We start from the raw sequence: 82,521 nt of genomic DNA, 5'->3' as shown, positions 1-82,521 counted from the left end.
CTCCAGCGTCCCGCAAGCACCGGGACTGTTATCAAGGAATCCACAACACCCCAGCTCAAGCCACCCTCACCACACCAACTACGAACCTCGGAATCACAGCCGCGCTCGCCGGCCTCGGGCTGGAGTGGGCGGCCACGGAAGGAGCGGCGTGATGAGCGCAGCGGAGGAACAGCGAGTGCAGGACGCCGTGCGGCGGCACGCCCGCACCAGGGCCTTCGCGGAGGCGGAGGACGTCATCTCGGCTGTGCTGTCCGACCCCGAGGTGCAGGAAGCTCGGGAGCGGGTGGAGGCAGCGGAGACGGAGCTGGGCATGGAGCTGTGCGCCCGTCTCCAGCCGTTCCAGGACCGCTACGACCAGGCGGTGGCGGAGGGTGACGCGGACGGGCTCGCCGGGCTCTGCGGGGGCAAACACGGCCGCTGGGGGCGGATCTGCGTCCTGCCCGACGGGCACGAGACCTCGATGGAGGAACCGCACTGGGGCCGCACCAGCGAGGGCCGGCCGATCGCGTGGGTGGGCAGCGCGCCTGACGACAGGTGAGCGGCGGCGGTGAGACCGGCGACAGGACCCCGGAACGCGTTGGGCGGCCCGGGGTCCTTCGCTGCCCCGGCCCGGCGGCACCGCACTGCGTGTACACGCCGGGACCTTCGGGGTGCCCCTGCAGCCGTGGACGGAACTGCGTCAGTACAAGGCGATGGCGTCGAGGACGACGGCTGGGCCGGAGATGTACGCCTGGACATCATCGTCGGGGACGTTCAGGCCGAGCCTGTTGAGTTGCTGGGTGACCTCTCGTAGATCGTCTTGGATCTGCGCCATCATGATGCGGCGCATCATGAACTCCCAGCCGTGCAGCAGCCATTCGTCAGTGACCCTGTACTCATCCTGCGGAACGAGTCGGTAGACGCTACCGAGGATGCGCATGTCTCCTTCAAGGCGATCCGCTGACGCTTCATCAATGAAGTGGCCGGGGTGGACGTTGACGTACACCTTGTGCGGCAGAGAGCTGTCCGTGATCTCCAGAAGCATGGGCAGGGGCAGCAGCTCATTGTGCAGATACACCCGCTGGATCGCCTGTGCGACGTCTGTGTCGTTCACGTCGAGGTTGGCGAGTTCGCTGAGATCGTCGATGTCGCGTTCCAGCATCAGGCGCCGGAAGACGAAGAACAGCTTACTCATCACGCTTGCTGCCGTGATACGCGCGGTGCCCTCGATCTCGACCAGGGCATCTTTGGTAAGAGCCGACTCACCATCGGGGTTGACGCTGACCGCCTTCTCGCGAATCAGCCCGTCGATCACCTTGGAGACGGTCGCCTTCTCTCGCGGAGCCAAGCTGTAGGTCGACTGAAACTGCACATCGGTTCCTGCGGTTCCGTTCAGGGCAAGGGGACCAATCCCCGCCTTGCCGCCCCCGGACCGTTTCCTCACAGTCGTCTCCACGATGTCCTGTGCCACCGGGACGTCGACGTCGTGATACTCCGCCTGGGAAAGCAGCGTCTCAAGATCGAGAAAACTCGGGTGTCTCAAAGCCATCGCACCAGTCTTCCAGTGGGCACTGACAACAGGGGGCGAGCGACGATCTGGCCCCGGTGCAGAGCGAGATGGCGAAGGAGCCGCGGTCGGTCCGGTGGCGGATGGGGTCGCGCGGTCGTTGGACCAGGCGACTCCACAGAGCCGGGCCCCGTGGCACAGGGCGGCTCAGGCGTCCTTCGCTGTCCAGGGCCAGCGGCACCGCACCCAGGCCCTACACGCACTGAGGTGCGATGTACGGGGTTCTGAGATGAGGCATCGCACTAGCGTGTGTGTAGGGCCTGGGCCTTGAGTCATTCTCCCGCCGCCGGTAGAGCTCAGTTCCAGAGATTCTCAATCACGCCGAAGTCGTACCGTCGTTGCACAGCCGAACCCAGCCCGGGGTGTTGTGGCTGGTCCCCCTGCAATTCCAGCTACATCGCCGATGCGCGGAGCGTCTGCAATTTCGTCCGCACCTTTCCTGAGCCGAGTCCGTGGCTGTTCTGCGAAAACGCACCGCCGACACACAGGGGCTCATAGGTATGCCCGATCACCTTGGTCATGGCCTCCTTGAGTGCATACCCGGAGATCATCGGCGTGCGGGCAATCTGCTCAATATCCGCGACAAACGCTTCCAATTTGCTGCGATAGGTGCCCTCGTCCTCGATCGGCTCTTTCAGGTCGCTGAGCGCCCCGAAGTAGAGATCCCAGTCCTCGTGAGGTGTGCGCAGATCAACCACGCCTTCCTCGGCTTCGACCAACCAGTTGGCTTCGATGGCCAGGTACCGGCAGAGATTGGCAGCCTCTTCGTCCAGGCCAAGGCTTCTAGCCAGCTCATCCTCCTCGAACCGGACTCGGTAATTGTTTTCGTGCCAGTCCGAGAGGCGCAGGTCGAGCCGCGAGGCCAGCTCGTGTAGGAGGACTTTGACCATCTGAGGCAAGTCCGCATCAAGCACGGTAAGGACAAACTCCTCGCGGCGATCCGCGTTGCGCTTTCGCGGTCCTGAGTCACCCGATTTCGCGTCGGCCGCTTCTGCGGCCATGTTCTTCAGTTCCGCTTGGTAGCTGTTGCGCCCGTTTTCCTTCATGCGGCGTCGCACATCCTCTTTACGTGCATGGTTCTTCGTCATGTCGCTCTATCGCACACCAGTCCCGTGAGCCGATGCGCTGAACGATCGGGTCAGTAACAGGCGGGCGAGGATGCGAAGCACCTTCGGGCTGTCATTGCTCGCCGTTCACGGGCCGACAGAGCACAGCCGGGACCGTCGCCGCAAGGGCGGTCCGTCCTGTACAACGTCCGTGACCGGAAAAGGTCACACATCGTCCAGCGGTGGCACCTCTCAGGTGGCGGCGGTCTCCAGCGCATACAGCTCGTAGGGACGGTGCCGGTCTCGGTGTCTCGGTCGGCCGTGCCGACGGTGAGCCCGGCCTTGATCAGGGCGCGGCCGGAGGCGGAGTTGTGGGTGCGTCGTTGGACGATGCGGTTTACGAGCTGAGCCCAGGTAGGCCATGGCTGAAACATCGAGGGCATCGACGTAGCCGGCCGTCACGGGCCGCGCGGGGGCCGTGCCGGAGTCGGCGTGGCCCCCGCGCGGATCGTTTCCCCGGGGCCCGTGGTATGTCCGGACGCGGGTCAGATCTTCCCGACCGCCGTGGCGGTGAGCCCGTCGGCGGCTGTGGCGTCATTGATCACTCGAATGCTCATCGTCCGTCGGGAGATTGCGCGGAGGGCGGGAGCGCCAGGTCGAGGAGAGTCCTAAGGGTTTGGCGGTCAAGACCGCTGTCGAGGTGGAGGGAGCGTCGTAGGAGGTCTCCGACGTCCTTGGGGTCGAGTCCGAAGCGCACACGGGCGTCCAGGCAGATCTCGCCGAAGAGTGCGGGGGCTAGTCGGGGCTCTCGCAGGATGTACCAGTCGATGAGGTGCACGACGTCGCCCAGGATGTCGCCCAGGGGAACGTGCTTGGGGGTATCGGTGTGCTCGACGTCTCGGGCGAATCCCCCGAGGACTGCTTCGATGATGGTGGTGCGCACGGCGGCGAGGGGGATGAAGCCGTCAGTGCCGTCGTTGAGTGCGACTGCGGGCCACCAGGCCAGGTGTGCTGCCTGCTCCTCGTGACTCGTACTGCTACCGCGGGTGAAGAGGCGGTTCTTCTTGGAGTCCTCGGCGTCCTCGAGGCTGTCTGCGATGATCTTCGTGAGGCGGTTGTGGTCGTCGACCAGCCCCCGGGGCTGCTCGGTACCGAATGCCGTCGTGGCGGACAACAGCTTCTCCGGGCCGTGGGTCCGGCGGTACTGCTCGGCCCAGTCACGAGCGACAGGTCGCGACCACCGTGGCCCCTCGACCGTCTCGGCCTGGGGCGGAGGTAGGTCCTTCCGCCCGTACTCCGGATGCGGCAGGTCGTCCAGTTCCAGTTCGGCGATCTGCGCCAGACCAGCGCGGTCGACGAAATCGGCCGGGTCGAGTTCCGGTGCCTGAAGATCGACGGTGCATTGGTCGAGCGGCCTGGAGCCGGGCTTTCGGTGGGAGGCCCACAGAGCGAGATGCTCACGCCAGTGGGGCAGCGGCCCCTCGGGGGCGGTGAAGTCGGCGATCTTCGCGACCCGCGCAGTGTGTGACGTTGTCGGGCGAGCCAGGACATCGACGGCCGTGACGGTGGCAGCGTTCGCCACCGGCCGCGCCTCGTAGCCCTCGTATGCGCGGTCCACGACCTGCTGGGGCCGGTACCAGCAGGCCCCGTCCCACCAGTAGCCGCCATGCCGGTACAGGAACCCGTTGCGCCCGTACATCCACTCGTGGTGCAGGCTGCTCATGTCTTTGTCACGGATCAGGAGAACGGTCCGCCCGTACTCGGGGTGCTGATGGACCGCCCAGGCGTAGTCACGGTTCTTCGTCTCGGTGGTGAACGCGACCCATCCCCCACCACGCAGTCGGTCCGTGCGCCCCCACAGCCCCTCCCCCTGATTACGGCCCGTCCGCTCGATCGCGTCAGGATTGTCCAGGAGCAGCCGCTCGTCGTTGATGAACGGCAAGCCGGGAACCGGGTGATCGGTACGTAAGCCGTTGGCAACTGGTTGGATCATGCTCACGAAAGTGCCTTCCTTCTGCAGCTCTCGGGCCGCCGGGATGGATCGATTCCCGGCACGCCTGTTCCACCCCACAGCGCAGACCCCCACGCCCGGCGCCCCTCGGTACCCCCGCCGAGATGCCGCTGCTAGGGGATCACGCTGTCTGCTGCTCCCGATTCTGGCGGCATCATCCGAGCGCGTCCGATGAATCACCGAACCCGTATCTCCTCATCAGGCCCTGCATGGGCCGGTCTGAAGCGTGATGGCACTCCCCCAGTCACGTCCCGGCCTCATCATCCGGGATGCCGGCCAGGGGCTGCGCAGGTCGAGGTAGCGTCGAGGACGATCAGGCCGGGCTCGGACAGATGCGTTTCGTTGATCGCTTCCACGGTCGGCACGGCGCGCCTCTGCCTCGGCAGGGTTTTGCGGGGCACCATGTTCACCCGAGCCAGGAAGACCCGGCGTAGGGCCGCTACGTGGAGCACAGGTCGGCGTGGCTCCAGTCGCGCGGTCAGCTGACACGCAGCTTCCCGCCCCAGCGTTCTGCAGCTGTGGCGTCGCAGTACTCGCACAGCGGTGAGCGAGCCCCGGAGCCGTACTTGTGGGTGGGCCGGCGGCATGCGGCGCACGGGCCGATCTGGTCGCCGGGGCACGTACGGGCTGAGGTGTCCGGCTCGGTGATGGGCGGCACAGGCGTAGGGGCAGTCATCGTGGTTCCTCGTTCCGGCGGCCATTGGCGGCCGCCCCAATCGAAGAATAGAACGCCAGGTCGACCGCTGCGGGCAGGCCCGCGGCCCGCAGGTCCGCGGTGATGTCCTCCAGCGCCGCCGGGAGGGTGCGGACATCCGAGCCCTTCGCCTGGCAGTCCAATCCGTCCCATTCCGCAGTTTCGCCTCCCGGTTCCTTCCCTCCTGCGTGGAGTCCGGTCGCGTCGGGCAGCCGCCTGCCCCCGGCCTGCGAGGGATAGGGGACCTCGTTGGTCAAGATCAGGTGGCAGGGGACTACCCGTCGTCAAGATGACCTGGCAAACGGCCAAGATCCTTTGTCAGAGGTCAACCCACCCCTGGATAGCTGGTCTGACCAGCGCACTCTAAAATAGAACATATGAACGATCCAGGCCCGGCGCGTCTTGTGCTGCTCCGCTTCCTCGAGCGCGTGCAACTGCGCGACCTGGAACGCACCAGGCACTGGATCGCTGACGAGGAACGCCGCGAGCAAGAACGCCGACGGAGTGTCCAGGACCGGCCGGTGCCGCCCGACTGGCTGCTGGAGCAAGGCCTCAACCGCAACAGCCCGCCCGTCCAGGTTCACTGCGGTGACTGCTGGAACAAAGGCAAGCGCACCCGGGGTATCAGCATGGATGAGGCCCGCCGTGCCCTGATCGAGGGCGTGAAGGCCTGCGGGGCGTGCCGACCGGACAGCAGGCTCGGTCTCCTCGACTAGGCGGACTTCCGGGACTTCCGGGTGGCCTTCTTCGGCGTTGTCTTCCTGGCCGGCGCCTTCTTCGCAGCCCGCCCGGTCGGCATCTCGTGGACGTCCGCGTGCCCGCCGTCGTCGCCGCGGGATGCCTTGGCCTTCGACACCGACTCCTGCAGCGCAGCCATCAGGTCGACGAGCTGCCCCGATTCCTCGGCAGGCTCCGGAGCGGTGGGCGGCTCCCGGTGCTCCCGCTTCGCCTCGATCAGCTCCGCGACTGCCTCCGTGTACGTGTCGCGGAACTCCGGGGCGTCCAGGTCGTCGCGGGTCATGGTGTCCATCAGCGCGAGCGCGCCGTCGAGCTCCTCGTCGGACAGCTCCACCGGCGGTGGCAGCAGCTCGGACGGATCGCGGATCTCGTCCGGCCAGCGCATCGCGTGCAGCACGATCGCCTCCCCGCGGACCCGCAGCAGCCCGAGGCGTTCCCGGCCCGACCACGCGTACCGGGCCACGGCCACCCGTGACGACCGTTCCAGGGCTTGGCGCAGCAGCTTGTACGGTTTGCCCGCCACCTGGCCGTCGGGGGCGAGGTAGTAGCCGTCGGCAACGCGGAGCGGGTCGATGGACGCCTGCGGCATGAACGCCACGATTTCGATCGCCTTGGCCGTGGGCAGTGGCAGATCCCGCAGTTCCTCGTCGCTGATCGGCACAATCTGGTCCTTGGTGAGCTGGTAGCCCTTGCCGATCTCGTCCGAGCTGACCTCACGGTCCTCCAGCTCGCACACCTTTCGGGTCCGTACCCGGGCCATGTCCTCCAGGTGCACCCGGTGGAAGTGAATGCTGTGGTCCTCCGTCGCACTGACCACATGGATCGGCACGGTGACCAGGCCGAAGCTGATGGCGCCGGACCAGATGGTGCGGGGCATGACGAACCTCCAAAGCCCCGAGCAAGGCCAGCCTACGAGCGATGCGCGCAGGACGCAGGACGCAAGGCTTCGGTCATGCCGGGACCGTATCGGAGGCCAGGAGGCCGGTCGGGGGCGCTCACGCGATGATGCAACCGTGCTCGCGGTCCAGGAGTTGCTCGCCGCGCGGTGCGCGACCGCACCGGCGGACCGTACGGCTGCGGAGCCCGGCGCGCCCGGTGTGCGGCTGTGCTGCTTTCTGGACCTGCGCCAGGAGCCTGGCTCGTAGCGCTGCGGGCGGGCGGCCGCGTCCCGCTGGCCAGCCGTGGTCGGGGCTGGCGGCAGCGTGGTCGGCGTCGTGGTCGCTCTGGCCATCGGCGGGGCGGTCGTCCAAGGTGGGGCGATGAGCGAGCTCCGCCCCGGTGACATTACTGACGAGATGCGCCAAGCCGTGGACATGGCCCGGCGGCAGGGATTGCAGAAGGATCTGCGCGCCCTTGCGGCCAACATCCGCACCGACGCCGAGGTCGGTACGCCGGTGCGGGCCCCGGGTGGCAGGCCGGAGTCGAGTGGACGCTGCTGTGGATCGAGAACACCGCTAGTCAGCTGACCGAGGGCAGGCCGTAGCAAGCCGGTGGCGGGTGAGCAGTGCGCTGACCTGCCGTGGTGGGGCCCATGGGGCGGCTGGTGTCGTGGTCAGGGCGTGTCCCCGGAGTAGTAGAAGCGGCAGCTCACAACCGGGCCCGGCGTACGCGGCTCGCCGGGGCGCGGGTCGTACAGGGCATGGCCGCCAGGCCAACGGGAGAGCTCGGTGGTCAAGGCGACGCCGTCGTCGACGTCCTCGGTCCGCCATCCGTGGATGTCCAGCAGCAGGCCGTCCAGTGGGCCGCCGACCAGTTCGGCGTAGGTCCGGAGCGGGCCGGGGTGGGGGTCGTCGTGGTCCGCGCCGTAGACGCGGCCATTCAGCAGCTGCTCGTCTCCGTTCATCCGATCAGCGTTGCAGCCGCCACCGACAGCGGGCTTGCCCAGGGCTGCTCCGGGCTTGCCCGCATGGTCGGCGGCGGCTTGCCCGGGTCAGGTGCGGAAGCGGGAGAGCCAGCCGCCGGCCTTCTGCGCCGCGGCCTGTTCCTCTGCCTCCTGGCGCAGGCGCTCCTGCTCCTGGCGCTCGCGTTCGCCAGCTTCGGCCTGCGTCTCGGCCGCAACGGCCCGGTCCTGGCAGTCCTCGCACAGGTGCGGGTGCGACTGACGCTTGCTCCAGTCCCGGATGTAGCCGATCGCCTCCCACCTGGCGTCGGTGAACTTCTGCCCGCAGTCCGCGCAGACCGGCCGCCGCGCCTCCCGCTGTGCGGCTTCTCGCTCTGCACGGCGCCGCTGTTCTTCCCTGGCGGCCTGGCGGCGGCGGGCGAGGTAGGCGCCCCGGCGGGCGTTGCCGATCGCGTCCAGCAGCGGCTGGCGATGGTCGCGGCCGAAGCGCCAGAAGGCGGGCCCGGCCGGGCCGTGTGCGCGCAGCTGGTCCAGCGTGGTCGCCACGATCGGGATGCAGCGGTCGTAGGAGTGGTAGCCGCCCTCGGGATGCCACCGCCCTTGCCAGTGGTGACGGGTGAGGTCGGCGACCCGGGCCATCTGGCCCTTGGCGGAGCGCTGGCCGACCTGGTGGAAAACGAGCAGGACCGGCGGGTGCAGCCGCTCGTACTCATCGCAGGGGGGTGCGGACCAGCGGGTGCGCCACATCGGCTTCTCGGTACCGTCGGTGTCCTTCTCCAGCCGCGTAAAGAACCGGGCGTACTTGTCGAACTTTGCAGCGATGAGGACAGCTTCCTCGGTGCAGTTGTCGACCTCGATGAACAGCAGCGGCACCCTGGCCTGAGGAGCGGTCAGGACGACGTCGGCGCGGGCGCTGCCGATCGCAGGGTTCTTCCAGGTGCCCTTCACCGGCAGCGCGACCTCGGTGGCGTAGGAGGCGAGGGTGCCGATCCCGTCGGGTGCGTCGACGGCGGCCCGCGCGGCCGCGACCGCTGCGGCCGGCTCCCGCATGACCTTGTTCAGGTTCGGCTTCGGGCGGATCAGCGCGATGACCGTCTCGTTCACCGTCATCGAGTGCGAAGCGCCGGAGCGGCCCGCACTCTTGGGCATGCCGCCCATCTCCTCTATCTCACGGCCCAGCTCGATCGCGGCGGCGGCCAGACCGTCCTTCGTGAGCAGCCGGGTCTCCTCACCGCCCCGCGTGCGACCGCCGTCGACGGCCAGGCCGTGACGCCGCAGGTCGTTCACCGCGGCGCGGTGGGAGGCGGTCCGGGCTTCCTTCTGCTTCGCTGGGGTTGGCTTGGTCGTGTGCCGGTAGGTCAGGTGCGGCGAGGACAGCCGCTGGATCTGATCGGCGGTGGCGACCTTGAGCACCCCGAGGACGCGCAGCACATCCGCGCGCAGGTCGTTGCTCGATCCCGCCTCGTTCTCCTTGCGCTTGCCCGCCATCAGGCTCGCCCTCCCGTCGTCCGCGACCGGCCAGCGGCCGGGCGCCGGCCCCCGGCCGTGGAAGGGACCGGGCCCCCGGACCCGATGATCTCCCCCACCACCGACAACCACCTCAAGGCCAAGGGGAGAGAAGAGGGTTGTGACGATCCGGCGCGGGCCCGAAAACCCGTGGTGACAAGGGGAAATACTGGGTGTGTGGCTGCCGGGCACGGAAGTGGCTTCGGCAGTGGGAACGCAAGCGCCGACGGCAGGGCCTCACCAGGGCTTGCCCAGCAACCGATAGGCCGGACGCAAACGGACCGGACGGCGCCGGCGCGAGGGGCCGAGCTCAAGGATCGCGGCCGCGCGGAGCGGCGGGAAGCGGTGGATCGGTCGGGGGCTAGCACGGTGTCCTCGTTCCTCCGGCCTGCCAGCCGGGTCGGTAGTCGTCCGGCCCGCACGCCGATAGCGCACGAGCCGGGACCACCATGTGAAGCCACCCCTTGACCGTCGTCTGACGATCAACAACGGCGGGGTGTCCGATTCCTCCTTGACCACCCCCATGTCCTCCCGTCTTGTCGGTGAGCGGCATCACGATCGGCTCCCTGCCCCCGGCAGGCTGACAGCAAGAGCGAAGCTCCGTTAGGACCGGGGACGTGCTCTAGCGTGAGCGCTCCCGTCACCCACTTGGCAGAGGAGCTCAACGTGCCCGAGGTCTGGATCGGCCAGCGCCGCTACGCGACGAAGAAGGCCCGGCGGCAGCCAGTCACACACGCCTCACCACACCGAAACCGCCGACAGACGACTTCACCGTCAACCAGCGCACCTCTGCGTACCGCTCCCTCACCCAGCGGCCGAAGACGCCGCCCCCTGCACCACGTCACCGACTCCCTTCAACCCAAGAGAGACACCCGCTGCCCCGGCGACAGCCAGGGGCAGCGTGCTTCCTGGAGGACCGACGTGTCGACCTACGAGGCCACGCCCGCTTCACCGCCGACCATCACCGCCTCACCCCCGCCCAGCGCCGGCGCTTCCGCCGCGTCGTCCTGGACGTCTTTGTCCCCGACCTGCGTACCGGGCTGTTCCGTCCCGGCCTGCGCATTCGCCACCTCGCACAGACCCGCCGCCTCGACCTCGTCCGCCGACAGGCCCCAGCGGAGCTTCACGTCTTCCCACTCGGGAGGTAGCGGCAGTGCGCCTCACCTGCCGGCGGCAGCCCCTCGGCCGGATCCTGGCCGGACTTGGACCAGTTCGAGCGGGCGGTGACCGCGACCAGACTGGCGGCGGCTCCGGAGTCGTCGGCGTACGAGCCTGCGCGCTGCGTCGACCACGCCATGACGCCGCTGTCCCAGTCCTCGGCGAGCAGGACCACGTACTCCCCCACTCCGGTCACGGGGCCGGCTCGTACGTCACGGTCTGCTCCGGACAGCCGTCCGCCACCTCGCGCAGCGCCGCCACCTCGGCCTCGTCCGCCGACAGCACCCAGCGGAGCTTCGTGCCCACCCACTCGGCGACGTACCGGCAGTGCACCTCAGCCGCCGGCGGCAGCCACTGGGCCGGGTCCTGGTCCGACTTGGACCGGTTCGAGCGGGCGGTGACCGCGACCAGGCTGGCGGCGGCTCCGAGGTCGTTGGCGTACGCCTCCCGGCGCTGCGCCGACCACATGGAGGCTCCGCTGTCCCATGCCTCGGCGAGCGGGCCCATGTGGTCGATGTCCAGGGCGGAGGCCGAGGTCACCCATACCTGGTCGTAGTAGGACCACCAGCGGCCGCCCGTCAGGCGGCACTTCGGCCCCACCGTCGGCGGTTCCACCGCCTCCGCGATCAATACCTCCGCGCGCGTGTTGCAGCCGTCGGACGGGTTCGCGCCGGCGTTCCAGTGCTTGAAGGCATTCCGGTCGTAGCCGTCGCGGGACTCGGCCGCCACCGGCAGGCGGGTGACGGCCTCGGCCAGCGGGAGCGTCTCCGCGGCTTGGGCGGGTGTGGAGACGGTCAGGGGCAGGAGGGCAAGGGAGGCGGCGGCCAGGCCGCGAAGCACGGTCTTGAGCATGCACCGTTGGTAGCGGCATCGGCGGGGGCGCTATCTGGCGTTTGGCGAGTGCGCCGCCCGTGTGGGTGCACTCGTCATACCGGCATCCGCGGTCCGGCTCCCACAGCACCGGGCGCGCCTGCCCCGGAACTGGGTGCGGAAAGCGAGTATCCAGCCCTGGGGTGCTGTCAGCGGAGTGTCGACGCCTGGCCGGGGGCGTTCAGGGGCTGGCGCAGGTCGAGGTAGCAGCGCAGCCGCACCCCAGGCTGGCCAGGGTCCCGTGTCGTGCGTTCCACCGAGGTTGTCGCCCAGCGGGCGGCCAGCTCCGTGTGGAACGCGAACGCGGTCTCGTCGTCGGCCGCGGCGACGTCGACCACGATCAGTCCGGGCGAGGACACGTGCACTTCGTTGATCGCTTCCATGCCCCGCACCACGCGCTGCTCCGGCACACCGGTTCTGCCACAATCCCCTATTCACCCGGGCGAGGGTCATCCACCTGCTGAACGCCCGCCGGCCGGGAGGCCCTCCTCAGGGGCGCACGTGGACGTCCAGACAGCGGACGCTTCGGCCAGACAGCCATGGTCACAGATTCTTCACTCCGCCGCCATGATGTGATCACTTCCGGTAGGCTCCGGGCGCTCCATTCGCACCACTGAGGGGGAAATTCTCATGCGTATCCGCTACGCCCTGACCACCACTGCCGCCACGGCGGCCGCCGCCGCGCTCGGCCTGGCCGCGGCCGTTCCGGCGCAGGCCGCCGAGTACTCCTCCGCGCTGAAGATCAAGGGCGTGCAGTACGACGCCCCGGGCCGGGACTCCAACAAGTGCTCCGGCGGCAACACCAAGAACGAGTACCTGACGATCAAGAACTACTCGAAGACCGCGACCGTGAACCTGAAGGGCTACAAGGTCAAGGACGCCGCCGGGAACACCTTCACCTTCAAGAACAGCCACACCCTGCAGCCCGGCGACTACGCAAGCCTCCGCGGCGGCCGCGGCACCGACTCCGACGCCAAGAACGTCGTCTACCGCCAGAACTGCAACTTCATCTGGAACAACGACAAGGACACCATCTACTTCTACAAGCCTGGCGGTACCCGCGCCGACGTCCACGCCTACACCAAGAAGGCCAACGACCGCGACGGCAACGGCTACATCACCTACCACGGCTAACCAACCGGCTTGAGCAGGTAACTGGCTGCCCGGCAGACGACCGGCAGCCGGCACCCTCACCTCGCACCGGACGACCGCAGCGGGAGGCCACAGCACGCCATGACGGACCAAACCGGTGAGATCAGCAATGACGGCTGGCAGCGGCTGATCGCCGCACGCGAGGTGTATACGCGGTTGGCCGGGGGCCACTACGACGAAGTTCTCAACCAGGTTGCCCAGCGGGCCCAGAGCGAAGGCAGCATCGGCAAGGCCGACATCGGGGCGCTGCTGCTGTGGAAACGCCTGCGCGCCGACACCCGCTGGACCTACGCGCTGATGGCCACCTCAGACGCCGAGGTACGGCGGGCGACCGCAGCCGCCATGACTGCCGTGCTCGACAGCTCCGTTAGCATCAGCGAGGCCGCCCGGGCAGGGCGGGCCGCGCTGGTCGGCCTTCCCGGCTTCACCCGCGGCGACGCGCTGGCCTCCGCCGCGCTCACCGCGGCCGCACCCGATCGCATGGCTGTCTACGACCGACCCGCCCACACCGGACTCCGCTCACTGGGCATACCGCTCACCCACGCCCCGGGCCGATACAGCCGCTACATCGCTGCCCTCGACCACCTCCTGGACCACGCCCCCTCCCCCGCCCACGCATGGACACCCCGGGACCTCGACGTCGCCCTTTACTCCCTGCCGCCCATCCCCGCTGACACGAACAGCGCCTAGGCCCCGTGGGCATGCCCGTCGTTCGCATCTGGACTTACGTAACTCGCCGCGAGATCGACTCGTTGACCTGGGTGGCGCCGCTTGAAGCTGCCACGACGGTGCCTGGCTGAGAGCTTCCGACCCATGATCGGGAGACGGGTAGGCCCTAGACGCGCCGCGTCATCGAAGCAGAGGAGTTGTGGCTAGCCACAGTCCGCGTGAAGTCATGGGCTCGCGCACGAGGACCGTGATGACCTCTCACGCACGTAAGAACGCCGCTCGTCGGCAGCAGGACCTGACGGCAACGAACCGTCGCGCAGCGCTGCAGGACATCCGAAACGCCGTCCCGCCCACTCCACAGGCCAAAAGGGCCACCAGGATCCCGGGCGGAAAGGCACAGACGGGGGCTGTGCCAGGGGCGCTGATCGCTCTCGTCCAGGACTTCGTTCGCTGGGAGCGACGCCATCTGGACGATGCCGCAAACGCCGCGCGCCAGCACATCCACTCGCCGGCGAACTGGCACCGGCTGGTGCTCTACGCCCTCACCGATGCCCTGGCCTACAACTTCTTGCTTGTCGGCACACTCGCTGCATACCTTCAAGAGCAAGGGCTGGACGCGGAGCTTCTACGTCGGCACCTCCAGTCCCCCGACCCCGATCGATACGTCAACCAGGAAGCCCTCGATCTACTCGCAGGCCTGATGGACAGGCCCGTCGCGGAGGGCCAGCAAGAACCCACGTGGCACTTCATCGGTAGGCAGATCGCCGCGTGCGGCGCTCGGCAGAGTGACGAGGGAGTTCGCCAAACGCAATAGGGGTGGTAGCCGGGTGCCCCGGCTACCACCCCTCCGAAGAGCTCGGTGTTTACCTAGTAAGCACCCGTCAGCCGATGCGACGCTCGCCAAGTTCCTCGATCAGCTGCGGCGTGAGACGTCGCTTCAGGTCTGCGGCAAGTGCCGCCACATCCGCCCCCGACGCCTGGCACGGTGACTTCGTCGTCCATCTCACTGTGCGGGCCGCACGGCGAGCTTCACGGCCGCAGGCCCTGGCCTTGGCCGGGGTCGGGCTGCTGGCGCTGCTGCTCGTGCTCCTGGCGGCGCTGGTCGACCGGACTGGGCGGATCGGCAGCCGGGGCCTTTCGGTCCTCCATGGCGCGGCGGCGGGTGTCGGCGGCGCGGGTGAAGGTGGCGAGCCGGTCCAGGTTCTTGGGTGTGCGCAGCCATGTTGCTGGGTCGGTCGTGCGGCCCTCCAGGTATTCGTCGGGCATCGCGGCCTGCTGGTGGGCCTGGACGGCGGCGGCCTGCTGCGCCGGGGTCAGGGTGGCGGCCCAGCCCGGGTGGTCGACGGCGTGGGGAGTGGACGCCGTCTCGCCATCGAGGTCGCGGTGATCGGCGGGTGCGGAGACGGCCGAGGCCGTTGCCTCGGTGGCGGTGTCGGCTCGGATGCGAGCGTCGCGGATCGCGTTCTGCACGGCAAGGCTGGCGACCCGGGCCCGCTCGTAGCGGCTGGACTCCCGCGGCGGTGTGCCTTCTGCGGGAGCGATCCACCACCGGTGCGGCACCGGGAAGTCGGCGGTGTAGGTCATCCGGTCCGCCGCCGGCGCTTCCCGGCCGGGCTTCGTGACCGTGTGACGGCGGGAGTACCGGAGCAGGGCCCGGTGGGCGATGTAGTCGTCCAGGCCGTGGGTGAACTCGCGGCCGCGCAGCGTCTCCAGCAGGTGCCGGCGCGCCTCGGCCAGGATGTGGCGCCGGGAGAACTTCTCGCGCACGGTGAAGACGACCGCGGCGACGTCGACGGCGGCGAGCGTCACGTCCACGGTGGGACCCACCCGCGCCCGGATCGCCGCTCCCGCTGCCCGGCACCTGTCCAGGAGGCTGTCGATGAGCTGCTGGCCGAAGCGCAGGATTGCGGAGGCGCGCCACCACGCGAGCAGCTGCTGAAGCGGCTTCGGCTTCTTCTTCGCGGGCCGGGTCTCCTGCGCCGCCCACCAGCCCAGTTGGTGACGGCCGCGCTCTGAGGGCAGGTGCCCGTGGTCCTTCACGTACTGGTCGGTGAGCACCTCCAGGGCGTCCTCGATGCGCTGGCGCCGGGAAGCCGACCAGTTGATGAGGTCCTCGGGCACTCCGGCGATCTCCATGACCGGACGCAGGCCCGGCGTGACCTCGCGCGGCACGGTCGCCAGCCCCAGGGTCTCGCACACCTCGGTCGTCATGGTGAGGGTGTAGAGCGTCCCGGCGGTCACCACATTCTGGTAGAGGCGGTAGGTGTCCAGCGCGCCCCAGACCGGTTCACCGTCGGCGCCCAGACGCTGGACGCGGTTGAGGATCAGGCAGTGCTCGTGCAGGAGCGGCAGCCCGTCGCGGTTGTCGAAGTGCCGGAAGGCGGCGACCACGAGCGCGGGCGTCTTCGCGCGGCCGCGGCCTGACGCCCACCGGGTCTCGGCAACCTCATCCTCCAGCCAGCGCAGCGCCGTGGCGACGGCCCGCTCGTGGGCCCGCTCGATGACCCGGCGCACGGTGGCGTCGCCCAGCGCCCACAGCACGACCAGCGACGCCTGAGGCCGGAAGGTGAAGTCCATGCCGAGCAGCGGCGTCTGCTTGCGCGCCTCGATCTCCTCGATCGGCTGCCCCAGCACCGTCAGCCGGCGGGCCGTCGCCGCGTCGACACCGTCGTCCAGGAGGCCGCGCTCGATGCGGTCCGCGTCCGGGTGCCGGCCCTCGCCGAACAGCAGCTCCATCTGACGCCCGGACACCTCCGCGCCCTCGGTGAGCCCCAGCGCACGCAGACCACGCCCCAGCCACCGTCCTGGTGGGAGCCCGGCCAGCTCCTGGGCGTCCTTCAACGACTGTCCGACCGGACGGCGGCCGTCCCCGAACGCCACTCCGCGTATGTAGTACCGCCACGCGTTACGCCTCTGGATCTTCGCGACACTCAGCATCGCCCCAGCACACACCGGCTCTGACCTGCGAAAAAGCACGATCCCGTGAGGCGGGAGGGTTCACCGGAACTTCACGACTGATCCCGTCCGGCGGGCATCCGTGGCGACGCCGTGCCCGCCCGGCGGACACCACCAGAGCCATGTAAATGCTGCGCCGCAGCCAGTCACACACGCCTCACCAACACCAAAAACGCCAGCAGACGACTTCACCGTCAACCAGCGCACATCTACGTACCGCTCCCCCACCCAGAGGCCAAAGACGCCGCCCCCTGCACCACGTCACCGACTCTCCGCCCCCGGCAAGGCCGGGGGCTTCTTGCTGCCCGGAGGACCGACGTGCCGACCTACGAGGCCACGCCCCGCTTCACCGCCGACCATCACCGCCTCACCCCCGAACAGCGTCGCCGCTTCCGCCAGGCCGTGGTCGCCTTCGTCGACGACCTGCGCACCGGCCGTTTCCGCGCCGGCCTCCGCGTGAAGGGCGTCCAGCGCGCTCATGGTGTATTCGAGCTGACCTGGGACGGTGACGGCCGCGCCACGTGGTCTTACGGGGAGGAGATAGTCCGCGGCGAGCGGCACATCATCTGGCGCCGCATCGGCAGCCACGACATCTTTTCCGGGCCGTGACGGTCACAAACGACCGCTGCCCCCGGCGGTCCGGAGGCAGCGTTCGTGGAGGCGGTTTACGCCGTAAAGATTCAGCGGTACAGCTTCATCTGGCGGCCGATCTTCGTGTACGCCTCGGCTGCCACGGTAGAGGGGCTGTAGAGGGTCACTGGCTGAGCAGCGGTGTACGCCTCCGGGACCCGTACGTCGGCCTGCACCGTCTCCAGCATCACGACGTTGGGCGAGGTGCTCTTCAACGCATGGACTGACAAGCAGGCAGACAAGCTCATGCCGTCGCCTCCGTGTTGATCTCGATGTCCCCGACTCGGGACGCTCCTCCGAGGGCGATTGCTTCCTGTACCCCGGTGATCGTGAGGCGGTGATCTTGGGTGGTGTGGCGGTCCGGGCAGATGACGTAGACGCTCCTGGCTTCGGCGTCGGCCTGGAGCGTCAGGCCGACGCGGGCCTGGCAGCGGGTGCAGACGACTGGCAGCCGACTGAGCCCCCCGTCGTAGACGACCCAGATCACCCCGGCCGCCTTCAGGAACTGCTGGTGGCTGCGGGCCTCCTCGACGTCCACCCTGGCTCTGACCGCCCGCGTGCCGACCATCGCAGGCGCGCGGTCCCTGATGGTCGGGTGGGGCTGGCCCGTCTCCGCGGAGGACCGGGCGTGGTGAGTGATAACCGCAACCGCCGCCTCCCTTGCGATGTCGAACGCAGGGTTGCCGTACGCGGCAAGCAGTTGCTCGCGTTCGGCAGCGCCCAGGACTTCGTACGGGCTCCGCTGGAGGGCGCGCAGGGCGTGGTGCTGCAGGACTCCCCGGAGGCTGGCGGAGCTGCTCTCGTCGGGGCCGGTGAGCGGAAGGCCGGCGATGTCGGGGCCGTCCAGGCTGATGCTGGAGGCGAGCCCGTAGGCGGCGGCGCCGATCAGTGTCACCACTCGGGGCCGTTCGGCTTCCGGAACGTTCCCGCCCTGGCGCATGTGCCACAGCACCAGCTCGTCAGCGGCGGACAGGCAGTATTCCCACGTGGTGCGTGGAGGGGGCAGGGCGTCGGTCATGGGGCGACCGTATCGGAGGGACCGCCAGGCTGTGACGGGGCGATTCCAGCCCAGCCTGGCGGGGGCTGCAGGCATCAGGCCCGTCGGCGGAACAGGCCCGCCGGGTTCGTGGCCGTCGTCGTCCGAGTCCGTCTCCGCCGTGCGGCCGGGACCGCACGGCGGCTTCGGCCTGCTTGCGAGCGACGTCGGCGGCGTGGCAGGTCCCGCACACGATCAGGTTCCCAGCCTCCTACCGGCGTCTGCGTTTCTGCTCTCCTCCCAGCGTTCGTTGGTGGACTTCGCGACGCCCGCGTGCACACGGGGCGTCGCGTCTTCGCTCATCTGTACGGCCACGATCTTCTTCCGCGTCGGCGCGGGCCTCCTGGTCGCGGTCGAGGATGTCGGCTTCGGGATTGTCGAGCGTGGCGGTCAGTGTCTCTTCACCCTGACGCCCCGGTCGCCTCGACACCGCCGCGCCCGTGCCGTGCTGGAGCTGTTCCAGGGCGGTGACGACGACCAAGTGCTCTCGCTTTAGACCGGCGCAGCCGGCCCTGGCTGTGTTTGACGCAACGTCATGGTTTTTGCGTCAGGCCACTCACCTCACGACGGAGCGGACCGCAAGAGGCTTTGAGCTACAGAACCTTGTGAGCAGGATCGGTCGGAACCTCTCAGGCGGCGGTCGAGGAGGAAACGCATGAGGACTTCCCTCTGGCCTGGGCTTTGAGGCTGCTCCGGGGGGATGTGTGTCCAGGCATGGGCGAGGGCTGCTTGGTGGAAGGCTGAGGCAGACTCGGCGTCGGGCGCGGCGGACTGAACCAGGACGTGGTCCGGGTCGGGTGTTCGGGTGGGGCGAGTGGTCATGTCGTCGTCTTCGACGGGGCGGGCGGGCAGGGGGCCTGCAGTGGGGTCGGTGCGATCGTCGTGTGGGCCGGTGAGGGCAGCGAGGATGATCTGGAGCATTTCGGCGAAGTAGGGGCCTGGGGCGGGGATTTCGACGTCGGGGTGGCGGCGGTATCCGTCGGTGACGGCTGCGGTGGTGTAGGACATGACGGCGAGGGTGGTGTCGCTGTAGGCGCGGTCGCTGCCGGCGGTCATCTGCACGAGCATGCGCAGAACCGTGGAGGTGCTGGCCGCGCACCCTACGCCCGGATCGGGATCGGCGGGGTCGTCTGTCTGGTCGAGCCAGAAGTCGGCTGTCTGGTCGTCTCCTCGGGCCCGGTGGAGCAGGGACAGGCAGTAGCCGGCGCCGCGGTCGCCCGCTCCGGCGGCGTACTGCCACCAGTAGCGTGCCCCGTCCTCGGCGCTGGCCAGGTGCAGCAGACATCCGAGGATCCAGGCGCCTTCGGGGCTAGGGAGCTGCTCGGTGATGAAGTCGGTGATCTGGGGTGCGCTGGCGTGGGTGACGGCGACCTCGCACAGGGAGCGCAGGTGTTCGGCGGCGGTGTCGTCGGCAATGGTCTCCTCGGCGGGGAGACTTTCGTCGGTTGGGGAGGTGGGGTACGGGTGGGTGGTGAGGCAGGGGACGGTGTCCGCGGGGATGCGGGGGTTCTTGAGCAGGGCCGAGCGGGCGAGGAGGTCGTCGATGGCGGTCATGGCGGGGTGATCACTCCCGGGCTGTGGGGCGGTGATGGAGCTGCTCGAGGGCTCCTCGGGCGTGGTGGTCGAGGGTGTGGACGTGGGCCGGGGACAGGCCGGTGGCTTCCTGGACCTGGTCGGAGGTGAACTCGCACAGGTAGCGCAAAACGACGACGTCGAACTGGTCAGGCGGAAGGTGGCTGATCGCGTCGAAGAAGTCGGCGACTTCGCTGATCTCGACGAACCGGGCCACCGGGTCCTCGATCCGGCTCTGGGTGATGGTCATGAATGCGGCTGGGCGAAGGTCGGGGCGGTTGTCCGGGTGCCGTCTGACGCGCAGCAGAACCCGTGAGCGCAGGAGCCGCCAGGCGTAGCGGGGAAGGTTCGGGCCGGCGGCCGCCTCTGTCTCGTCCCAGCCGGCCCAGAGGATGTCGAAGGCTTCGCCGACGATCCGTTCGGGGCGCTCGATGTGCAGCAGGGCCCGGGCGTAGGCGGTGTAGTAGTGCTCCATCTGCTGGATGAAGCCGCGTTGTTCCACGGGCCGCTCCTCGGGCCCCAGCGGCCGGACATCGTGGATGCGCTGGTTGATCCAGGTGGTGGTCTTGGCGGCCTCGTAGGCGCCGGAGGTCCACAGGCGGCACAGGGGCCAGGGTGGCAGTCCCAGGGCGTGGAGGAGGCTGTAGGTGAGTTCCCAGCTCGGGTAGTACTCGACTCCTCGCAGGAGGACCGAGATGCGGCCCTTGGAGAAGCCGGTGCGCCGGGCCAGTTCCTCAAGGGTGAGTTGCTGGGCGGATATCTGACGGCGCAGGCGTTCCAGCAGTGCCTGGTGGCTGGGGCCGATCTTTTGTGACATCGGCTCCGCGCGACGGCCTCGGCGGCCGGGCCCTAACGGAGCGGGGCTGAGGGACAGCGGGGCGTCCGGGACGTCGCCGGCGGTTGGCGGATCGTCCTGGGGCGGCGGGGAGGACATCATCGCTGCGGCTCCTCCTGCCTGGTCGGCTCCGGTGCCGGAGCGCGGGCGGGTCCGGCACCAGAATCGTGGGCGGCGACGGTGAGTTGCTGCAGCAGCAGTCCGAGCGAGGGCAGCAGCGCCACGACCGCGGCGAGGTGTCCCAGCACGGTCATCGCCGTGCTCCACGCGAGGACCACGGCCAGCACGGCGGCAGTCCACACCTTTCGACTGGGCATTGCACCTTCCCTGGATGGAGAGTGAGAGGTCTGGAAGACCTCGCGCCCCGACGGTGCTCAAGCGCCGGGGCGGGAGGTGGTGCACAGCATTGCGGCCACCCCGGCAGACACTCAACGTGATCATGGAGTCACGGAACAAATACGTTCGATGAACCCTGCTATGAACATAGAAACGTCAGCCTCAGCATCTATCCGGTCATAACCGGAACGGACCATCCTCTTCTGATCGGCATTTATGCAATTGCACGGCGAGTAGCCAAGGGGCGGCACCATGGTGGGGGACGCTTCGGCGCCCCACCTTCCCGTCTGGAAGGCGCGCGGGTTCCCTCGTGCTCAAGGAACCTCAGGAGGCCCCGTGCCGCTCCCGTCCGGCACCTCGAAGCCGCCGGACGGGAGCCAACGATGCACGCCCGTTTCCACGGCATCTGTCCCACCGACCCAGCAGCTCCGATAGGAGAAGAGCATGACGCACCCGAGTGATCCTTTGCTGGTGGACGCGATGTGGCGGGCAGCCGACCTAACGCGGGCGTACCTGGCCCAAGACCGCTCCCAGATCGCCGCCTGCCTCAGAGACCTGGACACCAGCCTGCTGGAACGGATCGCGGGCTGGCTGGTCCTTGACCACGACCAGCTCTTCGTCAGGCTGGGAGAACCCACCATGTCCGTGTCACGGCTCAAGGACGCGGCGGCCCTTGCACCAGCGGAGACCAGTGTCGCGACAAGCACAGCCATCCACCGGGCCGCCGCAGGAGAGACCGCACTCACTCACGCGCTGGAAGGCCTCGCGCTGCCGGACCAGATCCACGCCCTCACAATCTGCATCGTGGTCATGCTGCTGGAAGCCCACGGACGCACCAACGCCCTCGTAGAGATCAACCACATGACCGCAGACTATGAGCAAAGGGGATACCCCAGGCCCTACCTGATCACCTGACCAGACAGGTAGCCCTGCCCGGCAGCAGCTTGTTCGGGGCCGATGGCGGTCCTGACGCCGAAGGTGAGGCGGCTGCCGGTCTGGACGCGGTCGCCAATGAGGGCACCGAAGCGGGGAGTACGGCGATCCACTTCCGCACCGCCGTCACCCAGCCACGGTCGTCCCCGACCGCCACACGTCCCCCCACCCACGCACCCGCCGCGTTGCCCTTCTGCCACAGGCGCAGGCACGCGGCCATCGGGGCAGCTTGTACAGGACGAGCGGAGCCCGCTTCCACGCAGATGACCAGCCCTGATCCTCGCGTAGTCCAGACCTGGGTGGCCCCTGTCCGTCCTGCACGTAGGCGGGCTGATCGACAAGCAGGTCCAGATGGTCAAGCCCGAGACGCCCGGGATGTGTAGGTGTAGTGGCCGCAGCAGGACCTATCACCACTCCACCGCTGGTTACTGGCCCAGCTGCGGCGCTGCCACACACCTGGCCAGGCCATTGGCCAACCGCTGCCCCGAGTCACTCAGCTGATGCCGGTGCGTGCTGGACGAGTTCATCCAGCAGCTCGGCCAGACGCTGTGGATCACGAGTGGCAGCCTTCCTGCCCAGAAAGCGCAGTAGCGCGAAGAAGTTGTCGTCGCTCTCGACCTTCCTGTCCAGGAGCATGGCGAGGTTTCCCGGCTCGTCGTAGGGAACCTTTCGCACGACGCCGTCGGTGCCGCTATTGCTCGTCCGAGGGGGCGCGGTTCTGTCGGCCCGCGGCTCCGGCACTCCCTGTGCTGGCGCAAGATTGGCCTCCGGGTGGCGGGCCACCGGCCTGTCGTCGGCCGCGGCACCCTCTATTACGTCGTAATGGTTGTCGGCCTTGCCCCCTCCCCCACGACGTTCAGTTTCCCCGGTCTCTGCAGACCTGTCGCGGCGACGTCGCCTGCGCTCGGCTTCCCTATGCGCGCGCTGATCCTTCAGGGCCTGTAGGGCGGCCTCCTGTTCCTCGGGCGGCTTGTTCCCTACTGCCCGCAGCAAATCGATCGGTTCGTCGCTGATCCTGGCCTGGAGCTCAGGAGTGAGGTGGAGCAGGGCCAGGCGCTGGGATACCCATCCCTGGGAGCGGTGGAGGCGTTTGGCCAGGGCGGTCTGGCTGCCGTGAATGGCGAGGAGCCGTTGCAGGGCACGGGCTTCGTCCAGCTCCTCGAGGTCCTGGCGATGGATGTTGGCGACGAGCGCGGATTCGAGGAGTTCCTCGGAGGTGCTGCCTTCGTCGTCGCTGACCATAACCTTGATGGTGGCGAGACCGGCCTCGCGGGCAGCGGCGAGGCGGCTGTTGCCGTCGATCACTACGTGAGTGGTGTCGCGTTCGAGGTCGGCTTCCCGCTCAGGGTTGGCCTTGACGTAGGCGTCCCGGTTCATGACCGTGATCGCTTGCTTCTGGCCGTGGGTCTTGAGGCTGCCGGACAGCTCGGTGAGGTCACCGAGGCTGGAGCGGGGGTTGTCGGGATTGAGGCTGATGTGGTCCGGTGGGAGTTCGGTGGGCGGGGCGACGCCGTCGGTGGGTACGCCGGTAGCGGCGGCCACGGCTTGTCGGCGGGCGCTGACGGATCGTGCTCCCCCGCCGAATCGTCCTGCGCCCAGCTGGTCGGCCTTGCTCATGCGATCTCCCTGGCCAGTGCGCGCATGCCGATGGCTTGCTGGGACTTCGGCGCGTAGGACAGCAGTGGCTGTTTCATGCGGACTGCTTCCTTCTGTTCCTTGAGGTCTCCGATGAGTCCGACGACTCGGGGGTCCTTTATGTCGACCCATCCCTGGAGTGAGGACGTGGCGATGTAGCCGCGGCGAGAGTCATAGAGGTTGACGACGATGCCGAGGTAGTCGACGTCGATCTGGAGGTCTCCTCGGAGATCGTCGATCTGAGTGGTGAGGAGGTCGTAGGCGTCTGCGGAGCTGTCCTCGGCCTGAACGACAATGAGGGCTCCGGACTGGCCAGGTCGTTCTCCGTCTCGGCGGCGGCCGTAGTAGGAGGCGGCGTCCATGCTGAGGCCGAGGCTGGGCGGGCAGTCGACGAGGATGACGTCGTAGTCGACCTCGAGGGGGGCGAGTGCTCGTTCAAGGGCGGCTTCCCTGGCGCGTACTGCGGATAGACGTACGTCGAGGAGGAAGGCGTCGTTGCAGGCCGGTAGGAGGTGGAGTCGGCCGTTGAAGTGCTCGTCGTCGATGGAGACAACGAGGTCGCGGAGGTCGCCCTTGGAGTCGCCGGCCATGTGGTTGGTGAGGCTGTCACCGTTCATGGGTAGCGGGCTGGCGCCGAGCTGGTTGGTCAGGTGGCACTGGGGGTCGAAGTCCACGAGCAGGACACGGAGCCCAAGACCGGGCAGGTTCTCGATCTCAAGTGGATCGCTGGATTGCTGGTCCTCGGGCGGCGCTTCGCTGGCGCTGAGTGCCTTGGCGAGTGCTTTAGCGATCCGCACAGGGTGCAGGACGTTGGGGTCTTCGGCGAGAGCTTCGCCGAGGCCGGCTGTGATCGCTGTCTTCCCCACGCCGCCCTTCTGATTGCAGACGACGATCCGTCGGGTGGTCTCGGGGCGCTCGATGCCGGGTTCCGGGTTGGTGTCGAGCCACAGTTGGACGGACTGGGCGACTCCCTGGATCAGGGAGACTCGGCGGTCCCCGGCGACCTCGCGGAACTCCTCCCACTGGCCTAGTGGGAGGAAAGTGGCGAAGGGGTCGGCTCCTGCGGTGTTGACTGCCGCTGGAGCCGAGGCCAGATTGCACCAGTCTCTGATGCCTTGTTCGACCGCTGTCTGGATCTCGATGCCGCGCTGTGCTGCTCTGACTTTGAGGTTGTGCCGGAGCCATCCCGGCAGTTTGGAGACGACCTTCTCGCGGTCGTGCGAGGTGGCTGATGAGCTCATGATGGTCACCTTACTAACGTCGTTGATCGTTTACGGCATCGACACGTTAGAAGCCACCAGCCAGCAGCGGAGGTTCGCCGTTGGCTACTACCTATTACGTCGTAATGGCTCATGCCTGCGAGGCACGGAGAGGACTCACTCCATTACGCCGTAATAGAGGAGTCTGCAGCCGCACTCCACGACCGCTGGCGTCTCACTCCTCCAGTGACTCCAGTCTCTGGCGGCAATTCGGTGGTGAGGGGCGGGAACACACGGAGCGCCGCGCCCGGCCGGGAAGGGCGGGTGCGGCGCTCCGGGGTGGTGCTACTGGGTGGTGGTGTCGGTGACCACGAGGAACTGGTCGCTGGGCAGGTCCATCACGACCTGGGCGTTGGTGCCCTGGGCGTGTTGGGCGGCTGCGTACTCTTCGGCCGGCCAGGAGCCGCGGGGAGCTCCGGCGGGGAACCGCTCCAGGATGGTCCGGGTGGCGTGCGCGGTGGTGGTGGCCATCAGGCGTCGCCGCCGTTCACGCGCTCGTGGATGTCGATGAGGGTGGCGATGGCGTCGGGGTTGTCCGCCAGGCCGACCCACTGCCCGTGCGCGGTGAAGACGGGGACCTGGTCGCGGTCGGCGTCGAAGATGACGACGTAGTCGCCGTACCTGTCGAGCACCGTCTCCCGTAGGACGGGGACCAGTGCGGTGTCCAGGACCTCCAGGGCGTCGACGGTGAGCCGGGCGTGCTCGCCGGGCGTCGGCGGCTGGACCAGGGTGCCGGTCGCGCGGAGCAGGTCGCCGGGCTGTATGCCGTTCAGCAGCTCGTGGGTGATTCGGGGGTCGCCGCTGGTGCAGGTGATGACCGTGTCGGGGGCGTCGTCGTCGAGTGCGTCGATGTCGGCGGGCCGGACGACCAGGTCGAAGGTGACGGTGTCGCGCGGTCCGGGGACGGGGATCGCGTCGACCCAGCCGTCGACGGCGCAGTGCTTGGTGTCCATCAGTTGGCCTCCGCCAGGGTCTTGGTGGGGCGAGGGGAGCGGGGTCGGGTGGTGCGCTGGGCGATGTCCAGCAGCTCGCGGTTGCGCCGCTGCTGTTCGGGGGTGAGCGGGCGGGCCTTCGTGCCATGGCGGTGCCAGAGCGGGGAGGCGGGCGGCTCGGGGTAGGCGAGGGCGTGGTCGACGTCGCGTTCGGTGCTGCTCATGGAGGTCCTCCAGGTGGAGGTCAGGCGTGGTCGCCTTGGCCCTTGGACTTGGACTTGGGCTTCGGCGCGAGGTCGGAGGCGAACCGCCCGAGGCGGGCCTCAACGGGGTTGGCGGTGATCCAGTCCTCAGCGCATGCCTTGTGCACGGGCTCGCCGGAGTGGGAGCGCATGGGCGTGGGCTGGCCGCACAGCGTGCAGGGGAGGTCCTGCCAGTGGTCGAAGTGCTGGCCGTCGCGCCAGACGAGAAGCTCGCCGGGAGCCGGGATCAGGCCCGGCTCGAACGGCGGCTTCTCCTTCTTCGTGCGTCCCTGGCGGGTCACGGCCGGAAGTCGGGCAGCTGCTGGAACACCTGCGCCACCAGGTCCGGCTTCGGCTTCCAGGCCGGGAGCGCGCCCGTGGCGGGCACGGGCAGGGCGAGCTCCTGGACGTCGTCGAGGACCAGGTGGTGCGCGCCGCGCTCCGCCCAGGGGCTGGCGCACTTCTCGGGCCCCTGATCGGGGTGGCAGCCGGTGAGGCGGGCGACGCCGATGACCGCACCCAGGTGCAGTTCGCGGCCGCGGATCGCGGTGGCGACCAGCGGGTCGCGCAGCACAGCGGGCTCCGGCTTCGTCTTCCCGGCGTGGATGAGGACCCAGCCCTCCCACGGCCAGTGCACCGGCCTGTTCTCCGGGTTCTTGCCTGCGAGGATGCACGTGGCCCACGGCTGGCGGATGGTGATGCCGCGGATCCAGTCGCCTTCGGGGAGAGTGATCACGCTCATGCGGCTCGCCCCCAGACCGCGGTGCCGGGGCGCCCGGCGCGGCGGCCGTTGATGGACGGCACCGTGGTGTGCGCGGGCGAGGCGACGGTGGCGCGGCCCGAGTGCTTGCCGTCGTACAGGGCCGCGTCGGCGGCCCGCTGCAGGACGGTCAGGTCGCGGGAGCCGACCGTGCGCGGGGTCGCGGCGCCGACCGAGGCGGCGACGTCGACGGTGCGGCCGTCCTCGAGGACGACCGGGGTGCGCAGCATCCGGACCAGCTGCGCGAGGCGCTGCTCCAGGCGCGCGGTGGGCACCTGGACGACTACGGCGAACTCATCGCCTCCGAGGCGGCCGACGGACGCGCGGGGGCCCGCCCACGCGGTGAGCCGCGCGGCGGTCGCCGTGAGGACGGCGTCCCCGGCCGGGTGCCCGAAGTCGTCGTTCACGGCCTTGAAGTGGTCCTGGTCGACGATGACCACGGCCACCTCGTCGCCGTGGCGGGCCAGGAGCCGGCGGGCGCGGGCGGTGTAGGAGTCGCGGCGCAGCAGGCCGGTCAGCGGGTCGCGGCGGGTGGCGGCGAGCTGCCGGTGCAGCGTGACCGCGTGGACTGCCCAGCCGGTCAACGGCACGGCGGCGGTCGTCAGTAGGAGGGTGCGCTGGCCGATCCGGCCCTGAACGCGCAGGAGGGACGACATACTTGGGTTCTCCGTCTCGTCTCGTGCGGGATGGATGGGCCCGGGGCAGCCGACGAAGCCGGCAAGCAGAGCGGCTGTCCCGGGGCGGAGCTACAGCGCGAAGTCGCTGCGGGTGGTCCAGCTGACGGGGTTGTGCCAGAGGCCGGCCTTCGCGGCGGGCCACTCCATCTGCCAGCCGGGCCGAAGCCCGCGCGCTCCCCAGCTGTCCGGCTGTTTGCCGGGGATCTCGCGTCCGGCCGTGTGCGCGGCGAGCGCGGCGTCGTACACCTCGTGCGCGCGGCGCAGGGCAGCGGCGGGGGAGTCGGCGACGCCGGTGAAGACGTGCACGCCGCGCCGGGCCGGGTCGGTGGTGTCGTGTATCGGGACGTCGACCTCGTAGATCCGCAGGCGCATGACGTCCATCTCCTTCCTGACTGTCCGGGGTTGAGGGGCCACTGCGACCGCCCCGGCCTCGAGGTGCGGGGCCGGGGCGGCACAGAGTGCGCTCAACTCGCGGGTCAGCCGGCCGTCGCGATGGCGTCGCGCAGGTGGGTACGCGCCCAGGCCAGAAGCGAGGGCTGGTCACCGCCGGGGCTGGTCAGGGCGTCGGTGAGGTAGGTGACCGCGGAGTCCAGGTCCTCGCTGGCGTCCTGCCAGTTGCCGAGACTGGACGCTCCGAGGACGTCGCGGACTTCTTCGACCAGGTCGATGAAGGCGTTCGGGGTGTTGCCGCGCGGCGACTGGTCGCCGATGAGGGCGGCGAGCTCGGCAGCGAAGCAGTCGCGGAGCGCGGCGAAGGTGTCGGCCTTGGTCTGGGTGCTCACGGGTGCCTCCTGGTCAGTAGTCGAGCTGAATCGTGATGGGCCGCCGGGGATCACCGGCTTGGGTGTGGACGGTGCGGCGGTGCGCGGCGAGGCCGGCGGCCCCGCTCTGGATCGGCAGGTGGCAGTCCCGGCAGCCGTGCCACCACTCATCCCCGGCCGGGGTGAGCGGGTGCGGGTGCGGGCCGTCGGCGGCGCGGCTCACGCGACAGCGTCCGCGTACTGCGCCTCGAGGTCCGCGCGGCCCTCAGGATCGTCGTCCTGGTCGTCGACGCCGTCGCCGTGGACGGTGCAGACGATGTCCGGGTCGCTGTCCATGGCGCCGGTCAGCGCCTTGTACAGGTCGGTGACCGAGTAGACCGGCGCCCACGCCTGGCCGGTGCAGTCCGTGTCGAAGGGGCAGGGCAGCAGGACGTCGAAGCCGAAGTCGCCCTCTCCGTCGACGTCGTCGCGGAACGCCAGGGTGAGGTACTGCTGCCCGAGGCGGATCTCTGCGACGCGGTCCCGGCCGGTCACCAGGTCCGAGCCCGGCCGCCACCGCCACAGCGGCAGGATCTCCGAGCCGAAGAAGCGGCGGACCAGCAGCAGATCGCCCAAGCCGTCGCTGCCGTCGCGCCCGAGGTCGGCCTCCCGGGCCTGGGAGAGCCGCTGCAGGAACGGCTCCAGGCGGTACAGGGCGTCGGCGAACACGATCGTGTTGAAGCCTTCGGCGGCCAGCCGCTGATGCGAGTGGACCATGGCCTGGTGCTGGGAGCGGACGACGTCCTCGGGCACGCGCCGGTTGTCCGGCCGCGGGCCCTGCCGCTCCAGGCAGACCGGCAGCGGCGTGGCGACGACGACCGCGACGGTCGGCATGCCGTGCCGCTTGGCAGCCATCACCAGCTCCACCCGCACGGACTGTTCGACGTTGGTCGCGTCGATCACCGTGTTGAGCTTCCGGGCCATCCGGCGCTCCAGGATCAGCTTGAGGACGTCGGCGGCATCGGCCGTGGCGTCCTGCCGACCCGGGTCGTCACTGACCATGCCCCGCAGACCATCGAGCGAGAGGACCTGTGAGGCCGGCCAGGTGCGGGCCAGCGTCGACTTGCCCGCGCCGGAGGCACCGATCAGCACGATCAGCCCGTTCTCGGGCAGGTCCGGGTACACCACCGAAGTCATGCGGCATCTCCTTGCGGGTCGAGGGAGCGGGCAGCCCAGTTCAGGCGCTGCCCGGCGTTGTCGGTGATCAGAGCGGCGGCCTCGTGCAGGGGGAAGGAGGCGTCGCCGTCGCGGTCGGGCTCGATCTGTTCCGCCCGGCGCGCGGCGGCGGTGACCAGCTGCGCGAGCATCGGGAAGAGGCCGCCGGGGACGTCGACGTCCTCCTGGAGCTCGCGCAGGATCGCGGCGAGCTCGCGGGCGTCGACGTCGTCGGCGTTCAGGTCGTCCTCGATCTGCTGGAGGGCGAGCTGGGCGATGCCCACGGAGGCGCGCACCCGGTCCAGGCGCGTGCGGCTGGTCATCGGGTGGTCGCCTTGGAGGTGGCGACCACGGCCGCGACCGTTTCCCAGCCGTGGTGCCAGGCGGAGTCGAGGTGGAAGGCGCCGTTCATGCCGAAGTCGGCGAGCTTGTAGAAGCCACCCTTGCCGGTCTTGGTCGCGATCTTCTCCAGCAGGCCCTTGCCCGGGACACGTCGGTCCGCGGCGTAGTGGGTGCCGAAGGAGATGGCGAGCGCGGCCGCGGCGGCTGCCGGGTGGACCCGGATGCCGAGCGCGCGGGCGCCGGCCCCGGCGATGATGGCCTGCGTGGCCGTGTAGGTCAGGCAGTGCTGGAGGCACGCCTTACGGCCGTCGGCCGTGCCGTGGGTGGTCTTCTCCTCCGTGGCCGGGTCGACGTAGGTGACCGGGTGGTCGTCGGAGGCGCCCTTCACACGGGCACAGAAATCCGACTGCACCCAAAAATCTCCGATCGCGCTCCCGGCGCGGGTCAGTCCGAGAAGGGCGGCGAAGACGGCGGGACGATGCTGCATGCTGGATCTCTCCTGAGCTCGAAGGGGTGAAGGAGCGGGCGGCCGGCCTTTGCCGGTGCTGCGGCCGCCCGGTTGTGCGGGCCCCGTCCCGGCCTGGACGGTCGGACGGGGCTGGCTCACGCGGCCAGCCGGTGAACGGCCGGGGCCGGGAGGGTCATGAGGCTGCTGGGGTCGACGGGCGTACCGTCGAAGCACTCCAGGCAGCAGCCGAGTTTCTTCGACGAGGGGCACGGTGACCTCCGGGGAGGGCCGGTCGTCCGGTCTCGGCTGACCAGACGGACACCGCACGGCCCCGCCGTCACCCGCCCGGGGGCGGTGCGGCGGGGCCGTACGGAGAGCGTCCGGTCAGCGCTGGGGACGGCGCAGGATCGTGAACTCGGTGCCGGGGCCGTCGGTACGGTTAGCGATCACAGGCCCTCGCGGGGTCCCCCGGGACCAGCGGGTGTAGTCGATCGCGCTGGACACGTAACTCGTGTTCATCAGGCTTCCGGCGTCGTCGATGCGATCTCGCAGCTCTTCCAGGTGCCAGTCCGCCCACGCGAGCCGGTCAAGAAGCCATCGCGCGTCGTCCGGCGTGAGCCGATCCGGGCGGGCTTGAAGCTCGGCAATCCGGGCTCGCTGTTCGGAGACGTAGTGGTCACCCTCTGGCGTCATCGCGACCGTGTCGGCGGTGTCGCGGATGCTCTCGGGCTTGGGTTCGGTCATGCGGATTCTCCTTGGGGGTGAAGAGCGCGGGCAGCCCAGATCACGCGCAGCCCGGCGTTGAGGCGGCGGCGCGGACAGCGGTACTCATGGGCGGTGGTCCTCTCGGATCAGGCGGCAAGCAGGTGCTTGGCCGGGGGAGCGATGTAGGAGGCGGGGTCGGCGGGCGTGCCGTCGAAGCACTCCAGGCAGGACCCCAAGGTCTTCAGCGGGAGGCAGTGGAAGTAGCGCCGGCGGCAGGTGCCGCACGTCTGGCGTGCGGCCATGGCCTTGTCGAGCGCGGCTTCCTTCGCGAGGGTCATCGGGCGCTTCGGCTTCGCCAGGTCGATCCGGTACAGCCATGCGAAGCGCGTGCCGCCGCGGCACTCGATCCGGGCGACGGGCTCTTGGCCGCCGGGGCGCAGTCCCATCTCCCGCAGTTGGCGGCGGGTGGCGAGGGTGGCGCGCCCGGCCTGTTTCCACCGGAAGACCGGTAAGGAGCCGTCGCCGGGGTCGTACGGGTCGACGTCGACCAGGTCCTGGTCGGCCATCACCTGCTCCAGGTACCGGACAACCGGCGCTGAGGCAGCGGGTAGCGAGGTCCGGGACGCTGCGGGCGGGGCCGGCCGATCCGGCGGCGCGGGCGGGGGGTGAGCACGAGCGATTCCTCCTGGTGTCGGTGGACAGCAAGCGCCGCGCCCCGCCGACGTCGTGCTGGTGTCGGCGGGGCGCGGTGCGAGGTGGCCGGTCGGCCTGTCCAGTCCTCGTCCACCCGCGAGCGGGGTGGGCGAGGACCAGGCGGAGCGACCGAAGGTCAGTCCGGGAACGGGCAGCCGGTCGGCGAGGCGTCAGCCGTACCATGCGAGTGCGGGGCCGGCGCGTGTGTTGCCTGGGTGCCTCGCAGGCGGTCGATGGTGCGGGTCACGGCGTCATGAAGGGCGCTGGCTGTGCGGCCAGGGGCGTCATTCCAGACGGTGACGTCGTCCACTCCGAGGGTCTCCGCCAGGGCGTCCGTGGCCGCTTCGGCGAGGACACTCGGCTGGTATGCAATGGGAGGGCGCGGGTCTCCCGCGGCCGCAATGTTGATGGCTCCCCGGGCGCAGACACGGCAGTCGCTGGAATCCAGGTCGTCGCCGTCCTCCTGATCGACGTCGTGGAAGCTGGAGGCGTCGCCCTGGTACCAGCCGTTGGTGATCAGCACGGTGAGGGCCTTGCTGAGGAGGTCGGCGATCTCCGCGTCCGTGGGCGTGTAGGGCGGGCGCCGCAGCCTCGGCCCGTCAAAGCCGTCGACGGATCCGTGGTGCTCGTCGATGGCCTGGAAGATCGGCTCGGTGAGGACCGTGGCCGGGCTGGCCCAGTCGGCCACGTCCCGGACCGCCTCGACGAAACGCCGAGCCGCTGCCGGGGTCGCCCAGGTCGCGGGCATGCGGCGATTGGACGGCTCGTGGAGGACGAAGCAGGCGTGGGGATGGTCCGGGAAGCGCTGTGCAGGTGCAGCTGTGATGACAAGGCCGGGGACACCGGTGGGGATGGTCACTGCTCGTCCTCCTTTTTCGGGCGGGTGTAGTGGGCGTGGTGCGCAGGCCGGGCGGCCTGGCCCGCACCCGACCGGTGTGGGTTCGGGTGCGAGGCAGGTGGTCCGGAGAGCTGAGATTCACAGGCCTCGGGTGTCGGCGAGGCTTGCGGCCTGGTCGACCATGCGGAGCGGGGTACGGGCCGATCCGTGTGCGTCGTTGAAGGACGGCACGGAGTCGACGTCGTCGCCGAACTTGCGGCGGATCGCGTCCAGGAGCACGGAGGCGGCGTCGGCTTCCAGGCCGCCGTCGCCGCGGGCCTCGGCTCGGATGGCTCCGAGCATGCATCGGGCGCCGTCCTCGTCGACCAGGACGTCCTTGCACCAGCCGCTGGTGAGCAGTCGGTGGTGGGCGCGCTGCAGAAGGGCGGCGACCGGGGTCGGGTAGGAGGCCGGCGTCGGCTGGTGCGTCGGGGTCAGCGGGAGAGTGACGACGTCGGCCAGGTCCACGGGCTCAGTGGGGATGTGCGCGGTGTTGACCTCGTAGGCGACGGCCGCTTCGTCCAAGCGCGCGGTCATCTCCGCTTTCACAAGGATGAGGCGTTCCTCGAGGGACAGCTCCGCCGGCGGCGCGGCGGCCGGAACGGGCTGGGTGGTCGGGGCGGGGTGGTCTATGGCGGGGGAGAGCGAGGCATGGGACATCGGGGCTCCAGGCAGGGGCGCCGAAGGGCGCCGCCAGGATGGGTCTCCGGCGGCGCCCTTCGGCGTTGCGTAGGGGGGAGTGGGCGTTTGAGTGTCGACGCACCCATGTCCCGGGCATCCTCGGACCATCAGGCACGGGGAAGGGGCCGGAGTGGAGTTCGTCTTCGAGTGCGGATGGTGCGGCGGGGACAACTACTTCGTGGGCAAGCAGGTCGGCTTCTGGGTCGACAAGTGGGAAGTGCCCGCAGAGTGGGACTGCCGTTTCTGCGACGGGCTCAACTACACCCCTGACCCGCCGTGGACGGAGGCGTAGTCAGAGGCTGGAGATCAGTCCCGCGAGCGAGGCGAGACCGCTGTTGATGGTCGGGGCCAGGCCGGTCGCGGCGAGGGTGAAGCCGAACAGCGTGCAGGCCAGCGCGGAGCCGACGCGGACGTAGCCGCCCTTAACCAGGACGACGACGATGATGCCCAGCAGCACGGCGGCGGAGATGGACAGAGCCACGGTGGTGGTGCTCCTTCACAGGGAGTCGGGTGGGGCCGGCCGCACTCGGGCGGTCCGGCCCCAGGGACGGGTGGGTGTGATCAGGCGTCGGTGAGGCTCTTGATGGCCTCCAGCGCCTGGCGGGGAGAGGCGACCTGCTCCGAGCGGCGACCGCCGCCCTTGGAGCCGCGGCCGCCGCCCTTGCCGCCTCCGCCTCCGCCGCCGCGCCGGCGGGAGCGGCCGTCACCGTCGTCGTCCTCGTCGGGCTCGGGCCAGAACTCGCCGGGCCGCACGGGCTCGTTCCAGTCGAACCACAGGCCGCGCCTTTCCAGCTCGCTGATCTCGTAGTCGGTGAGCCGGTTGACCTCATCGGGGAACAGGTTGGACAGGTCGGTGTCGAAGTCCGCGTACAGCGACCGCATGAGCACGGCGCGGCCGTTGTCGAGGACGATGACCGCGACGCCGCCCGTGGAGACGCCGTTCTCCGGATCGGCTTCGCCGCGCATGGCCCGCTCGATAGCGGACCCTTCACTGCGGGAGTAGCGGGCCGGGATGGTCGGCACGTCGTAGGCGTTCTCCATGGTGCCCTCCGCCGCCTTGCGGGTGGCGCCGGGCGAACCCATGTTGAAGATGACCGGCCTCGAGTTCTGGCGCAGGTTGTCCTTCATCTCGGTGGAGAAGCCGTTGTGTGCGAACGGCGACTGGCCAGCCGGGTTGAAGCCGATCCCGTACTTCAGCCCGGTGACCGTGAGGTCCTCGCCGTCCTTCTGGATGAACTCGCCGAAGTCCGCGTCCTGCGCGGCGGTCATGAACTCGTCGCCGTAGACGTTGAGCTGCCGGTAGGGGCAGCGTGTGTCCCCGGGCTTGTAGTCGTGCGGCTGGCCGTCGTGCGGCCAGGGCATGTCCGCCCGGATTTCGCAGAGCGCCTTCGCCGCCCGCAGGGAGCGGGCCATCCACAGCGCGTTCGAGCCCTGCCGGTCGATGTACTTCCCGAGCACGCTCGTCTTCTCGTCCTTTCGGACGGTGCCCAGCCACACGACCTGGCCGTCCAGGGACTGGGCGGCCATGTGGATCGCGAAGAACTGCGTCTTGCCGGACCGGCTGACCCCGAGGGTGAGCCCGTGGGCCGGGGCGTTCTTGTCATGCTGGTACACCATCGTCTTCACCGGCTGGCCGGTGATGGTGAACCCGCACACGTACATGCCCTTGGCGTCCGGGGTGAGCAGCTCGCGGGTGGCGGGGAAGATCGCGGACAGCGGCGGAGTGTCGAACGCGCTGATCAGGAACTCCGAGCCGTCGATGAGGACGAACACGCAGGAGTCGTCCTCGGGCAGGTCCAGCGCCCGGCAGACCTTGGGCAGGTCGATGCGCGGGGACTCGGTGGAGTCGCTCATCTTCGCCCGGTAGAAGGTCACCCCGCGCTCATCGTCGCGGGTCTTGTGGACCAGCTCGGAGCCGGGAGCGCCGCCTTTGGGGCCGGCCACCCGGTCGATCCAGCGCTCGGCGTCGGTCGGCTTGGTGCGCCGCCGGGCGCCCGCCTCGGGGGTGATGAGTGCCTCCATCCAGCCGGGTCCGCCCTGGCGGCCGGGCTGGATGGCGACGTCCGCGAGGGTGACGTCGGCGGCGGACACGCCGAACGCGGCTCCGACGATCTCGGGGGAGAGGCCGGTGATCGGCCGCCCGGTCTCCGAGGCGCGCAACAGCAGGGTGAGGTCGTGGCGCATGGCCGGGTGCCGGGTGGCCTTGACGACGTGGGTGCGGGCGGGCATCCCGGCGCGCTCCCACAGCATCCGCGCCTCGTGGGTGAGCTGGTCGGCTCCGTCGTCCGGCTGCGCCACGGTCGGCTGCGGGGCCGGGGCGGGCGCCGGTTGCGGGGCCGGGGCGGCGAGCGCGGGGCGGTTGCGGCGGCGAGTGTGCCGGGAGAACGGCAGCACGAAAGAGCCGGCCGCCGCCCATCCGGCGGCGAGTAGTCCGTCCAGCCAGTAGGGGCCGAAGCCGCCTGTGTGGCCGGCGGCGACGTCGACGGCGGCGGCCAGGACCAGCGGCGTCCAGCGCAGGATCCTTCGTCCGGCGCCGGTCCCGTCGCTCTTGGCGGCGAGGAGGATGCCGGCAGCTCCAGCGGCGCCGGCCAGCTGCACGACCGAGTTGACGGGGCTGTCGGGGTAGACGTTCGGGGCCACGGCCAGCACGGGTGCGGCCAGGGTGTAGGCGAGGCGTTCGAGCGCGACACTGCGCGGCGTGGTCACCGGCTTCTCCTTCGAGAACGAATACGGGCGGCCCCGCGGTATGCGGGGCCGCCCGTGGCGGGGTGGGGAAGTGGGGTCAGCGGTTGAAGAAGCCCGGTTTGGGCGTCTTCTCCCGTCGGGTGGAGCGGATGTCGTCCAGCGCGCCGTAGAGCTTGGCGTGGGTGCGCCGGGTCACGTGGGTGAGGTCGGCGGTCTCCTGGGCGCTGTCGGACAGCTTGCGAACCCCCCGGGCCGCGCCGTCCAGGGCGGCGGCCACGTTGGCGGTGAGCTCGACGAACTTCGGGTCCAGGTCGGCGTTCTCGATGTCGGTGGCGACACTGTCGGTGTGCTTGGCGTTGGCCAGCATGCTGCGCCACAAGGCCACCAGATCGAGGCTGGCGTCGTCCAGGACCTTGCTGAGCTTGTCCAGCTTGGCCTGAACGGCCTTGTACCGGTTGTCGTCATCGGCCACGGCGGGGGCCGCGCTGGTGTCGCGCGGTGCGAGGTCGCTACTCATCGGCGGGTTTCCTCTCGTGCTCAGTCGTGGTGAGCGGCGGCCGACGCGTGGGTGAGGCCAGCATCTTCCTTGGCGGCCATGTCCTCGCCGTAGACGCGGGCGACCATCACGGCCGCGAGTGTGGCGGCCTCCTTGGCGAGGCCACACTGCTCAGCGCAGCGTTCGGCCTGCCGCTTCATGTTGTCGGCGGAGTCTGCAAGGTCCGCGATCAGGTCGGTGACGTCGGTTTCGATGTTGTGGTCGCCGACCAGGTCCGCGGCCATGTCTCGCAGGGCGTCGGCGACCTTGGCGAGGGCCTCCATCAGGGCTTCGGCACGCTCCTGGTCGGAGGCCGCCTTGATGGCGATGTTCGCCATCTCCACCAGGTACTGGTCGAACGTGATGTCCGTCCGGTGCTGGACACCAAGGCCGCTCTGCCCGGACGGCCTGCTGACTTCCGAACTGCTCACGCTGCTCCCTTCCGTGCTGGTCGGCCGACTGGTGCCGGGCCGTGCGGTGTGCTTCTCCGGCGCGGGCTGCAGGCCCCCCACGCCCGTCGTGACGGCCGCGGGCTGGTCGGGCACGATGTCCGCGTCGACGATGTCGTCCTCGCCCTTCGGTGCGTGCTTGGGCGGGCGGGTGTCGTGCTCGGGCCACTCCACCGTCGGGGTGGGATCCTCCTCGCCGAACGGGCTGCCTGCCGGACGGCCGCGCCAACCGGCACGCCCCCAACGGCCACGTCCCGCCCGGCCGGTGCGACCGGTGCGGCGGGTGCGTCCGCGCCGACCGGCCCGGCCCGTGCTGCCGGTGCGCCGGCGCCGGAACCGGCGCCGCTTCTTCGCGCCGTCAGACGCCCCCTCACCGGCCGTGGCGTCCTTGCCCGACTCATCACCCCCCTTACTGTCCTTCGCGGCGCTGGAGGCCCCGTCAGGGGCGTCCTTGGCGGTCGTGCCGTCGGTGCCCTTGGCCTTGGAGTGCTTGTCCTTGGTCAGGTTCACCTTCTCGATACCGGCCGCCTTGGCGCCCTTCGCGTCCTGGGCGGCCTTCGCGTCGGCGCGGCGCTTGTCGAAGCGGCGCTGAGCTTCCTCGCCGACGGCCTGGCCCAGCGTGGTGCGACCGGCATCGGCCGACGCCGCGGTTTCCCGCTTCGCCTTCCGTGCCTCTGCCCGCTGTGCCTTCTTGGCCCGGCGGTCCTCCCACGCCTGCTGCCGCTGGGCGCGGGCCTGGTCGCGGTCCTTGGTCCGCTCCGCGACGCCGGCGGCGTGCCCGGCGCTGCGCCGTTCCTGCCGTCCGGCCTGCCGGGCTCCGGCGCGCTCCTGGCGGCCGCGGGCCCGCTCGGCACGGGCACCGGACGCCGGACCGTTCTGTGTCCGGCCGCCGCCGTCCCTCTTCGCACCGCCGCCCCGGCCGGAGCCGCCAGAGCCCGTCTGAGAGCCTTTCGAGCCCCCGGACGGACCGCTGCGCCCGGAACCGGCTGCACGACCGCCAGAGCCTGACGGAGAGCCCTTCGCGCCGCCCTTGCCGCCCCCGCTCCCCCCGGTCGATCCAGGCCCGGAACGACCTCCGGGGCCGCGGGAGTTGGTGCCGCGTGGGCCGCCGGACCGGTTCGCTGCCGAGCCGGAGTTGGTGCGGGACGGTCCGCTGCTGCCACCGCCGCGCGAGGACCCGCCCCCGCCGCCGGCTTTCGAGCGGCCCTTGTCCGACCCCAGGCCGGAGGCGGACGACTTCATGCGGTCGGCGTCCGCCTTTCCGCGTGCCGCCGCCTTGTCGCCCTTCGCTTTCATCATCGCGGCGCGGAGCTTTCCGTTCTGCTCCATCATCGCGACTTCCTGCGCGGTGCGCCCCTCCAGCAGGGCAGCCTTCCGCGCTATTTCGGCTTCACGGAAAGGCGCTTCGCCCTCATGGAGAGCCCGCGCCCTTTCCAGCCGGAATTCGAGCCAGTCACCGAGACGGTCGGCGAGAGAACGAGGCTGCTCGTATTCGCCTTCCTCGTATTCGCCGTCATCTTTACCGGCTTCCGGTGTCGTAATTCCTTCGGAACGCAGGGACGCCGTCGGGTCCGGGGCGGCCGGAATCGGCGGCAGTTCCATTGTTGTCTCTTCCGGCGATTCCGGTGGTGCCGGGGGAATGTCTTCCGGCGGCGGAATGGTGTCGCCGTAATCCGGGATCGGCGGTGGCACGTACGTGGAATCACCGCTCCAGGGGCCTTGGACCAGGGTCCCTGTGCCGTCCTCATCGGACACGGTGCGCCTCCCTCCTGGGACTTGACAGAGCGTGGGGTCTTGTGTGCACGCGTGTGCACGTGCACGTGTGCACGCTTTACGCGCGCGAGGCCGCGCCGGAGCCCGGCGCGGCCTTCGCTGGTGACGGTCAGTGACGCGGGGGGTGCTTCGCCACGACCTGCTCCGCGTACTGCAGCAGGTCGTTCCAGATCCGTCCGTCACCCTCCACGCGCTGATCCATCGCCGTGATGAACAGGCGGCAGATCAGCGCGAATCCGGAGTAGACGTCGCCGCTCCCGGCTTTAACGTCCTTGGCCATTCGGGATCGTGCCAGGCGGAGCCAGAATTCCATCTGCCCTGCCTCGCCGCGAGATTCGCGGGCTTTCGTCGCCTCTTCCTTCAGCCAGTTCTGACGCCGCTGAACGGAGCGTTCGGCGCTGCTGAGGGGGCGGTTCACGCCGACTCCCGACCCATGTCGTAAATCGACGTGGGACCACCGTAGCCGAGATTCTGACTCTGTGCACCTTGCTGCGGCGGATTCGGTGCGGCCTGGAGGGTCGGCGGGTTCTTCTTACGCTCCCTTTCCAGCGCCTTTTCCTTTCGCTTTCGGGCGGTATTTGCGACCGCCTCATCGTGGGCGCGGCGCTTGTAGGCGCCTTTTTCGAGGCCCTTGGTGACGGCCTCGACGTTCTTCAGGACATCCTTGAACGCCCTTTCCACGGGCTGGGCACGCAGCCAGGCGTCGTAAAACCGGTCTCCCTCGACGTGGGTGTCGCGGCAGTGGACGCGGATCTCCCGGGCGAGGGTCTCCAGGTTCTTGCCGATGTCCAGCAGGACCCGCTGAACATCGGCCAGGTACCGGGCGGTTGCCTCCGGGTTCTGCGCGACATCGCGCAGAGGGGAGTGGTTCGGGTCGTTGCTGTTCACGGCGGGGTTTCCCTCCTGGTGTACTGGTGGTGCTGTCGACTGCTTCCGGCAGTCGCAGCGAGGGCCAGCCCGATTCCCGCGGGCTGGCCCTCACTGGTGTGTGCCGGACGGTGCGGTGCGCCGGCCTTTCCGGCGGTCCGCTGAGTGGCGCGGTGCGTCAAGGCTCGAGGCCCGTCGGTGGTCGGTTGCCGCCCTGCGGTCTCACGAGACGTCGCGGAAGCGGGCCCGTGCGATCTCAAGGCGGCGGCCGGCGGTGGCGCGTGAGACACCCAGGACGTCCTTGGCTTCGTCCACTGAGACGGTCTCCGCGCCCTGGCGCCGGTACATGAGACTGAGCAGCGAGGTGATCTGCCCCTCGATCTCAGCGTCCCGGGCGAGAGCGGGGCGGCCGGTCTCACCGGAGCGCAGCGGAACCGGAGTCACGCCGTTGCCGGAGGAATCCGTCTCACCGCCTGACCTGCGCGTCTCACTCGCGTGAGACGCCGTCTCAGTCCTGCTCACCGGACCGCTCATCTCAGCCGAACCGGTCTCAAGCTCCCGGCGGGTCTCACCCTCACCCGTCTCAGCAACGAGTGCCGGGGCGGTGCGCGGGTGGGGAACCGTCTCACCGAAGCCGGTGAGATCGGCGGCCCGGGTGTGCTCGGTCTCACCGGCGGGCGCGGTGCGCGTGGTCTCATCCGGCCCGGCGCCGCCCGTGGTGCCGGTCTCACCGGAGTCCGTCTCACCGGGCTCCTTGGTGATCTGGTGGATGCGCCACATCACCCACGGGGCGATGGCGGCGACGCCGACGATGAGCCACCACAGCGGGTCGCCCTTCTTGTCGACGCCGACCAGTCCGGCGTCCGCGAGGTGGTAGATCGCGTTCGCGGCGACCATGAGGATCAGCGCGCCCGCGACGTCGCGGTGCCGGCGGAACGCCTGCACGACGTAGACGTCGATCGCCAGCGGCAGCGCCCAGGCGACCTCTGCGGGCCAGCCGCTCAGCTTGGCCAGGGCGAACTCGCCGGAGGCGGTGAGGACGATCGTCGCGCCCAGGGCCACGCGCGGCCCCCAGGTGTTGACGAAGTTCTTCCTCTTCTCCTGCTTCGCGATGAGCGCCTGGGCCTTGGCGACCTCCTCGCGGGTCGCCTCCAGCTCCTTCCACGCCGACTGCTGCTCGGTACGGGCGCGGTTGCGGACCTGCTCGGCTTCCCGCTTGGCGTCGGCGACCAGGCGGCCCGCCTCCTTCTCCGCCGCGGTGATCCGCTCGGACGCGGCGGTCTCCGCGCTGGAGATGGCGCCGGCCGCCTTGGCCTCCGCGATCGAGCGGACCTTCAGGACGTCCTCTTCCGCTCGGGCCTGCGCGGCCTCGAGGACCTGCTGCGCCTCGCCGCGCGTGTGGTCCGCGTCCTGCTCCGCCTCGCGCAGGACTTCGGCGGCCTGGCCGCGGGCGTGATCCAGGATCCTCGCCGCGTCCTCCTCGGCCGTGGCAAGGTCCTCGCGGGCCTGGGTGCGCAGCTGCTCGGAGTCCTTCTCCGCCTGCTGGCGCATCTCGGTCGCGGCCTCGCGGCGGGCGCGGGCGTCGTCCTCGGCAGCGGCCACCAGGTCGGCGGCCCGCTGCTTGGCTTCCTCCACCAGGTGCGCGGCGTGCGCGGCGGTGGCGTCGGCCTCGGCCTGGACGCGGTCCTTGTCCTGCTCGGCCTCAGTGCGCAGCTCCGCCGCGCGGGCGCGGGCGGCCTCCACGATCCGGGCGGCCTCGGCTTCGGCCTCGGCCTGGAGCTTCTCCGCGGCCTGGCGGCGGCGGGCGAGGGTCTGCTCGGCCGCCGCCAGGTCGCCGTCGGCGATCGTGCGGGCGCGCTGCACGGTCTCCTCCGCCGACGCGATCTGCTCCTCGGTGAGCTTGCGCATCCGCTCGGCCTGGTCCTTGGCGACGGCGAGGATGCTGTCCGCCTCCGCCTGCGCCTTCTGCGCGGCGCCTTCGGCGTCGGCGCTCTTGCGGCGGGCCTGCTCGATCAGGTCCTCCGCCTCGGTGCGCGCGGCAGCCAGCATCTGGTCGGCCTCAGCGCGGGCGGCGGTCACGATCGCCTCGGTGTCGACCTCCGGCACCGGCGCGGGGGTGGGGGCGGGCTCGGTGGCCACCGTCGTGTTGGCGGCCTCGCTCGGGCCGGCCGTCGTGGTCGTCTTGGTGGCCGGGGTGGTCTTGACCCTGGTCGTCGTCTTCTTGGCGGGAGCCTTGCGGGCGGGCTGGCGTCGGGTGCTCACAGGCGGGGGCCTTTCCGATGTGTGCCTGCCGGGCCGCCGTCTCGCGGGAGGGACGGCGGCCCGGCAGGGCTTGAGGGGGCGGGGTCAGTGGGGCGGCAGCTCCGGGCGCCGGTTGGCGGTGGCGGCCTGCTGGGCGAGCCAGGCCATCGCGGCCGCCGTCATGCCGTTGGCGGCGTCGGCGGTGTTCAGCGGGGCGGTGTCGATGTCCCGCATCGCGTCGAGCGGCGGCAGCAGCCGCATGTAGTCGCCCTGCGCGTTACGGATCAGTCCGCCCGTCACCGGCGTGAGCGTGTAGCGGATCGTGCCGCTGGTGTACCGCTCGGCGTAGGTGACGCGGCAGACGACGGTGTGGCCCGGCTTGCCCGCCCAGAACATCTCGGGGTCGCGGTACAGCACGAAGTCGTCGACCTTGAACATGGTGGCCGCCGCGGTGGTGGCCGGGGTGGAGAAGGGCATCCGTAGCTCCTCACGGATCACGCGGTCCGGACTGTCCGGCTCCCCGTCACCGCCCGACCCGGCCGCCACGGTGGTGGGCGGTCGGTGCGGGCGGATCAGGCAGCCGTCAGTCAGGCCGCGGCCGCGAAGGGCCGGTGCGGGGCGACGGTGCGTCCGTCGGGGAGCAGCTCGCCGGTGTCCTCGAAGAGCACGACGGCGTTGCACAGCAGGCTCCAGCCCTGCTCCGGGTGGCCGGCCACGACGGCGGCGGCCTCGCGGTCCGGGCTGTCGGCCGACGGGCACTTCGGGGTGTGCGTGCACAGCGAGTCCGGCAGCCGGGTGCCGGTGACGGTCGTGGTGGTGCGGTCCATGAGCTCTCCCGGGGAGGAAGGGAGCCCGAGGCTTTCCCGGGCTGGAGACGTGCGAAAGACCGGCCGCCCGTCGTGTGGGCGGCCGGTCGATGGCAGTGCTGCGGGGCGGGCCAGAACTTGCCCGCCGGTCCCGTCCAGCGGTCAGGCGTCGGCGCGCTTGCGGGCGGCGCGGCGCTTCATCCGGCGCCGGTCGTCCTCGTCGATGCCGCCCCAGACGCCGTGCTCCTGGCCGCTCTCCAACGCCCACTGCAGGCAGCGCTCCATGACCGGGCAGCGACGGCACACGGCCTTCGCCTCCTCGATCTGGAGCAGCGCCGGGCCGGTGTTGCCGATCGGGAAGAACAGCTCGGGGTCTTCGACCGCGCACGCCGAGCGGGCCCGCCAGTCGGTGTTGACCGGCAGGTCCGCGTCGGGCGCGTAGCTGGTGCGTACGATGGTGGGGCGATTCATCAGGGCCTCCCTGAAGGTCCAGTGCAAGAAACAGCCCCGGGGTGGCCTCCCCGGGGCTGTTGCGCTGTGGCGGCCGGATGGCCGGAGCGAGGGGTGAGCTCCCGGCGCTCTCCGCCGGCCCCGCCCGGGAAGGGGCGGGGACGACGGGCAATGCCGGAGGATCGGTCAGCGGCGGTTGTTCTCCGACCGCTTGTTCTGTTCCTGGTTCTTGCGCGAGAGCTCCTCGCGCTCCGCGTCGGTCAGGCTGAGGACTGCGTTCACCGGACCGTCTCCATCTCGGAGAGGGTGCGGCGGGCGCGGCGGCCGGCCTTCGCGGCCCGCGCGTCGCCGTCGGCCACCAGGCGGCGGACCAGCCGGTGGAGAGCGACGGTGCGCTCGCGGTCCGGGCCGTTCGCCGGGGCGGGGATGGTGCGTGTCATGCTTTGCTGCATCAGGTCCTCCGAGTCAGGTCCTGGACAGCCCCGGGGCCCTAATCCTCGGGGCTGTCGCGTTCACTCCCCAGTTGGGGAGTCGACTGCTGTACGAGCAGCCACGGCCCCGGCCGCCCCTTCGATGTGGGGCAGCCGGGGCCGTGGTCGTTCGTCGCTGTGGTCAGACATTGACGCGGAGCGGCATGGTCGGGACCTGGGGGCCGCGGTATTCGGAGACCGCGCCGTCCAGACGGGGGCGGCACTGGTTGTTCGCCGTCTCGACCGTCTCGCCGCCGCGCTGGCTCCACTGCGCCTTGCGGGCGGCTGGCGCCGACTGCTTGCGGGCCTCGCGGCGGGCGGGCTCCTCCTTGCGTACGAGGACGTAGCGGTGGGCGAGGGCGCCTCCGTGCGTGCAGTGCTGACCGGTGCCGCAGCGCACGCATTCCTCGAGGTGGGCGAGGTAGGTCCGCCGGGCCGTCTCCAGCGTGACCCCCGCGTGGATACGGGCGACCGGGGCGGCCGGGGCCGGGAGCGGCTTGTAGAACTGCTGGGCGGCGCGCCGGTTCTCCTGCGGCATCGCGTCACGCAGCAGCCGGTTCTGCCGGGCCTGCCAGCGCTGGACGTCAATGTCGATGACCACGATCTGATCGCTGCCGGGGCAGGTGACGTGCTTCTTGCCCTCCGCGACCTTGTCGGAGATGCAGTGCTCGCGGATCTTGAGGACCTTGTCGCCCATGATGCGACGCCAGGTGCGGCAGTCGGGGCAGGCGATCGACTTCACCTCACCCGGCCGGACGTTGTAGTCCTCCGGGGCCATGCTGCTGAGCTTGAGCGCCTCACGGCGGTTCGTGTTCTTGGTCCGGACGCGGCCAGGACGCTTGCGGGGCATCGAATCCTCCTGACGTGGATCGGGTGCGGGTGCTGCCTTCTCTGCCGCGCCAGGCCGGCCTTTCGGCAGGTGTGTCCTGGCGGACAGACAGCGCAGCAGCGCCGTTCGAGGTGGATCAGGTGGAGCTATTCGGTACAGGCCTGCCGGGGGAGCTCGGCTCACCCCACTGCCGCCGCCTCCGAAGAGGCGACACCTGCTGTTTTGCTGTGGTGCTGGTGCGTAACTCCTGCTCAGCAGAGAGTTAGGGCTATCGCTATCGACTAGTAGAGACCATGCCGGGCTATCGAGTCAATAGCGATAGCTCTATTCGTGTCGATCGGTTGTGCTCGCGCATCGCCGACTGATAGAGCTAGCCCTAGAATCAGATCCGCGCAGCACTCTGAAAGGTGGCTCCGATGCCCGTCTCGTATCGCGACATCGCCACTGACCTGCGACAGCAGATCGGCGAGGGGCGGTACATGCCGGGTGACAAGCTGCCGATGCTCACCGAGCTCCAAGCCCAGTACGGCGCTGGCTACCAGACCGTGCGAAGCGCCATCTCTCTCCTGGAGCAAGAGGGTCTGGTCGTCGCGGTGCGCCGCAGAGGGACCATCGTGCGGGAGCGCCCTGAGAAGCGGCGGATCACCCGGTCCCGCCAGGTCTTCCGTGATGAGATCGGCTACTACTTCGACCCGACGGCCCAACCGTGGGTGGCCTTGGAGCCTCCCACCCTGCGTTGGGGCGTCGTGCCGGTCGACCTCGCTGCCCTCATGGGTCTCCCCACCGGGTCCGAAGTCCTCGTTCGTGATCGCGTGATGGGCGATCCTGAGAGCAGAAAGCCGAAGCAGTTGGCCACCAGTTACCTGCCGGCCGACCTCGCTCGAGGAACTCGACTCGCTGAGGCCGACACGGGACCCGGAGGCATCTACGACCGCCTGGAGGAGATGGGCCACAGGCCGCTCCGCTGGAGCGAAGGTGTCTCCGCCCGCATGCCCTCGCCTGAAGAGGCGGAGGCACTGAACCTCCCAGCCGACGTTGGCGTTCCGCTCCTGCGCGTCGTGCGGGTCACGACCAGCTCCAACGGTGAGGTCGTCGAGCTGAACGACACCAGGATGAGCGCCGAAGAGTTCGAGATCGGCTACTCCATCCGACGCCACGCGAGCGCTCGACTCGCTGATGACGACGGAGATGGTGACGACGACCACTGACTGCACCTCACGTGCCACGGTGTCCCTTCCCTCGGCTGATCTCGTGAGGGCCATCACACTCGGGCCGGGCAAGGCGAACCATCACAGGCGCTTGTCGAAGCTCGTACGCACCGCCATTCACACGTTTTCAACATCCGCGTATACATGCGATTTGCAGCCCGAGCCCTAGGCTCGCGGCCATGACGATCACGGAGGGGCACGGGGTGGGGAAGCAGCGAGCAGGGTGGCGGCCTGACCGGCTGCGGGAGCAGCGCGAGGCTCACGGCCTGACTCTGGAGAAGGCTGGCGAGCGGCTGCGGGAGGTCGCTGAGCAGGCCAAGCTGAAGGGGATCCCGGCCGCAAACCCTCAGACCCTGTGGCAGCACGAACAGGGCGAGGTCTACCCGGGCCCGCACTACCGTCGCGCTTACTGCCTTCTCTACCGCGCGACCGAACCGGACCTCGGCTTCCGAGCCGCTCTACCTGGCGAAGAGACGTCCTTCAAGCTCACGCCGATGGACGACCGCCTCAACGGCGCCCATGTCCTGGCCGTCGAACGGGCCATCCACCGCATCTCGCCCGGCAGCGAAGACGCCGGGCACTTCGCTCTCCAGCAGCGCATCATCGACGCCTGGAAGCGAAGGCACACCGGCGGCGACCCGCACCGTCCGGTCCTGATCCTGGTCGGCGGCTTCGCCGGTTCTGGGAAGACGGAGCTCGCGCGCTTCTTCGTCCAACTCACTGGCTGGCCGCTGCTCGACAAGGATCCACTCACCAGGCCGTTGGTGGAACGGCTCCTGGTCGCGCTGGGCGGCGACCCGAACGACCGGCACACAGAGCTCTACCGGGAGCGTGTCCGGTCGGTGGAGTACGACTGCCTCATGCAGTCAGCCATGGCGAACATCAAGTGCGGAATCAGCACCGTGCTCTCTGCGCCGTTCATCGCGGAGTTGACCGACGCAGCCTGGATGCAGCGCCTGACCAACAAGGCTGCGGCTATGGGCGTGGACGTCTTCCCGGTATGGGTCCGCTGTGATGAGGAGTCGATGCGGGAGTACATCACTTTCCGGTCTGCTGCCCGGGATGCGTGGAAGCTCCAGCGGTGGGACGAGTACATGGCGACCATCGACCTGGACCTGCGCCCTGCGGTACCACACCTGGTGGTGGACAACCGGCTGGGCACCGCCGTGAGCCTCGCGGACCAGGCTCGTCAGGCGATGGGGGCGATGTACGCGTGAACCCGAAGCAGGGCGTGATCCTGTACGGCCCGCCGGCGTCGGGCAAGGACACCGTTACCGCCGCGCTCACCGAGCTGAACCCGAGGTACGCGCAGTTCGCGCGACTCAAGGTGGGGGCGGGCAAGTCCGCCGGCTACCGGATGGGCACGGCGGAGCGGCTGCACGAGCTGGAGGCCGCGGGCGACGTCGTCTACGCGAACGCGCGGTACGGCAACACATACGCGATCGACCGGCCCGGCGTCGATGCAGCGTTCGCGGCCGGGGTGCCGGTGGTGCACCTCGGGCAGATCGACGGCATCCGCGCACTGGTCGACAGCTATCCGGCTGCCTGGTCGGTGGTACTGCTGTGGTGTCCGCGCGAGATGACCGAGCAGCGATCGGCCGGACGCGGCGACAGCGACACCGCGGCGCGCCTGGCAGCTTGGGACGCGACCCGCGAGGACCTGGACGCGCACCCGGACATGGTCTGGGACCTGACAGTGGACACCACGGCGTCGGCGCCACAGGACGCAGCGCGGCTCATCGACCAGCTGCTGACGCAACGGGCAGGAGCGGCGACGGCATGAGCGCGGGCTACGGCTGGGCGAGTCGGTCCAAGGCATCGGTGAGCGTGAGCTCGACGTCCTTGGCGTCGTTCCACCGTGCCAGCGTGGACGCGGCCGCGCGCAGCATCTCCGGCGGAAGGCCGGCGGCCGCGAGAGTGTCGGCAGCCTCCTCCAGTTCCGGGCCCCACCGCCAGGCGCGGGCTGCGGTTTTGGCGACGTACTGCGGCTCGGAAAGGTACGAGTCGGTGCGCCGGGAGGCGACCTCGATGAGCTCCTGGTCGACGCCGTGCTCGCGTGCCATGCCGACCGCGAGCGCCACTAGCACTCGGCTGGTCTTCTGGAACGCGGCGTACGACAGCTTCAGCGCAGACGCCTTCCCCACCTCCGTGCCCAGCACCGCCGTTCGGACCGCGGTGCCCGCGAACAGTGCCTCGATGCGCACGATCGCGCTGACCGGGCCGGACAGGTACAAGGTCGGCGTCTTGCCGCGCACCGGCGGGGAGCCGACGACGCCTCCGTCTACGACGGTCGCGTCGGGTTCGAGCAACCCGGCGATCCGCTGTGCGCGCTCAGGGTTGATGGCGTTCGCCTCCACGTACACCCCGGCGAAGCGGTGCCCTGCGACGTCACGCGCCAGGTCCTCGGCAGCGGCCGGCGGGCAGAGGCTGATGACGATGTCGCTGCGGTCCAGCAGCTCATACATCGTGGCTACGGGCGTCAGGCCGAACTGGTCGGAGCGCGCAGCGGACGCGGCACTGCGCCCGGCCTCGCACCATAGGACCGCGGCCGCGTTGGTCGCGGCGCAGGCGGCGACGGCGGCGCCCATGCTGCCGGGGTGGAGGATGCCGACGGTCGGCTGGTCCACGGTGCTACTCCGTCTCTGCGAGCAGGATGGTGATGGCGTCGGTGACATCGTCGACGATGTGATTCGCGGCGGGGAGTCCGTCGGGCCAGGGGCGACCGCGCAACCAGATGGTGCGCAGGCCAGCCTGGTGACCGCCGCCGACGTCGCCGGTCGGGTTGTCGCCGACCATCCAGCCGCCGTCCGCGAGGCTGACGCCGCACCGGGTGGCCCCGAGTTCGAAGAGGCGCCGGTCCGGCTTGCGGATCTCGAGGTCGCCCGAGGCAGCGACTCCGTGCACCAGGTCGGCGAGTCCGGTCCCGGCAAGCTTGGCGCGCTGGATGTCGCCAGCCCCGTTGGTGATGACGCCGATCGTCCATCCAGCAGCACGCAGGCGAGCCAGGCCCTCAAGGACTTCGGAGCGGCAGGTGACGGCGGCCGCCATGAGGTCGACGTACTCCTGCCACAAGTCCGCGGCCGACACCTCGAGACCGAAGGCCTCCCGCAGTCGGGCAAAGTCGCCGACGGTCGCGCGGTCGGCCAGCTCAGTACGCAGCCACTGCTCGGCATCTGGGGAGAGCGCGCGGCACAGTCGGGTCAGCGCGTCGCCGAGCGCCGACTGCCGGTCGGCCAGCGTGCCGTCCAGATCGAAAAACGCGAGGCGGGACATGGGCACGGACCCTACCGGGCGAGGCGCGGAACACAGTTCGCGGTGACAACGCATCCCGAACCTAGATCACGTGGTGTATCTTTTCACGATACGTTGCCTGAGATGGAGGCTGGAATGCCGGATCCGATGCGTCGATTCGACGCCGTCGTGGACGCCGACACGCTTCCCCCGCCTCGCGTTCGACAGCAGCTGCGTATCGCCGGGGGTCTCACTCAGGCGGAAGTCGCCAAGACCATCGGTGTCCAGCGTGTCGCCGTCGCACGGTGGGAGGCAGGACTCACCCAGCCCCACCGCAACAATCGCCTGAAGTACGCCGAGCTCCTGCGCCAACTAGCCGAGGAACATCCGGCCGCCGTACAGGAGGTGTCGGATGAGGACTGACCTCCCACCCGGTTTCGGGTACGCCGACTCCGCCTTCGGTTTCGAGGGGGTCGGGGTGACGTAGCCGCCACCGGCCGCGCGCGCCAAACAGTGGACTGACAATCCACTCGGCCTCGCGCGGCCCTTCGCTCCGACCGGGCTTGACACCCCAGTCGGCTGCTCTGTCCCGGTTGACGCCGGTCCTGAGCTTCGGCTCATCGAGCCGCTCTTCCAATCGCAAAACCCCGCCTGACAAGCGGGTCAGGCCCCTTTGACAAGGGCCATCAGCAACACCCCCGATCGCTGACAACGACCGGTGCTTCACCCCGCCCGAGGGCCCTGGACAGGGGCCCGCAGCAAGACCCAGACGAGAGGAGAAATCTCCCCCCACCACAGGCCGTGGTGGTGACGCTCACCCGCTCCTCCCGGAGGGGGCTCGGTGTCTCCCAGTCAGTTCGTCGGCCGTCCCGCTTTCGCGGGGTGGTCCGGCTCGCTTATGAGAGCTGGTGTCCCCGCCATAGTGCACGACCTGGCGTCCCCTTGTCAGCTCGACCGTGCCCGATTCACACCGGTTCGAGCCCCTCACGCTTCCCGCGTGACAGGATTCGCACACCCTGTTTGCCCTGTTCAGGGCATTAGTCACGAAGATTCTTCGGGGTGGAGTGTCACACCGCCTCCGGTCCCCGACGCCTTTTCCGAGAGGGGACCCCTGTCCTCCTGGCGGCGCCGGTCGCCGCGGTGCTGCGGGGCTACGTCCCGTGAGGCGGGACGCGATCCGAAGTTGTTGCCCGCCGGGCGGGAGGGATCGGGGGTCTCGCCGGATCCCGGCCTCTGTCCACAGGCGGTCCACGCGAGGCTGCCGAGATGATCTCCTTCTCGTGCATCCGGGTGGGCTGGTGAGCGCCGTGGCAGCGTCAGCCGCCGTGATGGTGCCCGCTCCGCGTCCGTCGGTCGACGACGCCGACGCGGTCGTCGTGCTGCCCGTTCTGTTCGTGCCGGAGGCTTCGCAGTGGCTGTCGACGTCGGCGGGCCGGATCGCGGGCGACGGCTACTCGTGGATGCAGGCGGTCCACTGGGTCGCCGGGTCCGGGCTCTACAAGCCGCGGCGGCACCGGTCGCACGGGCCGCGCTCGTTCGGGCCGACGACCTTGCGCGTCGCCCAGGAACTCGCGCAGCTCTTCCCGTGCCGTCCGGGGATCGAGTACCTGGTGCGCCGGACCGGGCTGTCGGAGCGGTCGGTGGAGTACCACCTGGGGATGCTGCGGGAGACGGGGCTGCTCGCGTGGATCGTCAAGGGGACGCGGGTGTCCGGCGGGCCGGCGCAGGCCAGCGAGTTCGCGCGGATGATCCCGCCCGAGTTCGACGCTGCGCTGGGCATCCGCACGGTGCAGCGCGATGAGGCTGCTCCGGCGTACACGCGGGCGGTGTCCGGGATCGCGGAGGCCGGCCGGGATCTGATGGCGAAGCTGGCGGCAAAGGCCTCCCGGAAGGTGCGCAAGCCGCGGTCAAAGACGTCGTCGAAGACCCCGGCGAAGGCCTCCGTGAGGGGTGCTGAGCAGCGGGTTGTGACGGCTGTTTCGGATGAGGCTTGTTGCACCCCAATGCAGGTAGGTACCTCAGCGTCTTCTACTGCGGGTACTACTTCCCTCCCCCCTGAGAGCAAGCTCGCAAGCGGGGTCAGCAAGTCCCCCACCCCGAAGAAGTCAGGCGGCAAGGCCGGCGGTCGCCGGAAGCTGAACGCGGTCGGGCGCCGCTTCCAGCTGGCCCGCGAGCTCACCCAGGAACTGGCCTGGCTGCGCGGCTGCTCGGTCCCCCGGATCGCCTGGGTGGCCCGGAACGTCTCCGATGCCGGATGGACCGTGACCGACGTCCGTGGCTGGCTGCACCTGCGCGGCGAGGCGGCCAGGGTCCGCCGGGGCTCGGGGCTGCTCGCCGTGCTGTTGGCCGGTGCCGAGACGGTCCTGGACACCCCGCAGAAGCGGGCCGACGCCGTTGAGCAGTGGCGCGGTGCCCAGGAAGCGGCCCGTCGGCACCGCATTCAGCAGGTCCGCGCCCGCACCGAGCGGTACGAGGGCGACTGGGACGCCCCCACCAGCCGCGCGGTCCGCAGTGAGGTGGAGGCCGCCTTCGCCCAGGTCAGGGAAGCGGCGAACGGCGGTCGCCATCACGACCAGGCCCTGGCCACCGATGACCAACGTGAACCGCAAGGGCTGGCTGACCCGCAGATCGACCAGATGCGCGCCCAGGCACAGGGCGAGCTCATGCGGGGCGAGACCGACCTGATCGAACTGACCGTCGACTCCATGGGCCCCGAGGCCGCCGAACGCATCTACGGCGCGGACATGATGCGCCGCGCCCGCCAGCTCGCAAGTGCCGCACGCAGCTCGCTCATGACCATCACCCACCGGTAGGAGGCCCAGATGACCGAGACCACCACCCTCACCGAGCAGGCCACCGTCGACGGGCCGGAACGGACCGGCGTCGACCTCGCGCGGGTCGCGCTGCACGCCGCCCGCGAGGCCGCCCGCAAGCGCGGTAACACCGAAGACCGGACCCCGCGCTGCCGCCCCGAACGCCGCGCCGTGAAGCGCGACGACCGCGAGCCGAGCGGCTTCGCCGCCGTGCTCCAGGGCCTGATGGCGGAGCGGGCCTGGGCGATCCCGGCCGCTGGCGGCAGCGTGCTGGACCGCTGGACGGACATCGCGGCCGCGGTCTCCTCCCGGCTGCCCGAGCACGTCCAGGCCGTGGCGTTCCACCCGGCCAGCGGGCAGCTGGATCTGCGCCCGGACTCGCCTGCCTACGCCACCCAGCTCCGGCTGATCACCGCCCGGATCATTGCCGCAGCGAACCAGGAGGTCGGCACCGACGCCGTCCGCGCCGTGCGGGTCCTGGCCGTCGGCGCCGCGCACACGCCCCGTGCGGCGGAGCCCGCCCCACAGAGTGCGGCCGAGCCCCAAGCGCCGGTGAAGACCCGCAACACCGCTTCGCCGGGCTATCAGCAGGCGTTGGCAGCGCACCTGGCCGTCGTCACCGACAGGCGGGTGGACCCAGGCATCGCGGAGGCCGTTGAGCGGCAGACCAGGGCGATGCGCGAGCTGAGCCAGCGGGCGTTCCCGGAGCCGAAAGCCCCCTCGGACGACCAGCCGGCCTGGACCGGGACGGCTCGCATTCAGCGCCGATGCGAGTCCGAGGCCACCCGCGCCCTGGCACTACGCCGGGCCCGGGCGGAACGTGCTGCCCGACAGGAGCAGACAGTGGCCGACATAGCCCACCCGGCTGCACTGCGCACCACCGCGTAAACCGTCGTGGCGCCAGGACAACGACTGCGAACCTCGAAGCACCGAACTCTCCTCGAGACAACCACCCGACGCCCGACGACGGGGCTGCCCGGTGGAGGCAGCCGTCGTTGGGCATGACCAAGGAACCCTCTTGCACGGCGCGCGCCGCCATGCCGGAACTGGAAGGCCAAGGCGATGGACATGGAACGCCCGGACTGGTTCGGCCAGGCCGACGACTGGTGGCGCGCTGCCGCGGGAGCCGATGTGGCCCGCCATGCCCAACCGGTTGGTGTCTCTTCCGACGGAAAGCTCTGCGTGCTGTGCTCCGACATGCCCTGGTCCGTCAATCTGCGCCTTCTTGCACCGCATATCGCCAGCCGCCTCAACGCCCAACGTCCTCCAGCTGTACCGGAGGTATCGGGGATCGCCGTGCTGAGGCCTTCCCCTCCCGAGGTACTGATCCAGCAGTGGGCGGACCTGGTCGGCGCGGACCTGGCCGACCAGGTCCGCCCACGCAGCCTGGCAGACTGGGGCCAGGAACTCGTCACGGAAGCGGACACAACTCAGGCACGCGACCAGCTGGCCCAGCGCGCCCCCGATGTCCTGGCCCGCCTGCGCTCCGTCCTGCCCGAGACGTCCATCGTCCGGCTGCGCGAGAGCAGCCTTCGCCCTGTGTGGGTGCTGGTCGCTACCTCACCCGACTTCTCCGACCGGCAGTGTCTGGAGAACGTCCTCATGGACGTATGGCATGACGCGACGCAGACGGCCGGCCCCGAACACCCACTGTGTCTTCTGCACGCTAATGAGACCGCGGCCGACCAGATGATCGAGGAATGGGCAACGTCTGTCCGATCGACTGATCTCCCAGCCCCACCACACGTCGACACCTTCACATACCTCGGCACGGTCAGCCAGAGCGATGCGGACGCGCATCGCCGGCGCAATGAGTGGCTGGTGGGCACAGAGCGCGATCTCTGCGTCGCCTTCGTAGTCCGTGAAGGTGAAAAGATTCCCCTCGCCGAACTCGCCCGCAAAAGCGGAGCAGCCGTCTTTCAAGCTTGCATGCCGTGACCGTCAGACTCATCGGATGTCCGAGAAGGCGGCATGATGTCCTCATTCACCCCTGTAGGCCGAGCCTGGACGTTCCGGAAACGCCGCAGTCACCGTTGCATAAGGTGTGCAACTGTGACTGATGAGATGAGCGCGGTGCTGGCAGGGCTGACTCCCACCGTTGTTCCGGTCGACGGCGCCGACCCCGAGCTGATCGCGATCGGCGAACGCTACTGGGCCATGGCCGGCTTCCATCCTGAGCTGGGCACGCCTGTCTGGTGCGAGAAGACCGCAGACATCGACACACTCGGCTGGGGTGGCCCTCTCTACGTGATCGCGGCAGGTGGTGTGCGTGCCGTCGTCGACCACACCTGCCCTGAGTGCCAGCAGCAGCTCAGCCTGACCTCCCGGACCGCGCTTGCCGACCTGGCCAAGGGCGAGAGACCTGTGTGCGTGGCGTGCACGGAATCCCTGACGTCCGCTCTGCAGACGCTCAACGACCCGAAACGCAAGGCCAAACGTGAAGCAGCCCGTGCCCGCGCTGCAGAGCAGCAGGCACTCGATACAGCTGCAGATGCCTGGCGACACGCACAGCGCGAGGTCATGGAAGATCGGTACCAGCTCACGTTCTCCGAGACGGTGCCCAAGGCCTCGGTGCGCGAGATGGTGGCAGCCTTGGCGTTGCTGCGGTACGCGCCGTCGACCACGCCGATCTCCGCGATCGGGTCCTGGCTCGATCCATTGCACCCCGCCCAGCGCGAAACCGTCCAGCTCCTGGGTGCACTGGTCCGGGCCGGCCTCATCAGGATCCACCCCACCACCTCGGTCACCGCTATGGAGTGGGAACCGGCCTCGTTCCAAGCCGCCCTCGCCGCGGCGGACGGTGATCCCGAGTCCGTACATGTGGACCCCCGGCTCACATCGCAGTTCTTCCCCCTGGACAGCTGCTTCTACGCACCGTTCGCCACGAGCGCGGGGACCGGGGCCCAGCACCTGGACACCGTGCTGAGCGAACGACTGGCACCGCAACGCCTCACCGCAGGCCAGCACAACGACCTCCTCGCCCTGGCGCAGGAATGCATCGCTGAAGAGGCCCTGCGCTACTTCACCCACCGACTGGAAGACCTCAACCTTCCAGCCGTGACGGAAAATCACATCGAGAGATTGCGTGAGGCCGCCTACAAAGTGGCACGGCACCGGCCGCTGGGAGAGATCTACAACCTGGTCTGGCGCTCCACCCGGGCTGCTGCGGAATCTGCGCAGAAGAACCCCCGCGCCCCGCGCGTCAACATCAGTACACACGCGGTCAACCAGTTCGAGACCCACGCACTGCGCGCTGTCACCGAACCCACGTGGCCAATCAAGGCCTTCGGCGAGGTGACGGGCTGCGGACTGAGCGCCATGACCCGCACCCTCTTCTACACGGTGCTCGATCTTCAGCCGCTGGAGACGGCTGTCTGCGACATCGAGCAGGGGCTTCCCCAGCCGGCCCCTGCTCCGGCACCCTCAGTTGCCGAAACCGGAGTCCAGCCCGAGGCAGGCGTCCCAGACAATGACGACGAGCTGGCGTTCTTCCTCCGGTGGCTCCACACCTACCCTGGCAGCTGGGACCCGGAGGCCGTCTTCCGGTGCCTCGAGGACTTGGAGCAGACCGCTGCGGGGATGGAGTTCGACGTTGAGCAGCGGGTCGCCAGGCGGGCGGTCGCGCACCTCAAGCTGCTGCACGAGCGTCTGGCCGTTGTGCTCGACCCGCGTCAGGCCGCTCTCGCAGTCGTGGCGGCTACCGATCTTCTGCAGCACCCGGTCACTGGCAGCAACCCGGAGTCAATGCGGCCCATCGGAGCCGTTGTGCGCCAACGCCTGGTGGAGACCGTCCTCCAGACGATGCCGGAGGCCTCGGCTGATGAGTGATCCGGCAATATATCGAACCTTCCCGGGTTCAGACCTCACGGCGAAGGCCGCCCGGAGCACCCGGCGGCCTTCGCGCTGCATCGAACCTCCGTGCCACTGCGTAGTTGGTTGTGCCGCTATGGGGTGCGGTAGCGGTCGTGGAGGATCTTGACGGTCTCGGTCCAGGCGCTGTCGGCCTGCTGGGGCAAATGATGGCCGGCGTGGTCAGCGAGCTGCCGGTAGACCGGGTGCATGGCCCCGTCCTCCGTAGTGATCAGAGCGGTGAGTAGGGCCGGACGTTGGGGTTTCGCGCTACGGGGGCGCGCGGTGGGCCTGACCCGGCGCAGCACCTGCGCCTGATCGGATTCCGTCAGCTCGCCCAGGCCCTTGACCTGGGCACACAGGTCGGGGAGGGGCACGGTCTTGCCCAGTCGGGCTGCGTGTTCCAGAACGTCGCGTACGGCGTCAGCGAGGCCTGCCCCGTTGAACGGTTCCGGGCGGGAGGCCGGGGGGCGCGGTGAGCGGCCGCGCGGCGGCTGAGGGGCCCGCGGCGCGGGTGCGGGTTCCGGATCGTTCTGCCACTCCTGCACCTGGAGGCGTTGTGCGTCGGTGAGCCAGGCCGAAGCCTGCTCCGCGGCCTTCGCGAGTTGGTTGAGCTGGCGGAGCGTGACCCCCATACCGTGCGCCTTGTGCTGTGCGAGAACCTGCAGCAGTCGTTCGACGTTCTGCAGGGCCTTGCGCTCCTGGAAAGTCGGTTCCCGTGGCGTCGGCACGCCGACTCCGCGCTCCAGCCTCAGCAGCGCGTCGGCAGCCTTCCTGATCAGTTCGTTTTCTTCCGCGGTGGCCCCGCCGTGCGTCACTTCCTCTGCCCTGTTCAGCCAGCGGCGGATCTCCGTACGGCTACGCCCGTCACTGACCGCCTCCTCGAGGGCGGCCATGACAGCGTCACGGTCCTGCGACGGGACACCGTGCGTGGCGTCGCTGACGGCCCGCGGGGTCGGCCGACTCTGTGGCGGTGGGGCCTTGGGCGTCCGTACACCGATGGGCCGCCGTATGGTGCGCAGCCGGCGGATTTCTTCGACCGCCGGGGTGGTGAGCCCCGAGTCGGTGAGCTCCACCTCGTCCAAGTCGAACCAGTCGGTGGTCCCGCCATGGCGTTCGGTGCCTACCTGGATCCGGCGGCGGGTGCCGTCGGGGACGAGCTGGATGCGGTTGACGTAGCCCTGCCGCAGCAGCACGTCCGGATCCGGCGTCATCTCCGGGCCGAGCACCAGTCGGGCGGGGTCCTCTTCCTCCGATGCGGAAGAGCCGGGTGATGAGAGCAGCACCCGAAGGCTGTCGCGCCCGGCGGGGTCGAAGAGCACGTCCCGGCCGATCGAGCCGTCGGCATCGCGCGCGATGGTGGCTGTGGCGGTGATGTCCTGGCCCGCCAGCCAGTCCAACAGTCCGTGCTTGATGTACAGGTGGTCTGCGCTGGAAACCCCGGATGCCTTGCGGGCGCAGGTGGAGGTGTGCTCGGGGTCGGGCCTGTGCGCGAAGTGGCAGGCGCGGTCGGTGTACAGCTTGGTGAAGAGCTGGTGGCCGCACCCGCCCAGCCACGTCCCGCACCAGTAGGTCTGGTTGGCGTGGCGGGTCCGGAAGTCGTCGAGCTCTATCGCTTCCATCGGAAGGACCACGGGGAGCTCGGAATCGGGGTTGCCGATCACTGCGGTCTGCACGCGGCGTTTGTCCAGGGCCATGCAACCTCCAGCCGTACTGGAGACGAGATCCGCCTCCGGTCGGCACCCGGCCACACTGCCGGGCGCCCAACTGATTGACGGTACCTCCCGCCACTGACAACGCTGGAGCCGCTAAGCGTGGTGTTCGGCCCGACAGTCTCCCCTGTCGAGGCACGGGCCTCGGCTGTCGGTGCCACGCCGTAGCGTGCGCCCATGAGGTACACGTTCACGCCGCCGGTTCCGGCGGAACAGATCCGGCAGCTACCCACCCGAGACGTTGCGCTCCTCCTTCTGAAGCACCTCTCCGCCGGTACCGGCTTCCTGCAGTACGCAGGAACGATGGGTTCGGCCCGCCAGGCGTTTCAGGACGAACCGGATGCCGAGAACCTCGTCGACCGCCTCTCCGATGCCTGGGCCTGGCTGGAGGCACACGCGCTACTGTCCCGGGTGCCCAGTCAGTCGGAGGGTTTCCGTCAACTGTCCCGCGACGGCAGGAACCTGGCGGAGGATCCCGAGGGCACCATGCGGTTCGAAGCGCGCCAGCGGCTGTCCGGCCCGCTCCATCCGGCCCTGGAAGACACGGTGCGCACCAACTTCGACCTGGGCGACTACGAGACCGCGTGCTTCGCCGCGATGAAGGCGGTGGAAGTCGCCGTCCGGAACGCGTCCGGCCTCGACAACTCCCTGGTCGGCGTACCGCTGATGCGCAAGGCGTTCCAGCCGCACCAGAACGGCAGGGTTGGCGGCCCGCTCGCCGACGCCGGAGCCGAAGGCGGTGAGCAGGACGCCGCCTCATCGCTGTTCGCTGGCGCCATGGGCGCGTACAAGAACCCCGCCAGCCACCGCACCGTCGACTTCGACGACCCCATCGAGGCAGCCGAGATCATCCAGTTCGCCGACCTGCTGCTGCGGCAGGTCGAACGCGCCAAGCGCCGTCAGGCCGCCACGGCAACGTAGAGAAGGGGGCGGGCCTGGGATGAACCGGGGCAGGGCGCGTGGCGGAGCGAGCGGACCAGGTCGACGGAGTGAACACTGTCCTGCGTGAGTCGAGCAGTGTCGCCGGCTGTCCGTGAACGCGCCCGAAGCCGAAGCGCCGGACCGGGGCGACGGTGCGGCGTTACGGCCGGGAGCCGACCGGGTTCGCCGCCGTGCTCCAGGGCCTGATGACCGACCGGGCCTGGGACATCCCGGCCGCCGGCGGGGGCGCCGGGGCAGTGGCGCCCACCGGCCAAGACGCGGACGGTGCGGACTGCCTGGGTGCCGACCGCGTCGTTCGCCGCGGTGACGATCCGGGAGGTGATCAGGCGCAGCTGGGTGGCGTACGCGGGTGAGTCCGGGTGCAGGTCCATCTGCCCGGTGTCCGCGTGGAAGGCGACCGCCTGGACGTGCGCGGCCAGCTTCGGGGAGAGGCTGGCCGCGATGTCCGGCCACTGGTCCAGGATGCTTCCCGCGAGGCGATCACCGCTCCGGCGGCGGCCGCGCCCGAGGCGCCGGTGAAGACCCGCGACATGGCCCCGCCCGGCTTCCACCGGGCCTTGGCCGCCCACCAGGCCGTCCCGCGTGTCCAGCGCGTCAGCTCGGACGTCACCGAGGCGATCGAACGGCAGCACAGGGCCATGCGTGAGCTCAGCCGGCGCGCGTTCCCCGAACCCGACGCCGCCCCGGACGATGCGCCGGCCTCGATGAACGATGCTCGCCTCCAGCGACGTCGTCAGGCAGCGGCGACCGAGGCCGCCGCCCTGCGCCGGGCCCGTGCCGAGAAAGCCGGCCGCCCGATGGCCGCACCGCAGCAGCTGGAGCGGACGGCGTGATCCCGCAGCCGTCTGCCCAACCCGACCGTTTCACTCATGTGCCGCCGAAGAAGGAGACCGCCATGGAGCCCACATCCCCTCTTGTGCCGGATCAGCCGAGCCGGGAGCGCGCGCGTGCTGCTGTTCATGCAGTCCTGAACGGCCCCGGCCTGGCGGGTGAGCTCGATGCCGTACGGCTCGCCGCGGTGGTCTTGCAGACCCTGATCCCGCCCGGGGAAAAGTCGGTGACGCTGCGCTCACAGAGCCTGGGGGAGTGGGTCGGGGTGTCCCTCTCGCATGTGGCATCGCTCGTGACTCCCGGGCTGCGCCGGGCGGCTTGGCACACCGCTCCGGACGGGGACCCGGGCCTTGTGTTCAGGTCGCCCACCGCGGCCGCCCCGGACGGGACCCTCCGGCCTGTGGTGTCTGCGCTCTTCGCGCCGGGCACCGGGTTGATGGGAACGCGCACGGGACGCGGGGCGGCCACAGACCGGCTCGCGTTTCTGCTGCTGGTCCTGGATACCTCGGCAACGGGCGAGGTCCGGCTGATCGACGGACCAGTCGACAGCCAGCGCGGCCGTATCTCCGCGACGATCGCGGCCCTGCTGGGGTGTGGCCTGCCGGGAGCATCGAAGATCACAGACCGGCTGGAGGCGATGAACCTGGTGGAGCGGCGGCGGGAAGAGACCGCGTCTGGCCTGTATCAGGGCACCCGCCTGTTCATCCCCGCAGCCCGCCAGTAGGTGCTGCCGCCAGGCCAGGCCGACCCGAACATCTGCCCCCGGGGCGCGCGTTGTTCGTTCAGTGCGGGGTGTGACAGTTCGGGTCGGTGCAGCTGCCGGCCAGCGCCAGCGTGCGGTCCTGCGGGGGCGCATCCAGCCACTCCGCACGCATGGCCTGGAGCCGGTCGATGTCCGAGGCGAGTTCTGGCACCTTGGCCCGCAGCGTGTCGGCCCATTGCTGGGTGAGCGCCCGCCCGTTGACGTACAGCTCCCCGTCCCGGCCTCCGACGGCGAACAGCACGCCGCCCCTCTGGGCGGGGATCACCATCGCGCCCACCGGCTCGGCGACCTTGCCCTGGCGTACCAGCACCGCGGTGGCGGTTTGAGCCTCGGCCAGGGCTTCCTCGTCCACCGTTGGCATCGGGTCGGGGCCGGCGGGCGGCAACAGGGGCGTCACGCCGTCCTGGGGCGCATCGTCCAGGCAGCGGCCGGCGAGCTGGTTGTTCTCGTAGAAGGTGACCATCCCCGCCAGCAGCGGCATGTCCTGGCGCAGCCGTTCGGCCACCGACGGCGTGAGCCGTTCGCCGTTGGCCAGTACCTGCCCGCTTCTGCCGACGGCGACGGAGAGCACCTTGCCGTCCGGGGTGAAGTGGTACTTCACATCCGTGCCGCTGGCCATCAGCCCGGTGTCGATCGCCCGGTCCCACAGCCGCATGACCCGCTCGACTTCCGCCTGCGGGAACGGCGGCGCGGCCTGCGGCTGGATGCCAGGCTGGCGGCGCGCGTCACGTGTCGCGCGCTTCTTCTTGATCCGCCCCATCGGGGTCTCCCTTGCTCGTCGGCCGGCCACCCGCCGGTCAACGAGCACCCCGTCGCTGCGGACACGACCGCGCCACCCGTCCGGCTCCGCTCGTGCGGTGTGCCGGACGCGGGTCAGGGCCGGGTGTGCAGCAGGTCAGGCACACGGCTGGTCTGGCTCAGCCAGGCGGAGACGTCCTGGTCGATGTACTCGACCAGGCGCAGGACCTCGGTGTGGGCCTGGGGCAGGGTGAGCCGGCGGGTTCGGCCGCGGCGGTCGTTCTGGCCCGGGAGGGGAACTCCGTCGATCAGCGGCTCATGGTGGGCGGCCCGGTTGCGCAGGGAGCGGACGTGGCTGGCGGTGGTGAACACCGTCGTCCGCTTGCCGCCGCTGTTCGGGAACGCCTTGTGCAGGGCCTTGCGCCACAGGGTGGAGTCGTAGTCGACGTTCTTGCGGTACGGCCCGTCGCCGCGGGTGCCGCCCTTGTCGAGCAGGTTCACCCAGCAGCCGAAGGTCGACTCCGCCACGATCTTCCCGGCCGGGACCGCCTGGAGGGTCTTCTGCGCCGGCTTCCCGGTCGCCAGGTCGGCGGGCATGGTGATGTTGCGCCACGTCGTCTTGAAGCCGCTCATGGTTCGGTCGTCGAACAAGTCGGTGCGCGCGTACCAGGTCGCCCCGTACGCGGCGGCGAGCTGCTCCGCCATGGCGTTGCGCAGGATGACCTCGGCAAGGGCGATCACCTCACCGAACGCGGCCGACAGCCGCACGTTCCACAGGTACAGCTCCATCGCGGCGGCCGGCGTGGCCGTGGCGGCGACGAAGGGGGCCAGGCGGGGCCGGGAAATCAGCGGCTCCAGGAGCTTGAGCTGCTCCGCCGTCGGTTGTATCTGCACCCCCCTGATGTATCATGGGCGGCAGATTCCCCGGTTCAGCCTCTGGCTTACGTCACGCGACCGGGGTCAGACTTTTGAGGGCCCTCACCAGCGGTGAGGGCCCTCAGCTCTTTGCCGGTACGCCCACGATGCGTCGACCGCGAGGCTTCCGTTTCACCTGTTCAGGAGATGCGCACCCGGCACGGTCATGGCCGGGCGGGCACCCGGTTGTCGATCGTCACCACAACGGGATCCCCTTCTTCGTAGTAGGCCTTGCTGAGGACTCGGGCGGTCGCGTAGTAGACCTGGGAGGCCATGGCCCAGTCGGCGTAGGTGATCAGCTCCTCGGTGTCCTCGCCGTCGGGCCTGCGAATGGAGGCATTCGCCGTGCGGTAGAGGGCCAGCAGCATGGCGACCAGCGACCGGCCGGAGAGGACCGCGGCCACCAGGCCGTTCTCGCGTTCTTCGAGGGACGGGGTCCGGAAGTGCGGGTGGCTGCCGACCTGTGCTGCCACGAATTCCCAGGTGTCCCGGTGGCAGACCAGGGTGGCCGACGCAACCTTACCGGCCCTCATGATTGCCCAGATTCTGCCCTTCCAGGTGAGCGGAGACGGCTCCTCCACCGAATCGCTCGGGCCCTGCTCGCTGGCCTCCAGCGCCGCGCGGGGAACGTCGTGGTCCACTTCTTCGCGGTCATCGGCCACCGGCACGGACTGCTCAGCTTCAGGTGTCGACTGATCGGCTTGGTCCTCGTCGGCACTGGAGGCATCCGAGCCGGTGGAGACATCCAAATCGCCCCCTTCGGGCGGCTTGTCCGCAGAGAGCTTCGCGGCAGCAGGTTCCACCTGCGGCGCCGACTCCTGGCCCGGCGCCTGCCTTTGCTTGGGGAGGACGACAGAATCCGGCTCGTACTCAGTGCTGGCCCCGGCCTGGCCCGGGGACGGGTTTTCCGCCGGACCGGCGGCCGCCGGAACCCGTGCCGCGACCTGCAGAGCCTCCAGGATTTTGCCCACGTCCTCGCGCAGGCCCTCGAGCCCGTAGTGCAGCCGGTCCACATCCCGGCGCAGGTCAGCCACCGCAGCAACGGCTTCGCTCGCCCGCTTACCCGCGTTGTAGGAACTGGTCCGCGTCTCGTGCTGCGACGACTTCAAGTCAGCGAGGGCCGTCTCGCGCAGCCCTGTGATCTCGGCGGTGACCGAGGCCCGAAGGTCCCGCTCCAGGTCGTTGACCCTGGCGCCCAGGCTGTCGATCGATCTCTTCATCTCGTTCTTCGTGTCGATCACGATCGTCACGATGTCGTCCCTACGCGGCAAGGAAGCCCTCCACCTGTCAGCATGTAGTCGAATAGCTGCACCGTGTAGTCTCCGGCCGCGTGATAGGCGTACGCAGACGGCTTGCTGAACTTGGCTTGAACCACAGCGACGCGGGCTGAGAACACCCCGGCGCGCCCACCCCTCCTCCCGGCGCCGCTCGCGCGCAGGCTGAGGCCGGTCAGGGCTGGTTGGGCGAGGTCGGTTTCCGCGGAGGCCTGGTGGGCGCGTGAAGCGCGGTGTCGAAGGCCCGCAGGGCCTGGTGTGCGGCGGCAGGTTCGGTCCTGGCGTGCGCGGCATCCTCTTGTTCGGTGGCAGGCGTTCTGCTATCGCAGCCGCTCCGCCTGAGGACCAAGCCCCGCTCGATCACGGCCCGCAAGGTTCACGCTGCAGCAACCAAGGTTCCAAACGCTCCACAGCTAATCCGGCACGATCCATGCCGACGTTCTCGCAGTGGATCGACCAGTCAACTCCCGTCCCAGGACACAGCGGCCAGAAAAAATCGACATCATTACGTTTACCGCTTCCGATCACCCTGAAATCCAGTGTTTTCGTTAAGCATTACTAGGCATAAGCATTACTCATTCAGCACGCATCTCAACTTAGAGTGCCATTAAGTGCAATACCTGGACAAAACACCCTGCTTCGCGGCCACATACCAGCCACTTTGTGGAGAGCATGAGGATCTTCCTTGTGGGGCCTGTAGATAAATGCATAGGGTCAGGAACGGTTCGAATGACCAATCGAACCCGACCGCAGAGAGGCCAGGGCTGGTTTCTGCAGCCCTTGTCTCCCAAATCGAGGGGGATCAGATGAACAGAATTGCGGCCACTCTCGCCGCAGCTTCTGCTGTAGTGGCTGTCGGAGTATTCGGCACCCCTGCCGCATTCGCGGCCGAAACGCCCTCCGCTTCATCGACCGTGGAGCCGAAGGCGTCGACGTACACCTGCACTTCGAGTCACTCGGGCAATACCGGGTCGGCGAAATGCGTCGACCTGGCCCGGCTCGACCGTTACCGGGCCAAGGTCACCTGCATCGATTCCCGCGGCATCCAGCACACCGGCTACGGCCCCTGGAAGGGAGGCACGAGCGGCCAGTGGTCCAGCTACACCTGCCCCGGGGCCGGGTTCTTCTACAAGGCCGGCTACCAGGTCGAGCTCTTCTGACCAGCCCGGAGCAGCTGGGCCATCACCGAACCAAAGGGGAGAAGAGAGTGAAGGCGAAGAAGATCGGAATTCTGGCGGCAGGAGTTTTCCTCGGCCTTGGCGCGCTCGCGCCGAACGCTTCGGCCGGCGAAATGGGCACGCAGTCGGCAGACTGCAACACCTGGTCCAAGGGCAACACGGGATACGCGTACTGCTCCGGGCTGGGAGTCGTCGGCGCCCACCAGGTGAAGATCGTCTGTACCGACATCCGGGGGGTCGAGACCACCTTCTACGGGCCCTGGGTGGGCAATGCGAAGACGTCGTCGAGGGCGTGTCCCGGGTCGGGCTTCCTTCGTCGCGTCGGCTCCGTGATCCAGGACTAGCCAGGAATTCTGTAGCTGCTGGTCACGAGTGGGGTGACCTTGCCGCAGTTGAGGCGCGCACAGTGCGGGCACCGTGCTGGACAGGTTGGTCATCAGGCCGGTCCCGCACCAGCTCGGCAAGCTGATCACCACGTGCGGCGGGCGGGTGCGGGTCCGGTACGCAAGAGCCGGCCGCGGAGTCTGCCATTGTCGGACCAACACCCGCCCGCAGCAGCGGAAGCTGCCCCGTAGAGGTACTGCGCTGGTCATAGGCCTTGCCCACTCGTTACATCAGGCCAGGTCATAGAGGGCGTATAGGTCGTAGTAGCGGCCTCGCACAGTCCGAAGGTGAGAGGGCCGCTAAGGTTGCTGCATGACGGTCAGTCTCGCAACGCCGGTACGCAAGCGTGAGGTTACGCCCCGGTCTCCCTTGGTCACCGCGTGTGTCGTCGCGGTAGCCCAGGTCCCGGCGGCCGCTTACATCTGGCACCTGTCACGTAACGGCTCACACGGCCTGATCTCCTACGCCGCGCTGGGAGTTACATGCGCCGCGCTAGGCGCAGGGGTGGCAGCGTGGGGGACATGGGCCGCAGGTTCCCGAATGCGCAACAAGCTCACGCGGCTGTCGGCGACGTTGGCCATCATGGTGGTCGCGGTAGCGGTGCTGGCAGCAACGATGGGCGCCTGGGCCTACAGCGTGCCCAACGGCCGGTACGACCGTGCCTACGGGGGCGTGGGGCAATGTCTTGCCAAGACGGACTACGCCAGTTCACGTGTCGACATCAAAGTCGACACGTCCGGCGTCATGACGGCAAGTCCGAGTCAAAGCGGTCCCCAGCGTCCTAAATTGCACTTTGATCACGCCTCAAAGGGCGACCTGTCTCCCGCTGACGGGCAAACGCGACAGGTCCTCGAAGAGCACGGCTGCTAGATGAATTCTCCGTGTGAGGCTGCAAGTGGCCGCTGCCAGCGTCCCTGGCTAGCGTTCCGCTCCAGGACGGCGAAGCAGGGACACTGAACCTCTTTCCATCTTGATCTGATGGCGAGTTCAAGGGTGACGACGGCTCGGACGGGCGCTGGCCGTCTTGCCGCCCGGTCAGGGAAGACGCTGCTGTGGCGCCGCATTGCTCGGGCGTCTGGCTTCGTCGATTGCTGAGGACAGCGTTTGTCGACCGGTTTCGGAGTCAGTTGGAGATCAACAGGCCCGTGATTGTCGAGCAGCAGTGACGGCACCGGAACGACTGCGGGCGCCTGGCGGTCAGCGGCCCGCAAGGGCCGCTGACCGCCCAAACACGTGGTGGCAGAAGCGAAACTCGAGCTGGCCCCGACGAGCCTCGGCTGATCAGGTGTCCGGATCCGCTTGAAGGATCTCCGCACTCCAGGTGTCCACCACGGGACTGCGCCGGTAGAAGACGTTCGGCTGCACCGGGTCGCACGTCACCAGGAGAACGTCCCCCTGACCGAGCACAACGTTCTGCTGGGTCTGTGTGCAGCGACGTTTGCGATGCCGCGTGACCTCAAGGTGCAGTGGGTGCGGACCTGGTGGCAAGGGGATGAAACGGACCTTTCTGATGCTGGTCCGATCGACACTGCAGAGCTGGCGCCCACTTTCGGTGACCGAGACCAGGCACCACTTGAGTGACATGCTGCGGGGCGGGTCACGTAGGTCCACCTGCAACAGCATCCCGGTCCGGCCTCGGCGGCGGGCCCTGTGGATCAGATAGCGAGAGCGCCATTTCAGCCGGCCGTCGAAGTCGCTATTCACCTGCACCGCAATGTCCCTCACCCTGCCCCCTCTACGACCCCATCAAGTCCCGCGGACGCCTCAGGCTGGCGCCGGCTGTCTGTCATTCGCCTTGGCGTCCTACAGCAGTGGTTCCTCGTTGCTCTCTGCAGCTGGGCTGTCCGGACGGTAGCGCCCCATGCTCCCGCCGATCAGAACGGCTCCTAGAGGGGCCATCCCGTAGAACAAGGGGAAGTCCTTGCCAAACCTGGTGATAAGGAAGCCCAGGCCTGCAAGGGCGAGGAGCAGGAAGGGACGCCTGATGACGTGACCGCCCACGATGACCAGTCGGCGACGCACTCCGTGCGCTTCGGTGAGGCGTCTCCAGCCTGACGGTGACATGACGTCAGCCTAATCCGTGCAGCAGTCGAAGACCGACTGAACTGCTGTACATCTACGGCCTGAGCAGGACCGTTCACCAGGAGCACCCCAACGCGGCACCGGCAAGAACCCCAGTGCCTCCCGAACTCATCAACATCACCTGACAGTGGTTCTGAGCGCCCTCCGCACTCGTCGACAAGTGACGTCACTACCGCTCGATAAAGCCAGGCGTCAAACCTAAGCCGCTAGTCGGTGTGCTCTTTGCGGCGGTTCCAGCGGCTCCAGGCCAGGGCGGACAGCCAGGCGATCGCGGTGACGATGGTTCCGGCAATGACGTTCTCGATGATGTTGTTCATGGGCATGCCTCCTGACGTGCCGGCACTTGAGGGCCGGCACGTCGTTGTCATAAGGACGGTGGGTTGCTATCTGGCCATGAGGGCGTCGGGCAGATGCTGGCAGCGCAAGAAGGTGTGAGCCTCGTGACGCAGCGCGAGCCCGCGAGCGAAGTTCGGCGCGAGTTCAGTCCGGTGGCGTACTGGCTGCGGCACGTGCCGGTCCGGGCGGAAGCCCAGCAACCTGCAGAAGGCGACCCAGGCACGGGCGTCAACGTTGGGCCCGATCGCCGTGTAGTGGGCGGCCAGCAGGTGCGCGGCGAGCGGGTCGCCGGCGCCAGCGGCGAACCGCCACCAGTAGGTGGCGGATTCACGCTTGTCGAGGCTGTAGAGCAGGCAACCGAAGGTCCGGGCACCGGCGGCGTCGTAGTCGGCCGCGAAGGCGTCCAGGGTGTCGATGTCGGCGGAGCGCAGGACGGTGCTGCACAACTCACTGACGTAGCCGAACGCAAGGTACTGGCTGGCCCGCAGGTCGACGGGATTTATGGGTGTCGGGCGTCGCCGGCGCGAGCGCGGTCGCAAGTGCGAGCGCTCCGCCGGCCGCACGGTTCGCGCCTTCGGCCCGGAGGTCGGCGGAGCCAGCTGAGTGACCTTCCTGGCCTCCTCCTGGTCGGTGGGATCCGGGTCGGCGAGTGGTCCCGCCGGCGCATACTGCACCCGTGCCGGCCGCTTGGCCCCCGCAGCAAGGCGCGCCGCGAGACGCTGCATGAAGTCCTCGGTGCTCTGCCGCAGGACTTGCGCGCGGATGGTGTCGGCCTGGTGGTGCAGCAGCGTCGTCGCGTCCTCCGTTCCCGTTGCCTCCAGTGGCTGTCCGGTACCGGCTGCCCGGCCCGGGGCGTTCCCGGCCGTGCCGCCCTGGGCGGTACCGGTCTCTTGGTTCAGGAGGTCTTCCGGCATCAGGAGTCCCCTTTCTCCTTGGGAAGGTCCGCGTGCATGAGCTCCGTCAGGTGCTTGCGCCCGCGGCAGACATTGGTTTTCGCCGCGTTGTCGGTAATGCCAACGATCTCGGCGATCTCGGCGTACGACAGTCCGAGGAGGTCGCGTAGCTGCACGCACTGGGCTTGCAACGGTGAGATGACTTCCAGTTCCTCCATCGCTCTGTCGAGCCGGTCATAGCGACCGAGCTCAGTCAGGTGGTGAAGGTGGGAACCGGGTGGCATCTCCGGCACCAGACGCTCGTTGTCGGCGATCCGCACACTGCGCCGGCAGTAGTCGGTGATGCTGTCCTGGAGCACCTTCATCGCCAGCTTGATCGGACTTTCAGCCGCCAGGATCCGCTCTATCTTCCGGTGCATAGTGAGAACCGCGTTCATCACAGCGTCATCCGCGTCGTGCGGGTTGCGCAGACGGTAGACGGCGTACCGCCGGAAGGACTCCAGGTGCTCCCGGAAGAACTCCTCCCCCCGGGGGTCAAGGCCCGGTGGACCAGAGCCGAGGCCGTCGGGACCGACGAGGTCGTACGGGTCGTTCGTCGGTTCGCTCATCGCTCACCCCATGCTGCCGGACGGTCACAGGCATGCGGACGTACGAGCGGTTGATACGGGTGGATCTTCCGGCTGCGCCGGCGGCCGACCAGACCGGGGGTGGAGCGAGCCCAGCCGGCGCCGCCGGCAGACTCTTCGATGGCTCCGGAGCACGCAGTGGTCATCCGGTAGGCGCAGGCCGAGCCGTGCGTGTACCGGGTCCGAGTGGGCCCCACGAAGCCTCCTTAATGATCCAGGATCGAAGCCCGGCGGCAACGGCGCTGTCGGGCAGAACAACGGCGTGTTCTGCCCGGACGCCGATCCCTACCCCCATACGAGTTACATCGCGCCCCAACTTCTTCGCACACACAGTCGTCGATTAATCACACTTAGTTGCCTCACCAGCAGCAATGCGTCACTCAGGTGACGCAGATCACAGCAGGCGCCGTCCGGTGACACCGAGCGCACCACGGCGCACAACGAACACGTCACCGCCTAGCTACGGTTGGGGGCACGTCAGCTCAAGCCCTCCGACGGCGTCCCACCACGAGCCCGCCGCACCTGCCGCTCAAGGATCTCGTTGGGCTGCCAGTCTCGAGCACGCGCCGGGAGGGCCGGGAGCCGACCGGGTTCGCTGCCGTGCTACAAGGGCTGATGGCAGACCGGGCCTGGGACGTTCCGGCCGCCGGCGGCAGCGTCCTGGTCCGCTGGCCGGACATTGCCGCAGCCGTCACCCCGCAGCCGCCCCACCGCGTCGCGGCCGTCGCGTTCCACCCGGAGACCGGCCAGCTCGAGGCGTCGGTCTGCCGCAGCGCCAGCAGTGCGGTGACGGGCGGTGCGACGACCGGGTGCTGCTTGACTCCGGGCAGGACTGCCCGCGCTGCGAGGAGAAGCAGGCCGACTGACGGGACCAGCGCCGCGCGGTCGCGGCCGCCGTCGACGCCGCGATGCCCGGCGCCTCGGTAGCGGAGCGGCGGGCGGCCACCGCCAAGCAGCTGCATCAGGACGTGACGGCCAGGGCATGGGCGCACACGAGTGGGACCAGGTCCGCGCCCGGCAGGCCGCCGCAGCTCAGGCCCGTGCCGAAGCCGCGGCCGCGCGGCCGGGCCCCGACGTACCGGCCGCGCCGGTGCCCCCGGTCGTGCTGCCCGCGCCCCGCCCGGCTGCCGTTGCCCCCGCTCCGCAGTCGGACGACGTCGACGGCGGCCAGGAGCTGGTCCTCGAGGACCTGACCCGTGAGCAGGTCCGCGACTGGCGGGTGCGGGCGGTGAAGGACCACACCACCAGGTGGTGTTCGACCACATCGACCAGTACGGGGAGACGTCTGCCAGGCGCTGTTCAGCAACCAGCTGGTCGACCAGGCGCAGCGACTGTCGGGCACCCGCCACCTGGTCCTCGGGCACACCGCCTGGGGGCAGGCGTGAGCGCGGAGTTGTCCGGCGTCGACCTGGCCCGCGTCGCCCTGCAGGCCACGCATGGAGTCGGAGTGGAAGACCCGCAACAGTCGTACGGCGAAACCGAAGCCGCGCGCGGCCCGGGCGGTCCCGCGTGCCGGGCGCGAGCCGATGGCGATGGCCGGTTTACGGCACTGCGTACTAGCAAAAGAAGGGGAACGCCTGTTCGATGTGTGGGGTAATGGGTACGGCGCGGACGTCGGATGGTTGGATGCCGGTATCCGGTGGCGTGACGGGTCGTTGGGCACACAGCGGGCCGCGGCCGGGCCGTCGGAGATGAGGCTCGGTTCGAGGGGATGGAGGGCCGGCCGGTGAGTGACCGCAGTGCGATCGAGTGGACCGAGGCGACGTGGAACCCGACTACGGGGTGCGACCGCGTCTCCCACGGGTGCGACAACTGCTATGCGTTGACGCTGGCGAAGCGACTGAAGGCCATGGGATCGCCGAAGTACCAGACCGACGGTGACCCGCGCACCTCCGGGCCCGGCTTCGGGCTGACGCTGCATCCGGACGCCCTGCGCGTGCCGTATGGATGGAAGAGTCCGCGTACGGTGTTCGTGAACTCCATGAGCGACCTCTTCCACGCTCGGGTACCGCTCGACTACGTGCGGCGCGTCTTCGATGTGATCGCAGAAACCCCGCAGCACACCTACCAGGTGCTCACCAAGAGGGCGCGACGTCTACGGCAAGTCGCCGACCGGCTGGAATGGCCGGACAACCTGTGGATGGGCGTGTCCGTGGAGAGCGCGAAGGAACTGCCGCGCGTCGACGACCTCCGGCAGGTGCCGGCGGCGGTGAAGTTCCTCTCGTGCGAGCCGCTGCTGGGGCCGCTGGATGGGCTGGAACTTACGGCGATCGACTGGGTCATCGCGGGCGGCGAGTCCGGGCCTGGGCACCGGCCGCTGGAGGAAGCGTGGGTGACGCAGATCCGGGACACCTGCCAGGAGGCCGGGGTGGCCTTCTTCTTCAAGCAGTGGGGCGGCCGCACGCCGAAGGCCGGCGGTCGCGAGCTGGATGGCCGCACCTGGGACGACATGCCGGACCGCCAACTGGTGCTTCCTGCCAGCTAGGAGGCTTCGTCGGCGACGTCCTCGGGGGCGTAGAAGCGCACCGTGCACCCTTCCGGCCAGGAGGTGCGCGCCCGGACGGGGTCAACGCGGAAGGCCAGGCCCTGGGCGGCCAGGTTGTCTAGGACCTGGCGCAGGTGTTTGTCCATGTGGTTCAGCCGGGCCGCCTGGCTGGACAGCGTCTCCCACCGCTGCTCGGTGCCGGCATGGGCGCGCAGTGCGACGTCCAGCCGGTCCACGACCGAGGCTTCGTCGAACAGCGAGAGGGCCCCTGCCGTCTCCGCGGAGGCGCCCTGACCGCTGTAATGGTCCAGCTTCCAGGCCACAGGGGCCCAGCACTTCAGGCCTGCTTCGCTGTGGGTGGCCAGGATCAGGTGGTAGCGGGCGCTCTGGTTACTGACCTTCACACCGAAGCTGCCGGTGAACAGTCCCTGGTTCTTGAAGCCCTGCTGGTAGGCCGTGGCGAACGCTTCCCTGCGGCCGCGCCGCTCGGCTTTCGCCACCTGCCAGTGATCACCGCCGAAGTACGAGGTCATCGTCTTGTCGAAGCCATCGCGCTGGCAGAAGCGGTGCAGTTCGTTTGTGAACAGGGTGAACAGCACTTCGTCACGGGGTCCGGCGAGACATTGCCTGATCAGCGAGAATGGTGCGCTCTTCAGGTCGAACGGGTCGATCAGCCACAGCACGGGAGTCTCGGCGCGGCCGCGGTGGGCGAGCGCGGACAGCCGGGGCTGCTGTTCGGCGAAGACGCCGGGCGGCTGCACGCTGATGTTCAGCTGCGGGGACGGGGGCAGCTTGGCGAACTGCCGCTGGAGTTCCTCCACCCGGTCGGGCCGCTCTTCGAGACACACCAGGTTGAGCTTGCTGAAACGCCGGTACGCCGTGTGCTCGAGGAAGGTCTTGGCGACCACAACGGGGGAGCCGGGCGGACCGTCGGTGTAGATGCCCGGGCCCGCGAAGGCGTCCACGATGGTGGCCTCGGGGAATGTCTGGAGGATCTTGCCCATCCAGCACTGCAGGTAGTGCCGATACACGAGGTGCTTGACCTGCGTATGCGGATCGCTCTTCCAGACAGTCCGCTCCCGCAGTTCCTCCACTCGCCGCATGGTCCCTCCCCCTGACCCCCACCGGTTGGACACAGCGTCACCGCTGAGGGACTTGTTGTCTAGAACACCGGATCAGCCATCTTCATCACGCACGGCTGCCCCACCCGGCGCACGGCTTCGGCCGCCCGGAAGGAGAGAGGCAAAAGGCGTCGATGCCGGTTCTGGCCCTACTCCGTTCGAGTGCATGCCGGCCTTCCTGGCCTGACGACTCCCGAGGGCAACGTTCAGACGGATGGGAGCTGGCCCACTATCAGCCCTCACAAGGATTGAGGTTGCGAAGTTGGTCCACCAGAGTGGGCTGGGGGAGGGGGATGGTGCCGATTTCGGAGTGGTGCTGGCGGGTGACGGCATGACCCCTGACGAAGGCGTATCCGCCGGCAGCCGGGTCAGGGAGTCCGCGCTTGGGCGGGTGCGCCGTCCAGGGAGTCGAGGAGCTCTCCGAAGGTGATCTCCTCGCCGTCGTAGTCGAAGGTCATGGCGGCGGCGAGTGCTTCCCACCGGTCGGTGCTGCGCCCGCAGTGGTCCAGCAGGAGCTTCAGCGCGACCTCGGGTTCGTGGCGGGAGAGGATCTCGTCTGCTGGGATCTAGCGCAGGTGCGCCAGGGCGCGGTAGCGGGATTTCACGACGGCGCGGTAGACGTCCCGGCGTGACCACAACCCCTCGGATTCGGAGGCGTCGAGCCAGGACTGCAGCACAGCGGCCCTGTCGGGATGGCGGTCGAGCTCCTCGTCAGTGAGCAGCCGCAGCACGGCTCCGTTGGTGTCGGCCGGGGCGAGGGCGGCCGCGGCCGTGTGCAGCCAGTCGGGGACGTCGTTGTGGTGGTCAATCCAGGCGAGTTCGAGCGGGTGCAGTCCGGGGAGGGTGTCGGTGACCGCGGCGGGCGGGGTGTACGGGTTGCCGGCGAGTGCGGTCAGCGCGGTGACGCGCTGGTGCTGGTAGTTGTGCTCCAGGAGACGGACCGGACTGAGCAGGTCGGTGTCGGCGGTGATGCGGGACAGGTGAGGGCTGGGCGGGGTGGAGACTACGGCGGGTTGTTCCAGCGTGGCCAGCAGCGCGCAGGCCTTGGCCAGGTGCGTGGGGTTGGTACTGAGCAGGGCCAGGTCCTCGGCGATCGCGACGGTCCGGTGCTTGTGGTCGTCGTTGCGCGGTGGGGTGAGCAGGCGGCCTCAGCGGACGCATTCGTCGGCGGCCGCCTGCAGCTGGGTGGCAGCGATGTCGGTGAGGCGGGGGTTGTAGCGGACCCGGTTGGCGATGTGGTGGAGCCTGTGGCGGGCGTTCACGCTCGGCTTGGGCAGGCCGGCCATCTCCGGCAGGCACAGGGCGGGCAGGCAGGCCGTGGAGGAAGGGACCCGGCCGGTCCGCTGCCGCGAGACCAGCCGGGCCGGCCATCAGACGAGGCCGAGCACGGCCAGCGTCGTGAGCCCGAGCGTCATGGAAACAGCGAAGGTGCCCCCTGCGGACAGAACGGCCTCGGCGGGGGACACCCCGGTGGTGTAGGTGAGGATTCCAGCGCCGGTGGCCACGATTATCGAGACCAGGGCGCAGATCACGACCAGCAGCACTTTGACGCCGAACGACGGGTTGAACTTCAACGGTCCGGATGACCTTTCCGGTGGCCGGACCGGGGGCACACGGCTCTCAGCCCGACCACCACGTTGCCTACGTGGAGTCTTGCTGAGGCCGTGCCGACGTTCACTGGTCTCGGTGCCTTGCCAGGGCCGCTCTATGGCTGTTTCATCCCCGGTGGGCTCGGAAACAGAGGGTCGTGGGCTCAACAATCGGGCTCTCGAGGCATCAACCACGGGCCCCGCAACGGCCACTCAGACAGCGCAATAAGGCTCAAGCCCGCTTCGGGGCGCCTTGTTGTCGGCCGACCCGGGACACGTCGGCGTCCCAGGCTCACGCATGTCGCACGCGCCCCGCACTATAGTGGAAGCACAGCGCGCCAACACCCGCGACACGCACACGTGTTCAGGCCGGCTGGCACCCCGTAGCCTAGCTACGGTCTCGGACCTTCGCCACGCTCTCCCCATGTTGCTGTCGACGTCGTCGTGGGCACCGTACCGGCCGCGCACACCTGGAACCGCCGATCAGCGGGAGCGTCCGGGAGGGGGCCCGGCTACTCGCGGCGGGCGATTTCCTCGGAGTGGGCACGTGCCGGGTGACGTACGGCTGGCCGCTGAAGTCGACGGTGATCGTGTGTCACAGCACGTCGTCGTCGGCGTCGTAGAAGACGTGCTCAATCTCCAGGCACACCCGGTCGGTGGAGATCCCGAAGTCGCGGGCCTCCTGCTCGCTCACCTGTCGGGCCCGGCCGCCGGTGACCATCCGCACCGTCCCGGCCGGTGCGCCCGGCGGCGGCTCCACAGCACCCAGCCGCGCCCGCTCCGACCACGTCTGCGCCTCGCTCTGATCCACCATGGTCGTCACCGTAGCGAGCCCGCCCGACCAACGGGGTGATCTCTCGGCAACTCGGCCTGCCGTCTATGAGCCTCACATCGTGTTTCCCCAGGTGAGGGCGTTGCATGCGGAGCCTGTCAGCTGTGAGCCAGGGCCTTGCGCCGGTCGTCCACTCCGACCCGGAAAGTGACTCCGACAGGGTTAAAGAAACGGGTTAAAACGTAGGCTAAATGCTGCTAGGGTGGGGGTACGAGAGGAGATGCACGCATGGCATCCGAGGAAGAGCTGTTCGCGAATATCGACGCACTGCTGGCGGAGGAGCCGCAGCTCCCGCCCCCGGCGGAACGCGCCCGGCTCCGCGAGGCTGCCGGCATCACCCAGGCCCGGCTCGCGCAGGCCCTGAAGTCGACCGTGCAGACGGTCAAGAACTACGAGAACGGCCGCTCCGAGCCGAAGTCGCCGCGCCTGGAGGCGTACCAGCGGCTGCTGAAGGGGTGGGCGGCGAAGTACCCCGCCCACGCGGCTTCCGCCGCCCCGGCCCCGGCCATCGCACCTCAGCCCGAGGTGCCGCAGACGTTCACCCGCGTGCCCACCGTTGAGCAGGGCGAGGCTGAGCCCGAGATCGGTGTTGCGGTGAAGCCGGTACCCGAGGGTCCTGCCCGTCCGGCCGGACGCCCGGCGACGTCGTCCCGGCGTCCGGCGGCGAAGAAGGCGACAAAGCCTGCGGTCGACTCGCGTTTCCCGCACGGCCCGCTCGCCGTGCTGGACGGCGACGGCTCCGCGTACGGCGTCGACGGGATCGTGCTGGACTGCCCGGCGACCACGATCCCGGAGCTGGTGGAGTGGACGCTGCGCGAGTCCGGCCTTGGCGCGCCGAAGCTCAACCGGTACGGCAAGGACTCCGACCCGCTGATCGTGCTCACCGCTGCAGCCGCCGTGAAGCTCGGGCTGCCGGAGCGCCTGGAGGGCCACGAGCAGCGCCGCTCCCTGCGCCTGCCGGAGGACCACCCGGTCGTCAAGCAGGTGGCGAAGACCAAGTGGCAGCTCACGCAGCGCGGGTTCGGCCCGTGGGCGCGGATCTACCGCAAGGCGCAGGGACGCGAGCGGCAGTGCGTGCATCTGGCGATCCTGTCGTGGGACGCCCTCGATGAGCGGTCCTGGCCCGGCGTGGCGGAGATGGAGCCGGCCGACATCGCCCGCGTCCTCGGGGTGTACGCGCAGCGGGTCATCACCCCGCGCGGGTCCACGGCCGTCTCGGGCCTGGAGCTGATGACGGCGCTGCGCCCGCCGACGAAGCCGGAGCGCGATGAGGAGACCGGCAACTGGATCTCCGGCTACAACCCGGGGTCGCTGGGGACGGAGCCGATGGACCCGGCGCCGCCGGAGGCCACCGCGGAGCACCCGGTGGTCGTTCAGTCCGGCTGGACGGGCGGGTTCCTGAACGAGGAGGCGTACCAGTGGGTGCGGTCGGTGGACTCGCTCAGCGATGAGGAGTGCATGATGCCCTTCGCGGTCGGCCTGGACCTCAACACCGCGTTCCTCGCCGCCGCGGCTCGCCTGGTCGTCGGCCTCAGCGCTCCGGACCACTTCCACGCCCCGAAGTTCAATCCGAAGATCCCCGGCTCGTGGCTGGTCGACCTGTCCCACATTGAGCTGGACCCGCGCCTGCCCTCGCCGTTCACGCCGGACGGCTCCCGGCCGACGGGCCCGGCCTGGTACCAGACGCACACCGTCGCCTACGCCCAGGAGCTCGGCTACGACGTCCATCCGATCGAGGCGTACCTGCGCCGCGAGACCGGCGCGTACCTGGACCCGTGGCACGACCGGCTCAAGAACGCGTACGTCGACACCCTTGCCGACCTCGGCGTCACCAAGGACCTGGACGACCGCCAGTTCCTTGCCGCGATGGAGCAGCACAAGCAGGTCGACCCGGCTCTGGCCGCTGTCCTGTCCGCTATCAAGGCCACGGTGAAGGGCGGCGTCGGCAAGCTCCGCGAGCGCCCGCAGGGCAAGCACTACAAGGAGGGCGAGCGGTGGCCGGCCCTGGAGCGGCCGACCTGGCGCCCCGACATCCGGGCCGCCGTCATCAGCAAGGCCCGGGTCAACATGCACCGCAAGCTCAACAACATGGCGAAGATGACCGGGCTGTTCCCGCTCGCCGTGCTCTCCGACTGCGTCGTCTACCCCTCGCCGGGCGCGAGCCCGCTGGACTTCCTCCCCTACGCCGCGTCCGGCAAGCCGCAGCCGGGCGGCTTCCGCCTCGGGCCGACGCCGGGCCTGGCGAAGCTGGAGGGCGTCCAGCCGATGCTGTGGGCGGTGGAGCTGATGGAGAAGGGCCTCAACCCGGCCCGCCACATCAAGGGCGGCGACGCCGTCCTGGACGAGGGCGAGTAGGGACGTGGCCACCGACACCAGCGGCGCACGGTCTCTCGAGGCCGACGCGCAGCGGGAACGGACGCTGGACCGCCTGGAGGCGCGCATGGAGGCCCTGCAGTTCTCCCTGCGCGCCCGCCGGGCCTCGCCGCGGTTCGAACTGTGGCGGCATGACCTGCGCGAGACGCGCGAGACCTGGTTCCGGCTGGTCGACCCCGACGGCCAGGACCCCACCCCCGAAGGGAGCTAAAGCCGTGGCCGGAGAGATCGAGGACGCCATCGAGCGCGCCGACCGGGAGGCGTTCACCAAGGAGCCGCCCAAGACCCTCAAGGGCCAGATCGGATTCCTGATCAAGCAGTTCGGCAGCGCGAAGGCCGTCGCGGCGGAGCTCGGAGTCACCGCCGACTCCGTCAACCGCTACCGGCGCGGCGCCCGCAAGCACGCCCGCGCCGACGTCGCCGCGAAGATCGACGACGCCGTGCGACAGCGGTGGCAGCCGCTCGTGCGCAAGCGCCGGCAGAAGCAGGCGGCCACCAGCACCGGGATCACCGTGGAGACCCGGGCCCGGTTCGGCTACACCGCGCCGGTCGGCACGACCGACGACGGACGGTTCCGCCGCCTCACCGTGCACCTTCCCCCGGAGTACGCCCGCCGTCTCTTCGACGCCCGCGACGCGGGGGCCAGCGACCAGCAGATGCGCGGAATCATCGCTGAAGGGTTCAAGGAGGTCTATTTCCAGGACGGCGGCGGTCGCGCTATGGGACTGTCGGACGTGGAAATCAACGACATCGACTACCTGGATCTCGACTACTAATTCCGGAACCCTTTATGGCGAGCATCAATTACTGTGACTGAGCATTTCAGTTGGCGGATGAGCGCACGAGTTGGCGGACTGAGGGGCCGTGCGGGGTAGTCGGATGAGTCGTCAGCCTCCGAGCAAAGACACCACTCGGTCCAGTAGAGCGACGATGGTGGCGGCTCCGACCGCAGTCCCACCCTCAGTCAGGGCGGTTCGGAGCCGCTGCAAGGCGCTGACCCGCTGCGCCGAAGGCTGCTGCGGATCGGCGGCTTGTTGAGCGTCCTGGACCGCTGCCGTTCGGTCCGCCTCGTCCGGGAAAAGTCGTGAGGCCATCTGTCTGACTAGCGCAGCAAGCTCGCCAGCTCCGGCATCAGCAAGGTTCTGCGTGACGTTGGTCCCCTGCGCGACAGTGGAATTGACGATGTACTGCACCGACGCCTGCGGTAGTCGTGCGGCGGCCCCCTGAGCCAGCACCATCGCATAGACCTGCAGCACGTCTTCCACTCGGCCGCTGATCGTCGTGACGTTGCCGTACGGGTCGAGTGAAACGCCGCACTTACCGCAATAGCCCTCCACTCTGATGTGACGCGAGCACTCAGGGCACTGGTAGCCCGAGCCATCCGGGCTGAGTACGGCGACGGCTCTGCAGGATCGACATAGCAGCTCGTAAGGCTGAGGACCGCAGTAAGGACAAATCGGGCTGACCGGGCTGTCTGCACCGTCGGTATCGCGCGTTTCCGTCATCCCGCCACTTCCTCCCGGCTAACACCCGCAGCTCAACGTTTCGCCCAGTGTCCGGGACGTCTCAACTCGCCAACTCGGACACTCAGTCACAATTACCCGTACCCGGACCCGAAGAACGAGGCCGAACGCGCGGCGAACCGCCAGGCCGCCGACGACTACCAGCGCCAGGAGGAGGAAGGCGCCGACTTCCTCGACTGGGAGAAGGAGCTGGACTGGCGATGACGGAACTCGAAGCCCTCGCGGCCCGGGTGCGCTTCGACCTGGAGAGCGCCGGCTTCACGCCGGTGGCGCCCGGCCACGAGGACGACCCCGAAGGCGGCCTCCTCGTCTCCGTCTTCGAGGACCTGGACCACGTGCACGTCAGCTGGGGCATGCACGACCGGCTCCACGAGGCCGCGACCGACATGCAGGATGCCGGCCGCCAGAGCGAGGACGTGGTCGTCCGCTACGAGACCACCCGCGCGACGATGCACCTCGCCCTCGGCAGCATCCTCAACGCCTTCGGCTACCACGCCAGGCCGCACGCCCTCGGCTTTGGCCACATCATCCGGCCCAGCACCCAGTAGGAGGGGATCCGTCCATGCCCGCATCCACGGCCACCCGGCGCGCGTACCGTGAGGAGACGACCCGCCGGGAGGACCAGATGAGCGCGCAGCCCGACCACGCACCCGTCACGCCGTACGCCCCCGCGCCCGGGGCGCCGGCCGAACTCCTCGCCCAGCTGCGCGCCGACCGGCGCGCGGACACCTGGGTGCCGGCCTTCGAGCGGGAGTGGGCGGCTGCCCTCGAGGAATCGCGGCGCACGTTCTCCCTCGCGCCGCTGTACGAGGTCGTCCAGGAGTGGCAGGGCCGTCTCGCCTCCGCCCCGGCCGTCGACGCGTTCGTCGCCTCCGGCTACGACGACAGCGAGTTCATCGACATGGCGGAGCTCCGCGGGCGGCGCCGGTGACCGAACAGCCGCCGTACGCGGTCCGTTTCTCCGCCCCGGCCGCGAAGGTCCTCGACACCCTGCCCGAGCACGTCGAAGACATGGTGTGGGACGTCCTGGACGCCGCCGCCAGCGACCCGTGGGGCTTCTCGCAGTGGAACGCCGACGACCCCGAGGGCGACGACATCCGCCACGCCTCCGTCGGCCAGATGTCCCTCACCTACTGGGTGAACCGCCCCCTGCATCGCCTGTCCGTCCTCACCATCACCTGGCTCGGATAGCCACCCAGTGGCAACGCCCTGACCCCGGCATCGCAACTGCCGGGGTCAGGGTGTTCCGCATCGTAGCCACGGCCGTATCCACCGATTGCCACCCCGACGGCAACGCGTAGCCGCCCGGCAGTCATCAGCGGCTGCGGGGCCGTTCGGCACCAAGCTGGACCTCGCGCAGGCACTCGCGACAGTCCGGCAGGCCGTCCACGACACGGCCCTCCTGCGTCGACCAGCTGAAGCCGCACAGCGCCTTCGGCCGGGGACGCCGGGGATCGCCGGAGGCGGCGTGGGAACCGTAGCCCGGCACGTTCCACACGACCGGCGTCCCACCCTCGTACGGGGCGCCCGTGGGCCAGGTGTAGGCGGCCTCGGTCGTGGTGCAGCGCATCCGCAGATCGGGGCCCTCCCAGCGGTCACCCCGCCGGGCCGCGGTCGCCGCGTCGACGGCGTCGGCCAGGCGCTCGAAGGACAGGTCGTAGTCCGTCATGTGGCTCCAGCTGCCCGGCTCCTGCTTCGCGACCAGCGCACGGAACTCCAGCAGCAGCCGCTCCAGCTCGTGCCGCCCGACCCGCAGGGTGTCGCTCTCCTCGTCGAACGCGTCGTCGGGGGTGATCTTCACGGGCATCGCATTGCTCCTTGTCCACGCACGCTGGTGGGCTGAGTGTGCCGGGACCGAGGGCACCCCCGCAGCCACCGCACCCGGTGTCACGCTGTGAGGTCTGTGAGCCTCACAGCCTGTTTCCCCAGGTAGACGAGGTGAGCTATGAGGCTGTGAGGGTGTGAGGTGAAGCTGGCGCACCCCGCTCCCGCGCGCCCTGGTGCAGCCCGCCGGCGCGCAGGACGATGGAATCGTGGGCGAGCACAACGAGGACCAGGAGCACGGCGCCGAACCAGCGCGGCCGCCGCTGACCGCGTCCCGCGCCCGGGAGATGACGGCCGGGCTGCGCGAGGCGATGGACGACGTCCGGCGCTCCGTGGCGGTGCTCGCCGCCCGGGTCCGCGACGCGCACGCCGCCCGCGTCTGGGTACCGCTCGGGCACGGCAGCTGGGAGTCGTACTGCGCCGCGGAGTTCGGCATCAGCCGCGCGCAGGCGTACCGGCTGCTCGACGTCGCCCGCTCCCTCACCGCGATCCACGGCGCGGTCACCGCCAGCACCGAGACGTCTCGCACGCGAGACAGCGACCCGGACGGCGCGGCCGCGCTCGACTACGGCCTGTCCCAGCGCGCCCTGATCGCCGTCTCCGGCCGTAGCGGTGACGTCGCGGAGCTGATCACCCGCCGACTCGCCGCGCTCGCTCACAGCGGCCTCCAGACCCTCGATGAGGCCACGGTGCGCGCGGTGGTCCGCCAGGCCGTCCGTGACATCCGAACCGCGCCGCCCCCGCCGCCCGTCGATCCGTCGGCGGACCCGGCCGTCGCCGCGCTGCGCCGCGTTATCGACGAACTCGCCGCCAGCACCCACGCGATCGGCGAGCTGATGCTCGAAGTCGCGCCGGCCTACCTGTCCGACACCGACGCGGCCGACGTCCTCGCCCTGCTCTGTGAGGAGATCGGTGAGCCCCTCGAACACGGCCTCGCCGCCCGCCGCTACGCCATATCCGGTGACCGCCGCGCCCTGCACGGCACCGTCCTCTGACCGTCGCCGCTCGCGGACACCCGGCTCCTACTGTGAGTCACACACCCTGTTTTCCCTGGTGGGCGTGGGGTGCTGTGAGGTTGTCAGGTGTGAGGCGAGGGCCTGCGGCAGGGACCTGGTGCTGCTCCTGGTGGTGGCCGTCGGATGCCAGCAGGGCGGTGTCGTGGGTGCAGCGCAGCATTTACATGGGCCCGCGTAGCACAAGGGTGCTGCACGGGTTGCAGGCCGGCCCCGGGATGGTGCAGCGGGTGGCGCCGGGGTGTTCTGCTGCTCCAGAACGATCGGGTGTAGCCGGTGCTACTGGCGCGCTGCGGTCCCGGCCGGGAACGACGACGGCGCCCTCCCGGTCGGGGGGCGCCGTGATGGTGCGAGGGTGCGGCGGCGGTTCAGCCGGCTAGCCGGAGGGTGGGCCGGACCTCGGGGGCGGGGGCGTCCTCGCCGCCGTCCGGGTCGGGGTCGAAGTCGGTGCCGGTGCGGGCGTCTCGGGCCCGCGGGGGCCGGATGTCGCCGGTGGGGAAGTTCAGCGGCCACACGAACGTGTCGGGGTCCTTGAGGTGGTTGACCATGTGGGTCAGCGACTCGTAGCCGGCCAGCAGCGGGTGGATGAGCACGGTGCCCTTGCGCTGCCGCTCGCTCAGGATGCCCTTGTCCCGCAGCTGGCCGATCGCGCGCGAGACGACGGACTGGGTCAGCCCGAGGCGTTCGGCGATCTCCTGCTGCCGGATGCGGACCAGGCCGCCGGGCTCCTGGCGGGCGGTGAGGACGTCGAACACGTCGCGGGCCGTCGGCGACAGGCACGCGTTCGGCAGGACCTCGAAGATCTCCGGGTTGTGGAAACCAGGGACGGTGCTGCTCATCGCGTGGCCTCGTTCCTCACGGTCGGAATGACGATCTCGTGCTCCAGGAGCACCTTCTCCAGCGACTTCACCAGCCGCCGCTGCTTCACGCTGCCCCACCGGTAAGCGTAGAGCGGGTGGACCCGGTACACCCCTCGCCGCTCCTTCCAGGTGAAGTTGTGACGGCTCAGCTGGCTGATCGCGCGCGACACCTTCGACTGCGAGCACCCGAACTTCGCGGCCAGGCTGCTCTGGGTCATCTCCACCAGCGCCTGGTCGTCGTGGTGAGTCTTCAGGTGGTCCAGCACATTGCGGGACATCGTGCTCAGGTCGAACTTCCAGAGGTTGTCCTCGATCACCTGGGCCATGCTCAGGTGCTGGGTGCCGTAGAAGACGTACGGCTTGACCTCGGGATTCGTGCTGAACGTGCCGCCCTTTTTGGCGAGCTTCTCGAACCGCTTCAGCAGATCCCGCGCCGACTCCATGCCGTTGACGGCATCCGAGGGCGGGGGCGCGGGGGCCAGCCGTGACGCCTCCACCAGCGCCTCCGCGCTGCGCCTCAAGGGCTGGGCCACGGGCCTCTCCTCCATGATCGTTGGTGCCGCATAACATAGCAGATCTGCGATGTTATGCAGGGGATCCATGCATGCGGCGGGCGTGTCTCTGGACAGGAACGATCTATTCACCTACGTGCATGCATCTCGCCGCCCGCGACCACGATCTATGCACCCAGGGTGCATGCATCGTCCGCGTTTTCGCAGGTCAGCGCGTTGCGGCTATCTGATCTTTAGAGGCGCGCCCTCCACGGCCCGCGCCATGCCCTCCAGCCGCTGCATGCAACGGCGCAGGCTGCGGCCGGGCGGGTGAGGCCACGGATCCATCCGCCGGCGGCCCACCAGCTGCTGCGCCTCGGTTCCCGGACCAGGGCTGAGGCGGCTTCGCGTGCGGCTCCGTGGGACCGGTGCGGACCGTAGGCGGCACCAGCGGAGCTGCGTCTCGGGTGGTACCAGCCGTGACGATCAAAAGCATGGAGGCGTGGCTGGTGCCGGTGGATGGTTCCGCCGCCCGGCCTAGCGGCCGGTCGGCTCCGGTACCTCCGCACGCCAAATTTTGGCTTACTCATGTCTGGGGTTCCGTTCTGTGGCTGAGCAATTCAAGGCAGCGCAATTCTGGAATGGTGCGGGTCTCTTTTGAAGGGGCCAGGGGTGGCGCAGCCGGAGCCCAAACGCTACACAGCAGGTGTCCGTGATGCATCAGCGCCATCGCTTGTTCGCTCTCTCGGGTGATGCATCGTCGGATTCCCTCTCATCGAGGCCGGTTGACATGTATG

Annotated in this window: 99 protein-coding genes; 33 read left to right on the top strand and 66 right to left on the bottom strand. The window is 69.4% G+C overall.

Features of this window, described 5'->3' with window-relative positions; genetic code table 11:
- Nucleotides 1-151: 151 nt before the first annotated feature.
- Nucleotides 152-538: a hypothetical protein gene (locus tag IG88_RS42810; RefSeq protein ID WP_107452295.1), complete on the top strand. Its 387-nt coding sequence runs from the start codon at nt 152-154 to the stop codon at nt 536-538.
- A 141-nt stretch (nt 539-679) separates the two neighbouring features.
- Here IG88_RS42810 and IG88_RS0125535 read toward each other — a convergent pair whose 3' ends face one another.
- The 4 genes from IG88_RS0125535 to IG88_RS44445 form a co-directional block, all read right to left on the bottom strand.
- The gene (locus tag IG88_RS0125535) at nt 680-1,528 is read right to left on the bottom strand and encodes a hypothetical protein (RefSeq protein ID WP_031045668.1); all 849 of its coding nucleotides are present in this window, start codon (nt 1,526-1,528) and stop codon (nt 680-682) included.
- 410 nt (nt 1,529-1,938) lie between these two features.
- Complete coding sequence (locus IG88_RS0125530; RefSeq protein WP_158854052.1) at nt 1,939-2,634, bottom strand: hypothetical protein; 696 nt, start codon at nt 2,632-2,634, stop codon at nt 1,939-1,941.
- Nucleotides 2,635-3,205: 571 nt separating this feature from the next.
- Nucleotides 3,206-4,585: a hypothetical protein gene (locus IG88_RS0125525; protein ID WP_031045664.1), complete on the bottom strand. Its 1,380-nt coding sequence runs from the start codon at nt 4,583-4,585 to the stop codon at nt 3,206-3,208.
- Nucleotides 4,586-5,275: 690 nt separating this feature from the next.
- A complete protein-coding gene (locus tag IG88_RS44445; protein ID WP_234332275.1) occupies nt 5,276-5,554 on the bottom strand; it encodes a hypothetical protein in 279 nt (92 codons plus the stop codon).
- A 120-nt stretch (nt 5,555-5,674) separates the two neighbouring features.
- Here IG88_RS44445 and IG88_RS0125515 point away from each other — a divergent pair, with 120 nt between their 5' ends.
- Nucleotides 5,675-6,013: a DUF6233 domain-containing protein gene (locus IG88_RS0125515; protein WP_031045663.1), complete on the top strand. Its 339-nt coding sequence runs from the start codon at nt 5,675-5,677 to the stop codon at nt 6,011-6,013.
- Here the strand turns inward: IG88_RS0125515 and IG88_RS0125510 are convergent.
- On the bottom strand, nt 6,010-6,912 hold the full coding sequence (locus IG88_RS0125510; protein ID WP_031045662.1) for a Ku protein: 903 nt from the start codon (nt 6,910-6,912) through the stop codon (nt 6,010-6,012). The two genes, IG88_RS0125515 and IG88_RS0125510, sit on opposite strands and share 4 nt — an antisense overlap.
- On the opposite strand from IG88_RS0125510, the gene IG88_RS44440 reads away from it, so the two are divergent.
- Nucleotides 6,824-7,180, top strand: a complete 357-nt coding sequence (locus IG88_RS44440) for a DUF6207 family protein (RefSeq protein WP_324609011.1) — start codon at nt 6,824-6,826, stop codon at nt 7,178-7,180. The two genes, IG88_RS0125510 and IG88_RS44440, sit on opposite strands and share 89 nt — an antisense overlap.
- Before the next feature lie 114 nt (nt 7,181-7,294).
- Nucleotides 7,295-7,501: a hypothetical protein gene (locus tag IG88_RS43470; protein ID WP_158854049.1), complete on the top strand. Its 207-nt coding sequence runs from the start codon at nt 7,295-7,297 to the stop codon at nt 7,499-7,501.
- Between the two features lie 86 nt (nt 7,502-7,587).
- Here the strand turns inward: IG88_RS43470 and IG88_RS0125500 are convergent, their stop codons facing one another.
- From IG88_RS0125500 to IG88_RS0125480, 6 genes are all read right to left on the bottom strand, one after another.
- On the bottom strand, nt 7,588-7,878 hold the full coding sequence (locus tag IG88_RS0125500) for a hypothetical protein (protein ID WP_031045658.1): 291 nt from the start codon (nt 7,876-7,878) through the stop codon (nt 7,588-7,590).
- An 87-nt stretch (nt 7,879-7,965) separates the two neighbouring features.
- Nucleotides 7,966-9,363: a replication-relaxation family protein gene (locus IG88_RS0125495; protein WP_078861607.1), complete on the bottom strand. Its 1,398-nt coding sequence runs from the start codon at nt 9,361-9,363 to the stop codon at nt 7,966-7,968.
- Nucleotides 9,364-10,310: 947 nt separating this feature from the next.
- Nucleotides 10,311-10,508 (bottom strand): hypothetical protein, encoded by a 198-nt coding sequence (locus IG88_RS43850; protein WP_051852042.1) that lies wholly within the window; start codon nt 10,506-10,508, stop codon nt 10,311-10,313.
- Nucleotides 10,505-10,735, bottom strand: a complete 231-nt coding sequence (locus IG88_RS39035) for a hypothetical protein (protein ID WP_051852041.1) — start codon at nt 10,733-10,735, stop codon at nt 10,505-10,507. The genes IG88_RS43850 and IG88_RS39035 overlap by 4 nt, the downstream gene beginning before the upstream one ends.
- Nucleotides 10,732-11,391 carry an HNH endonuclease family protein gene (locus IG88_RS0125485; protein ID WP_031045652.1) on the bottom strand — a complete coding sequence of 220 codons (660 nt, stop codon included), beginning with the start codon at nt 11,389-11,391 and terminating at the stop codon, nt 10,732-10,734. The genes IG88_RS39035 and IG88_RS0125485 overlap by 4 nt, the downstream gene beginning before the upstream one ends.
- A gap of 167 nt (nt 11,392-11,558) precedes the next feature.
- Nucleotides 11,559-11,792 carry a DUF6207 family protein gene (locus IG88_RS0125480; protein ID WP_031045649.1) on the bottom strand — a complete coding sequence of 78 codons (234 nt, stop codon included), beginning with the start codon at nt 11,790-11,792 and terminating at the stop codon, nt 11,559-11,561.
- 247 nt (nt 11,793-12,039) lie between these two features.
- Here IG88_RS0125480 and IG88_RS0125475 point away from each other — a divergent pair, with 247 nt between their 5' ends.
- The 3 genes from IG88_RS0125475 to IG88_RS39030 all read left to right on the top strand — a co-directional run bounded on the left by IG88_RS0125475 (nt 12,040) and on the right by IG88_RS39030 (nt 14,044).
- Nucleotides 12,040-12,543 (top strand): lamin tail domain-containing protein, encoded by a 504-nt coding sequence (locus IG88_RS0125475; RefSeq protein ID WP_031045645.1) that lies wholly within the window; start codon nt 12,040-12,042, stop codon nt 12,541-12,543.
- 99 nt (nt 12,544-12,642) lie between these two features.
- Nucleotides 12,643-13,251 (top strand): hypothetical protein, encoded by a 609-nt coding sequence (locus tag IG88_RS0125470; protein WP_234332273.1) that lies wholly within the window; start codon nt 12,643-12,645, stop codon nt 13,249-13,251.
- A gap of 229 nt (nt 13,252-13,480) precedes the next feature.
- Nucleotides 13,481-14,044 (top strand): hypothetical protein, encoded by a 564-nt coding sequence (locus tag IG88_RS39030; protein ID WP_063760641.1) that lies wholly within the window; start codon nt 13,481-13,483, stop codon nt 14,042-14,044.
- Nucleotides 14,045-14,259: 215 nt separating this feature from the next.
- Here the strand turns inward: IG88_RS39030 and mobF are convergent, their stop codons facing one another.
- A complete protein-coding gene (mobF, locus tag IG88_RS41615) occupies nt 14,260-16,167 on the bottom strand; it encodes a MobF family relaxase (protein ID WP_031045636.1) in 1,908 nt (635 codons plus the stop codon).
- Between the two features lie 336 nt (nt 16,168-16,503).
- On the opposite strand from mobF, the gene IG88_RS0125455 reads away from it, so the two are divergent.
- Nucleotides 16,504-16,794, top strand: a complete 291-nt coding sequence (locus IG88_RS0125455) for a hypothetical protein (RefSeq protein WP_031045633.1) — start codon at nt 16,504-16,506, stop codon at nt 16,792-16,794.
- 71 nt (nt 16,795-16,865) lie between these two features.
- Here IG88_RS0125455 and IG88_RS0125450 read toward each other — a convergent pair whose 3' ends face one another.
- Together IG88_RS0125450 and IG88_RS0125445 are read right to left on the bottom strand one after the other, a co-directional pair.
- Entirely contained in the window at nt 16,866-17,030 is a 165-nt protein-coding gene (locus IG88_RS0125450) for a hypothetical protein (RefSeq protein ID WP_158854046.1), read from the bottom strand.
- Nucleotides 17,031-17,059: 29 nt separating this feature from the next.
- Nucleotides 17,060-17,833: a hypothetical protein gene (locus IG88_RS0125445; RefSeq protein WP_031045626.1), complete on the bottom strand. Its 774-nt coding sequence runs from the start codon at nt 17,831-17,833 to the stop codon at nt 17,060-17,062.
- A gap of 271 nt (nt 17,834-18,104) precedes the next feature.
- Between IG88_RS0125445 and IG88_RS43465 the strand changes: the two genes are divergently transcribed.
- The gene (locus tag IG88_RS43465; protein ID WP_158854043.1) at nt 18,105-18,347 is read left to right on the top strand and encodes a hypothetical protein; all 243 of its coding nucleotides are present in this window, start codon (nt 18,105-18,107) and stop codon (nt 18,345-18,347) included.
- A gap of 65 nt (nt 18,348-18,412) precedes the next feature.
- Here the strand turns inward: IG88_RS43465 and IG88_RS0125435 are convergent, their stop codons facing one another.
- The 3 genes from IG88_RS0125435 to IG88_RS39020 all read right to left on the bottom strand — a co-directional run bounded on the left by IG88_RS0125435 (nt 18,413) and on the right by IG88_RS39020 (nt 20,575).
- Complete coding sequence (locus IG88_RS0125435) at nt 18,413-19,405, bottom strand: hypothetical protein (protein ID WP_051852039.1); 993 nt, start codon at nt 19,403-19,405, stop codon at nt 18,413-18,415.
- A 10-nt stretch (nt 19,406-19,415) separates the two neighbouring features.
- Nucleotides 19,416-20,240, bottom strand: coding sequence for a sigma factor-like helix-turn-helix DNA-binding protein (locus IG88_RS0125430; protein WP_234332272.1), 825 nt, complete (start codon nt 20,238-20,240; stop codon nt 19,416-19,418).
- Between the two features lie 116 nt (nt 20,241-20,356).
- A complete protein-coding gene (locus tag IG88_RS39020) occupies nt 20,357-20,575 on the bottom strand; it encodes a hypothetical protein (protein WP_037836627.1) in 219 nt (72 codons plus the stop codon).
- 463 nt (nt 20,576-21,038) lie between these two features.
- Here IG88_RS39020 and IG88_RS0125420 point away from each other — a divergent pair, with 463 nt between their 5' ends.
- Nucleotides 21,039-21,509 (top strand): hypothetical protein, encoded by a 471-nt coding sequence (locus tag IG88_RS0125420; protein WP_031045616.1) that lies wholly within the window; start codon nt 21,039-21,041, stop codon nt 21,507-21,509.
- 507 nt (nt 21,510-22,016) lie between these two features.
- Here IG88_RS0125420 and IG88_RS0125415 read toward each other — a convergent pair.
- From IG88_RS0125415 to IG88_RS0125325, 18 genes are all read right to left on the bottom strand, one after another.
- Nucleotides 22,017-23,144 (bottom strand): ParB/RepB/Spo0J family partition protein, encoded by a 1,128-nt coding sequence (locus IG88_RS0125415; protein ID WP_031045615.1) that lies wholly within the window; start codon nt 23,142-23,144, stop codon nt 22,017-22,019.
- Nucleotides 23,141-24,403 (bottom strand): ParA family protein, encoded by a 1,263-nt coding sequence (locus tag IG88_RS0125410; RefSeq protein WP_031045613.1) that lies wholly within the window; start codon nt 24,401-24,403, stop codon nt 23,141-23,143. Before IG88_RS0125410 ends, IG88_RS0125415 begins: the two co-directional genes overlap by 4 nt.
- A 303-nt stretch (nt 24,404-24,706) precedes the next feature.
- Entirely contained in the window at nt 24,707-24,892 is a 186-nt protein-coding gene (locus tag IG88_RS0125400) for a hypothetical protein (RefSeq protein WP_031045612.1), read from the bottom strand.
- Complete coding sequence (locus IG88_RS0125395; RefSeq protein ID WP_051852038.1) at nt 24,892-25,374, bottom strand: hypothetical protein; 483 nt, start codon at nt 25,372-25,374, stop codon at nt 24,892-24,894. The genes IG88_RS0125400 and IG88_RS0125395 overlap by 1 nt, the downstream gene beginning before the upstream one ends.
- On the bottom strand, nt 25,374-25,577 hold the full coding sequence (locus IG88_RS0125390; protein WP_031045607.1) for a hypothetical protein: 204 nt from the start codon (nt 25,575-25,577) through the stop codon (nt 25,374-25,376). The genes IG88_RS0125395 and IG88_RS0125390 overlap by 1 nt, the downstream gene beginning before the upstream one ends.
- Nucleotides 25,578-25,597: 20 nt before the next feature.
- Nucleotides 25,598-25,897, bottom strand: a complete 300-nt coding sequence (locus IG88_RS0125385) for a hypothetical protein (protein WP_031045604.1) — start codon at nt 25,895-25,897, stop codon at nt 25,598-25,600.
- Nucleotides 25,894-26,337 carry a hypothetical protein gene (locus IG88_RS0125380; protein WP_031045603.1) on the bottom strand — a complete coding sequence of 148 codons (444 nt, stop codon included), beginning with the start codon at nt 26,335-26,337 and terminating at the stop codon, nt 25,894-25,896. Before IG88_RS0125380 ends, IG88_RS0125385 begins: the two co-directional genes overlap by 4 nt.
- Nucleotides 26,334-27,011 carry a GGDEF domain-containing protein gene (locus tag IG88_RS0125375; RefSeq protein WP_031045600.1) on the bottom strand — a complete coding sequence of 226 codons (678 nt, stop codon included), beginning with the start codon at nt 27,009-27,011 and terminating at the stop codon, nt 26,334-26,336. The genes IG88_RS0125380 and IG88_RS0125375 overlap by 4 nt, the downstream gene beginning before the upstream one ends.
- A 90-nt stretch (nt 27,012-27,101) precedes the next feature.
- A complete protein-coding gene (locus IG88_RS0125370) occupies nt 27,102-27,404 on the bottom strand; it encodes a hypothetical protein (RefSeq protein WP_031045596.1) in 303 nt (100 codons plus the stop codon).
- A 104-nt stretch (nt 27,405-27,508) separates the two neighbouring features.
- Nucleotides 27,509-27,814 carry a hypothetical protein gene (locus IG88_RS0125365; RefSeq protein WP_031045593.1) on the bottom strand — a complete coding sequence of 102 codons (306 nt, stop codon included), beginning with the start codon at nt 27,812-27,814 and terminating at the stop codon, nt 27,509-27,511.
- Nucleotides 27,815-27,827: 13 nt separating this feature from the next.
- The gene (locus IG88_RS0125360; protein WP_031045590.1) at nt 27,828-28,016 is read right to left on the bottom strand and encodes a hypothetical protein; all 189 of its coding nucleotides are present in this window, start codon (nt 28,014-28,016) and stop codon (nt 27,828-27,830) included.
- Nucleotides 28,013-28,969 (bottom strand): ATP-binding protein, encoded by a 957-nt coding sequence (locus tag IG88_RS0125355; RefSeq protein ID WP_031045587.1) that lies wholly within the window; start codon nt 28,967-28,969, stop codon nt 28,013-28,015. The genes IG88_RS0125360 and IG88_RS0125355 overlap by 4 nt, the downstream gene beginning before the upstream one ends.
- Nucleotides 28,966-29,310: a hypothetical protein gene (locus IG88_RS43845; RefSeq protein ID WP_031045583.1), complete on the bottom strand. Its 345-nt coding sequence runs from the start codon at nt 29,308-29,310 to the stop codon at nt 28,966-28,968. The genes IG88_RS0125355 and IG88_RS43845 overlap by 4 nt, the downstream gene beginning before the upstream one ends.
- The gene (locus IG88_RS0125345) at nt 29,307-29,816 is read right to left on the bottom strand and encodes a hypothetical protein (protein ID WP_031045580.1); all 510 of its coding nucleotides are present in this window, start codon (nt 29,814-29,816) and stop codon (nt 29,307-29,309) included. Before IG88_RS0125345 ends, IG88_RS43845 begins: the two co-directional genes overlap by 4 nt.
- Before the next feature lie 345 nt (nt 29,817-30,161).
- Nucleotides 30,162-30,521: a hypothetical protein gene (locus IG88_RS0125340; RefSeq protein WP_031045578.1), complete on the bottom strand. Its 360-nt coding sequence runs from the start codon at nt 30,519-30,521 to the stop codon at nt 30,162-30,164.
- Nucleotides 30,522-30,628: 107 nt separating this feature from the next.
- Nucleotides 30,629-31,048 (bottom strand): RRQRL motif-containing zinc-binding protein, encoded by a 420-nt coding sequence (locus IG88_RS0125335; protein WP_031045576.1) that lies wholly within the window; start codon nt 31,046-31,048, stop codon nt 30,629-30,631.
- A 263-nt stretch (nt 31,049-31,311) separates the two neighbouring features.
- Complete coding sequence (locus IG88_RS43840; protein ID WP_199807498.1) at nt 31,312-31,923, bottom strand: DUF6197 family protein; 612 nt, start codon at nt 31,921-31,923, stop codon at nt 31,312-31,314.
- A gap of 228 nt (nt 31,924-32,151) precedes the next feature.
- The gene (locus IG88_RS0125325; protein WP_031045571.1) at nt 32,152-32,712 is read right to left on the bottom strand and encodes a DUF6197 family protein; all 561 of its coding nucleotides are present in this window, start codon (nt 32,710-32,712) and stop codon (nt 32,152-32,154) included.
- A 151-nt stretch (nt 32,713-32,863) separates the two neighbouring features.
- Here IG88_RS0125325 and IG88_RS43835 point away from each other — a divergent pair, with 151 nt between their 5' ends.
- Complete coding sequence (locus tag IG88_RS43835) at nt 32,864-33,025, top strand: hypothetical protein (RefSeq protein ID WP_019329449.1); 162 nt, start codon at nt 32,864-32,866, stop codon at nt 33,023-33,025.
- On the opposite strand, the gene IG88_RS0125315 is transcribed toward IG88_RS43835, so the two are convergent.
- From IG88_RS0125315 to IG88_RS0125255, 12 genes are all read right to left on the bottom strand, one after another.
- Nucleotides 33,026-33,214, bottom strand: coding sequence for a hypothetical protein (locus tag IG88_RS0125315; RefSeq protein WP_031045569.1), 189 nt, complete (start codon nt 33,212-33,214; stop codon nt 33,026-33,028).
- 80 nt (nt 33,215-33,294) lie between these two features.
- On the bottom strand, nt 33,295-35,439 hold the full coding sequence (locus tag IG88_RS0125310) for a hypothetical protein (protein WP_031045567.1): 2,145 nt from the start codon (nt 35,437-35,439) through the stop codon (nt 33,295-33,297).
- A 76-nt stretch (nt 35,440-35,515) separates the two neighbouring features.
- Nucleotides 35,516-35,935, bottom strand: a complete 420-nt coding sequence (locus tag IG88_RS0125305; protein ID WP_031045566.1) for a hypothetical protein — start codon at nt 35,933-35,935, stop codon at nt 35,516-35,518.
- Between the two features lie 20 nt (nt 35,936-35,955).
- Nucleotides 35,956-38,157 (bottom strand): ATP/GTP-binding protein, encoded by a 2,202-nt coding sequence (locus IG88_RS0125300; RefSeq protein ID WP_234332270.1) that lies wholly within the window; start codon nt 38,155-38,157, stop codon nt 35,956-35,958.
- A 127-nt stretch (nt 38,158-38,284) separates the two neighbouring features.
- Entirely contained in the window at nt 38,285-38,593 is a 309-nt protein-coding gene (locus IG88_RS0125295) for a hypothetical protein (RefSeq protein ID WP_031045562.1), read from the bottom strand.
- The gene (locus IG88_RS0125290; protein ID WP_031045558.1) at nt 38,590-39,063 is read right to left on the bottom strand and encodes a hypothetical protein; all 474 of its coding nucleotides are present in this window, start codon (nt 39,061-39,063) and stop codon (nt 38,590-38,592) included. Before IG88_RS0125290 ends, IG88_RS0125295 begins: the two co-directional genes overlap by 4 nt.
- 201 nt (nt 39,064-39,264) lie before the next feature.
- Nucleotides 39,265-41,304, bottom strand: a complete 2,040-nt coding sequence (locus tag IG88_RS0125285; protein WP_031045553.1) for a hypothetical protein — start codon at nt 41,302-41,304, stop codon at nt 39,265-39,267.
- An 84-nt stretch (nt 41,305-41,388) separates the two neighbouring features.
- On the bottom strand, nt 41,389-41,760 hold the full coding sequence (locus IG88_RS0125280) for a hypothetical protein (RefSeq protein WP_031045549.1): 372 nt from the start codon (nt 41,758-41,760) through the stop codon (nt 41,389-41,391).
- Between the two features lie 110 nt (nt 41,761-41,870).
- The gene (locus IG88_RS39015) at nt 41,871-42,062 is read right to left on the bottom strand and encodes a DUF5999 family protein (RefSeq protein WP_037836644.1); all 192 of its coding nucleotides are present in this window, start codon (nt 42,060-42,062) and stop codon (nt 41,871-41,873) included.
- Nucleotides 42,063-42,251: 189 nt separating this feature from the next.
- Nucleotides 42,252-42,560, bottom strand: a complete 309-nt coding sequence (locus tag IG88_RS0125270; protein ID WP_031045543.1) for a WhiB family transcriptional regulator — start codon at nt 42,558-42,560, stop codon at nt 42,252-42,254.
- A 257-nt stretch (nt 42,561-42,817) separates the two neighbouring features.
- On the bottom strand, nt 42,818-42,979 hold the full coding sequence (locus IG88_RS43460) for a hypothetical protein (RefSeq protein ID WP_158854041.1): 162 nt from the start codon (nt 42,977-42,979) through the stop codon (nt 42,818-42,820).
- Between the two features lie 172 nt (nt 42,980-43,151).
- Nucleotides 43,152-43,859: a hypothetical protein gene (locus IG88_RS0125255; protein WP_031045540.1), complete on the bottom strand. Its 708-nt coding sequence runs from the start codon at nt 43,857-43,859 to the stop codon at nt 43,152-43,154.
- Between the two features lie 395 nt (nt 43,860-44,254).
- Between IG88_RS0125255 and IG88_RS0125250 the strand changes: the two genes are divergently transcribed.
- The 3 genes from IG88_RS0125250 (at nt 44,255) to IG88_RS0125240 (ending at nt 46,829) form a co-directional block, all read left to right on the top strand.
- Nucleotides 44,255-45,046, top strand: a complete 792-nt coding sequence (locus IG88_RS0125250) for a GntR family transcriptional regulator (RefSeq protein WP_037836624.1) — start codon at nt 44,255-44,257, stop codon at nt 45,044-45,046.
- 179 nt (nt 45,047-45,225) lie between these two features.
- The gene (locus IG88_RS0125245; protein ID WP_031045537.1) at nt 45,226-46,263 is read left to right on the top strand and encodes an AAA family ATPase; all 1,038 of its coding nucleotides are present in this window, start codon (nt 45,226-45,228) and stop codon (nt 46,261-46,263) included.
- Nucleotides 46,260-46,829 (top strand): phosphotransferase-like protein, encoded by a 570-nt coding sequence (locus IG88_RS0125240; RefSeq protein ID WP_031045535.1) that lies wholly within the window; start codon nt 46,260-46,262, stop codon nt 46,827-46,829. Before IG88_RS0125245 ends, IG88_RS0125240 begins: the two co-directional genes overlap by 4 nt.
- A 7-nt stretch (nt 46,830-46,836) precedes the next feature.
- On the opposite strand, the gene IG88_RS0125235 is transcribed toward IG88_RS0125240, so the two are convergent.
- Together IG88_RS0125235 and IG88_RS0125230 are read right to left on the bottom strand one after the other, a co-directional pair.
- Nucleotides 46,837-47,673, bottom strand: coding sequence for a DUF1932 domain-containing protein (locus tag IG88_RS0125235; RefSeq protein ID WP_031045532.1), 837 nt, complete (start codon nt 47,671-47,673; stop codon nt 46,837-46,839).
- A gap of 4 nt (nt 47,674-47,677) precedes the next feature.
- The gene (locus IG88_RS0125230; protein WP_031045530.1) at nt 47,678-48,319 is read right to left on the bottom strand and encodes an HAD family hydrolase; all 642 of its coding nucleotides are present in this window, start codon (nt 48,317-48,319) and stop codon (nt 47,678-47,680) included.
- A 114-nt stretch (nt 48,320-48,433) separates the two neighbouring features.
- Between IG88_RS0125230 and IG88_RS0125225 the strand changes: the two genes are divergently transcribed.
- From IG88_RS0125225 to IG88_RS0125205, 5 genes are all read left to right on the top strand, one after another.
- Nucleotides 48,434-48,700, top strand: coding sequence for a helix-turn-helix transcriptional regulator (locus IG88_RS0125225; RefSeq protein WP_031045528.1), 267 nt, complete (start codon nt 48,434-48,436; stop codon nt 48,698-48,700).
- 905 nt (nt 48,701-49,605) lie between these two features.
- Nucleotides 49,606-51,090, top strand: a complete 1,485-nt coding sequence (locus tag IG88_RS0125220; RefSeq protein ID WP_051852044.1) for a hypothetical protein — start codon at nt 49,606-49,608, stop codon at nt 51,088-51,090.
- A 9-nt stretch (nt 51,091-51,099) separates the two neighbouring features.
- A complete protein-coding gene (locus IG88_RS0125215) occupies nt 51,100-51,978 on the top strand; it encodes a DciA family protein (protein WP_031045523.1) in 879 nt (292 codons plus the stop codon).
- Between the two features lie 180 nt (nt 51,979-52,158).
- Nucleotides 52,159-53,028, top strand: a complete 870-nt coding sequence (locus tag IG88_RS0125210) for a DciA family protein (RefSeq protein WP_158854039.1) — start codon at nt 52,159-52,161, stop codon at nt 53,026-53,028.
- Between the two features lie 114 nt (nt 53,029-53,142).
- Complete coding sequence (locus tag IG88_RS0125205; protein WP_031045517.1) at nt 53,143-54,918, top strand: hypothetical protein; 1,776 nt, start codon at nt 53,143-53,145, stop codon at nt 54,916-54,918.
- A gap of 116 nt (nt 54,919-55,034) precedes the next feature.
- Here the strand turns inward: IG88_RS0125205 and IG88_RS40320 are convergent, their stop codons facing one another.
- Nucleotides 55,035-56,636 (bottom strand): hypothetical protein, encoded by a 1,602-nt coding sequence (locus IG88_RS40320; protein ID WP_051852037.1) that lies wholly within the window; start codon nt 56,634-56,636, stop codon nt 55,035-55,037.
- 192 nt (nt 56,637-56,828) lie between these two features.
- Between IG88_RS40320 and IG88_RS39010 the strand changes: the two genes are divergently transcribed.
- Complete coding sequence (locus IG88_RS39010; RefSeq protein WP_037836622.1) at nt 56,829-57,572, top strand: TIGR02391 family protein; 744 nt, start codon at nt 56,829-56,831, stop codon at nt 57,570-57,572.
- Here IG88_RS39010 and IG88_RS44435 read toward each other — a convergent pair.
- The gene (locus IG88_RS44435; protein WP_324609012.1) at nt 57,551-58,012 is read right to left on the bottom strand and encodes a DciA family protein; all 462 of its coding nucleotides are present in this window, start codon (nt 58,010-58,012) and stop codon (nt 57,551-57,553) included. The genes IG88_RS39010 and IG88_RS44435 overlap by 22 nt on opposite strands.
- On the opposite strand from IG88_RS44435, the gene IG88_RS42800 reads away from it, so the two are divergent.
- Together IG88_RS42800 and IG88_RS0125185 are read left to right on the top strand one after the other, a co-directional pair.
- Complete coding sequence (locus IG88_RS42800; RefSeq protein ID WP_234332278.1) at nt 57,953-58,426, top strand: hypothetical protein; 474 nt, start codon at nt 57,953-57,955, stop codon at nt 58,424-58,426. The two genes, IG88_RS44435 and IG88_RS42800, sit on opposite strands and share 60 nt — an antisense overlap.
- A gap of 62 nt (nt 58,427-58,488) precedes the next feature.
- Complete coding sequence (locus IG88_RS0125185; RefSeq protein ID WP_234332266.1) at nt 58,489-59,148, top strand: hypothetical protein; 660 nt, start codon at nt 58,489-58,491, stop codon at nt 59,146-59,148.
- A 58-nt stretch (nt 59,149-59,206) separates the two neighbouring features.
- On the opposite strand, the gene IG88_RS0125180 is transcribed toward IG88_RS0125185, so the two are convergent.
- The 3 genes from IG88_RS0125180 to IG88_RS0125165 form a co-directional block, all read right to left on the bottom strand.
- Nucleotides 59,207-59,947 (bottom strand): hypothetical protein, encoded by a 741-nt coding sequence (locus tag IG88_RS0125180; RefSeq protein WP_031045505.1) that lies wholly within the window; start codon nt 59,945-59,947, stop codon nt 59,207-59,209.
- Between the two features lie 113 nt (nt 59,948-60,060).
- The gene (locus IG88_RS0125170; protein ID WP_051852034.1) at nt 60,061-60,819 is read right to left on the bottom strand and encodes an Abi family protein; all 759 of its coding nucleotides are present in this window, start codon (nt 60,817-60,819) and stop codon (nt 60,061-60,063) included.
- Nucleotides 60,820-61,004: 185 nt separating this feature from the next.
- Nucleotides 61,005-62,090 (bottom strand): hypothetical protein, encoded by a 1,086-nt coding sequence (locus IG88_RS0125165; protein ID WP_158854037.1) that lies wholly within the window; start codon nt 62,088-62,090, stop codon nt 61,005-61,007.
- An 872-nt stretch (nt 62,091-62,962) separates the two neighbouring features.
- On the opposite strand from IG88_RS0125165, the gene IG88_RS0125160 reads away from it, so the two are divergent.
- From IG88_RS0125160 to IG88_RS43455, 3 genes are all read left to right on the top strand, one after another.
- Complete coding sequence (locus tag IG88_RS0125160; RefSeq protein WP_158854034.1) at nt 62,963-63,274, top strand: hypothetical protein; 312 nt, start codon at nt 62,963-62,965, stop codon at nt 63,272-63,274.
- 47 nt (nt 63,275-63,321) lie between these two features.
- Nucleotides 63,322-63,636, top strand: coding sequence for a hypothetical protein (locus tag IG88_RS0125155; RefSeq protein ID WP_031045496.1), 315 nt, complete (start codon nt 63,322-63,324; stop codon nt 63,634-63,636).
- 580 nt (nt 63,637-64,216) lie between these two features.
- Nucleotides 64,217-64,546: a hypothetical protein gene (locus tag IG88_RS43455; RefSeq protein WP_158854031.1), complete on the top strand. Its 330-nt coding sequence runs from the start codon at nt 64,217-64,219 to the stop codon at nt 64,544-64,546.
- Between the two features lie 411 nt (nt 64,547-64,957).
- Here the strand turns inward: IG88_RS43455 and IG88_RS0125150 are convergent, their stop codons facing one another.
- The 4 genes from IG88_RS0125150 to IG88_RS0125125 form a co-directional block, all read right to left on the bottom strand.
- Nucleotides 64,958-65,401: a hypothetical protein gene (locus tag IG88_RS0125150; RefSeq protein WP_031045494.1), complete on the bottom strand. Its 444-nt coding sequence runs from the start codon at nt 65,399-65,401 to the stop codon at nt 64,958-64,960.
- 740 nt (nt 65,402-66,141) lie between these two features.
- On the bottom strand, nt 66,142-67,008 hold the full coding sequence (locus IG88_RS44430) for a hypothetical protein (RefSeq protein ID WP_031045487.1): 867 nt from the start codon (nt 67,006-67,008) through the stop codon (nt 66,142-66,144).
- The gene (locus tag IG88_RS0125130) at nt 67,008-67,595 is read right to left on the bottom strand and encodes an RNA polymerase sigma factor (RefSeq protein ID WP_031045484.1); all 588 of its coding nucleotides are present in this window, start codon (nt 67,593-67,595) and stop codon (nt 67,008-67,010) included. The genes IG88_RS44430 and IG88_RS0125130 overlap by 1 nt, the downstream gene beginning before the upstream one ends.
- 979 nt (nt 67,596-68,574) lie before the next feature.
- Nucleotides 68,575-68,853, bottom strand: coding sequence for a hypothetical protein (locus tag IG88_RS0125125; protein WP_031045478.1), 279 nt, complete (start codon nt 68,851-68,853; stop codon nt 68,575-68,577).
- A gap of 486 nt (nt 68,854-69,339) precedes the next feature.
- Here IG88_RS0125125 and IG88_RS0125120 point away from each other — a divergent pair, with 486 nt between their 5' ends.
- Nucleotides 69,340-70,098: a DUF5131 family protein gene (locus tag IG88_RS0125120; RefSeq protein ID WP_031045476.1), complete on the top strand. Its 759-nt coding sequence runs from the start codon at nt 69,340-69,342 to the stop codon at nt 70,096-70,098.
- On the opposite strand, the gene tcmP is transcribed toward IG88_RS0125120, so the two are convergent.
- The 4 genes from tcmP to IG88_RS0125100 all read right to left on the bottom strand — a co-directional run bounded on the left by tcmP (nt 70,095) and on the right by IG88_RS0125100 (nt 73,622).
- Entirely contained in the window at nt 70,095-71,201 is a 1,107-nt protein-coding gene (tcmP, locus tag IG88_RS0125115; RefSeq protein WP_078861604.1) for a three-Cys-motif partner protein TcmP, read from the bottom strand. The two genes, IG88_RS0125120 and tcmP, sit on opposite strands and share 4 nt — an antisense overlap.
- A 584-nt stretch (nt 71,202-71,785) precedes the next feature.
- Nucleotides 71,786-71,950, bottom strand: a complete 165-nt coding sequence (locus tag IG88_RS43450) for a hypothetical protein (RefSeq protein ID WP_158854028.1) — start codon at nt 71,948-71,950, stop codon at nt 71,786-71,788.
- A 639-nt stretch (nt 71,951-72,589) separates the two neighbouring features.
- Nucleotides 72,590-72,793 (bottom strand): hypothetical protein, encoded by a 204-nt coding sequence (locus tag IG88_RS0125105; protein WP_031045458.1) that lies wholly within the window; start codon nt 72,791-72,793, stop codon nt 72,590-72,592.
- A gap of 610 nt (nt 72,794-73,403) precedes the next feature.
- Nucleotides 73,404-73,622 (bottom strand): hypothetical protein, encoded by a 219-nt coding sequence (locus IG88_RS0125100; protein WP_031045455.1) that lies wholly within the window; start codon nt 73,620-73,622, stop codon nt 73,404-73,406.
- Between the two features lie 246 nt (nt 73,623-73,868).
- Between IG88_RS0125100 and tap the strand changes: the two genes are divergently transcribed.
- The 3 genes from tap to tpg are packed head-to-tail and all read left to right on the top strand — an operon-like array spanning nt 73,869 to nt 76,789.
- Nucleotides 73,869-75,995 (top strand): telomere-associated protein Tap, encoded by a 2,127-nt coding sequence (gene tap / locus IG88_RS0125095; protein ID WP_031045451.1) that lies wholly within the window; start codon nt 73,869-73,871, stop codon nt 75,993-75,995.
- Between the two features lie 4 nt (nt 75,996-75,999).
- Nucleotides 76,000-76,224: a hypothetical protein gene (locus IG88_RS0125090; protein WP_031045448.1), complete on the top strand. Its 225-nt coding sequence runs from the start codon at nt 76,000-76,002 to the stop codon at nt 76,222-76,224.
- A gap of 4 nt (nt 76,225-76,228) precedes the next feature.
- The gene (gene tpg / locus IG88_RS0125085) at nt 76,229-76,789 is read left to right on the top strand and encodes a telomere-protecting terminal protein Tpg (RefSeq protein WP_031045445.1); all 561 of its coding nucleotides are present in this window, start codon (nt 76,229-76,231) and stop codon (nt 76,787-76,789) included.
- Between the two features lie 111 nt (nt 76,790-76,900).
- Here the strand turns inward: tpg and IG88_RS43445 are convergent, their stop codons facing one another.
- Entirely contained in the window at nt 76,901-77,518 is a 618-nt protein-coding gene (locus IG88_RS43445) for a hypothetical protein (RefSeq protein WP_158854025.1), read from the bottom strand.
- A gap of 218 nt (nt 77,519-77,736) precedes the next feature.
- On the opposite strand from IG88_RS43445, the gene IG88_RS0125075 reads away from it, so the two are divergent.
- The 3 genes from IG88_RS0125075 to IG88_RS0125065 all read left to right on the top strand — a co-directional run bounded on the left by IG88_RS0125075 (nt 77,737) and on the right by IG88_RS0125065 (nt 78,727).
- The gene (locus tag IG88_RS0125075; protein ID WP_031045439.1) at nt 77,737-78,084 is read left to right on the top strand and encodes a hypothetical protein; all 348 of its coding nucleotides are present in this window, start codon (nt 77,737-77,739) and stop codon (nt 78,082-78,084) included.
- 77 nt (nt 78,085-78,161) lie between these two features.
- Nucleotides 78,162-78,467, top strand: coding sequence for a DUF6247 family protein (locus IG88_RS0125070; RefSeq protein WP_031045436.1), 306 nt, complete (start codon nt 78,162-78,164; stop codon nt 78,465-78,467).
- Nucleotides 78,464-78,727: a hypothetical protein gene (locus tag IG88_RS0125065; RefSeq protein ID WP_031045432.1), complete on the top strand. Its 264-nt coding sequence runs from the start codon at nt 78,464-78,466 to the stop codon at nt 78,725-78,727. The genes IG88_RS0125070 and IG88_RS0125065 overlap by 4 nt, the downstream gene beginning before the upstream one ends.
- Nucleotides 78,728-78,851: 124 nt before the next feature.
- Here IG88_RS0125065 and IG88_RS0125060 read toward each other — a convergent pair whose 3' ends face one another.
- The gene (locus IG88_RS0125060) at nt 78,852-79,343 is read right to left on the bottom strand and encodes a hypothetical protein (protein WP_234332265.1); all 492 of its coding nucleotides are present in this window, start codon (nt 79,341-79,343) and stop codon (nt 78,852-78,854) included.
- A gap of 226 nt (nt 79,344-79,569) precedes the next feature.
- Between IG88_RS0125060 and IG88_RS41595 the strand changes: the two genes are divergently transcribed.
- On the top strand, nt 79,570-80,355 hold the full coding sequence (locus IG88_RS41595; protein ID WP_078861603.1) for a hypothetical protein: 786 nt from the start codon (nt 79,570-79,572) through the stop codon (nt 80,353-80,355).
- Between the two features lie 386 nt (nt 80,356-80,741).
- On the opposite strand, the gene IG88_RS0125045 is transcribed toward IG88_RS41595, so the two are convergent.
- On the bottom strand, nt 80,742-81,212 hold the full coding sequence (locus IG88_RS0125045; protein WP_030990092.1) for a helix-turn-helix transcriptional regulator: 471 nt from the start codon (nt 81,210-81,212) through the stop codon (nt 80,742-80,744).
- A complete protein-coding gene (locus IG88_RS0125040) occupies nt 81,209-81,766 on the bottom strand; it encodes a helix-turn-helix transcriptional regulator (RefSeq protein ID WP_031045425.1) in 558 nt (185 codons plus the stop codon). Before IG88_RS0125040 ends, IG88_RS0125045 begins: the two co-directional genes overlap by 4 nt.
- Between the last annotated feature and the right edge of the window lie 755 nt (nt 81,767-82,521).

The sequence above is a fragment of the Streptomyces sp. NRRL F-5650 genome (assembly GCF_000721365.1).
Classification (GTDB): Bacteria; Actinomycetota; Actinomycetes; order Streptomycetales; family Streptomycetaceae; genus Streptomyces; species Streptomyces ardesiacus.
Note: the sequence above shows the minus strand (reverse complement) of the source record. Positions and strands in the feature narration are given on the sequence as shown.

What these genes read in the sequence shown, in the direction of transcription:
- IG88_RS42810 (WP_107452295.1), top strand. Translation starts at nt 152, where the DNA reads ATGAGCGCAGCGGAGGAACAGCGAGTGCAGGACGCCGTGCGGCGGCAC.
- IG88_RS0125535 (WP_031045668.1), bottom strand. Translation starts at nt 1,528, where the DNA reads ATGGCTTTGAGACACCCGAGTTTTCTCGATCTTGAGACGCTGCTTTCC.
- IG88_RS0125530 (WP_158854052.1), bottom strand. Translation starts at nt 2,634, where the DNA reads ATGACGAAGAACCATGCACGTAAAGAGGATGTGCGACGCCGCATGAAG.
- IG88_RS0125525 (WP_031045664.1), bottom strand. Translation starts at nt 4,585, where the DNA reads ATGATCCAACCAGTTGCCAACGGCTTACGTACCGATCACCCGGTTCCC.
- IG88_RS0125515 (WP_031045663.1), top strand. Translation starts at nt 5,675, where the DNA reads ATGAACGATCCAGGCCCGGCGCGTCTTGTGCTGCTCCGCTTCCTCGAG.
- IG88_RS44440 (WP_324609011.1), top strand. Translation starts at nt 6,824, where the DNA reads ATGCTGTGGTCCTCCGTCGCACTGACCACATGGATCGGCACGGTGACC.
- IG88_RS0125510 (WP_031045662.1), bottom strand. Translation starts at nt 6,912, where the DNA reads ATGCCCCGCACCATCTGGTCCGGCGCCATCAGCTTCGGCCTGGTCACC.
- IG88_RS43470 (WP_158854049.1), top strand. Translation starts at nt 7,295, where the DNA reads ATGAGCGAGCTCCGCCCCGGTGACATTACTGACGAGATGCGCCAAGCC.
- IG88_RS0125500 (WP_031045658.1), bottom strand. Translation starts at nt 7,878, where the DNA reads ATGAACGGAGACGAGCAGCTGCTGAATGGCCGCGTCTACGGCGCGGAC.
- IG88_RS0125495 (WP_078861607.1), bottom strand. Translation starts at nt 9,363, where the DNA reads ATGGCGGGCAAGCGCAAGGAGAACGAGGCGGGATCGAGCAACGACCTG.
- IG88_RS0125485 (WP_031045652.1), bottom strand. Translation starts at nt 11,391, where the DNA reads ATGCTCAAGACCGTGCTTCGCGGCCTGGCCGCCGCCTCCCTTGCCCTC.
- IG88_RS0125480 (WP_031045649.1), bottom strand. Translation starts at nt 11,792, where the DNA reads ATGGAAGCGATCAACGAAGTGCACGTGTCCTCGCCCGGACTGATCGTG.
- IG88_RS0125475 (WP_031045645.1), top strand. Translation starts at nt 12,040, where the DNA reads ATGCGTATCCGCTACGCCCTGACCACCACTGCCGCCACGGCGGCCGCC.
- IG88_RS0125470 (WP_234332273.1), top strand. Translation starts at nt 12,643, where the DNA reads ATGACGGACCAAACCGGTGAGATCAGCAATGACGGCTGGCAGCGGCTG.
- IG88_RS39030 (WP_063760641.1), top strand. Translation starts at nt 13,481, where the DNA reads ATGACCTCTCACGCACGTAAGAACGCCGCTCGTCGGCAGCAGGACCTG.
- mobF (WP_031045636.1), bottom strand. Translation starts at nt 16,167, where the DNA reads ATGCTGAGTGTCGCGAAGATCCAGAGGCGTAACGCGTGGCGGTACTAC.
- IG88_RS0125445 (WP_031045626.1), bottom strand. Translation starts at nt 17,833, where the DNA reads ATGACCGACGCCCTGCCCCCTCCACGCACCACGTGGGAATACTGCCTG.
- IG88_RS0125435 (WP_051852039.1), bottom strand. Translation starts at nt 19,405, where the DNA reads ATGACCGCCATCGACGACCTCCTCGCCCGCTCGGCCCTGCTCAAGAAC.
- IG88_RS0125430 (WP_234332272.1), bottom strand. Translation starts at nt 20,240, where the DNA reads ATGTCACAAAAGATCGGCCCCAGCCACCAGGCACTGCTGGAACGCCTG.
- IG88_RS39020 (WP_037836627.1), bottom strand. Translation starts at nt 20,575, where the DNA reads ATGCCCAGTCGAAAGGTGTGGACTGCCGCCGTGCTGGCCGTGGTCCTC.
- IG88_RS0125420 (WP_031045616.1), top strand. Translation starts at nt 21,039, where the DNA reads ATGACGCACCCGAGTGATCCTTTGCTGGTGGACGCGATGTGGCGGGCA.
- IG88_RS0125415 (WP_031045615.1), bottom strand. Translation starts at nt 23,144, where the DNA reads ATGAGCAAGGCCGACCAGCTGGGCGCAGGACGATTCGGCGGGGGAGCA.
- IG88_RS0125410 (WP_031045613.1), bottom strand. Translation starts at nt 24,403, where the DNA reads ATGAGCTCATCAGCCACCTCGCACGACCGCGAGAAGGTCGTCTCCAAA.
- IG88_RS0125400 (WP_031045612.1), bottom strand. Translation starts at nt 24,892, where the DNA reads ATGGCCACCACCACCGCGCACGCCACCCGGACCATCCTGGAGCGGTTC.
- IG88_RS0125395 (WP_051852038.1), bottom strand. Translation starts at nt 25,374, where the DNA reads ATGGACACCAAGCACTGCGCCGTCGACGGCTGGGTCGACGCGATCCCC.
- IG88_RS0125390 (WP_031045607.1), bottom strand. Translation starts at nt 25,577, where the DNA reads ATGAGCAGCACCGAACGCGACGTCGACCACGCCCTCGCCTACCCCGAG.
- IG88_RS0125380 (WP_031045603.1), bottom strand. Translation starts at nt 26,337, where the DNA reads ATGAGCGTGATCACTCTCCCCGAAGGCGACTGGATCCGCGGCATCACC.
- IG88_RS0125375 (WP_031045600.1), bottom strand. Translation starts at nt 27,011, where the DNA reads ATGTCGTCCCTCCTGCGCGTTCAGGGCCGGATCGGCCAGCGCACCCTC.
- IG88_RS0125370 (WP_031045596.1), bottom strand. Translation starts at nt 27,404, where the DNA reads ATGCGCCTGCGGATCTACGAGGTCGACGTCCCGATACACGACACCACC.
- IG88_RS0125355 (WP_031045587.1), bottom strand. Translation starts at nt 28,969, where the DNA reads ATGACTTCGGTGGTGTACCCGGACCTGCCCGAGAACGGGCTGATCGTG.
- IG88_RS43845 (WP_031045583.1), bottom strand. Translation starts at nt 29,310, where the DNA reads ATGACCAGCCGCACGCGCCTGGACCGGGTGCGCGCCTCCGTGGGCATC.
- IG88_RS0125345 (WP_031045580.1), bottom strand. Translation starts at nt 29,816, where the DNA reads ATGCAGCATCGTCCCGCCGTCTTCGCCGCCCTTCTCGGACTGACCCGC.
- IG88_RS0125340 (WP_031045578.1), bottom strand. Translation starts at nt 30,521, where the DNA reads ATGACCGAACCCAAGCCCGAGAGCATCCGCGACACCGCCGACACGGTC.
- IG88_RS0125335 (WP_031045576.1), bottom strand. Translation starts at nt 31,048, where the DNA reads ATGGCCGACCAGGACCTGGTCGACGTCGACCCGTACGACCCCGGCGAC.
- IG88_RS43840 (WP_199807498.1), bottom strand. Translation starts at nt 31,923, where the DNA reads ATGCCCGCGACCTGGGCGACCCCGGCAGCGGCTCGGCGTTTCGTCGAG.
- IG88_RS0125325 (WP_031045571.1), bottom strand. Translation starts at nt 32,712, where the DNA reads ATGTCCCATGCCTCGCTCTCCCCCGCCATAGACCACCCCGCCCCGACC.
- IG88_RS0125305 (WP_031045566.1), bottom strand. Translation starts at nt 35,935, where the DNA reads ATGAGTAGCGACCTCGCACCGCGCGACACCAGCGCGGCCCCCGCCGTG.
- IG88_RS0125280 (WP_031045549.1), bottom strand. Translation starts at nt 41,760, where the DNA reads ATGCCCTTCTCCACCCCGGCCACCACCGCGGCGGCCACCATGTTCAAG.
- IG88_RS0125270 (WP_031045543.1), bottom strand. Translation starts at nt 42,560, where the DNA reads ATGAATCGCCCCACCATCGTACGCACCAGCTACGCGCCCGACGCGGAC.
- IG88_RS43460 (WP_158854041.1), bottom strand. Translation starts at nt 42,979, where the DNA reads ATGACACGCACCATCCCCGCCCCGGCGAACGGCCCGGACCGCGAGCGC.
- IG88_RS0125255 (WP_031045540.1), bottom strand. Translation starts at nt 43,859, where the DNA reads ATGCCCCGCAAGCGTCCTGGCCGCGTCCGGACCAAGAACACGAACCGC.
- IG88_RS0125250 (WP_037836624.1), top strand. Translation starts at nt 44,255, where the DNA reads ATGCCCGTCTCGTATCGCGACATCGCCACTGACCTGCGACAGCAGATC.
- IG88_RS0125245 (WP_031045537.1), top strand. Translation starts at nt 45,226, where the DNA reads ATGACGATCACGGAGGGGCACGGGGTGGGGAAGCAGCGAGCAGGGTGG.
- IG88_RS0125230 (WP_031045530.1), bottom strand. Translation starts at nt 48,319, where the DNA reads ATGTCCCGCCTCGCGTTTTTCGATCTGGACGGCACGCTGGCCGACCGG.
- IG88_RS0125225 (WP_031045528.1), top strand. Translation starts at nt 48,434, where the DNA reads ATGCCGGATCCGATGCGTCGATTCGACGCCGTCGTGGACGCCGACACG.
- IG88_RS0125220 (WP_051852044.1), top strand. Translation starts at nt 49,606, where the DNA reads ATGGTGCCCGCTCCGCGTCCGTCGGTCGACGACGCCGACGCGGTCGTC.
- IG88_RS0125215 (WP_031045523.1), top strand. Translation starts at nt 51,100, where the DNA reads ATGACCGAGACCACCACCCTCACCGAGCAGGCCACCGTCGACGGGCCG.
- IG88_RS0125210 (WP_158854039.1), top strand. Translation starts at nt 52,159, where the DNA reads ATGGAACGCCCGGACTGGTTCGGCCAGGCCGACGACTGGTGGCGCGCT.
- IG88_RS40320 (WP_051852037.1), bottom strand. Translation starts at nt 56,636, where the DNA reads ATGGCCCTGGACAAACGCCGCGTGCAGACCGCAGTGATCGGCAACCCC.
- IG88_RS39010 (WP_037836622.1), top strand. Translation starts at nt 56,829, where the DNA reads ATGAGGTACACGTTCACGCCGCCGGTTCCGGCGGAACAGATCCGGCAG.
- IG88_RS0125185 (WP_234332266.1), top strand. Translation starts at nt 58,489, where the DNA reads ATGGAGCCCACATCCCCTCTTGTGCCGGATCAGCCGAGCCGGGAGCGC.
- IG88_RS0125180 (WP_031045505.1), bottom strand. Translation starts at nt 59,947, where the DNA reads ATGGGGCGGATCAAGAAGAAGCGCGCGACACGTGACGCGCGCCGCCAG.
- IG88_RS43455 (WP_158854031.1), top strand. Translation starts at nt 64,217, where the DNA reads ATGCGCAACAAGCTCACGCGGCTGTCGGCGACGTTGGCCATCATGGTG.
- IG88_RS44430 (WP_031045487.1), bottom strand. Translation starts at nt 67,008, where the DNA reads ATGCCGGAAGACCTCCTGAACCAAGAGACCGGTACCGCCCAGGGCGGC.
- IG88_RS0125130 (WP_031045484.1), bottom strand. Translation starts at nt 67,595, where the DNA reads ATGAGCGAACCGACGAACGACCCGTACGACCTCGTCGGTCCCGACGGC.
- tcmP (WP_078861604.1), bottom strand. Translation starts at nt 71,201, where the DNA reads ATGCGGCGAGTGGAGGAACTGCGGGAGCGGACTGTCTGGAAGAGCGAT.
- IG88_RS0125100 (WP_031045455.1), bottom strand. Translation starts at nt 73,622, where the DNA reads ATGGTGGATCAGAGCGAGGCGCAGACGTGGTCGGAGCGGGCGCGGCTG.
- tap (WP_031045451.1), top strand. Translation starts at nt 73,869, where the DNA reads ATGGCATCCGAGGAAGAGCTGTTCGCGAATATCGACGCACTGCTGGCG.
- IG88_RS43445 (WP_158854025.1), bottom strand. Translation starts at nt 77,518, where the DNA reads ATGACGGAAACGCGCGATACCGACGGTGCAGACAGCCCGGTCAGCCCG.
- IG88_RS0125075 (WP_031045439.1), top strand. Translation starts at nt 77,737, where the DNA reads ATGACGGAACTCGAAGCCCTCGCGGCCCGGGTGCGCTTCGACCTGGAG.
- IG88_RS0125070 (WP_031045436.1), top strand. Translation starts at nt 78,162, where the DNA reads ATGAGCGCGCAGCCCGACCACGCACCCGTCACGCCGTACGCCCCCGCG.
- IG88_RS0125060 (WP_234332265.1), bottom strand. Translation starts at nt 79,343, where the DNA reads ATGCCCGTGAAGATCACCCCCGACGACGCGTTCGACGAGGAGAGCGAC.
- IG88_RS0125045 (WP_030990092.1), bottom strand. Translation starts at nt 81,212, where the DNA reads ATGAGCAGCACCGTCCCTGGTTTCCACAACCCGGAGATCTTCGAGGTC.